The sequence below is a fragment of the Opitutus sp. GAS368 genome (genome assembly GCF_900104925.1).
Classification (GTDB): Bacteria; Verrucomicrobiota; Verrucomicrobiia; order Opitutales; family Opitutaceae; genus Lacunisphaera.
In genome coordinates this window covers 3,867,077-3,978,602 of sequence record NZ_LT629735.1, presented here as the reverse complement: position 1 = coordinate 3,978,602, position 111,526 = coordinate 3,867,077, and the positions used below count along the sequence as shown (strand labels likewise).

Genomic DNA, 111,526 nt, shown 5'->3' with positions numbered 1-111,526 from the left:
TCAGAATGTAGACCCAATACGAGCGGTTGGCGGAGTGGGCGCACATGCTGAGCTGGATTCTTCGCTTCGCTCAGAATGACAAACCAAGACTACTTAACCGTAAAACTCCACGCGAGGGCCGGCCCCTGGGCGACGATCCGGACCTGGTAGCGGCCGGGCGGCAGGTTGGCCGTGGAAAAATTCACGCAATAGGTGGAGTCGCTCCAGCGGCTCATCAGGTCCTTGCCGGGCAGCGGCTCGGTGCTGGGAATCAACACGAGCTCGGTGCCCTTGCGGTAAAGCGCGAGGTCGCCGACCTGCGCCTTCTGGCTCGAGATACTGGCGGTGAAGTAGGCGTTGTAGTCGGCACCGTGGGCGACGCTGGCCGGCGCGACGACGCGGTCGATCGTCGTGAGCAGCTTGGGTTGCTCGGCGAAGTTGGCCGTCAGGTCGGGGCCGAGCCCGAGGGCGGCCCGGGTCACGGCGGCGGGGGTGTCGTCCGCGGCGGGCTTCTCGACGGGTCGGCGCGCGTCGACCGGCATCTTCTGCCAGCCGGCGGCGAGCAGCCTGGCGGTGGTCGCCCGGTCCTGCGCATCCTGGTAGGGCCGGTAGGCGCGGCCGGGCTTGCGGAAGTAGAAGTTGACCACCGTGTAACCAACCACGAAGACGACAATGGCCACCGCGACCCATTTCATGGGCCAGGGCTTGGGGGTCGGACGGTGGTCGGCGGCGGACATGGCCCGAAAGGCAATAACAGTCGCCGCCAGACCTCAAGTGGGATTCGTGGAGGCGGGACACTATCAGTCCCGCGGGTTTTGGCGGCGCTGAACAGGCCTCGCGGGACTGATAGTCCCGCCTCCATTCAAGAGGGAGTGCGGGGCGCAAATACATTTGCGCCGCCCCGGGCGAGTTGTTCTCGTCCGGGTTCACATGAAATATTGGTCGCAGACGTTCGTTCCGACATTGAAGGAAAGCCCCGCCGACGCGGAGATCGCGTCGCACAAGCTCCTGTTGCGCGCGGGCCTCGTGCGCAAGCTGGCCGGTGGCCTCTATACCTACATGCCGGCCGGTCTGCGCGTGGTGCAAAAGATCAGCCAGCTCTGCCGCGAGGAGATGGACCGCGAGGGGGCCATCGAGCTGTCCATGCCCTTCATCCACCCGGCCGACAACTGGGTCGAAGGACCGCGCTGGCCCGCGGCCCGTGAGATCATGTTTCGCGTGGACCACGCCGGCGCCGGCAAGGGCCGGAGCAAGGAGCCGGAGTTCGTCCTCGGGCCGACCCATGAGGAGGTCATCACGCCGTTGGTGAAGGCCGAGATCACCAGCTACCGCGACCTGCCCAAGAATTTCTACCAGATCGGCACCAAGTTCCGGAACGAGATCCGCCCGCGCTACGGCCTGATGCGCGCCCGCGAGTTCATCATGAAGGACGCCTACAGCTTCGACGCGACCGACGAGGCCGCCATCGTAAGCTACAACAAGATGAAACGCGCCTACACGGCGTTCTTCACCCGCTGCGGCCTCAAGACCATCGCGGTCGAGGCCGACACCGGCGTCATGGGCGGCAGCTTCTCGCATGAGTTCATGGTGCCGGCGCCGGTGGGTGACGACGACATCATCTATTCCGATTCCGGCTATTCCGCCAACCGCGAGAAAGCCACCAGCGGCATCGTGCCGACGGACCTCGCCGATGCAGCCCCCGCGGGCGCGCTCGAGGAATTCGCCACGCCGGGCATCGTGACCATCGCGGCCCTCGCGGCGGCACCCTACGGCGTCGCCGCCGACAAACAGTTCAAGACCCTCGTCTACATGGGCGACGGCAAGCCGTTTCTCGTGGTCCTGCGCGGTTGCGACGACCTCGAGGAGGCGAAGCTCGGCGCGCTGGGCTTCCAGCTGTGGCGTCAGGCCACGCCGGAGGAGATCGAGCCGGTCATGGGCGCCAAGCCCGGCAGCCTCGGCACGGTCAAGGGCACCATCAAGAATCCGGCGGCCCTCGCTGGCGTCTTCGCGGACCACGCCATCCGCCTTGTCGGCAACGGCACGACGGGCGCCAACAAGGACGGCTTCCACCTGCGCAACGTGAATGTCGTCCGCGACCTCCAGGTCACCCGGTTTGGCGATTTCCGCACCGTGCGGGTGGGCGAGCCCGACCCGAAAACGGGCGCGCCGCTGCAGATCGCCCGGGCGATCGAGGTCGGCCACGTCTTCAAGCTCGGCACGAAATACTCCGAGAAGTTCGGCGCCGTCTACACCGACGACCAGAAGCAGTCGCACCCGATGATCATGGGTTGCTACGGCATCGGCATCAGCCGCACGCTGCAGGCCGTGGTCGAACAGAGCAACGACGCCGACGGCATCGTCTGGCCGTGGAACGTCGCGCCCTGGCAGGTGCTGGTCGTCAACCTCGACCCGGCCGACGCCGCGTGCACTGAGCTCTGCCTCAAGCTCGCGCAAGCCGCCGAGGCGGCGGGCGCCGACGTGCTGATCGACGACCGCGCCGAGCGCCCGGGCGTCAAGTTCAAGGACGCCGACCTCATCGGCCTGCCGTTGCGCCTGACCGTGGGTGGCCGCGGCCTGAAGGAAGGCATCTTCGAATTAAAGTGGCGCCACGCGAAGGAAGTGCGCAAGGTGGCGATTGCCGAAGCCGAGAGCGCGGTCGCCCAGGCCGTCAAGGAAGCTGCCGGCAAAGCGTGAGACAGATGAATCGGTATTGCCTCCCCAGGTGGAACCCGGCCTCCGGACGGGTTGGCTTGGCGCGCGTCCTGAAAACCCGTCCGGAGGCCGGGTTCCACCTTTAACTGTGGCCGAGACGAAAACCAAAAAGATCCCGCAAACCGTGCCGGTGCCGCAACCGCGGCTGACCGATGTCTGGCGCGTCGTGGTGCTCAACGACCCGGTCAACCGGATGTCCTATGTGGTCATGGTCCTGCGCCGGGTCTTCGGCTTCGCCGAGGAGCGGGCCCGCAAACACATGCTCGAGATCCACGAGCAGGGCCGCTCGATCCTGTGGTCGGGCACGCGCGAGCAGGCCGAGGCGTATGTCTTCGCGCTGCAACAGTGGCACCTCACCGCCGTCGTCCAGCCCGCCGAGCCCACGTGAATCCGGCCAACCATGTCCGCTTCTTCTCCATTTCCTCGTAGGAGCCTGCTTGCAGGCGATTCAGCGCGTGGTCAGTTGGCGGGTGTTGCCTATCGCCTGCAAGCAGGCTCCTACAGCTCAACCAGGCCGGAGCAAGCGCCGGCGGATTGGCCCCATCGTAAATGAAGCGGGTTGAGATCAAGCTGAACATCAGCGCCGTGGCACCGCTGCTCGACATCATCAAGCAGGCGGCGGATGACCTGCGCCAGAACCTCGCGATCCGCGCCACCTTCCCGGAGGATGACAGCGAGTTCAACGAGACCTGGACCGGGGAGCTCCTCGCCGGGCAGAACAGCGACGTGCGCGAGCTGCTCGGCCTGTTCGGCTCGGAGTTCTTCTCGGAGGGGACGATCGCCATCGACTCGCACAACAGCGAGTCGCTGCTGCGCGGCTGCTCGGCGCTGCGCATCCAGATCCTGACGCGCTGGCTGCAGGGCATCCCGGCCGACCTGTTGGAGGACGAGGACGTGCCGCCCGAGGCCATCGCCGACGAGATGCGCGTGCCGTTCGCCAGCTACACCTTCCTCGACCAGGTGCAGAAGATCATTTTGGAGCATCTGGATCCGACGGCCGCCGAGGCGTGAACAAGAGCTGTAGCGGCGGTCTATGACCGCCGTCCGGCGCTCATAGAGCGCCGCTACAGAAACGCCGGCTGAAGCCAAGGATTCGCATTTGACGGCGGGGGCGGGCGGGCTAGCTTCCTCGCCGACACCCTGTAGTGTTCGAGGTGCTCCATACAACGCTCTTTGCCTTTGCTATAATTTGGGAGCCGCTGACAGGCGGGCTGATGCCAGGCCGTAAACCGGAAGGCAGAAGGTCCGTCGGGTGGTGCCCACCTTTAACTTAAAAAGGACATGAGCCCCGGGGCGCACGGCACATATGGGGAGTCATTATTTTCAACCCACCACCATGGAAAGACTGCCTTACTATCTCCTCCTGCACCTGCTTTCCCTGATCGTGCTGACGGCGCACACCTTCATGGCGTTCGCCAACCCGGCGCCGGAGAATCGCAAGCGCACCCTGATGATCACCGGTATCGCGGCGCTCCTGATGCTCGGCAGCGGCTTCGGCCTGCTGGCTCTCAGCAAGATTCCCTTCGCCACCGGCTGGGTGCTGGTGAAGTTTTTCTGCTGGCTGGGGCTGTCCGCCCTGGCCGGCGTGGCCTACCGCCGGCCGCACCTGCGCGACACGCTGAGCCTGACGGCCCTCGTGTTGATCGCCGTGGCGCTGGTGATGGTGCTCTTCAAGCCGTTCTGATTTTCGCTTTTTCTGTCATGCGGAGCGGCGCGAAGCATCCAGCAGCCCGACCGTTGACGTTTATCATTCCGGATCCTTCGCTTCGCTCAGGATGACAAACAAGGCCAGCGACACCCTGTGCGGGCTCTGGATTGACGACGCCGGCAAGGTGCACGGGTGCTACGCGACGCCCGGGGGCGGGCGCGAGGAGCGCACGGAGGTTTTCAAACCGTTCGCCTGGCTGGCGGCGGAGACGCCGCACGAGGGCATCAGCTTTGAGCGCCTGAAGGGCGAGGGGACCTTCAACTGGCTGGCCCACGCCGAATCGCTGGGCAGCTTCGAGGTGTTCTTCAAGGCCGTGCGCGAGGGCGCGGCGATCGACGTGCTCAAGCCCTACGAGAGCCAGTGGCTGCTGCAGCAACGCGCGCGGCTGTATGCCGACCTGAAGTTCGCCGACCTGCGCCGCTGCCAGCTCGACATCGAGACCGGCGCGGCCGAAGCCGGCGCCTTCAGCGACGCGAAGAATCCCGGCGACCGGGTGCTGGCCATCGGCCTGCAGTGCGGGACCCGGCGCGAGCTGCTGACGCTGGGCGAGGAGACTGACGCCGGCGAGAAACGGCTGCTGCTGGCGTTCAATGACATGCTGCGTGAACTCGACCCCGACGTCATCGAGGGTCACAACATCTTCAAGTTCGACCTCGACTACCTGCGCACCCGGTCGAAGCGCCTCAAGGTGCCGTGCGCCTGGGGCCGCTTCGGCCTGCCGGCCGAATTCCGCAACAGCAAGATGAAGGTAGCGGAGCGCTGGATCGATTTCTCCCGCTGCGACCTGCCCGGCCGGGCGGTGATCGACACCTACCTGATGGTCCAGCTCTACGATATCACGGCCCGCGAGATGACCGCCTACGGCCTGAAGGATGCGGCGGTCTATTTCGGCATCACGCCGGAATCAGGGGAGGGACGCACCTACATCGACGGGGCGGAGATCCAGCACACGTTCCGGCAAAACCGGGAGGAGTTCCTGGCCTATCTCGCGGACGATCTGCGCGAGACCCGGGGGTTGGCCGACGTGCTGCTGCCGACCTATTTCGAACAGGCCCGGGCGTTCCCCCTCCTGCTGCAGGAGGCCGCGCTGCGCGGCACGGCCGGCAAGGTGGACCTGCTGTTCCTGGAGGAATATTACCATGCCCGCGCCAGCTGCCCGGCGCCCATCGACATCGCGCCGTTCGAGGGCGGCTTCACCCGCAGCTTCCAGGAAGGGGTGTTCAAACATGTGCTGCACTTCGACGTCGCGTCGCTTTACCCGAGCCTGCTGCTGCAGATGGGCCGGAACCCGGCGAGCGACACGCTCGGGGTGTTCATCCCGATGCTGCGGCGGCTCCGCGAGTACCGCCTGAAATACAAGCAGCTGGCCAAGGCGGCCCCGACGGCGGCCGAGCGCGACGAGGCGCAGGCGCGGCAGGCCACCTTCAAGATCCTCATCAATTCCTTCTACGGCTACCTGGGCTTCTCCGGGGCGCGCTTCGGCGACGGCGAACTGGCGGCGGAAGTGACGCGGCGTGGGCGCGAGCTGCTGCAGGCGTTGATCGAGGAGTTCCAGAAACACGGCTGCACCATCCTCGAGGCTGACACGGACGGCATCTACCTTTCGACGGACAGGTATTTCGCGAAGCCCGAGGAATTGCTGGCCCTGGTGGGAAAGATCCTGCCCGCGGGCATCGAGCTGGAATACGACGGCACCTACGACGCGATGTTCTGCTACAAGGCCAAGAACTACGCCCTGGCGGCCGGCGGCGAGGTCACCCTGCGCGGTTCGGCCCTCCGGTCGCGCGGGATCGAGCCCTTTCTGAAACGGCTGGGCGACCTGCTCATCGCGTACCTGCTCGGCGTGTCCGAAGTTTCGCCCGTCACGGAAATCGAACGGTTGCGCAAGACCATCGCCGCGCGCGAGCAACCGGTGGCGGACCTGGCCAAGGCCGAGACCCTCAGCCAGAATCCCGAGGCCTACCAGCAGTGGGTCGCCGGCGGCGGCAAACCGCGCCGGGCCGCGGCGGAAGTCGCCCTGCAGATGAATCCCCGCCCCCGGATGGGCGAGCGGGTCAGCTACTTCATCGGGCCGAAGGCCAAGGGCCAGACCTCCGACTGGCAGCGGGCCCGGCCCCTGGCGGCGCACGATGCCGCCGCGGCGCCTTACGATCCTGTATATTATCTGGGAAAAATCGACGACTGGCTGGAACGTTATGGACGTTTCCTCGGGATTAAGCCACAACCGGCTCAGCAAGAGATGACCCTCTGATGATTCGCACGCGCATCTGCCTTTACGCCCTGATCCTTGCCCCGCTTGCCGTCTATTGGCAGACGGTGTTTGAGGATTTTGGCTTCCGCGACGATTACTCCTATCTCCGCGAGGCGAGGGAGGAGCCGGGCAAGATCGTGAAGGTCGCGGCGTCGCACGGTCGCCCGCTCTACGGGGCTTTGCTGGAGACCAGTTTCATCCTGACCGATGAGGTGGCCCGCCTGCCTTTGCTGCGCATGATCACCGTGCTGCTGCTGGCGGTGCTGGCCCTGGCCCTCTGGCGCCAGCTTTACCAGTCGGGCTGGACGGAGGTGGAGGCCGCGGGCATCGGGCTGGGCGTGGCGCTGCTCCCGGCCGCGCAGGTGGCTGCCGGCTGGGCCATCAGCTGGCCGCAGGTGCTCGCGCTGGTGCTGTCCGTGGCCGGCTTCTCGGCGATCGAGACCGAGCTTGAGCGCGGCGGTTTGAAGCGCTTCGTGGCCCTCGTGGGCGGCTGCTTCATCTATGCGCTGGCCACCTTGATTTACCAATCCAACGCCCTCTTCGCCATCGTGCCCATCGCGGCCGTCCTGCTGGTGCGCGGCACACGGGAGACCACGAGCGACGGCAAATGGCTGGCCTACCATCTCACCGCGCTGACCGTGGGGATTGCGTTCAGCTATTTTCTGATGCGGGGCCTGTTCGAGAGTGGCGTCTTTCGCGAATCGGTCCGCATGCAGGTGGAAAACAATCCGCTCACGAAACTGGCCTGGTTCTTCCAGTATCCGCTGGCCAATGCGCTCGGCCTCTACGCCTTGCGGGATGATTTCGGCCAAGGCGCGTGGATCTTCTGGCTGACTGTCGCGGGAGTGGTCGCGTTCATCGCCGCGGGCGTGCGCCTCAGTCTGCGGCAGCCCAATCCGCAGACCAAGCGCAAGTGGCTGTGGTGCCTGGTCATCCTGCCGTTCTTCGCGCACGCCGTGAGTCTGGCGGCGGCCGAGCGCTCCATCGCCTACCGTACGATTTTCGCCCTGTCCGGACTGGTCGTGGTGCTGATGGTCTACTCCCTGCGCGCCATGGCGAACGCGGCCACCGGCAAGCCCTTGCTGCGGTATGCCGGGCTGGCCCTCCTTGCGGCGGCGGTGGCGTTCATGGCCAATCGCAACGCCTACCAGCTGCTGGCGGAGCCGCAGAGCAACGAGTGGGAAATCGCCCGGGGCTCGCTGTTGCGCGTGAATTTCACCAAGCCGACCAAAGTCTTCGTCATCACGCCGTCGATCGAGGACCGCAGCACCACCCGGGTTTATTTCGACGAGTTTGGTTCGCTTTCCAGCAGTTCTGACTGGGCGCCGAAGGAGATGGTCGCCGCCGCCATGCACGAGCGTTTTCCCATCAGGCTGCCCACGGGCGGCAGCTACACCTTGGCTTCCGGCCGCGAGGCGCCGGCCGCCAAGGACTACGACCTGGTGATCGATTTGCGGAAGCTCAAGGAACGGCGGGAGCGCTGAGCGCCGGGCTCACGACCAGCTCAGGTCATGCCGCGAAAGCGGGAACGAGCGGAGGCGCCTGCCGGTGGCGGCGAAAATGGCGTTGCACACCGCGGGAGCGAGCGGCGGCAGGGCCGGTTCGCCGAGGCCGGTGGTCGGATAGTCTGTTTTGAGGAAGTGTATCTCCACCTTGGCCGGGGCGTTCGTGATGCGGATCTTCGCGTATTCGTGGAAATTGCTCTGCATGGCGCGGCCGCGCTCGATGGTCACCTCCTCGAACAGCGCGGCGCCGAGCCCGTCCACAATGGACCCTTCCACCTGGTTTTCCGCACCGCTGAGGTTGACGACCTGCGCGCCGATGTCGCACGCGGCGACCACCCGGTCCACCTTGAGCGTGCCATCGGGGGCGACGGTGACGTCCGCCACCTCGGCGAAATAGCCGCGATGGCTGAAATGGAACGCGATGCCCTGACCCTGGCCCTTGGGGAATTTCTTCTGACCCCAGCCAGACTTGCTGGCGGCGAGCTTCAGCACATTCCGCATGCGCCCGACGTTGTAAGCCTGCCCGCGTTCACCGGTGCCGGGCATCACGTCCTTGTCGCCAAGCAATTCCAGGCGAAACTCGAACGGATCCCGTCCGGCCGCGTGCGCGAGCTCGTCGATGAAGCTCTGGACGACCCACGCGAACACGCAGCTGCCGGGGGCGCGCCACGGGCCCATCGGCCAGCCGGTTTCGAAGACCGTCATCTCCGCGGTGAAGTTGGGCACCCAGCGGCCGGGGAATTCATCCGGGCTGAAACTGCCGCCGCTGCCGGGTTGCACGACCGTCTTGCCGTCCCGGGTCACGGCGTTGCCGAAGGTGAAGAAATTATTCTGCCACGCGACCAGCTTGCCGTTCGCATCCACCGCACCCTTGAGGAAATGCAGCCCGCCGGGACGGTAGTGGTCGTGCCGCAGGTCGTCCTCGCGCGCCCAAGTGAGCTTCACCGGCGCGCTGGTTTTTCGGGCGATGGCCGCGGCCTCCACCATGAAGTCCGAACTCAGGCGCCGGCCGAAGCCGCCACCACTGCGGGTCAGATGGACGATGACCTTTTCCTTTGGGAGGCCGAGGACCTGGGCGACGAGGTTCTGGCCGCTGCCGGGATTCTGCGAAGGCGCCCAGAGTTCCATCACCCCGTCCTTGAAATGAGCCGTGCAATTCTGCGGCTCGAGGTTCGAGTGGGAGATGAACGGGTAGCTGTATTCCGCCTCCACGACCTTGGCGGCACCGGCCAGAGCCGCGGTCACGTCCCCGTCCTGTCGCACGACGGTCGCGCCGGGCTTGGTGGACAGTTCCCGGGCCTGGGCCACGAAGCCGGACCAGCTCTGGTCCGCAACCTTGCCCTCGTCCCATGTGACCTTGAGCTGCTTGCGGGCGCTGAACGCCGCCCAGGTCGATTCCGCGACGATGGCGATGCCCGGCATCAGGCCGGTGAGGTTGGCCGTGCCCTCAATCACGAAGGCGTCCTTCACGCCGGGCAAAGCCTTGATCTGGTCGAGGTTGGCGCTGACGACCTTGCCGCCATACACCGGGCATTTTTCGTACACGGCGTAAAGCATGTCCGGCAGCTGCTGGTCGATGCCGAAGAGCGCCCGGCCCGTGACGATCTTCCGGTTGTCCACGCCGCCGATGCGTGTGCCGAGAATCCGGTAGTCCTTCGGGTCCTTCAGCTGCAGCGACTTCTCGTCGGGCGCCGGCAGCGTGGCGGCTTTGGCCACCAGTTCGCCGTAGCCCAGCCTGCGGCCGGAGCCGCGATGATGCACGGCGGCGTCGCGGGCGTCGCACTCGGTGACCGGCACCCCCCATGTCTGCGCGGCGGCCGCGACGAGCATCATGCGCGCGGCGGCGCCGACTTTGTGGAAGTCGCTGTAATTGTTCGGCGTCGAGGTGCTGCCGCCGGCGCTCTGGCCGCCGTAGATGGGATTAAGGTCGCCCTGCTGGATGACGACGTCCTGCCAGTTCACCTCGAGCTCCTCGGCGATGATCATGGGCAGGGAGGTTTTGACGCCCTGACCCATCTCGGGTTGCTTGGAGATGATCGTGATGACGCCGTTGGGCGTGATGCGGATGAAGGCGTTTGGGGTGAAGTCACCCGCGGCTGCGGGCGACTCCGCGCCGAACAGGGTCGGAGTCGATTTCAGGTAGAAGCCGAGGACAAGTCCACCGCCGGCAAGCGTGGAGGCCCGGATGAATTCACGGCGGGAAAAGGTGGGATTGGGCGGGCTCATTTGCCACCTCCCTTCCGGGTTGCCGCGGCGGCGTCTTTCACCGCGCGACGAATGCGCAGATACGTCGCACAGCGGCACAGGTTGCCCGCCATGGCGCCGTCGATCTCCTCGTCGGAGGGATCGGGGTTGCTCTTGAGCAGCGCGGCGGCCGTCATGATCTGACCGGCTTGGCAATAACCGCACTGGGGAACGTCGTGCTCGCACCACGCCTGCTGCAGCGGGTGGTTGCCGTCGGGCGCAAGGCCCTCGATCGTGGTGATTTCCTCGCCGCCGACGGCGGACACCGGCGTCTGGCAGGAGCGGACGGGTGCGCCGTTGAAATGCACGGTGCAGGCGCCGCACATGCCTATCCCGCAGCCGTATTTTGCGCCGACAAGATTGAGGCTGTCGCGCAAGACCCACAGCAGCGGTGTATCCGCCGCGACGTTCACCGGGCGGGACTGCCCGTTTACTTTCAGGGTATAGGCAGGCATGGAGAAGATGCTTCCAATGTTGGGAATTTCCCCGGCCGGGTCAAACTTCCATGTAGGGTGCCCGCTAAGTTGCCGGCTCAGCCCTTGCCGCGTTTCACCACCCAGTCGACGATGGCGCCGTCATTGTTTTCATTGCGCCAGACGAGACTGAGGAATTCCGCCGGATGGATGTCGTGCTGTTTGAAAAAGCGCCGGTCGCCGCCGCAGCTATACATGAGTGAGGCCGGCAACTCACCCCGGAGCTTGGCCTTGGTCTTCGGGATGATGCGCGGCAGCCATTCGATGCCCCGGATGGCGTCGGTCTTGGCCGGCAGCGAGGCTTCGTCGAGCACCTTGCCCGGGGGCTTGCCGCCCTGGACGTTCAGAAAGTAGTCGCGCCGAACCAGTTCGATGGCCAAGGCGCGGTCGTAGCCGGGTTCGCCGCCATTGTTGTGATCCTCGGCGTAATCGTAGAGGGCTTGGGCGGTGAGGCCGTTGGCGGCGAGAAAGGCGGTCTCGTCGGCGGTGAAATAGGTCCCGGCCCCGGTCCTGCCGGTGGCGTAGAGCTTGACGGCCTTGTCGTAGAGAGCGCGGAACCTGTCGGCGAAATCGTAATGTTTCATGCGATCCCCAACAAAGCCGGCTCCGCGCGAAACGCAACCGGCACCCGTTACGATCCGGCGGAGAAGACGAACCGTTGCTGGACGCGCACGGCTACCGGGGTGCCGTGGCGCGTGGGCGGAGCGAACCGCCACTGGCTGAGCGCTTCGACGGCGGCCTGGGCATAGGCCTCGTGGGTCGAGTCGAGGACGACCGGCATGCGCGGCTGGCCGGCCTCGTCGATATAGAAGTCGACCAGCACCGTGCCGGCGGGCAGCGGGACCTGTTTCGCCCGGTCGGGATGCCACGGGTTGACGGTCTGCACGGCCGTGATCGGGCGGTCGAGGTCCGGCAGCGCGCAGACGAGGGAAACCAATTGCGGCGGGGCGACCCTTTGCATGAAATAGTCGGGCAGTTCCATGGAGGAGAGCGAGACCACCCGGCCGGTGCTGTTGAAATAAAAACGCAGCTCGCGACGCGCGCCGACCGGCTCGCCCCGCCGCGTAGGCGGTTGATAGCGCCATTGCTTGAGGGCGGCGACAGCTTCGTCGGCAAAGGCCTTGTCGGAATAGCCGGCGACCAGCCAGTCCACCAGCTTGCCGTCGGCGTCGATGTCGACCACCACCCGCGCCTCGCCGTTCGAGACCGGTGAAAAAGCGAGCGCGGCGGGGAAGTGCGGGTCGACGGTCTGCTCGATGCGCAGGGGCGTGGAATCGGCCGCGAAGCCGGGGACGAGGATCGCAGCGAAAACCAGAACGAGGCGGAACCGGGTTTTCATGGCGGGGAGGTGTCTATGCACAGGATACTCCCTCCGCCGCTGGAAGCAAAGGACGATTTGCGCCCCGCGGCCGTCGATGCCGGCTCACCGGGTCGCCGGGCGCTGCTTCATGAAGGCGGCCAGGGTCACCGCCGAGAGGGGGTGGCCCTTCTTCCGCGCGATGGCGGTGTAGCGCTTCTTCAGCACGGGGTCCGCGAGCACCTTGCGGTGGAAATCGCCGGCCTGGCGGAAACGCTCCCGGTGCGCGCGCTGGGCCGGCGTGGGCTTGATCCGGTCCATCCGCGGGGCCCGGGTGACGACCACCCCATAGCTGTAATGCTTGAAGACGATCCCGTCCACGTTGCCGCGCAGGTGTTTCAGGGCTGGGTTGAGTTCGGCTTTGGCCATGGATTGGTTCGGGGAAGGTTCGGGTTACCTTCGTGTTACCTCCGTGTTGCCTTCTTACATCCTTACACCATCCCTACATCTTCCCCTCACCATTCCGTCACCCGGTAACGGGCGGGATACAAGGAGGGTGGTTGCGCGGTGCCGGGGGCGGCAGGGGGCCGGAGAATCAGGGTGCGGATGCATCGTTCCCGTCTGGCCCGACGAGACCGCCAGCAAGGACGAGGGTTCCCTCCGGGGCAATCCCGCAATCCTGGGACGTCGCCGTTGCTGGCTGCTGCCGCTCGCTTCGTCCTCAATAACGCTTGGCTGGTCCGACCCCGGCGGCCGTTTTATCCAAGCATCAGAGCCGGACCACCCGCACCTTTAAATCGCCAGCCGGCACATTATCCGCCAAACATCACGCCTAGCTTCCTGCATGAAAAGCGCACACATCAACATCCGCAGCCTGACCCCGTTTGGCCCCCCAAGACTAGAGACCCAGACTACCAGCCCGGCAGTAATGTGGGGACTATATGGTGTGTCTCTTTTAGTAAGAAATAATCTATGAAAGCTATAACCTACACAGCAATTGTGCTATCTTGCTTGGTCAGTTCGTTGTGCGCGGCGGAGTCTAAGGATATTGCGAACTATGCAGAGAAATATAGGCTGGTAAACACCGTTGCTGAGCGTCGCAGCCTATGTATCGAAATGATCGATAAAAAGGTGCTTAAATTCTGCACCTCGAAGGAAACCGTATACACTATCTTTGGGGCAGGCCCGTTTGGAGATGGCATTCAACGGGTGATGCGCAGAGGAGACAATAGACTAGTTATCCACTTTGATGATCCACCGCATAGAAGCGTTGCGCCATCGGACGCGAACGGCCCGGTCTCACCAAGCTGGCCGGGTTGGTATCTGAGCATTCGTTTCGACGATAAGGACCAGGTGAATACTTACTATATATCCGACTCCCCGGTGCTCATGTAACCTTTGAGGTTTACATGATCCGACGACACACAGGCGGCGGCAGTGAGCAATCGCTTACGCCGTCACCGTATCGAGTGAGCAGCTTTCGACGGGGTTTTCGCAGTTAGGGCGGGAGATGATGCCGGGGTAAGGGCTTACGCGAATACGCGAATAAGGGAGAGATAGGCGCGTCATCCTTACCGCGCCGCCCAGGCTCGGCGGGCAACGGCGGGTTGGGGACAACCCGCCCTACCGCCACACGAAGAATGCGAACGGGGAAGGGGTTCCATCGCGGCTTCGCGGCCTTCGCGCCTTCGTGCCTTCGTGCCTTCGTGCCTTCGTGCCTTCGTGTGCGATATATCCTAGACCGGAGGCACGGTGAAGTCGATCAGCCGCTTCTGGCGGTCGACCTTGTCCACGACGACAGACACCTTGTGGCCGAGCTCGAACTTGCGCTTGGTCTTGCGGCCGATGAAAGCCGTGCCGGCGCCGTTGAGGACATAAAAATCGTCTTTGAGCGAGGACACCGGCACCATGCCGAAGGCGCCGGCCTCGGCGACCTCGATGAAGAAACCGTGGTTGCGGACGTCGGTGATGATGGCGGTGAAGACGGTCTTCTTTTTCTTTTCCGCCTCGCGCTCGAAATACTCCATGAGCTTCAGCTTCTGCGAGTCGCGTTCGGCCTCGGTGCTGTTGATCTCGGTGAGGCTGAGATGCTCGGCGAGGTTGTCGATCTGCGCGATGCGGTAGCTGGCCGTCGGCTTGCCCTGGCTTTTGCCGAGGTAGGTGTCGAACACGCGGTGCACGACCAGGTCGGCGTAGCGGCGGATGGGCGACGTGAAGTGCGTGTAGTCGGTCTTGTTGAGGCCGTAGTGGCCGTCCGGCGTGGCGCGGTAGCAGGCCTTGCGCATGGAGCGGAGGAGCTGGGTGCGGAGGATGTAGCCCTGCGGATGATCCTTGAGGACGGCGAGCAGCTTCACGACCTCGGCGCGGTTGGCGAGATCGCCGGTCTTGATGCCGAAGGTGCCGAGGAACTGGCGGAGTTCGGCGAGTTTCTCCTCGTCGGGGTCGTCGTGCACGCGGTAGAGCGAGGGCAGGTGCTGGCTGCGGGTGAGGCGGGCGACCGCTTCGTTGGCCTGCAGCATGTATTCCTCGATGAGCTGGTGGCTCTCGTCGTTGTGGATGAGCTCGATGCGGTCGGCATAGCCCGCGGCGTCGACGAAGATCTTCGTCTCGGGCATGTCGAGGTCGAGGCTGCCGCCCTGCATGCGCTCGCGGCGGAGCTTGCTGCCGATGGTCCAGAGCTGGCGGACCCATTGCTGCAACTCGCCGAGTTCGTCGTCGGCCAGCTCGCTCAGGGCGCGACCGGTCGAGCCGGTCTGGTGCGCCGCGGGCAGGGGGAGCTTGCGGATCTTGTTGAGATCATCCTCGAACATCAGGGCGAAGGCCTGCTTGTAGGTCAGCCGCTTGCGGCTGCGGATGACGGTGTTGGCGAACTCGGTGCCCTTGAGGCGGCCGGCGGCGGCGAAGGTGAAGAGCACGGCCTTGGTCACGCGGTCCTGGGCCTCGACGAGCGAGCACAGGCCGTTGGAGAGTTTCTCGGGCAGCATCGGCACGACGGTGCCGACGAGGTAGGTGGAGTTGCCACGGTTCTGCGCCTCGCGGTCGAGGGCGGTGCCGGGCTTCACGTAGTAACTGACGTCGGCGATATGCACGCCGATGCGGATGTCGCCATTGTCGAGATATTCAATCGAGAGCGCGTCGTCGAAGTCCTTGGCGTCGTCGGGATCGATGGTGAATGTCGGGATCGCGCGGTAGTCGCGGCGGCCGGCCAGGTCGGCCGGACCCACGACCGCGGGCAGGGCGGCGGCCTCGCGGACGACCGCCTCGGGAAACGACGTCACCAGGTTGTATTTGTGGTAGATGGCGGCGAGCTCGGCGCGGGGCTCGAGCGCGCGACCGAGCTTCTCGATGATCACTCCGTCGGGGTTCAGGTGGCGTTCCTTCCACTCGTTGAGCTTCACGACGACCTTGTCGCCCACCGCCGGCGCCGGCTTCAACGGTGCCTTGGCCGGGTCCTGCACGATGATGTCGTGGCCGATGCGCGGGTCGTCGGAGGCGACGTAGAAGTAGTTGGGGCCGCGCTGGAGCGTGCCGGTGAGGGTGGCGCTGCCGCGCTCGATGATCTTGATGACCTTGCCGGCCTGTTCGCCCGGCTTGAGGAAGTGGGGGAAATCACGGTCCTTCGCCGAGCGGAGGCGCACGACGACCTTGTCGCCCTGCAACGCCACGCCGGTGTCCTCGGCCGCGACGAAGATGCCGGGCTTGCGCGGCTCGGTGACCTTGACCTCGGGGAACACCATGGCCGAGCCTTTCTGGCGGAAGTTGATCTTGCCGGTGACGAGGTCGGCCTCGCGCGGCACGCAGAGGCGGTCGCCCTTGATGACGACGAGGCGGCCGGACTGGACGAGCTCGGCGACCTGCTGGTTGAATTTGCGGCGATCCTTGGGATTGAGACGCCACTCCTTGGCGATGGCGTCGGCGGGGGCCGGGACATAGCCGCGGCGGTTGAGATGGGCCAAAAGGCGGTCGGAATAACTCATAATGGAGACACTAGCGGCTGCCAATGGGCAGGGAACCGGGCCTCGTCCTTCGCCAAGGCTATGGACGACACAGCGGGATTTTCTAGTGGCACCGTGTGTCAGGGTCCGTAGTGTTGCAACATGCGAATTGCCCACGCTGCCAGCGAACTGTTTCCTTATCTCAAGACTGGCGGGCTGGCGGATGCGGTGGCGGCGCTGACGGGCACCCTGGCGGACCGAGGCCATGAGCTGGCCGTCTTCATGCCCGGCTACCGCTCGGTGCTCGATGGCCCGCACGTCGCGGGCCTCAAGCCCAGCCACAAGCTCAAGATCGAGATGGGCGACCTCTTCCTGGCGGGCGACGTCTACACCCTGACCCCGCGGCCCGGCCTCACGCTTTACCTGATCTGCCGCGAGGAATTCTTCGACCGCAAGCGGCCCTATTGGACCGGCGAGCGCGATTATGACGACAACGACGCGCGTTTCATCTTTTTCCAGAAGGCCGTCGTCGAGCTCCTGCGCCTGACCGACTTCAAGGCCGACATCGTGCATTGCCACGACTGGCAGACCGGCCTGCTGCCGGTCTTCCTGCGCGAGGCCGAGCGCCGCTATTCGGTGACCCTCGCGCTCAAGACTGTGTTCACGATCCACAACATCGCCTACCAGGGCGTGTTCCCGCGGAAATCCTACGCGCTGACCAACCTGCCCGAGGACCTGCTGACGATCGACGGCCTCGAATACTACGACCAGATGTGCATGCTCAAGGCCGGCATCGTCTATGCCGACAAGGTCACGACCGTCAGCGCCCAGTATGCGAAGGAAATCCAGACCCCGGAGTTCGGCAACGGCATGGACGGTGTCATCGGCACGCGCCTCGACGACCTGCACGGCCTGCTCAACGGCATCGACACGGCGGTCTGGAATCCGGCGACCGACAAGAGCCTGCCCGCGCGCTACAGCGTTGCCGATCTGACGGGCAAGGCGAAGTGCCGCGCCAAGCTGCTGAGGGAGTTCGGCTGGAGCGCGACCTTCAAGGGGCCGGTCTTCGGCATGGTCTGCCGGTTCACGCCGGCGAAGGGCCTCGACCTCGTGCTCGGCGCGAAGGATTTTTTTGCCCGGGAAAACTGCCGGCTCGTCATCCTCGGCAGCGGCGAGAAAAAATACGAGGAACTGCTCGCAGACTTTGCCCGGGCGCATTCCGCCAAGGTGGGGCTCTGCGTGCGGCACGACGAGGCGATGAGCCACCTCGTGGAGGCCGGCTCGGACTTCTTCGTCATGCCCTCGCTGTTCGAACCCTGCGGCCTCAACCAGATGTATAGCCAGGCCTACGGCACCGTGCCGCTGGTCAGCAATGTCGGCGGACTGGTCGACACCGTGACCGATATCGACACGGCTCCGGACAGCGGCACGGGGATCATGGTCGCGCCCAAGCAGGAGGAATTTGATGCCGGCCTGAAACGGGCGCTGGCGCTGTTCGCCGACAAGCCCCGCTACGCCGCCGTCCAGCACCGGGCCATGCAGAAGGATTTCTCGTGGACGCAGGCCGTCGTCGCCTACGAGCAGCTTTATACCGAGGCGCTCTGAGCCGCGGGTGGCGGGCGGAGAGATGATCAGGCATCGGGCGAGCCGGTTCGCAACCATCTGCGGGAGATACAGAAGCGGATATTGAGGCGTTGGCTGGAAGATGGCACAGTCAAGCCTGCCCGGCCGTGAAGAAATCCGAAATCGGGGCTTTTCAAACGGAGTCTGAAAAGTATGGTGGGCCGCTTATATGCAGAGAACATTCGTCATTTTTAAGCCGGACTGCATGGCCCAGCGCCATGTGGGCAACGTGCTGAACCGCTTCGAGAGCGCCGGTTTCACCGTCGTGGGCTGCAAGATGATGCGCCTGACGCCCGCCAAGCTGCGCGAGCACTATGCGCACGTGGCCGACAAGCCCTTTTACCCGGAGATCGAGGCCTTCATGAGCTCGCGCCCGGTCATCGCCATGGCCCTCGAAGGCGACGGCATCGTCCAGAAGGTCCGCGACCTGCTCGGGCCCACGGATTCCCGCAAGGCGCCGAAAGGCACGATCCGCGGCGACTTCGGCACCGAGATGATGAAGAACGTCGTCCATGCCTCCGACAGCGACGAGAACGCCAAGGCCGAGCTGGCGCGCTTCTTCGAGCCCGGGGAGCTGTTCAACGTCTGATGGGAAAGCTGGAAAACAGGAACCGACCCGGTCTTGACGCGGTTCCCTTTCCTGCATTCCTGAGTTCCGCATCGTTCTTTCTGACATTCCAGTTTGCGCACTTGACGGGCCGCCGCCGGGTGCTTGTTTGTTCCTTCGATTTTCCGCCCCTATCGTCTAGCGGCTAGGACAGGAGATTCTCATTCTTCAAACCCGGGTTCGATTCCCGGTGGGGGCACCAGTTCAAGCCGGAAAACCCGGCAGAAAATACTAAGGCCCAGCCGCACGCTGGGCCTTATGCTTTGAGGGAGGCGATTGCCTCGCACCCTCTCGTTCATTCCCGCTCAGGGAACGGCCTGTTTTCGGTCACTTCTTGTCGTATTCCAAGGCAAGCTTCAGTTGCGCCATGGCCTTGTCGCAGTCAGCCAGGGCCTGCGCGCGGTGGCCCCCGAAATCGTGATCGGCCGCCTTCAGCTCCTCCTTGGCTTTTTCCAGTGCGCGAATCGCCGCCCGGATGGCCGGATGGCGTTCGTGGTGCGGCGCCGTGAACGATTGGGCCGGTGCGGTTGACGTTGGCGGGGTGGTCTGGGCAAGGGCGGGCGTGATGGTGAAAGCCAGCGCCGCGCCGGCCGCGATCATGGGGATGAGGTATTTTTTCATGGAGTTATTTTTGTTACGGAGGCTGATTTCTAAGTGAGGCCAAGGCTTTTTTCCAGCCGGATTAGCACTACTCGTTACGTCAGAAACACACCCTGGCGCTGCGCGCCACCCCCTCCAGAGGGGATCCAATCACCGGCGGTGTTGCCCATGGATCGGTGCCGTGGTTCAGGTTAGTGAAGATTAGCGTGGATTTAGCGGTCACCTCTGCTGGCTCTTACCTCCTTACTTCGTCCCATATAGCCCTCCCTTGCATCCTAAGGCATCCTTCGTGGATACTTACTGCATCTTAGGGCTATCCTTGCGCTTTGTTGGCGCTATCCTTGCTGGTGCCTTCACAGTCCTCGGCTGCTGGCTGGCTGAAGGTATCGGCGCGCGAGCCTGTTTCGTCAGCGCCACCGGATGAAGGTTCCACCGGCTTCTGCCGGGATACATTGAGGCCCCGCTCCGTGAGAACCCTGGCCATGACATGATGATTGTTTAATCGTGGCGCAGCGCAACGAGGGGATCGACCTTGGCGGCGCGACGGGCAGGCAGCCAGCTGGCCAGCAGACCCACGGCAAGGAGCGTGGCCGCCACGCTGCTGAAAATCAGCGGATCGTTGGGTTCTACATTGTAGAGCAACGCGGCGATATAGCGGCTCAGAAGCCATGCCCCAACCAAACCCAGCAACAGCCCCGTCGCGGCCTTGTTCACTCCTTGCTTAAGGATCAGGCGAAGGATTTCCCCCGGGGTAGCGCCGATCGCTGCGCGGATACCGATCTCCTTCGTACGCTGGGTGACGTCGTAGGCGAGCATGCCATAGAGGCCCACCGCCGCGAGCAGCATAGAAATGCCCGCGAAAGCGCTCAGCAGGCAAAGGATCCCGCGGCGGTTTGCGGCCGCATCGTCGAGTCGCATTTGCATCGTCTGGGCCTGGTAGATCGGCAAGTCAGGGTCGACCGCGCGCAACTGCGCCCGGATCTGTGGCAGTATCTCCGCAAACGGACGTGTCGTCCGCAGCTCGACGGAGAGGCCCGTGCGGGAGACCGGCAGGGCCGTGTAGACATAGGGTTCAACGTTGAGCTTTTCCAGGCCGCTGACCTTGGCGACCTCGGCGACACCGATGATCAGCGGGGCGTTCTCGGGTTTGGTCGCAGGCGGGGTGGCCAGCGTCTGGCCGACTGCGCTTTGGCCTGGGAAATACCGTTCAGCAAACTTTCGATCGACGATCAGCACGGTCCGCGCGCCCGGCCGCAGATCGTCCGTGGTGAAGTGGCGCCCATCGAGCAACCGGATGCCCATGGTCGGCAGGTATTCCGGAGAGACCGGGAAAACGATCGCAGTCGGGAAGCTGGCGGCTTGTGCCTGGGTCATGCCGCGCAGCGGCAGGGGCACGGGGTGGTTCTCCGCGAAACCTGGCAGAGAACTCGAGTAGGCCACGGATGCAACGCCGGGAATTTCGCGCATCTTTTCCAGGATACGGTTCTGCAGATCCTGCAGTTTGGCGACGTCGTTAAACCCGGAATTGTAGGCGACGCGGACATGAATGACTTGGGCCGCGTCGAAACCCGCATCGATCTGCATCACTTTCGAGAAACTTCGCAACAGCAGGCCGGCACCCACAAGCAGGACGAGCGCGAGGGCGAGTTGAGCACTGACCAGAACGCCATTGATCGTCCGCATGCCACGGCTGCTCGACCCGCGAGCCCCGTTCTGGATCGAGGCGAGGAAGTTCCGCGATCGCCAGAGGCGCATGACCGGCAGCAGTCCCGTCAGGAGCGCGACCACGAAGGATCCCACCAGAGTCAGGCCGAGCAGGTTCGCATCGAGCCCCACCGGCGGAATCCCGTAGATGATCTTATCCGTGTAGGTGTTGATCAGCCGCAGACTGAGGCCCGTCAGCCCGAGCCCCAGAACGGTGCCGAGGCTGGCGAGCAGTACGGTCTCGGCGAATAACTGCCGGGCCAGGGCCGCGCGGCTCCCGCCCAGGGCCTGCCGCACTGCCAGTTCTGTCTGGCGCGCGATCGCGCGCGCAAGCATCAGGCTCGCAACGTTGACGCAGCCCAGTAACAGGACAAGCAGCGCGCCGATTTGCAAAAGCAACAGGCCATTGCGGATCGGTTCGGTTTGCTCTGCGCGCAATTGCCGCAGCGCCATGCGGTGGCCGCCGCTGGCGAGAAACTCACGCAATCCGGGATCCGCCACCTGCTCGCGATAGCGGTCTTCCAGCAACTGCAGCTGCGCTAGGGCCGTTCCGGGTGCCACGCCGGGTTTCAGACGCGCATACGCGTCACCCACGCCCTGCAGACGCTGTTGCGGTAGCAGCGTCTGCTTGGGATCGATTTCGAAGGGCTTCATCAGGACTGGCGCGATGCTGAGCTCCTCGAACCGGCGCGGCAGGACCCCGATCACGGTGAACATGCGGCCCGTCAGTTTCACTTCGCGGCCAAGAATGGCGGGGTCGCGCCGGAACTGTTTCTCCCAAAACGACTCGGTCAGGACAATGACGTTGTCCCGCCCCAGAACGCATTCGTCCTCAGTGAAGAAACGTCCGAGCAGCGGCTGCAGACCGAGGGTGCGGAAGTAGTCCGCCGAGACGCGCATTCCAACGTAGCGCTCCATGCCTGCTGTTTCCTCGATGTTGAACATCCAGCCGGTCCACAGGCCAAAGCTGGCGAACAGGTCCGCGTTGGCGCGATAATCGAGGTACTGGGCGTATCCGAGCTGCTGGCGTTGCTGGCCCTGTTTGGGCCGGGTGTTATAGACGTCGACGAGGCGGCCCGCGTCGGGAAAGGGCAGCGGTTTCAACACCAGCCCGTAAAGCGCGGAAAGAACCGCCGTGTTCGCCCAGATGCACAGTCCCAAGGTGACGACGATGGCTCCGCTGAACGCCGGCGAGCGCCGCAGCGAGCGCGCGGAGAAGCGGAGATCCCGCCAAAGATGTTCTAGCCAGATCAAGCTCCAGCTTTCGCGCGCCTGTTCCTGTATGCCGGCGATGTTGCCGAATTGACGGAGCGCTGCGTACCGGGCGTCGTCCGGCGACATGCCCGCCGCGACGTGTCGCGCGGTCAGTTCATCGAGATGGTCTTGCAATTCATTTTTGAGAATTTTCTCCCGTTGGCTTCGCCGCCACCACGAGCTGAGTTTGAACCAGAGTTGCATCGAGGAAAGGCGGGGCGGCGGTGGCGCGAGCAAAAGGCATCAGGCCTTTTCGAGGACGAGATTGATCGCGGCGGTCACGCGTGCCCAGTGCTCCGTCTCTGCTTCCAGTTGTCTCCGCCCCGCCGCCGTCAGCCGGTAGAAACGTGCCTTGCGGTTGGTCTCAGAGAGACCTTCCTCGGCCTTCAACCAACCCTGCGCTTCCAGGCGATAGAGGGCAGGGTAGAGCGAGCCCTGTTCAACCCTCAGCACGTCAGTGGACATCTGCTGGATGCGATCGGCGATGGCCAGCCCATGTCGCGGTCCATTCTGCAGCGTTCGCAGCACGAGCATATCCAGGGTCCCGTACACTAGGTCCGGTTTTTCCTTTGGCATAAAATATGACGCCTAGACCTTCTAGGCGAAACAGGGAAATCCTTGTTCACCTAGACTGTCAAGGTGGAATCTATCTGGACAAAGCGACAGAAACCCAATGGTCCTGCGGTCAGGTTCAAAACATGGGGTTTCAATAGAAAACGTTCCGATCGAGGCTTCGGTATTGGATCGCCTCGAGCAGGTGCGGCTGCCCGATGCGCTCCGCGCCGGCCAGGTCCGCGATCGTGCGCGCCACCTTCAGGATGCGGTCGTAGGCACGGGCGGACAGCGCCAGTTGCTCCATGGCCTGCTGGAGCAGGTCGCCGAGCGCCGCGTCGAGGGCGCAGAATTTTTTGAGCTGCGAAGCGGGCATGCGGGAATTGGCGGTGAGTTTCGTGCCGCGGAACCGTACCAACTGCACCTGCCGTGCTTGTTCGACGCGCTCCCGGATCGAGGACGACGACTCGCCGGCCCGCTCACTGCGGAGTTCGGTGATCGAAAGGGCCGGAGCCTCGACATGCAGGTCGATGCGATCGAGCAGGGGACCGCTGATGCGCGCCCGGTAGCGCTGCACCTGGGCCGGCGAGCAACGGCACTCGTGCTTGGCGTCCCCCAGGTAGCCGCAGGGACAGGGGTTCATGGCGGCCACGAGCATGAAGTGGCAGGGCAGGGTGATCTTGCCGGCGCTGCGCGAGATGGTCACGTGGCCGTCCTCGAGCGGTTGGCGCAGAACCTCGAGGGCCGAGCGCTTGAACTCCGGCAATTCGTCCAGGAAAAGCACGCCGTGATGCGCGAGGGAGATTTCCCCCGGGCCGGGAATCGCGCCGCCGCCGAGCAGGCCGACGTCGGAAATGGTGTGATGCGGCGCGCGGGCCGGGCGTTGCAGGAAATGCAGGCCGTCCTGCATGGTCTGGCCGGCGGCGGAGTGGATGCGCAGGATGTCGAGGTATTCGTCGAGCGTCGGTTGTGGCATGATGCCGGGAATGCGCTTGGCGATCATGGATTTTCCGGAACCGGGCGGCCCGATCATGATGAGGTTGTGGCCGCCGGCGACGGCGACCTCGACGGCGCGGCGGACCGCGTGCTGGCCCTTGATGTCGGCGAAATCCGGCTCGTGATCGCCGCGGGCGGGAACGGTGGCCGCGTGCGGGGCGGCGAGCGGGGTGAGCTTGAGCTGGCCGGCGAGGAAACGTGTCGCCTGGTCGAGCGAAGTGATCTCGTAGACCTGCAGGCCCTCGACGAGCGCCGCCTCCTGCGCGGCCCCCGGTGGCAGCAGGGCGGACCGCCGCCGCGACTCGCGCGCCAGCACGGCCATCGCGAGGCCGCCCTTGATGGGGCGCGTGGCGCCGGACAGGCTGAGTTCGCCGGCGATGAGATAGTCGCCGAGCCGTTCGCACACCAGCTGGCCGGTGGCGACGAGGATGCCGAGTGCGATGGGCAGGTCGTAGATGGCGCCCTCCTTGCGCAGGTCGCCCGGCGCGAGGTTGATGGTCGTGCGCGTGCGGGGCATGCGCAGGCCGGAGTTGCTGAGCGCGGAAAAGACCCGGTCCTCGGATTCCTTGACCGCGGCGTCGGGCAGGCCGACGAGGATCAGGTTGGGCACGCCGGTCTCGCCGGTGTTGACCTCGACCGACACGGGCACGGCATCAATGCCCAGCAGCGCGGCTGAGCCGATAGTGGCTAACATGAGACAGGTGGCGGGAAGCGAAGGGTGGGATTTAGCCCGTCCCTGCCTGCAGACGGCGTTGTAATTCCGCCAGATTGGCCTCAACGGCCTGCAGATAAGGATTGGGTTGGCCCGCTGTCGTCAAATAGCGATGCACGCCGCCCGCCTCGAAGTCGAGCATAGGGCGCACATACTTGGTCCAGAAATCGGTGCTTTTCTCCAGCAGCTGCCGGAGGCTGTGGTAGGGCCGCTTCTCGGGCGGCACCTGCTCGAAATCGAAGGCCTCCACGAACTCCTTGTACAGGGCCGGGAGTTTTTCCAGGTAGTCCGCCGCGCTCATCTGGGCGAGGTAGTCGGCGGTCACCAGGAGGAAGGCCATCTGCCGGGCCTCGTCGCGGTGGAAGGAAACCTGGCTGATCTTGCTGCGCGGTCCGGTGCAGATGATGGCGGCACAGATGTCCTCGATCTCCGAGGCGGTCACACCCATGCGCGGCAGGTATTCCCGGGAAAAGTCGCAGCTGCGGCGCTCGTGGACAAAGGTGTATTTCGCGCCGGTGCCCCCGACATCATCGCTTTTCTTCAGGTAGCCGCTGTCGTGGAGCAGCACGGCCATGATGGCCAGCTCCCAGTCGCGCGCGCGCAGCACGGGCTTGTCAAAGGTCCGGCTGCGGCCTTGCAACAGGTGCATGAGGCACACGGTGGCCTGCATGGTGTGCTCAAAGCTGTGATACTGCATGTCGATGGCCCGGTATCCGGCGTAGTGGCCCTCGAACATCCCCGTCACATCCTCGAACAAGCGCGCGAGCAGGGGAAAGCTGGCCTCGGCCCCGATGCCCGCAAAAGCCGCCTGCACGGCCTTGAGCACCGCGGCCGGGTGCTTGGTATCGACTGCGTGGGGAGGAACCATGCGACAGCACAGGAGATAGGGGTTGCCCCCCATACGCAGCAAGCCCATATAGTCCGCTCTCGAGAAATGGTTAACAGCACCAACTTGATGGTCGGCCTGACCGGCGGCATGGGATGTGGCAAGTCGACCGCGGCGGCCCGGTTCGCCGAGCGGGGTTTCCGCCGGCTGGACGCCGACCAGGTCGTCCGGGACGAATTGCTGCCCAGCCCCGAGGTGGCCGCCGCCATCCGGGACCGGCTGGGGCCCTCGATGCTGGCCGCCGACGGCAGCGTGCGCCGCGACCGGGTGGCCGGGAAGGTTTTCAAGGACCCGGCGGCCCTCGCCTGGCTGGAGGAACTGTTGCATCCGCGCCTGCTGGAACGCTGGCGCGGGATGGTCGCCGCGAGCCCGGGCACGGCCTTCATTGTCGAGGTTCCGCTGTTGTTTGAGAAGGGTTTGGAAAATTGGTTTGATTTCACCGTCTGCGTCACCACAGACTCCGAATCGCAATTGAGGCGGCTGGAACAGCGAGGCATCCCCCGGGACCAAGCCCGCGAGCGTATCTCCCAGCAACTGCCACTGGCCCGCAAGTGCGAGTTGGCAGACCACGTTCTCCTGAATGACGGTACCCCCGAATTTCTCCGTGAACAGGTCGACGCGCTGGCAGACCGCCTCTTGAACTCCCAACCCGACCGGCCCGCAGGCCGCATTCATGTCAGTCCCCCCTAAATCCGACGAAGATTCCAGCGCCGCCAGTGATTCGGCCACCACCAAGAAGCCCGCGCGCTCCCGCCTGATCCGGGGCGGCAAGAAAACCCCCAAGGTGGTCACCAAAGAGATCGACTTTCACGAGGCCCCGTCGGCTCCCGCACCCGAGCCGGTCCGCGCTCCGGCGCCGGAACCCGTGCGCGAAGCGCCGCCCCAGGCCGAATCAGCGCCCGCCGATCATGGTGACTACGGCGGCGACCAGGGTCAACCGCAAGCCCAGCACGACGGCGGCGGTCAGCAGCAGGAAGGTGGCAATGGCGGCCAGCACCAGCAAGGTGGGGGCGGCGGAAAATGGGGCCGGCGTCACCGCGGTAATAAGTTTCGCGGCGGTGGAGGCGGAAAGTGGGGTGGCGGCAACCAGAATTTCCAAGGCCCGAAGCATCCGCCGCAACCCGCGCCACCGAAGGAAGTCGTCCACTACGGCGACCTCCCTGATCCCGCGCGCTTCCAGAGCCTCGAGGCCCTCGAGCAGCTCGCCGACGAGATCGCCAGGAGCAAGACCGACCCGGTCTGGTTGAACGAACTCTTCGCGCTGAACCTCGCCGAGCTCACCGCCTTCGCCAAGAAACTCGAGGTGAAGTTCGAGGGCGCGCCGAACCGCCGCCAGCTCATCACGCAGATTTTCGCCACGATCGCCGAGCAGAAGATCCCGCTCTACGACCGCGGCTACCTGGATCTGACCGATCGCGGCCTCTGGTTTGTCGTGCACGACGACGTGAACTACCGGCTCTACCCGGAGGACGCCTTCTTGCCGGAGATCTTCGTCAAGCACTTCGGGCTCAAGCGCGGCCACGCGGTCGAGGTCCAGCTGCAGCCCCCGCAGGGCAACGACCGCTGCCCGGCCGTGGTGGCCGTCCGCAAGGTCATGGGCGGCAAGCCGGGTGAGATCTCCAAGATCCCGCCGTTCGAGGAACTGGTGCCGTATTATCCGCTCAAGCGCATCCTGCTCGAGGTGCCGGAGAAAAAGGACGTCTCCATGCGCATGGTCGACATCATCACGCCCATTGGCTTCGGCCAGCGCGGCCTGATTGTCGCCCCGCCGCGCACCGGCAAGACGATCCTCATGCAGAACATGGCGAACTCCATCGCCGAGAACTCGCCCGACGCGAAACTCATCATCCTGCTCGTGGACGAGCGCCCCGAGGAGGTCACCGACTTCAAACGCCATTGCAAGGGCGAGGTCGTCAGCTCGACCTTCGACGAGGCGCCGGAGAGCCACGTGCACTGCGCCGAGATGGTGATCGAGAAAGCCCGCCGGCTCGTCGAGCAGGGCGAGCACGTCGTCATCCTGCTCGATTCCATCACCCGCCTGGCCCGCGCCTACAACGCGCTGGCCTCGAACAGCGGCAAGATCATGTCCGGCGGCCTCGAGGCCAACGCGCTGCAGAAGCCCAAGCGCTTCTTCGGCTCGGCCCGCAACATCGAGGGCGGCGGCAGCCTGACCATCATCGGCACGGCGCTGGTCGACACCGGCAGCCGCATGGACGAGATCATTTTTGAGGAATTCAAGGGCACCGGCAACATGGAGCTCCACCTCGACCGCGACCTCGTCAACAAGCGCATCTTCCCCGCGCTCAACATCGACAAGAGCGGCACCCGCAAGGAGGAGCTCATCTACCACCCCGACGAGCTCATCAAAATCTACTCGCTGCGCCGCGCCATGCAGGGCGTGCCGGCGGCCGACTCGATGGACATGCTCATCCAGCGGCTCAAAAAGACCAAGACCAACACCGAGTTCCTGCTGAGCCTCAACCGCTGAGCCCGCGGACGCGGGACCGGCTCACTTTCCTGTGACCACCGCCGACGACTACGCTGTGCAAATCGCCCTCAAACGGGGCCTGGTCACGGCTGGCCAGCTGGAAGCGGCCCAACGCAAGGCGGCGGACCACCCCGCCCTTACGAGCGCCGCGCCGGGCGTGCTGGACATTTTGTTGACGGACGCCGCGCTCGACCAGGCGGCACTCGGGCGCGCGGTGGCGGATGAATTCGGCATGCCCTGGGTCACGCTGGCCGGGATGCCGATCTCCCCGGCGGTGCTCGCCACCCTGCCGCGCTCGTTTGTGGTGGAACACACCGTCATCCCCTTTGCCCGGGAGGGTGGGGTGCTGCGTGTCGCCGTGGCGGACCCCATCGCGGTCGATGTCATCGACAGCCTGGCCTACCTGGCCGGCACCGTGGTTCAACCGGTCCTGGCCTCCGTGGCGGATGTCCGGCAGGCCATCACCCGGTATTACAGCGGGGAGGTGGCCGACCTCGATGCTGCCTCGGGCAATGAACCTGCCGCTGCAGTCGCGGTGGCGAGCGGCGAGGAGGGACAGGCGAGTGACCACGACGCACCGATCATCAAGCTCGTGCACACCCTCATCGCCGAGGCCATTCGCCGGCGTGCATCCGACATCCATCTCGAGCCCCTCGAGCGGCGGTTCCGCGTGCGTTACCGCATCGACGGCGTGCTGCTGGAGGCGGACGCGCCACCCAAGCGCCTGCAACTCGCCGTCATCTCGCGCCTGAAGATCATGGCGAACATCAGCATCGCCGAAAAGCGTGTGCCGCAGGACGGTCGCATCCAGGTCAACCTCGGCGGCCGCACATTGGACCTGCGCGTGTCCTCGCTGCCCACGGCCCACGGCGAGAGCATCGTGATGCGCATCCTCGACAAGGAGGGCCTGAAGCTCGGCATGCCGGAGCTCGGCTTTCTGCCGGACGACCAGGGGGAGTTCGAGCAGCTCATCGCCTCGCCCGACGGCATCATGCTCGTCACCGGACCCACCGGCTCCGGCAAGACCACCACGCTCTACGCCTCGCTGCACCACCTGAACCAGCCCGACCGCAAGATCATCACGGTCGAGGAGCCGGTGGAATACCAACTCTCCGGCATCAACCAGGTGCCCGTCAACGCGGCCATCGGCATGACCTTCGCTGCCGCGCTGCGCGCCATGTTGCGCCAGGCGCCCAATATCGTCATGGTCGGCGAAATCCGCGACCTGGAGACGGCCGAGATCGCCATCAACGCCTCGCTGACAGGCCACCTGGTGTTCAGCACCCTGCACACCAACGACGCCCCGTCCGCCGTCACGCGCCTGATCGACATTGGCGCCAAGCCCTTCCTCGTGGCCGCCGCATTGCGCTCGGTCATGGCGCAGCGGCTGGTGCGTCGCATCTGCGCGGCCTGCAAGCGCCCTTACACGCCCGCGGCGCACGAACTGCACGCCTTGGGGCTGAAGCCCGGCCGGCTGGAGGGCGCGACTTTCGCCCACGGCGCCGGTTGCGCTGCCTGCCACGGCACCGGCTACCAGGGCCGGATGGGGATCTTTGAGATCTTCCGCGTGCATGACGGCATCCGCGCCATGATTTACGACAATGTAACGGCCGCCCGCCTGCGGGCGCAGGCCCGGCAGGACGGCATGCGCACCATGCGGGAGGACGGGGTGCGCAAAGTCCTTGCCGGCCTCACGACAATCGAGGAGGTTGTGACCGTCACCGTTGGCGACCCGCTTTAACCCTACCACCGCATGAGCTACGAAATGAATGACCTCCTGGAGCTGGTCGTGGACCAGAAGAGCTCCGATCTCCACCTGCAGGTCGGCGTCCCGCCCTGCCTGCGCCTCCGCGGCAGCATGACCCCGATCGACGGCCCCGAGCTGCGCCCCGAGGACACGGAGCAGTTGATGCTCTCCATCACGCCGGACAACCACATCCAGAACGTGAAGCTCAACGGCGGCACCGACTTCGGCTTCGCCTTCGGTGACAAGGCCCGCTTCCGCGTGTCCGTGCTCAAGGCCAAGGGCAACTACGGCATGGTGCTCCGGCAGATCCCCAACCAGCTCTTCGACCTCCGCACCATCGGCATGCCCGACAAGATCAAGGAGCTGCTCTACCGCCAGCGCGGCCTCTTCCTCGTCACCGGCCCGACCGGCTCCGGCAAGTCCACCACGCTCGCCTCGATGATGAATTACATCAACGAGAACCGCGACGGCCACATCATCACGATCGAGGACCCGATCGAGTATTATCACCCGCACAAGAAGTGCGTCGTCACCCAGCGCGAGGTCGGCTCCGACGTGCCGAGCTTCGCCGAGGCCATCAAGCGCGCCCTGCGCCAGGACCCCGACGTCATCCTCGTGGGTGAATTGCGCGACCTGGAGACCATCGAGGCCGCCATCTCGGCCGCCGAGACGGGTCACTTGGTGTTCGGCACGCTGCACACCAACAGCGCCGCCAAGACCGTGGACCGCATCGTGGACGCCTTCCCGGCCAACATGAAGGAGATGATCCGCATGCAGCTCTCCACCTCGATCATCGCCGTCATCTCCCAGTCGCTCTGCAAGAAGAAGACCGGCGGCCGCATCGCGGCCTACGAGATCATGGTCAACACCTCGTCCATCGCCTCGCTCATCCGCGACAACAAGACCTTCCGCATCCCGTCGGACATTCAGACGGGCGCCAACCTCGGCATGATCACGCTCGACACCCACCTGATGAGCCTGGTCAACCGCGAGCTCATCGAGCCCGACGAGGCGCTCGAGAAGTCGCAGGACCCGGTCGTCATGAAGGAGAAGCTCACCTCCATGGGCTTCAAGCTGCGCGAGCTCTAATCCTCCGTTCCGCCGCCCGGCCGGACTTCTTCATGTTCGAAGGACACGACCAGGCGGTTTTCGATCTGCTCGCCGAGCGCCGGCTCGTCGAGCCCGCTTCGCTCCAGGCCGCCTTTGACGAGCACCGCGCCACGGGCAAGCCGCTCGCCCGGATGCTGCTCGACCTCGGCCTGCTCGATAAATCCGCACTGCTTCACGCCGTGGCCGACCACATCGGCTGTGACTACGCGGGGGACCTGCCGGCCACGCTGCCGGGCGATGCGCTCGCCCTGGTCGAGGGCGGCATGGCCCGCACCTACGGCGTGGCGCCGATTGCTTCCGACGGATTCTCCATCTCGGTGGCCGCGGTCGATCCCTTCAATCCCAACCTGGTCAACGACCTGACCTTCGCCCTCGAACGCGATGTGCGCATCAGCGTCGCCGATCCCGAGCGCGTATCGCTGCTCATCCGGCAGCATTACGGCGAGGAGGAGATCTCGCTGGATGCGGCGCTCGGCGACCTGCAGGCCCAGGTGGGCGATACCGGCGACGAAGCGCTGACCGAGGCCGACATCGAGCAGATGGCCGGGCAGACGCCCATCATCCGCTTCGTCAACCTCGTGCTCGCGCAGGCCATCCGCGACAAGGCATCGGACATCCATTTCGAACCCTTCGAGCACGATTTCAAGATCCGCTACCGGATCGACGGAGCGCTCTACGAGATGGCGCCGCCGCCCAAGAACCTTGCGCGGCCCATCATCTCGCGCCTCAAGGTGCTCGCGAACCTGAACATCGCCGAGCGCCGCCTGCCGCAAGACGGCCGCATCAAACTCAACCTCGGCGGCCGCGCGGTGGACCTGCGCGTCTCCACGCTGCCGACGCAGTTCGGCGAGAGCGTCGTGCTGCGCGTCCTGGACCAGACTTCCGTCCAGCTCGAGCTCCGCCAGCTCGGCCTGCCGGACGCGATCCGCATCGGTGTCGAGGAGGTCATCCGCCGGCCTAACGGCATTTTCCTCGTCACCGGCCCGACGGGTTCGGGCAAGACCACCACGCTCTACAGCTGTCTCAAGACACTCAACACCGCCGATTCCAAGCTTCTCACGGTCGAAGACCCGGTCGAATACGAGATCGACGGCGTGATGCAGGTGCCCGTGAACCTGGCCGCCGGCCTGACCTTTGCCCGCGCGCTGCGGACTTTTCTCCGGCAGGATCCCGACATCGTCATGGTCGGCGAGATCCGCGACCTGGAGACGGCGCAGATCGCCATCCAGGCCTCGCTCACCGGCCACCTCGTGCTCAGTACGCTGCACACGAACGACGCCCCGTCCGCTGTCACCCGACTGGCGGACATGGGCATCGAGCCCTTCCTGCTCGCCTCGACCCTCGAGGCCGTGCTCGCCCAGCGGCTGGTGCGACGGCTTTGTCCAGCCTGTCGCTCCGCCTACACGCCGGATGAATCCCTGCTGCGGCAGCTCGGCCTGAATCCGTCGGAATCATCCCGGCGCGAGTTCTACCGTAGTGTCGGTTGCGTTTCTTGTAACCTATTAGGTTACAAAGGCCGGCTCGGTCTCTTCGAGTATTTGCCGATGACCGATGCATTGCGCGAGCTGGTGGGGCAGGGCGTGTCCCTGGTGCAACTCCGACAGAAGGCGGTGGCGCAGGGCATGACCTCGTTGCGCGACGCCGGCCTCGCCGCCATTCTGGCCGGCGAGACGACGATTGAAGAGGTGGTCAAATACACCTGAACCGCGCGGCAAGTGACAAGTATGAAGCATCAAGTAACAAATCCCGTGGAGTCTTTCTTGGCACTTGTTACCTGTCCCTTGATCCTTCCTCTCTGATGCCCCGGTTTTCCTACATCGCCCTCGATGTGCGCGGCGCGGAGAAATCCGGACTGCTGGATGCCCCCGACGTGAAACAGGTGGCGGCCATTCTCAAAGGCCAGGGCCTGTTTCCAACCGACGTCATACCGCAACGTGGTGAAGCTGTAGCCGCGGTGACGAAATCAAGCCCAGCTCTGCGCCCGGTTCCGTCCTCGGTCGTCCGTCCTCTGTCCTCTGTGCAGCTCCGCCTGCCGTTCCTCCGGATGATCGGCGCGAAGGAGCTCGCGGTGTTCACCCGCCAGCTGGCCACGCTGCTGCGCGCGGGCATGCCGTTGCTGCGCGGACTTGAGGTGCTGGCCCGGCAGGAACGCAACCAGGGTTTCCGCCACGTCATCGAGGCGCTGGCCGAGGCCATCAAATCAGGCGGCACGCTTTCCGAGGCGATGACCCAGCACCCGCGCGTGTTCGGCCGGCTTTATGTCAACATGGTCAAGGCCGGCGAGGCCGGCGGCGTGCTCGATGTCGTGCTCGGCCGGCTGGCGCGCTTTCAGGAGAAGAGTCTCCAGCTGAAGGGCAAGATCACCTCGGCCATGGTGTATCCGCTCATCGTCATGGCCGTGGCGGTGCTCATCCTCGCCGGCCTGCTGGTTTTTGTGGTGCCGAAGTTCCAGCAGATCTTCGCCGACCTGCTCAAGGGCGCGCCGCTGCCGCCGCTGACGCAATTCGTGCTCACGGTGAGCGACGCGGTGAAGAACCACTCCATCGTCGCCCTGGGCGTGGGCATCGCGCTCTGGTTCGCGGCGCAGGCCTTCCGCCGGACGCCGGCCGGGGCGCGTCTGCTGGATACGTGGACCCTGCAGCTGCCGCTATTCGGCCAGTTGTTCCTGAAAGCCATCGTTGCCCGCTTCGGCCGGACGCTCGGCACTCTCCTGTCGAGCGGCGTGCCGATCCTGCCGGCCTTGCTCATCACCCGTGACACCTGCGGCAACACCCGCATCGCCGGCGCCATCACCGAGGTGCACGACCGGGTGAAGGAGGGCGCGCCGGTCGCCCGACCGCTGGAGTCCACGCAGGTCTTCCCGCCGATGGTCACAAGCATGATCGACGTCGGCGAACACACCGGTCAGCTGCCCGAGATGTTGGGCAAGGTGGCCGACATCTACGAGGACGAGGTGGACAACGCCGTCGCCGGTCTCAGTTCGCTCATCGAACCCATCCTGATCCTGTTCCTGGCGCTCGTCGTCGGCACCATCGTCATCGCACTCTTCCTGCCGATCATTCGGATCGTGCAACTGCTGACGTGAGGTTGTTAGCGGAGGTCCCGCGGGCGGCCGCCGGCGAGGTTCACAACCCGCGGGACTGATAGTCCCGCCTCCAAAGATTTCACTTCTGCGGCTTCGTGAGCAGCAGCTGGGCGTTCAGGCCGAGGTGGCGGTCGGAGAATTCGTCGGAGTCGCCGGCCTGGCGCAGGAGCTTCTGGACCATGCCCATCTTGGCGTCGAGGTCGTCGATCTTGGCGACGAACACGGCCTCGGGGGTGGCGGCGATGACGGCCGCGCCCCACTCAAGTTCCCCTTGGTGGCTGAGCACGATGTGCTCAAGCCGCTCAAGCAGATCGGGGTTGAGCTTGGCCTTGAGCCCGGCCTTGCGGACGAGCTGGTAGCCGAGGACCACATGGCCCTGCAGGATGCCCTTGCGGCTCTTCGAGGTGACCAGGTCGCCCTGGTATTCGATCACCTTGCCGGTGTCGTGCACCAGCACGCCGGCGAGAGCGAGATCGGCGTCCACTTCCGGGTAAAGCGGCAGCAGGGCGCGGGCGGCGCGCGCCATGTGGCAGGTGTGCTCCAGCAGGCCGTGCCGGTAGGCGTGGTGCATGGCGACGGCGGCGGGGGCGATGCGGAACTGGGCGCCGATCTCGTCAAACACCGCCTGCACCGTGGCGCGCATCTCGGTGTGGCCGATCGCGGCGATGTGACCCTCGAATTCCTTCCACAGGGCATCGGCGTCCTCGGGCGCCGTCTCGACCAGGTTCGCCATGAGCGGCGAGCCGGCGAGCTGGTCGGCGGAAATCTGCTCGGCGCGCAGCAGGCGCGGCGAAAGCCGGTTCTGGTAGTAGTCCACCTTGGCCTCGATGCGGACGATGGCGCCTTCCTTGAGGCCCTTGAAAAATTCAAAGGCGGGATTGTCGCTGAAGCAATTGACCGTGAATGACCCGGTCTTGTCGCCCAGCTCGACCGCGAGGAAGGAATTGCCGGTCTTGGTGGGGCGCTCGGCCAGCCGCTTGATCAGCAGCACGCTGGCGAAGGTGTCGCCGCCCTTGGGATCGAGGCTCTTGACGTCGCGAACGGCGAGGGTGGTGGAAATGTCAGCCATAGGTCAGAGGACAGAGAACAGAAAACGGAGGACAGCGCAAAGACTGTTCAACCGTATTTCTTAACGAGTTTGGTGTAGTCGCGGAAGAAGGGATGACTGGCCTCGTGCACGAGTGCGTAGAAGACCGTCTCCGCTGGCAGGACGTTGCAGCCGGCATGGGCGAGCTGGGCCAGCACGGTGGTGGCATCGGCGGCGCGGCGCGCGCCCAGGCAGTCGGCCAGCAGGGTGACCTTGTAACCGGCCTTCAGGGCGTCCATGGCGGTCTGATAAACGCAGATGGGCGTCTCCAGACCGCAGATGAGCAGATGCTTCAGGCCCTTGGCACGAAAGTGCGCAGCCAGTTTCTTCTCGGCAAACGGGGAGAAGGCGGTCTTGGCCAGCACCTCCGGTTCGCGGCAGAGCGCGAGCAGGTCCTCTGCCGTGCAGCCGAGCTTGTCGGGCACCTGCTCGGTGAAGACCACCGGCAGGCCGAGACCCTTGGCGGCCTCCAAAGCGAATGAACAACGCCAGTGAACCCGCTGGCTGTCACTGATCGCCGCCAGGAACACCGGCTGCAGGTCGAGGCACAGCAGCAGGGGCGCGGCGGGAGAGGCAGTCATGGTGAGCAGAGGACAGATAACAGAGGATGGAGAACGGACAACAGATAATCGCTGCCTGCAGCCGAAGGCGCCGAGCCGGTTGAGGATGGCGGGCTGTCCTCGATCTTCCGTTCCCCGTCCTCTGAGCCTACGTCTTGAAGTAGGCTTCCCGCGCCTTCACCTGCACAATCCGTTTTTCGGGCAAAATATAGGCCGTCAGGCTGCCGCCCAGCACGCAGGCGGTGTCGATGCCAAGGGTCCATTTGGTGCGCGTCACCTCGGGCCGGGGCGTGTGGCCGTAGACGACGAACGGCGGGCCGGACCACAACTCGGACCAGTGCGGGGCCTCGGGCTCCTCGGCGCGTTTGTGCGGTTCGCCGTCCTTGCCGACGACCTGGATGCGCGTGACGATGCGCGCCGGCTGCTTCGACCAGGGCCGGTCGGGCAGGAAGCCGGCATGCACGAAGACCACCCCGAGTTCCTCGTCCTCGTAGGTGAGCTTCATGTCCGCGAGGTAGTCCCAGTCCTTGCCGCGGAGCTGCTCCATCGTGGCGTAGTCGTATTTCTTGAGATGGCTCGGGTCGTCCGTCCGCCGGTAATTCAGGTGGCGCAGCTCGTGGTTGCCGAGGAGCGAGGCCGTGGCATACTGCCGGGCCAGCTCGACGACCTTGCCGCTGTCGGGGCCGCGGTTGATCAGGTCGCCAAGGAGGATCAACCGGTCGTCCTTCCCCAGATCGAGCTTGGCGAGCAGCTCCTCGAACTCCTTGTGGCAGCCGTGGATGTCCCCGACGGCAATGAGGCGGCCCTTCATGCGGAAATTTGCTAGCGTTCAGGGCTCGCGGGGGTAAACAAGAAAACGCCCATGGAGTTAACTCTTCACCCGATTGCCACAAAGTGTTTCGTCAGCGGCCGCGATTTCGCCGAAAACGACCGCGTTGCCAGCTATCTCGTGCGGGAGGCGACGGGCGAGGTCGCCCGGCGCGACCTGCTGGAAAGCGAGGACCAGCCTTCGCCCGGCTTCGGCGCGGCAAGCGGGCGCTTCATGCCGCCGGCGTTCGTCTATTGCCGCTGGGTGGTGGGCTTCAAGCAGCGCAAGGCCGAGGAGGATCCGGCCCGGAATCTCAAGCTGACGGCCGACAATCTTTTCCTGACCCTGGCCACGCCCGCCGGCTCCGAGACCCCGGACCCGGGATCCCAGGCCCTGAACACGCCTTTGCTGCAGTTCCTCGCCCTGATGCTGGAACGCAAGAAGCTCATCAAGCTGCGCGGCTATACCGAAGACAACCAGCGCCAGATCTACGAGCACATGCCGACGCACCAGCTCTACGAGGTGCCGGTGGGCGACCTGAACGTGGAATTCTTCCAGAAGATCCAGGAGCACCTCGGCGTGCTCGTCGGCACGCCGAAGCCCAAGGCGGAGATCGCGACACCCGCCACGCCGGTAGCGACCTGATTGCAAGGGGGTGTTGACCCCGGAAAATGTAACATTCGGAGCGTTGCGGTCGGGTTTGGCTTGGCCAAGGGTAGGGAGGCTCTTCGGCCCGCAACCCCTTCCCAAGTCCATGACCACGAAATCTCCCGCTCCCGCCGCTCCCGCCAAAAAGAAACTGCTCAGCCGGATCGCCGCGGCGCAAAGGCAGGCCGACCACGCCAAGAAGCTGGCCAAGCTGGCCAAGCTTGGTTTCCGGCACGCCAAGGACAAGTTCAAGGTGGCCAAGCGCACCGCCAAGAAGCTCCGCAAGGCCGTGAAGTCGCTCAAGGCTGAGCTGATGGCCCTTGGGACGAAGAAGGCCCCGCGCAAGCGCGTTGCGCCCAAGGCTGCAGCGAAACGCGCCAAGCCGGTGGCCGCACCCGCCCCGGTTGAGCTCCCGCCAATGCCGCCGGAGCTTCCCCCGATTGCCCCGGTCTGAGTTGGGAACTGCAGTCGGGCCTGCAGCGGGAATCACCCAAAGGTGGAGTGCGTTGACCGCAACGCGCGGTCTGCTGCGGGTGGCGGGCAAAGCGCATTGAGGTCAATGCGCTCCACCTCCTGCCCCGGGCCACCGACTCAGTAGACCTCAGGCACGAGCATCTTGGGGGAAATGGGCTCGCGCTTGTAGTCGGGATTGTGCTCCCGCGGCGGCAGCTTGATGGCCTTGTGCGCGACCTCGGTGTATTTCACCTGGGAAAGGAGGTGATGAATGCAGTTGAGGCGGCCTTTTTTCTTGTCCTTGGCCTGCACGACCCACCACGGGGCCTCGGGGATGTGCGAACGCTTGAACATGATTTCCTTGGCCTTGGTGTATTGCTCCCAGCGCTTGCGGGACTCGAGGTCCATCGGGCTGAGCTTCCACTGCTTGAGCGGGTCGTTGATCCGGCAGCGGAACCGGAACTCCTGCTCCTCGTCGGTGATGGAGAACCAGTATTTGATCAGCTGGATGCCGGAACGCACGAGCATCTTCTCGAACTCGGGCACGGAGCGGAAGAACTCCTCGTATTCCTCGTCGTTGCAGAACCCCATGACGCGCTCGACGCCGGCGCGGTTATACCAGCTGCGGTCGAACAGCACCATCTCGCCGGCGGCGGGCAGGTGCTCGATGTAGCGCTGGAAATACCACTGCGTCTTCTCGCGGCTGGAGGGCGCGGGCAGGGCGGCCACGCGGGCGACGCGCGGGTTAAGCCGTTGCGTGATACGCTTGATGGCCCCGCCCTTGCCGGCGGCGTCCCGGCCCTCGAACAGGATCACCAGCCGGTGGCCGCTGGCCACGATCCAGTCGTGCATCTTCACCAGCTCGCCCTGCATCCGGAAGAGCTCCTTGAAATACGTGTTGCGCGCCTCCCGGGTGCTGTCCGTCTCCACCGGCCGCGCGGGCGCGCCGGGCTCGAGGTGTTCCCAATCCTCGCGCTCCATCTCCAGTTCCTCATCGTAGTCGTCGATCAGATCCTGGTGGACGCGCTTGATGAGTTCGTCTTCCTGCTTGGGGGTGGGGGGAGTGGCGGAAAAGGGGGCGGCGGTGGGATCTTTGGCCATGGGAGGAGGGAGGAGGTGCGCCAAGGCAAACCCGATATGGCGCGGCTAGCAAGCAAGCCGCGGGCCTTGGCCGCACAAGTTGTTGGGATTTAACAAGGACGTGACAATCTGGAAGGTGGAACCCGGCCGCCGGGCGGGTTGGTTCGGCGCAAATCCTGAAAACGCGTCCAGAAGCCGCGTTCCACCCAACTCAGGCGCCGGCAACCGTCAGTTCCGGATCGAAGCTGACCGCCAAGCGGTAGACCTGGCCGGGCCGCATGATGAGCGGGTGGTCGCGGGTGAACATCTGGACGTAGTGCAGCTTGCCGTAGTTGGTCCGGTAGACCGGGTCGGCGCTGACCACCTCCGTCTCCGCCCAGTTGGCGTGGAAGTCGTCCTTGAGCACCGAGCAGCGGTGGCCGTGGGGGCCGAGCGCGGGCGACGTGGGCATCCGGTATTTCGAGTGCGGCGCGCCGATGACGAGGGCGAAGCGGAACTTGTCGAGCTGCACCTGGTTTTTGACCGTATAGGCGAACTCGGCGGAAATCTTGCTGCCGGTGAACGTCCACTGGACCTTCACGCTGCCGAGGCCCTTGACGATCTCCTCCTTGGTGTTGATGAGCTCGGGCTGCTCGTAGCGGAAGTAGAAGGAGTTCTTGAGGCCCAGGCCGGTCACGCACTTCTGGCCGTAGAAGGCCGGCAGGGTGACATTCTCGCCGAACGTGAGCTCGGGGGTCATCACGGGCAGGTAGACGTTGTTCGGCCAGTCGAAGACGCCCGGGCTGTGCGGGAAGGGCAGGTTGTCCGCCGTGCAGTCGACACCCGAGCTGACGAGCGGCAGCTGCACCTGCAGGCCGGACTCGGCGTCGCGGTAGAGGAACAGGCCCTGCTCCTTGCGGTTGGACTTGTCGAAGATGACGAAGCGGCCGCTGGTGCGCGCCGGCTCGACCTTGACGTTGTCGGGCATCTGGACGGTCTTCGCGAGGCGGGACCACTGGCAGAGGTAGCGGGCGGCGTCGAAGTTCGCCATGCGCGTCGTGTGCGAGGCGTAGGCCGTGCGCTCGTCGTCGCGGATGTCGAGGAAGCCGTGCTCCTGGTCCAGGTAGGTCTGGAAGAAATAGTAGAACAGGCGGCGCAGGATATCGAAATACTTGTTCTTCTGGTCGTCGGGGATCCAGCCGTCGCGCAGGCCCTGCAGGATGAGGGTGATGCAGTGCATCTGGCCGTAGGCGCCGGCGGCGCGGCCGTAGGCCCAGCCGAGGCCGTCGGGGCGGACCATGTCGGGCATGAGCTTGATGTATTTCTCGGCGTAGGTGCGGAGGGTGGGCAGCTTGCGCTCGCGCAGGGCGGAGTTGGCGTGGAGCTGCAGCGCCGAGCGCGTGAAGACCAGGGTCATCACGCCGTAGAGGTTGAAGTGACCGCCGTAGCCCTTCTCGACGTCGTCGAAGAAGCCGGCCGAGCTGGTCTGCTCGATGCGTTCCGCGAGGCGTTCGATGAGGCGCGAGGTCTCGTCCTTCTTGGAGAGGCCGAGGCTGTAACGGCACACCGCCTTGGCGATGTTGAAGGCCTGCCAGTAGTTGTCGTAGTCGCTGCGGGTGAGCAGGAGCTTGTCGAGCTTCTGGCGGGTCTCCTCGACGAGGCGCTCCCAGACGGGGTTGCGTTCCTTGGAGGGACCGAAGGACAGGAGGCCGAGCGAGGCATAGGCGACACCGTTCTCGCCGGCAGGCTCGGTGAAGGCCTGGGCGGTGATGGTGCGGGCGGCCAGGTCGATCAGGTCGTAGCCCTTGAGCGTGGTCTCGCCGGTGGCGCGGTAATATTCGCCCAGGGCGAAGGCGACGTGGCCGGGCTCGTCGGAACGGGGGCTTTCGCCGGGAATGGGAGTGACGGTGCCGTCGGCATTAATGGCGTCGAGGTTGTGGGCCAACATCGACCGGGCCATATCGAGACATTGCTCGGAGAAACTGTTCATTCAGGAGTCTTTCGTGTCAGAGGGTGAAAATAAGGAAGGGAAGTTCTCGCGAGGGCGAAAAGCCGGCGCAAGAGTGAAGTTACTTGACGATGAGTTTGACGAATTCGGCGTTGGTCTTGGTCTTGCTGAGGCGGGTGACCATGGTGTCGGTGGCCTCCTCGATCTTCTGCTGCACAAGGGCGCGGCGGAAGAAGTGGATGGCCTCCAGCGTCTTCTCGTCGAGGAGCAGCTCCTCCTTGCGGGTGCCGGAGGAGGCGACATTGACCGCCGGCCAGATGCGCATCTCGGCCGCCTTGCGGTCGAGGACGAGCTCCATGTTGCCGGTGCCCTTGAATTCCTGGAAAATCACATCGTCCATGCGGCTGCCGGTCTCGATCAGGATGGAGGCGATGATGGTGAGGCTGCCACCTTCCTCGGTGTTGCGGGCCGAGGCAAAGAGCTGGCGGGGTTTCTCGAGCGCGCGGACATCAAGGCCGCCGGTGCCCGTGCGGCCGGAGTTCTTGGCGGTGTTGTGGGCACGGGCCAGGCGGGTGAGGGAGTCGATGAGCATGACGACGTCCTTGCCGGCCTCGACGAGACGCTTGGCGCGCTCGATGCAGAGATCGGCGATGCGGATGTGGTTCTCGACCGGGTCGTCGTTGGACGAGGCCCAGACCTCGCAGGGCACGCTGCGCTTGAAGTCGGTGACTTCCTCGGGGCGCTCGTCCACGAGGAGGATCATGACGTGACACTCGGGATGGTTCTGCAGGACGCCGAGGGCGATGTCGCGCAGGTAGGTGGTCTTGCCGGTGCGGGGCGGGGCGACGATGAGGCCGCGGGTGCCCTTGCCGATGGGAGCGAAGAGATCCATGACGCGGGTGGTCATACGGCCGTCCTTCAACTCGAGCTTGATCTGCTCGTTGGGCGTGATGGTCGTGAGATTGGCGAACTCAAGGGACTTGCGGCGCGCCTCGAGGTCCAGACCGTCGACCTTCTCGATGAAGCGGACCTTCGGGTTGGGGAAGCGCTCGTCCGGCGTCGCCATGGCCGTGATCATGCTGCCCTGGTTCAGGTGGAAGCGGCGCACGAGTTCGCGCGGCACAAAGGGGTCGGTCGGCCGGCGCTTGCCGTGCTTCGCGAGGTCGAGCAACTGGCCATTGCGGCTGTTGTCGAGATCGAGGATGCCTTCGACGCGAATGCTGTTGTCCGGCTGGGCCGGAGCGGGGGAGGGAGTCGGCGATGCCGTGGAAGCGGCGACCGACGGGTTGTCTTTATCCATACAAAACGATTTTATGCAACTGCCTGAGCTTGACCGTGCAATCCGTCGGGGGCATTTCGGAACCAGCAAGCTTCAACCCCAATCAAGAGGAAAAAACTAGTGACGGACCAAACGATTACCTCGGTGTCTCGCGAAAGCCGGATTTTCAAACCATCGGCTGAATTCAAGAACCAAGCAAACCTTGGCAGCTACGCGACTTACCGTAGGCTCTACCTTGAGTCTGTCAACGCTCCAGACCGGTTTTGGGGCAAACAAGCCAAACAATTTCTCGCCTGGCGGAAACCTTTCAGCAGCGTCCTCAAATGGAAGGCGCCGCATGCCAAGTGGTTCACGGGTGGACAGTTAAACGTTTCCGAGAACTGTCTCGACCGGCACCTGCAAACGGCTCGCGCCAACAAGGCCGCAATTATTTTCGAAGGCGAGCCCGGCGACACCCGCACCATCACTTACGCCCAGCTCCAGCGCGAGGTCTGCCAGTTCGCCAATGTCCTCGAATCGCTCGGCCTCAGGAAGGGCGATCGGGCGGCGATCTACCTGCCCATGGTGCCCGAGGCCGCCGTGGCGATGCTCGCCTGCGCGCGCGTGGGCGTGATCCACACGGTGATCTTCGGCGGCTTCAGCGCCGAGGCCATCAAGGACCGCGTCAACGACTGCCAGGCCAAGCTCGTCATCACCGCCGATGGCGGCTGGCGCCGTGGCAAGGTCGTCGAGCTCAAGACCAATGTCGACCGCGCCCTGCCGCACACGCCCACCGTCCAGCACGTCGTCGTGCTCAAGCGCACCGGCAACGCCGTCGTCATGACCGAGCGTCGCGACCGCTGGTGGCATGACCTGATGGCCAGCGCGCCGATCACGCACAAGGCGAAGGCCCACGACAGCGAGACGCCTCTCTTCATTCTCTACACGTCGGGCTCCACCGGCAAACCGAAGGGCGTGCTCCACACCAGCGCGGGCTACCTGCTCGGCACGACGATGACGTCGCACTACGTTTTCGACCTCAAGGACACCGATGTCTACTGGTGCACCGCCGACATCGGCTGGATCACCGGCCATAGCTACGTCGTCTACGGCCCGCTCAGCTGCGGTGCGACCGTGCTCATGTATGAGGGCGCCCCCAACCAGCCCGAGCCCGACCGCTTCTGGTCGATCATCGACAAGCACGGCGTAACGATCTTCTACACGGCGCCGACCGCCATCCGCGCGTTCATGCGCTGGGGCGACGACTACGTGAAGAAGCACAGCCTCGCCTCGCTCCGCCTCCTCGGCTCCGTGGGCGAACCCATCAATCCCGAGGCGTGGATGTGGTATCACACGCTCATCGGCAAGAAACGCTGCCCAATCGTCGACACCTGGTGGCAGACCGAGACCGGTGCCATCATGGTCACGCCGCTCCCCGGCGCCATCCCGACCACGCCCGGTTCGTGCACCCTGCCGTTCTTCGGCGTCGTGCCGAAGGTGCTGGACGAAAAGGGCGTCGAGGTCCCCGTCAACAGCGGCGGCAAGCTCTTCCTCACGCAGCCGTGGCCCTCGATGCTCCGCACGCTCTGGAACGACGACGACCGCTTCAAGAAGCAATATTGGAGCGAGATCCCGGGCCTGTATTTCTGCGGCGACGGCGCGCGCAAGGACAAGAACGGCTACCTCTGGGTGGTCGGGCGCATCGACGACGTGCTCAACGTCTCCGGCCATCGCATCGGCACCGCCGAGGTCGAGAGCGCGCTGGTCTCGCACCCGTCCGTCGCGGAGGCCGCCGTCGTCGGCCGCCCCGACGATCTCAAGGGCCAGGCGCTCGTCGTGTTTGTCACGCTCAAGTCCGGCATGGTGGCCAGCGACGCGCTCAAGGAGCAGCTCCGCGCCCACGTCGGCAAGGAGATCGGCTCCCTCGCCAAGCCCGACGACGTTCGCTTTGCCGCCGGCCTGCCGAAGACCCGTTCCGGGAAAATCATGCGCCGCCTGCTCAAGGAGCTGGCGACCTCCGGCGACATCAAGGGCGACACCACGACGCTCGAGGACTTCTCGATCATCACCGCGCTCAAGGCGGACGAAGAATAAGCCGGCCGCTATGGATTCTCGCCGCCCATCTGGACAGTCGCGGCGGGGCTTCACCCTGCTGGAGCTGCTGGCGGTCATCACCCTCATCGCAATCCTGGCCGGCATCGTCATCGGCGTCGGCCGCCGGGCTTCCGAGGCCGGCAAGACGGCCCGCGCCAAGGCCGAACTCGCGGCGCTCTCAGCCGCCCTCGAAACCTACAAGCGCATCTATGGAGATTATCCGCGGATCCTGTCCGATTCGCTTTCGACCGACACGGCGTCGGGACAGGCGCTTTATGCCGCGCTCAACGGCCAGCGAGGGCCGCAGCTCGGCGCCACCGACTTTCCCGCGCAGCAGCGCGTGCTCCTCGAGAAGTCCCGGTTCACCCTGACCAGCCCGACGGCGGCGGACAATGCGGTCAACGCGGTGCTCGATCCCTGGGGCAATCCCTACCGCTACGCCTACAACCCCGGGGCGAGCTGGAAAAACTCTTCATTCGTCCTGCTGTCCGCCGGCCCCGACGGGAACGTGACGTTGCCAATCCCCAGCGATGGTCTCATTAGTGCCGCTTACGAAGCGACCCAGCTGGACGGACGGCCGCTCAACCTCGACAACCTCTACGCCAATCGCTGATCGCCATGCGCCGTCACACCCGTGGATTCACGTTGCTCGAACTTCTCTCCGTCATCGCGGTGATCGGCATCCTCGCGGCGCTCATCTTTCCGGCGGTGCGCTCGGCCCGGGTCTCGGCCAACAAGGCCCGGACCAAGGTGCAGTTCAGCCAGTGGGCCGCCGCCATGGAGGGTTTTCGCGCCGAATACGGCTACTACCCGGTGCTGCACAGCTCCAACCTCGTCAACCCGCCCGGCCAGACCACGGATCAGGCCATGCTGCACCTGTTCCATGACGTGCTCGCCGCGAAACGCCGCGACGGCTCCGCGCTGCCGGCTTACACCCCCGGCACCGACTCCCAGTTACCCGAGGCGCAGAACCGCAAGCTCGTCCGCTTCTATTCCTTCAGTGACTCTGATTTCACCAACGCCTCCTCCCCGACGTCCAACCTGCTGCACGACGCCTTCGACAACACCGAGATCGCGGTGCTCGTGGACCGGAATCTCGACGGTGTCATCAAGCAGGGCAGCGATTTCACCGTGCTGCCGGCGGTCGGCGGAATGACGCCCAGCGCCACGGATTTCCCCGCCGCCGGGGTGCGGGCCGGGGTGATCTTCTATGCCCCGGCGCCCGGTGCCGACGCCGCAAACCCCGAGTTCATCTTCAGCTGGAAATGAAACCGGTCTCATTGCAGTCCTCCGTCTCCCGTCCCCGGTCCTCTGGTTTTACCCTGCTGGAGCTGCTGGTTGTCATCGGGCTCATCGCCGTCTTCTCGTTCTTCATCGCGGGCGGCCTGGCGGGCGGCGGCAAATCGGCGGCGCTGCAGTCCGCGCAAGCCACCCTGGCAAACCTTGTCACGGCGGCCCGCACCAAAGCGATGGCCAGCGGGCAGTCGGCCCGGGTCCTCGTGCACGTTGACGTCACCAGCACCGGCCAGCCCTTGCGCTACCTGCGCTATGTCGCGATCCAAACCCAAACCACGACCGGCTGGCAAACGGTGTCGGATGCTTTTTTGCCGGACGGTATCTATGTTGTGCCGGGCAACTTCGGCACCATTCCCGCCGGACTGTTTGCCGCGAACACATCGACCCCCTGGATCAAGACGGACGGTTCGGCTCTGCGTTCGACCGCCCTGCGTTCGAATCAGATCACGGCTGAAACCATCAACAGCCCGGTGACGGAGCAATGGGTGAGCTTCACGCTTTCCTCCTCCGCGGGCACGGCGCAACCGGGGGATATCGTCCTCGCGGCCGGTCATGTCCGGCCGCCCGGTTCCTATCTCGCCGGCGAATCCCCGGTCGAACTGGAGAGTCCGGAGAATGTGCGCGGCCTGACGCTGAGTGTTTACGGCGTGCCGGCCTTGATCAACGCCCGGGCCGGTTTCTGATGCGATTTCCCTGGCGCCAGCCCCGCGGCTTTTCCCTCGTTGAAGTCATCATCGCGGTCGGGATCTTTGCGACCGCCGTGGCCGTCATCCTCGCCCTGCTGGCGCCGCTTTCCCGGCAAGCGGCCGCTTCGGCCGACTCGCTCACGGCGTTGCGGCTGCCGGACGCGATCAGGGTGGAACTCGGTCGCCTGAACCGAGTGGGGGGCTTCGATGCCCTGGCGGGCCAGACCAAGCCGATGGCCGCGCCGCTGCCGGCCACTCTGGCCCTTGTGGCGTCGCGCGACGCCACCCGCATCCAGTCGCTCAGCTACCTGCCCCCGGCCGCAGCCGATCAGGTGGCCCAGGACGACCGGTTTTTCCTGATCGAAGCGTGGACCTTCAACCAGGCTCCTCTGGCCTATGACCCGGGTGGCGCCGTGCTCGCGCTGCAGGTGCGTGTGTCCTGGCCTTATTTCACCCCCGGCTCGGCTTCGGCGACCGCGCCGGCGGACCGCGAGCAAGTCACCTTCACGCTCTCGCTTACCCGATGAAACGGCTGGCCAATCGGTGCGGGTTCACGCTGTTGGAGCTGCTGGTCGCCGTCACCATCACGCTGGTGCTGGCGGGACTGATGCTGACGGTGGTGACAAACACCCTCAATCTCTGGCATCGCACGCAGGATAAATTCTCCACCGCCACCCAGGCCAAACTGCTGCTGGATCTCGTCGAACGCGACCTGCAGGCCGCTGTGTTTCGCAAGGACGGCGGCCCATGGCTGGCGGTGGATGTCATCAATACCCCGGCCAGCCTGACCAGCCATGGCTGGCTCGTGCCCACGACCTCGATCAAGCCCGCCACCACCGAGAGCCAGCGGCTCGTGCCCGGCACCGTGGGGGGCGCAACGCCGGTGATCAGCGATGCCCGCTTTGGTCTGTCGGGTGCCTGGCTCCGCTTTATCACCACCAATGTCGAATCGGCCGGCAGCCTGCCGGTCGCCGTGTCCTATCAAATCGCCCGCCGGCCGGTCACCGGGGCGATCAGTGCCGCCAGCCCGGCGGATGTGCGCTACACGCTGTTCCGCGCCGCGGTCGGCGCGGCCAACACCCAGACCGGCGGAAACAACGTGACCGCGCCCAGCTACGCCAGCCGCTCGGCCACGCCGGCTGGAACCCGTAACCAACCGACCCTAACCAACCCCAACGGCAGCGACGCCCTCGCGACGAACGTGGTGGACTTCGGTGTCTGGCTTCACGTTCGCGACACGACCACGGGCGGGCTGCGCCGCATCTTTCCCGCTGACAACACCGATCTGGTCCACGTCGCGCAAGACCCCGGGGCCGCCGCCGACGCCAACCGCTTCCCGGATGTGGCGGATGTGATGGTCAGGATCCTCACGGAGCAAGGCGCGACGTTGCTGGCCCAAATGGAAAATGGCGCCGGCCGGGTCACCCGGCCGCCCAACTACGCGTCGGACGCGGAATGGTGGTGGGCGGTCGTCGAGGCCAATTCGCATGTCTACACCCGGCGAATCGAAGTGCGGGGGACGGCGCTATGAGAACAGGCCGACCATCTCACCGCCAGGCGGGGTTCGCCCTGATCATCACGCTCTCGCTGCTGGCGTTGCTGGTGCTCGCCGTGCTGGCGCTCAGTTCACTGACCCGGGTCAATTCGCAGGTCGCCTCGACCGCCGTGCAGCAGGCCCAGGCCCGGCAGAACGCCCAACTGGCCCTCAATTTCGCCTTGAGCGAACTCCAGCGCCATGCCGGCGACGACAGCCGGATCACCGGCATGGCGGGCATCACGGGAATCGCGATCAACCAGAACGCCTCGACCCGCTATTGGTGTGGGATCTGGCGAAATGACGGCTCGTTCGTGACCTGGCTGACCTCGGGGGCGGTCGGCCCGACGAGCGCCGGGACCGACACCGTCGAACTGATCTCCGGCAATACGGTGGGGGCGGCAGCTTCCACGTCGGCCAACGTGGAGAAGGAGCATGTGATTGCCGGCCGGCTGCCCATTGTCGTCGCCAGCACCGCCACCTCACCGGGGGCCCCGGTCACGGTGGGCCATTACGCTTATCTGGTCACCGATGAGGGCATCAAGGTTGGGGCCTATGCGCCCGCGGGCAAAAGGGTGATCACGGCGGTCGCGCCGAGCATCGGGCCGTCCATGCTCTCCAATCAGTTGAAACTCAAGACGGCGATCGACGCGAATACCGCCGTCCTGCCCGGCGTCGTGTCGTATGAACAATTGGGCGTGCTGTCACCGGTGACCCCATCCGTGTTGCAAGACTGTTTCCATTACGTGACGCTGACTCCGTGGAGCGTTTTGGGAAACCAATACGCCTCGGGAACGATCAACATCAACACTGCTTCGACCCAGGTCTGGCGCTGCCTGCTCGACACCTACAACACCGCACCGGGCGTGACAACGATCACGTCGGGCAATGTGATCTCGAAAGGGAATCTCCTCGGCAATAATTTTGCCGGGACGACCGCCGGGAAACCGGCCAACGGCCCCTTCACCTCAACCGTGGGGTTCGCCACCTATCTCGCCACCATTTTTCCCATCACGGGCACACCCAATTTCAACCAGATCATGAATGCGATCGGTCCGATGCTGGTGGTGCGCTCCGACACTTTCCGCATCCGCGCCTATGGCGATGCGGTGAATCCGGCCGATCCCACCAAGGTCGAGGCCACGGCCTTCTGCGAAGCCATCGTCCAGCGCACCCCCGACCTGATGCCCGGCTTCGGCCGGCGCTTCGTGGTCGGCTACTTCCGCTGGCTGGGGCCGGACGACATCTGAGCGGGCGGGATTTTCCCCTCGAGCAGGTAGGTTCTCACCTGGCCGATGCCCTTGCATTCCACCGTGCCGCGCTCGATCAGACGGAAATCCTCTTTCAACAGCTCATAGGTGTTCGCGGAGACGTTCACCCGGTCGGGCAGACCCGAGGATTGGACGCGCTGGGCGAGGTTCACGGCCACGCCCCACAGGTCGTAGGTGAACTTGCGGCTGCCAATGACCCCGGCCACGACCGGGCCGGAATTCAGGCCGATGCGCATGCTCAGCTTGAGGCCGCGCTCGCGGTTGAGATCGGCGAGGGCGGCGAGCATGTCCAGCGCGATGGCCGCCACCTCCGTGGCATGCCGCGAGGACGGTTCGGGCAGGCCGCCCACCAGGAGATAGCAGTCACCGATGGTCTTGATTTTCTCCAGGCCATGGCGGTCGGCCAGGCGGTCGAAGCGCGAGAAAAGGTCGTTGAGCAACGCGACGAGTTCCTGCGCGTCGGTATGGTTCGCCAGCGTGCTGAAATCCACGAGATCGGCAAACAGCACGGTGACATCCGTGTGGCGCTCGGCGATGGTGTGCTCGCCGCGCTTGAGCCGCTCGGCGATGACCTTGGGCAGGATGTTCAGCAGCAGGCTCTCGGATTTTTCCTGCTCGGTCAGGAGGAGCTGCTTTTCCCGCTGCAGCTCGAGCAGCCGCAGGCGCTCGAGGTCGCGCAGGCGCTTGCGCTCGAGCGAGGCGCCGACGCGGGCGCCGAGCAGGACGGAATTGGCCGGCTTGGGCAGGAAATCCTCCGCGCCGAGCTCGATGCAGCGCACGACGGCATCCAGCCGGTCCAGCCCCGAGACCACGATGACCGGCAGGTGACGCAGGGCGGGATTCTTTTTGAGCGCGGCCAGCACTTCGAATCCATTCACGCGCGGCATTTCAATATCGAGCAGGACGAGGTCGAACTCCTGTTGGGCGAGCAGGTCCAGTGCGATCTGGCCGTCGACGGCCTCCGTGACGTTCGTGTAGCCCAGCATATGGAGGATTTGCACAATGACCTTGCGCAGGAGGGCGCTATCCTCGGCTAACAGGATGGCGGCCTGCTTGTCCGTCGCGCTGTCCTGGGCGAGTTCCAGCTGCGCCCGGGTGTCGGCTGACAGCCCGTCCGACTTGACCCGCCGCAGCAGGTCAAACGTGCTGGCCTCGTCACCGCGGGTGGGTTGAGTCATGCGGGGCCACTGTAGGCGAAAACGCCTGCATGAAAAGGCTTCGTTTCGCGACGCCCGCGGGCCGGTTCGGGGACGAGAAAAATCTTGTGGATTTCCCGGGAAAAATGTGACTTCTTCCGCGTCCCTTTCGCCAGGGTAGCTCAGCCCCGACTTGTCGGGGCGATCTCCCGGGTACAGGGAAACCCACGCCAGGGTAGCTCAGTGGTAGAGCAGAGGACTCATAAGCCTTTGGTCGCGAGTTCAATCCTCGCCCCTGGCACCAATTAAGCCGTCGCCTTCAGCGGCGGCTTTTTGTTTTACGGCGGGGGTTTCCCGGTGTTCCGTGTCCACCGTGGCTAAGCCTTCCTTCGACCTCGTCATCCTCGCCGCGGGCATGGGCAGCCGGTTCGGCGGCCTCAAGCAGGTGCAGCCGGTCGGCCCGGCGGGCGAACTCATCATCGAGTATTCCGCCTACGACGCCCTGCAGGCCGGCTTTGGCCGGCTGGTGCTGGTGATCCGGAAGGACATCGAGGCGGATTTCCGCGCGACCATCGGCCGGCGGCTCGAGTCGCGGATGGAAGTGGAGTATGTTTTTCAGGAGACCCAAGCCAACCTGCCCGGCCTGTCAGCCATAGGCTCGGCGACGGCTGAAGGCCGGGTTCCACCCCGGACGAAGCCTTGGGGCACGGGCCACGCGGTGCTGGCGGCACGCCCCGCCGTGCGGCGCCCGTTCGCCGTCATCAATGCCGACGATTTCTACGGCGCCGCGGGCTATCGGGCGCTGGCGGCGCACTTCGCCACGTCGGCGGACCAGGCGATGGTCGGCTATCCGCTGAAGCAGACGCTGTCCGAGTTCGGCACGGTCAGCCGCGGCCTGTGCGCCACCGATACCGCCGGCCGGTTGAAGAGCATCACCGAGATCACCAGGATCGAGAAGACCGCCGGCGGGGCGCGTTACACCGGCGCCGACGGCACGACCAAGGCGCTGACCGGCGACGAGATCGTCTCGATGAATTTCTGGGGCTTCACGCCGCAGATCTTTCCGCAATTGGAGAAATTGTTTGCCGACTTCATGGCGAAGAACGCCGGGGACCCGAAGGCCGAGTTCTACCTGCCCACGGCTCTAAGCATACTGAATGAGCGGGGCGAAGCCAAGGTGGCCTTGCTCCGGAGCAGCGACGCCTGGTTCGGCATCACCTACCGCGAGGACCTCGCCGCGTCGCAGGCGGCGATCCGCGCCCTGATTGCCGCCGGCAAGTATCCCGCGCCGCTTTGGGGATAGGCCTCTTATTGCAGGAGCGGCTTTATGCCGCGATTCAGCGCCCTATCGCGGCATGAAGCCGCTCCTACAGTTCGGAAAGTATCGCCCGCAGTTCCCGTTCCGGGTCCTCGTGGGCCTGCACCACGGCGAGCTGCAGCGCCTGTTCCAGCCAGGGTTTCGCCTCGGCCCGCCGGCCGAGTCCGAGAAGCGTCTTGCCGAGCAGGATGCGCGGCATCATCCAGTCGGCCTTTCTGACCGCGCAGAATTGCAGGTGCTCCAGCGCGCCGGCTGGCCGGTCCTCGGCCAACAAGGACTGGGCGAGGCTGAAGCGAAAAAGCTCGTTGTCCGGCTGCGACGCGACGAGCGCCGCGAATTGCTGGGATCGGGGATTCATTTGTAGGAGCTTGCTTGCCAGCGATGCTGAGCGGTCGCCTGTAAACAGGTTCCTACACCAATCCGCACACGCTCAGTCGAAAAACAGCACGACGGCCGTGGAATTGTCCAGACCGCCGTGTTCGTTGGCGCGGTCGACGAGCCGGCGGGCGGCGGCCTCGGGGTCCGTCGCGTTGGCCAGGATCTCCGCGATCTCCTTGTGGTCCACAAAGCGCGAAATGCCGTCGCTGCTGAGCAGGTAGCGGTCGTGCGGCAGCACGGTGTGGACCGTGCACTCGGCCTCGAGCGGCGGCGGCTGGCCGATGCAGCGCGTGAGGGCGTTGCGGTTTTCCATCAGCAGGCCGATCGGTTCGCCGCGGGCGGCGCGCTCCTTCAGCTCGTTCTCGATGGTGTGGTCGTTGGTCAGCTGCTCGAGGGCTTTGGCCCGCAGGCGCATGGCGCTGGAATCGCCGACGTGGCCGATGTTCAGCTTCACGCCGGTGACATGGGCGAAAGTCAGGGTGGAGCCGATGCCAAACTGCGGGCTCAACACCCGGCCGAGGCGGAAGACCTGGTCGTTCACCTCCGACAGGATCCGGGGGTAGTTGAGCTTATGCCCGGCCGCATGGCTGGTGAAAATTTTCTCGAGGGTCGCCACGGCCAGCTGGCTGGCCTGCCCGCCCGAGGGCAATCCCCCGATCCCGTCCGCAACCGCGTAGAGCTGGTGGGTGTCGTTGCACAGAAAACTGTCCTCGTTTTCAGGGCGCACGCGGCCGACGTCGGTATGGGCAAAGGATCGCAACTTCATTACAGGAGGGACAGCCTAGTGGCAGCTTTGGCTCAAGGGAAAGGTCTAAAAATACGTTCCCGGTCGGACCGGTCCATGCGCTCGTAACCTTCCGTGGGCAGGGAGCCGAGGAATTCGCGCCCGTAGGTCTTGGCGAGGACCCGGGAATCCAGGATCGTGACCGTGCCGCGATCGGTCTTGTTGCGGATGAGGCGGCCGACGCCCTGCCGGAACTTGATGAGCGCGTCGGGCAGGGTGAGCTCGTTGAAGGGGTTGCCGCCGGCATCCCGGATCCGCTCGCATTTGGCCTCGGTGATGGGGTGGGTGGGCGGATCGAACGGCAGGCGCGTGATGATGACCTGCGACAGGGCCGCGCCCGGCACGTCGACCCCGGTCCAGAAGCTGTCGGTGCCGAAGAGCACGGCGTTGCCGAGCGTCCGCATCTGGTGCGCCAGCTCCGTGCGCGAGAGGTCCGCCCCCTGGATGAGGAAGGGCCGTCCGGCCGCCCGCCAGCCGGGCTCGAGCTCCGCGGCCACCGCCCGCATGTCGGTATAGCTGGTGAAGAGCACGAGCGAGCCGCCGCGCACTTTGGCGGTGCAGAAGCGGATGTAGTCCGCGAGTGTCTCGAGCGCGAGCTTCGCCTCCTGGGGCGAGGGCAGGGGCACGTCCGTGGCGACGAACACCCGCATGTTCCTCTCGAAATCAAACGGCGATTTCACGGCGACGGCCTCGGCGGTGTCCGCGCCGATGCGCCGGGCGAAGGGCTCGATGCTGGCGCCCATGGCGAGCGTGGCGCTGGTGCAGACCACGCTGGTGCGGCAGCCGAAGAGGTGCTTGCGCAGCTCGGGCGCCACGTCGATCGGCGCACTGCGCAGCGTGACGATAGTCTGCTTGCGCCCGCCGCGCTCGACCCAGTAGACGTGCCCCTTGTCGCCGAGCGTGAGCCACTCGGTGAGGCCGGCCTGCAGGCCCTTGATGCGCTGCTGCTGCTCGAGCAGCTCGTCGCGCTCGCGGCCGTCCTCGAGCTTGTCAGCCAGGGCGCCGAGCAGCCGGTGCAGCGCGCCCAGCGGACCGTCGAGCATCGGCTCGGCCACGCCGGTCTCGCGCACCCGGACGATGGCGCGCTGCTCCAGCAGGCGCGTGGCGAGGAAGCCGAAGAACTGCTGCGAAGCCTCGAGGGCGTCGAACACCAGTTGCTGGGCCGCGGCGCCACCGTGCTTCCTGAACAGGCCGCGCTTGGTGCGCGGGTTGAAAAGATATTTCAACGCCCGGTCCAGCCCGTAGCTGCTGAGCGAGAGCCCGAAGTTGTCCGTGGCCACGTCCGGCACCGTGTGCGCCTCGTCGAGCACGAGAAAGTCGTCGGGGAAGAGCACGCCGCGAACATCGGTGGTCGCACCGTGGGCCTGGGCGCCGCCGGCGTTGATGAGCGCGAAGAGCAACGCGTGGTTGACAATGATAACCTGGGCGGTGCGCAGCCGGACGCGGGCGCGCTGGTAGTGGCACTTGGTGTCGTCGCAGTGCTTGCGCGAGCAGGCGGAGGAATCGGCGTTGACGGCGTCCCACACCTCGGGGCGCGGCGGCGGCTTCAGCTCGTGGCGCAGACCGGTGGTGGTGGTATCGGCCCACCCGGCGATGCGCTGCAGCTCCTCGTAGTCGGCATCGGCGAAAAGGCTGGCGCGATCCGCCAGCGCGTGGCCGAGCCGGGTGGGGCACAGGTAGTTCGCTTTGCCCACGAGCACGGTCGAGCGGAAATCGGCATAGCGGGCGAGGTTGGGCGAACTCTTGAAGACCCGGCGGCAGATCGGCAGGTCCTTTTGCTCGATCTGCTCCTGCAGCGAAATGGTGTGCGTGGAGACAATCAGCTGGCGCCCCTGGTCGACCGCGTGAATGAGTCCCGGAATCAAATAGGCGAGCGATTTGCCGACGCCCGTGCCGGCCTCGAAGAGCAGCGGTTCGTCCCGGTGCAGCGATCCGGCCACGAAGCAGGCCATCTGCTCCTGCTCGGGGCGGTGCTCGAGGTTCAGCGCGTCGCACAGCGCCCCGGTCTCGGCGAAGACCCCTGCGGCCAGCTTGCGCATCCGGCTCGGCTTGGGGCCGCCCGCGGTCGCGGTGCTACCGTCGTCATTGAGGCCAATCATGGGTGCTGAAAGAGCGCTTTAATTCCAGTGGTGCAAGGCAAGATGCGGGCAACCCATTCGCCGTTTGACGACGGTCGAACCGCGGTATTTTGGGTGGAACCGGGCCTCCGGACCGGTTTTCCCGGCGTTCGCTCAACCAACCCGTCCGGAGGCCGGGTTCCACCTTGGGCAACCCGCCTGCAAATCAATTTGCGAGACCGCTGGGCCGGGCCATGCTGTGACGGTCATGACCACACCGACGACGAGCAACTGGACCGAGGACCTCGTGCGCTTCCTGTGCGAACAGCCCGGCGTGGGCGCCGTGCGCCTCGATCCGGCCACGCGGCAGGTCTCGGTCGCGACCATCGGACAGGTGGACCTGGCCGACCTCGAGACGCATCTGGCCGCGACCATCGCGGCCGTGGAAACCCGTTTTGCCGACCAGCCCGCCCGCCTCGCGGCGCTCGGTTTCTCACTGCGACGTGACGGGGGTGCGGTGGTCATCGGCCGCAACATGGGCCAGACGGCCGAGAAGCTCTGGCTCTGGCGCGAAATGGAATGGCCCGAGATCAAGGCCGAGCCGACCGCCGAGGATCAGGAGTGGCGCACGCTGGCCGTGCTCGCCGCCGTGTGCGCCGCCGCGGGCATTGCCGGCTTGCTGGCCGCGTATTTTGCGCCCGGATTGCCCTGGCTGGTGAAGGGATGCTTCCTCGTCGGCCTGGTCGCCGGCGGGTGGGACGCCGCCATCGATTCTTGGGCGAACCTCCGGAAGCGCGAGATCGACATCCATTTCCTGATGCTCGCCGTCGCGATCGGCGCACTGTTCATCGACGCCTGGGGCGAAGCCGTGCTCCTGCTGTTCCTCTTTTCGGCCTCGGGCGCCATGGAGGAATTCGCGCTCGACCGGACGCAGCGCGAGGTCAGCGCACTGCTCAAGACCACGCCCAAGCGCGCCACCGTCGTCGGACCCGACGGCGCCGAGCACGAAGTGGCGGTCGAGGAACTCCAGTTGAAGCAGCACGTTCGTGTGCGGCCGGGCGGGGCGTTTCCCGCCGACGGCACGGTTGTCACCGGCAAAAGCGCCAGCGACGAATCCAACCTCACCGGCGAAGCGGTTCCCGTGGAAAAGGGCCCGGGTGATCCCGTGTTCAGCGGCACGCTCAATCTGTGGGGCGCGCTGGACTTCGAGGTCGCGCGCCTGCCGGCCGAGAGCACCCTGCAGAAAATCATCCGGCTCATCCAAACGGCGCAGAAGCTCAAGGCGCCGAGCGAGCGCTTCACGGATAAGTTCGGCACCGGCTACACCTACCTCGTCATCGGCGGGTCGTTGGCCATGTTCCTGCTGTGGTGGCTGGGCTTCCATCTGCCGGCCTTCACCAATACGCCGGAGGCGCGCTCGGCCTTCTACCGGGCCATGACGCTCATGGTCGTGGCCAGCCCGTGCGCGCTGGTGCTGTCGATCCCGTCCGCAATTCTCGCCGCCATCGCCTGGGGCGCGCGGCACGGCGTGCTGTTCCGCGGCGGCGCGGCCATCGAGAAGCTGGCTGACGTCAATGTCGTCGCCCTCGACAAGACCGGCACGCTGACCACCGGAGAGCTGGCGGTCGTCGGCTACGAAAGTTTCCCGGCCGGCCGCGAGACCGAGGTCATGGAGCTGGCTTACGCGCTCGAGGCCAGGTCCGAGCACCCGCTGGCCCGGGCCATCGTTCGCGATGCGAAAGCCCGCGGCATCCGCGCCATCGAGCTCGCCGATTTCCAGAACATCGTGGGACAGGGCGTGCGCGGCAACTACGACGGCGGACACGCTCTGCTCGGGCGGCGCGAGCTGCTTGAGGCCGGCCCGCTCGCGGGCTGGGCCACGAAGCTGCCCCCCGCCTCCGCCGATCTGTCCGAGGTATGGGTCGTCGGAAAGGATTTCCTCGGCCGGGTGTTGCTGCGCGACCAGATCCGCTCCGAATCGAAAACCGTGCTGGCCGAGCTCGCCCGGCGCGGCATTCGCACGGTCATGCTGACTGGCGACCGCCGGCAGGCCGCCGAGGCCGTGGCGCGCGAGCTGGGGGTCAGCGAGGTGCGGGCGCACCTGACGCCGGAGCAGAAGGTCGCCGCGATCCAGGAGCTGCGGTCGTCTGCCCCCGGCCGCAAGGTCGCCATGGTCGGCGACGGCGTGAACGACGCGCCGAGCCTGGCCGCGGCCGACGTCAGCGTGGCCATGGGCGCGCGCGGCAGCGATGCGGCGCTCGAACAGGCGGAGGTCATTTTGATGCACGATCGCATCGAGAATTTCCTGGCCGCGCACCGGCTCAGCCGCCGGGCCAAGGCCATCATCCGGCAGAACCTGACGATTTCGCTCGGCGTGGTGATCATCATGGTGGTCGCGACGGCGTTCGGCGCCGTGCCGCTGGCCATTGGCGTCGCCGCCCACGAGGGCAGCACGCTGGTGGTGTGCCTCAATTCCCTGCGATTGCTGTTCGGAAAGAATGGGTAGGGCGGTTTGTGTAGGGGCGCCGCTTGACGGCGCCCGCGACGACCGCTGATACTCCCGCGATGGAAGCGCGACCGTTTCCCGTTCGCAAAACGGACAATCTGCGCCGAGGCAGGATCACGGCGGCCGGCGCGCGCTATTTCGTCACGGTCGTCACCGAGGGACGAAAGCCGTGGCTGGCGGTTCCGACTGTGGGTGCGGCCGTGTTGGCCATATTGAGGCTCTGGCAGGAAGAAGGCCGCGGGCTGGTGTTGACGGCAACGGTCATGCCGGATCACGTCCACACCCTGTTTGAACTGAGCGATACCCTGACCGTGGGGCAGACGGTCGCGCGCTGGAAAACAGCCATGCGGAAGGTGGTGGGATACGCCGAGTCCTTTCAGCGGGATTTCTGGGAACATCGATTGCGCGAGAAGGAGGAAGTGGATGATTATGCGTTGTATGTCTTTTTGAATCCATATCTTGCCTGGTTGCTGCCAGCAGACTCGGTCTGGGCTGGTTGATGGGCACCCGTGCCGCGGATGTTCAAGTTTACCGCCGCTCTGGATGCCAGCGGAGCACCGCCGCGAGAATGGATCGAGTGGCCCGATGAGCGTTTTGCCGGACTGGCGCACGGCGAGTAGTTCGCGGGCGTCGTCAAGCGACACCCCTACACGAGCCATCTCAATCCTCAATCCACACCAGATCGCCCACCCGCACCTGGTCGAAGAGTCCGATGATCTCGAGGTTGTTCATCTCGATGCAGCCCGCGCTGAAGGGCCGGCCGAGGCGCTCCTCGTGGTTGGTGCCGTGGATATAGACGTAGCGCTCGTAGGTGTCGACCGACTCGCCCGCGGCGTTCTGGCCGACATTGTCGCCCGGCTCCAGGCCGCGGAGCCAGAGAATGCGCGTGGTGATGAGGTTCTTGGCCTGCTGGGTGGCGTCGAGTTCGGAGAAATGCTTGCCCGTGCTGACCCGCCCCTTGAACACGATGCCGGGTGGCGCGCCGGCGCCATGCTTCTCTGCGATAGTGTGCAGCCCGCGCGGCGTGCCGAGGGAATCCTTCACATTCGAGGGCGGACGCAGGGAAGTGGAGATGACGTGGCTCTTCTGCAAAGCACAGTCTTGGAAAAACATCAGGAGCTGCTGTGCGATGGAAACGGCTATGACACGCGGTGTGGGCTTGATTCCCTGCGCCGCGCACCTTTGTTTCACCCGTTCCAATATTTCATTCACGGTGAGCAATAATTCCTATCGGGTCGGCATCGTCGGGGCCACGGGAGCAGTCGGTCAAGAGCTGATTGCCTTGCTGGCGGCGCACGCCTTTCCGCTGACGGAGCTGCGGCCGCTGGCCTCGGCGCGTTCCGTGGGCAAGAGCATCGAGTTTGGCGGGAAGAAAATCGCGGTGCAGGAGGCGACCCCCGAGGCGTTCGCCGGCCTGAACGTGGCGTTCTTCGCGGCGGGCGGTGACGTCACCAAGGCGCTCGCGCCCGAGGCCGTGAAGCGCGGCTGCCTTGTCATCGACAAGAGCTCGGCCTTCCGCATGGACCCCAACGTCCCGCTGGTCGTGCCCGAGATCAACCCGCAGGCCCTGCGCAGCCACAAGGGCATCATCGCCAGCCCGAACTGCTCGACCGCGGTCGCGCTCATGGCGCTCTACCCGCTGCACCAGGCGTTCGGCCTGAAGCGCGTCGTCTTCTCGACCTACCAGTCCGTGTCCGGCACCGGCGCCGACGCGATTGTGGAACTGGAACAGCAGGTGCAGGCCTACGCCGCGAAGCAGCCGCTGCGGCACGAGGTCTATCCGCACCAGATCTTCCAGAATCTGATCCCGCACATCGACTCGTTCGGCAGCGACGGCTACACCGGCGAGGAGACCAAGATGCGCGCCGAGACCCGCAAGATCCTCGGAATGCCCGACCTGAAGGTCTCGGCCACCTGCATTCGCGTGCCGGTGGTGCGCGCCCACTCGGTCGCCATCCACGCCGAGTTCACCAAGCCGGTTTCGGTCGAGGCCGCCCGCCAAGCCATCGCGGCCTTCCCGGGCGCCGAGCTCATCGACGAGCCGGCCAGGAACGCGTATCCCACACCGCTCGCCTACAGTCGGAAGGAGAAGTGCGGTGTCGGCCGCATCCGCCTCGATACGGCGCTCGACAACGGCCTGGCCCTCTGGGTCAGCGGCGACAACCTGTGGAAGGGCGCCGCCCTCAATGCGCTCCAGACCGCCGAGAAGATGATCGCACTGGGCCTGCCGTTGCGGGCCTGAAGGTGGGGCGGTGACTCCGCTCACCGCCTTGGCGCGGAACGGAGTCCGCGCCCTACCAATTCTCCCTTGCGAGGCCGGGGCGATTGACGTTTCTTGGCCCCCTTCGGACGCTTAGCTCAGTTGGTTAGAGCACCTCGCTTACACCGAGGGTGTCGGGGGTTCGAGTCCCTCAGCGTCCAGTCTTCATTCGCAGCGCAGCGAAAGTGAAGACTGTCGCGCCGAAGCTTGGCTTGCCAAGTGCAGGCGGACTTGTTCGCTGCTGTTTCGACTCGGCAAGCCATTCTCCATCCATCCCTTTGAAAATCATCCTCGCCACGCGCAAAAGCCCGCTTGCCCTCGTCCAGGCCGAGCAGGTGGCGGCGCGGCTGACGGCGAAAATTCCGGGCGCCCAGTGCGAACTGCTGAAGGTCGTCACGACCGGCGACAAGCAGGCCGAGTGGTCGCTCAGCAAACAGGGCGGCAAGGGGCTGTTCACCGCCGAGCTCGAGCAGGCGCTGCTGCGCCACGAAGCCGACGCGGCCGTGCACAGCTGCAAGGACCTGCCCGGCGAGAATTCGCCCGGACTGGTGGTCGCCGGCTTCCTGCCGCGCGAGGACACCCGCGACGTGCTGGTGCTGCACGAAGGCGTCACTTCGCCCGCCACCATTGCGACCAGCAGCCCGCGCCGGCAGCTGCAGGTGAAGGCGCTTTTCCCGGCCGCGGTCTTCACCGAGATCCGCGGCAACGTGGACACGCGCCTGAAGAAGATTGCCGCCGGCCAGGCCGACGCGACCGTGCTGGCCGCCGCCGGCCTCAACCGCCTCGGCATCAAGGGCTGGCCCGGGCTGGTGTTCCGTCCGCTCAGTTTCGCGGAGAGCGTGCCGGCTGTGGGGCAGGGGGCCATCGCCTTGCAATGCCGGAGTGGCGATGAGGCGCGGTTCGCCCCGGCGCTGGATGCCGCCACGGCGCGCTGCGTCACGCTGGAACGCGCGTTCCAGGCGCAGTTGGGCGCCGGTTGCCAGATCGCCTTCGCCGCGCATGTCACCGGCGACAACCTGCATTTCTTCCACGAAAAGACCGGGAGTCACACGCTGCGACTCACGGCAGCGGATTTCACCGAACCCCGCCGCAGCGCGGCCCGGATACTCCAGGAACTCGGATTCCATGTCTAAACCATCCCTCGCCGGCCGCCGCATCGCGCTCACCCGTCCCGCCGCCTCGTCCGCCGACTGGCGCACGCGCCTGGAGGCGCTCGGCGCCGAGGTCGTCGAACTGCCGCTCATCGCGGTCCGCAAGGACGTCAACCTGCACACGCTCAACGAGGTCTTCCAGGAGATCGGAGGCTACGAGTGGATCATCTTCACCAGCGTCAACGGCGTGAAACACTTCTTCGAGGAATTCCACCGCGTCTACGACGACATCCGCGCCTTCGGGCTGATGCGCATCGCCGTGGTCGGCGAGGCCACAGCCGCCGCCATCCGCGAGCAGCACCTGCGCGTCGAGCTGCAGCCGAAGAAAGCCAACGCCGAGGAACTCGCCAAGGCCCTCATCGAACGCGAGGGCATGGACAGCGCCAAGGTCCTCGTCGTCACCGGCAACAAGAATCGCGATATCCTCGTCCAGAAGCTCGAGGAAGTCCGCGCGATCGTGGACATCCTGCCGGTCTACAAGACGGAGGAAACCGACCTCGCCGCCGACCCGGTCGCCGGCGATTTCCGCGCCAAGGGCGCCGACGCGATCCTCTTCGCCAGCCCGTCGGCCGCGCAGTCCTTCTTCGACCAGGCCGCCGCGCTCAAGCTCGCCGCCAGGGCCCGGCGCCCTCTCGCGGGCAGCATCGGCCCGAGCACGACCGCCACCATGAAGCAGCTCGGCCTGCCGGTGGACTTCGAAGCCGCTGACGCGACGCTGGAATCCCTGGTCGCGGCGTTGCTAAAAAAACTTTAACCGCGGATTACGCGGATGAACACGGATGGATTCCCCGTCATCGGTCATTCCAGCAAAGCGAAGGATCTAACACGGTTCACACTGGCGGCCATGTCACTGGATTCTTCGCTACGCTCAGGATGACAATTGCGGGTGTTGTCTTGTCTAATCCGCGTTCATCCGCGTAATCCGCGGAGAATCGAATCCCCCATGAAAGTCCCTTTCCTCGATCTCAAGCTCCAGCACCAGGCCATCCGCACCGAGGTGCTGGCGGCGCTGGCGGACACCTACGACAACACCCGCTTCTGTCTCGGCAAGGACGTCGAGGATTTCGAGAAGGCCTTCAGCGCCACGCTCGGCTATCCACGCACCCTCGGCCTGAACAGCGGCACCTCACCGCTGCACCTCGCCTCGATCTGCGGCGGCTTCGGCCCGGGCGACGAGATCATCACCACGTCGTTCACCTTCGCCTCCAGCTGCTGGGGCATCAGCTACGTCGGCGCCAAGCCGGTGTTCGTCGATATCGACGCGGACACGTGGTGCATCAGCCCCGAGGCCATGGCCAAGGCGATCACACCCAAGACCAAGGGCATCGTGGTCGTGCACATCTTCGGCCAGCCGGCGCGGATGGACGAGATCATGGTCCTTGCGAAGCAGCACAAGCTGTTCGTGGTCGAGGATTGTGCGCAGGCCGTCGGTGCCACCTACAAGGGTGCGCCGATCGGCGGCATCGGTGACTGCGGCACGTTCAGCTTTTACCCGACCAAGAACCTCGGTGCGTGCGGCGAGGGCGGGGCGTTCGTGTCGAGACACCCGGCGGTGATGGACCATGCGCAACTGCTGCGGGTGCATGGCTCGCCCAAGCGCTACACCCACACCGAGGTCGGGTTCAACTTCCGCATGGACGGATTCCAGGGCGCGGCGCTCAACATCAAACTCAAGAAACTCGCCGGCTGGACCGCCCGCCGCCGCGCCATCGCCGCCCAGTATCGCGCCGGCATCAAGCGCAGTGATGTCCAGCTGCCGGTCGTGCCGGCCTACGGCGAGTCCGTGTGGCACCAGTTTACGCTGCTGCACCCCAAGCGTGACGACCTGCGCGTGCACCTCGACCAGGCCGGCGTCGGCACGGAGATCATTTATCCCGGCCCGATGCACCGGCAGCCCTGCTATGCTTCGCTGGGTTACGCCGCCGGCAGCCTGCCGGTCGCCGAGAAGACGAGTGCGACCTGCGTGAGCCTGCCCATCTTCCCCGAGCTGACCGACGCGCAGGTCGAGCATGTCATCAAGGCGGTCAATGCATTTTAGCCACAGAGTTCACAGAGATTGCACAGAGGCCACAGAGAACGGTTTGGCTCTGTGCCCTCGGGTATTCCTCAGTGTTCTCTGTGACTAGACCCTTTCGCATGATCAACGGCATCAGGCTCAAGGTCTGCGGCATCACCTCCTTGGTGGACGCCGATGCCGCTGACGCCGTCGGGGCGGACGGCCTGGGCTTCATCTTCCATGCCAAGTCACCCCGCACCCTCGCCGCGGCCCAATATGCCGCGATGAAGGAACGCCTGCCGCTGCGGAAGAAGGTCGCGGTGTGCGTCGGGCCGTCGGCCGCCGAGCTGGCCGCGCTGGACCGGCTCGGTTTCGACTATTTCCAGATCCACTTCGCCACGGAAACACCGGTCGCCACGCTCGCGGCTTGGAGCCAGCTGGCCGGGCGCAGCCGCCTGTGGCTGGCGCCGAAACTGCCGCCCGGTCAGGACGTGAAGCCCGAGTGGCTGCCGTTCGCCGATACCTTTCTCCTCGACACCTTCCACGCCGACAAATTCGGCGGCACGGGCGAGACCGGCGACTGGCCCAAGTTCAAGCGCCACCGCGAAGCACATCCCGGGAAGACCTGGATTCTGTCCGGCGGACTGACCCCGGAGAACATCGCCGCGGCCGTGACCGCGACCGGCGCGAAGTTCGTCGACGTGAACAGCGGGGTGGAACAGGCCCCGGGCATCAAGAGCCCGACCAAACTCCAGGCCCTCGTGCTCGCGCTGCACAACGCGACCAAGCACGACAACCCGTCCTATCGCTGAGGACAGGGATTCAATGCAAACACCCGTCATCGTCATCCTGAGCCGGGCGAAGGATCCAAGCGGTCATCATGGCTCGCGTCGACACCGTGGATCTTTCGCCGCGCTTCCGCCGTCGCCAGGCCATCGCGGACGGGCAAAGTGACGGACATGGTTGGCGCAGAATTAGCTTAGTCTTTCTTATGAAACCGCCCCGCCTGCTGATCCTTTCCCTCTCTGCCTTCTGCGCATTGGCCGCGACCGGCCGGGCGGAACTCATCAAGCCAAAGGTCATGATCCTGACCACGTTTGAGGCGGGAGCCGACACCGGCGACGCGCCCGGCGAGCTGCAGTATTGGGTCGAGCGGGAGCATCTCACCAAGTCGATCGAGATCCCCGGCGTGGCGCATCCGATTCTCTACAACGACTCGGGCGTCTACGCCATGGTCACAGGCACCTGCAATCGCAGCGGGCTCGCCCTGATGGCGCTGGGCCTCGATGCACGCTTCGACCTGAAGCAGACCTACTGGTTGACGGCCGGTATTGCCGGGGTGGATGCCGACAAGGCGAGCGTCGGCAGCGCGGCGTGGGTGCAGCGGATCGTCGATGGCGACAACGTGCATGAGATCGACGGGCACGATGCGCCGGCCGACTGGCCGTACGGCATTTTTGCCTATGGCAGCACCGGGCCGCTCGATCCTCCGGGCCAGCACGACTGGAGCCAGAAGCCGATGGTGTTCGAATTGAACCCCAAGCTGGTGGCGTGGGCCTTTGCCTTGACGAAGGACATTGCGCTGCTGGACACGCCGGAAGTGGAAAAATTCCGTGAGACTTACACCGGTCAGCCTGTCGCACAAAAGCCGCCGTTCGTGTTGCTCGGCGACACCCTCGGTACCGCGCGCTACTGGCACGGGCCGGCGCTCACCGCGTGGGCCAACAATTGGGTGAAGATGTACACGCAGGGGAAGGGCAACTTTGTCATGACCCAGTGCGAGGACCAGAGCATCGGCTACGCGATGTACATGCTGGGCAAGGCCGGCCGCGTCGATCCGCTGCGGCACCTGGTGTTGCGCACGGCCAGCAACTACTCGACACCGCCGCGCGGCGCCTCGGTGGTCGAGAGCGTGCTTTCCGGCGAGTCAACCGGCACGGCGGTCGCCGCCGACTCGTGCTGGCGCATCGGCGCCCCGGTGGTACACGAGATTCTGAAGCACTGGGATCGCTACGCGACCACACGGCCGGGGGAATGATTTTCGGAGGGCTCAGCTCCTGCTGAGCCGCGGCCCGGCGGGAGCTGGGCCCTCCAAGAGCCGGAACGACAGGAAGGAGCTAACGCCGGCGCGAGCGTTTACCCCTGGCTGGCTTGTGCCCGTGCAGCATCCACCAGGAGCTGCCGATGATCAGGGCCAGCCCAACGGCATAGTCCTGGTGTTCGGTCAGCACCCGGGTCTTTCCGTCGAAGCCGGTCTTCAGGTAGGTGAGACCGGTCTCCGTTTTCCCCGCCAGGGAAACACTGTGTTCGTAACCCGCATAGAAAAACCACAACCCGCCAACGAAGGCGGCGAGGGCGATCAGCAGGTGAAGGAAGCGTTTCATTCTCTGGCTTCGCGGGACGGATAGTCCCGCCTCCATGTTTAGATGTCTTGGGCTTACGGCTTAAAGCTTACCCCTTATCGCTTAAAACGGCATCCCGCCGCGGCCGCCCTTCATCTGTTCCATCTGGCGCATGAGCTTCTTCTGGTTCCCGCCCTTCATCATCTTCATGAGCTTCTGCATCTGCTCGAACTGCTTGATGAGCTGGTTGACCTCGAGCACCTTCACGCCGGCGCCCGCCGCGATGCGCATGCGCCGGCTGCCGTTGAGCAGGCCGGGCTTGCGGCGCTCCTGGATCGTCATCGACTGGATGATCGCCTCGGTGCGCTTCATCTGTCGCTCGGCGTCGTCGGGGAGCTGCACGCCGCTCATGCCGGGCATCATGCCCATGAGCGACTGCATCGAACCCATCTTCTTCACCTGCTGCATCTGCGCGAGGAAGTCCTCCAGGTTGAAGTCCGCCTTGCGCATCTTCTCCGCCATGCGCTCGGCCTCCTTTTCATCAATGTGCTCCTGCGCCTTCTCGACGAGCGACACGACGTCGCCCATGCCGAGGATGCGGGAGGCGAGGCGCTCCGGATAAAACGGCTCGAAGTCGGCCGTCTTCTCGCCGGTGCCGATGAACTTGATGGGCACGCCGGTGACCGCCTTGATGGACAGCGCCGCGCCGCCGCGGGCGTCGCCATCGAGCTTGGTGAGGATGAGGCCGGTCAGGCCGAGGGCGTCGTGGAAGGCCTTGGCGACATTGACGGCCTCCTGGCCGAGCGCGCCGTCGGCCACGAGCAGCACTTCGTCGGGCTGGATCTTCGCGTGGAGCTTTTTGACCTCCTCGATCAGGGTGGTGTCGATCTGCAGGCGGCCGGCGGTATCGAAGAGGATGACGTCGGCGTTCGCCGCGAGCGCGGTCTCGAGCCCGGCGGCGCCGATGGCGGGCACGTCCTTGGAATTGCGGTCAGCGTAGAAGCCGAGCTCCTCCTGCTTCGCGAGGATCTCGAGCTGGTCGATGGCGGCCGGGCGATAGACGTCGCACGCGACGACAAACGGCCGGGCGCCCTTTTTCTTGAGCAACTTGCCGAGCTTGGCGGTCGAGGTCGTCTTGCCGGAACCGTGGAGGCCGACCAGGAGAACCTTGAGCGGACGCTTCGCGGCGAGCTCGGTTGCGCCCTCGCCGAGGAGCTTCACCAGCTCGTCGTGGATGATCTTGACGACCTGCTGGCCGGGCGTGACGGACTTGAGGACCTGCTGGCCGGTGCACTCGGCCTGCACCCGGTCGATGAACTCGCGGGCGACCTTGAAATGCACGTCGGCGGCCAGCAGGGCGGCGCGCACTTCCTTGAGGGCGTCCGCCATGTTGGCCTCGGACAAGGAGCCGACTCCGCGCAGGTTGCGCAGGGCGCCGGTCAGTTTATCGGTCAGGCTTTCGAACATGGAACCCGGAACTGAAACCACTAATGGGCCCGAATAAACACTAATCTTGAGGGCGCCTTAAGGTGGAACCCGACCTCCGGGCGGGTTGGGCCGCGATCGTCCCGGAAAACCCGTCCGGAGGCCGGGTTCCACCTATGCCGTTAGGAATCTTCTTGCTGGCCAGTCGGGCTTCTCCCTTAGACCTTAGCGCTATGTCCCGCACCGTCGCCATCGTAGGCCGCCCCAACGTGGGCAAAAGCCGCCTGTTCAACCGGCTGGCCAAGAAGCGCATCTCCATCGTCCACGACATGCCGGGGGTCACCCGGGACGTCGTGACGGCGGAGGTGAAGGAGGGCGGTTACACCTTGCTCGACACCGGCGGCCTGGGCCTGACCGGCAGCGACACCCCGGCCCGCATCACGAAGGCCTCCGAGGAGCAGGTGCATTTCGCCATCGCGGCCGCGACCGTCATTCTCTTCACGATCGACGCCCGTGAGGGCGTCACCGCCCTGGACGAGCGCATCGCGCAGCTGCTCCGCAAGAGCCGGAAGCAGGTCCTGCTGGTCGCCAACAAGGCCGACAGCGGCCAGGAGAAGATCAAGGACATCTCCGAGTTTCACCGGTTGGGCTTCGGCGAGCCGTTCTACATTTCCGCCGAGCACGGCGTCGGCGAGGCCGAGCTGCGCGTGGCCATCTTGGCCAAGCTCGGGCCGGTGGCGGAGGAGACCGAACTCGACAAGGAGCGGCTCAGCATCGTGTTTGTCGGCCGGCCCAACGTCGGCAAGTCCTCCCTCAGCAACCGCCTGCTCAACAGCGACCGGCTCATCGTCAGCGACCAGCCCGGCACGACGCGCGACGCGGTGGAGCTCGATTTCGAATACAAGAGCCGCGAGGGAAAATCATGGCCGTTCCGCCTGATCGACACCGCGGGCATCCGCCCGGCGACCAAGCTTGCGTCGTCCGTCGAGTATTTCTCCCGCCTGCGCTCGCTCGAGGCCATCCACCACGCCCACGTCGTTTTCATGGTGGTCGACGCCGTGGACGGCATCACGCAGCAGGACCAGGCCATCGCCGGCGAGATCATCAAGGCCGCCAAGCCGATCGTCATCGTCGTCAACAAGTGGGACCTCGTGCACGAGCAGTTCCAGAAGCGCCTCGTCGAGAAGTTCGCCACCGAGCGCGAATACCGCGAGGACTACGAGAAGACGCTGTTCCAGAAACTGTTCTTCACGCCCGGCGCGCCGGTGATGTTCGTCTCGGCCCTCACCGGCCACGAGATCACCCGGATGCTGAAGTCGGCCCGCGCCCTCAACAAGCGCCTCGATACGAAGATCCCGACCGCCAAGCTCAACGCCGCCATCATCCAGCTGGCCGACCGCACGCCGCCGCACTCCACGTTCGGCGTCCGCTTCCGCATCTACTACGCCACGCAGACCGGCACGCGGCCGTTTCGCATCAAGATTTTCTGCAACCAGGAGCGCAGCCTGACCGAGTCCTACCGGCGCTACCTCGAGTCCTGTCTCGTCAAGGAATTCGACCTCGACGGCTGCCCGATCCACTTCGACCTCATCGGCAAGAAGAAACAGTCCGTCGCCGACCGCCTCGCCGCCAAGGGCCAGCGCCAGAATCTCGCCGCCGCGGAAGCGGGCGAGGACATCAACTCCTCATTGCTCGACGATTGAAACAAACTTATGGCGCAAGGCGGCAATCCTGTAGCGGCGGTCTGTGACCGCCGGAGGGCGTGAACGGCGGTCACAGACCGCCGCGACAGAAGAAATAACCCAATCGGAATTGAACCATGCTTAGGATCGTCTTCATGGGCTCGGATGCGATCGCGCGACCCGCGCTGGACTGGCTGGCGGGCGAGGGGAGCAAGGTCGGCCAGGTAGTCGCCGTCTTCACCCAACCCGATCGCGCCGCCGGGCGCGGCCAGAAGATCCAGCCCGGCGAAATCAAACTCTGGGCGCAGGCGCGCAACCTGCCGGTGCTGCAGCCGGAGAAATTCGGCGACGCCGAGTGCCGGCAACTCGCGGAGTTGAAGCCTGACCTCGCGCTCGTCATGGCTTATGGCCACATCCTGAAGCAAGGTGTGATCGACACGCCGCGTCTCGGCACACTGAACCTGCACACCTCGATCCTGCCGCAATACCGCGGCGCCTCGCCGATCCAGACAGCCACCGCCAGCGGTGACAAGGAAACCGGCGTCACGCTGATGCGGATGGTGCTGGCGCTCGACGCCGGCCCGGTGACGGACGTGGAGCGCGTGGCCATCGCGCCGCTCGACACTGCGGCCGAGGTTGAGACCAAACTCGCGCTGGCGTGCGTGCCGCTACTCGCACGCTGCCTGCCCAGGATTGCCGCAGGCGCGCAGTCCTTCACCGCCCAGGATGAGATCAAGGTGACTTTCTGCCGCAAGCTTGAGAAGACCGACGGTGTGCTCGATTTCACCCAGCCAGCCGCAGCGTTGGCGGCCCGGATCAATGGCCTGATGCCCTGGCCCGGTTGCACCGTGGAAATCAACGGCCAGGTGGTGAAGCTCGGCCTGGCCGATGCCCTGCCGGGCACGGGATCGGCCGGTGAGGTCAGCGGCGCCGATGCCGACGGCCTGCTGGTCGGCACCGGGCAGGGGATTCTGCGCCTGCGCAAACTGCAGCGTCCGGGCGGAAAGATGCTGCCGGCGGCGGAATTCCTGCGCGGTTGGCCGGTGGTGCCAGGCACCCGCCTGCCGTCGCACCCGATGCCGCCGCTGGTTGGCTCCGTCCCATTCCCGCGGCCCAGTGGTGGAGCGCGCTGACCCCTGCGCTTCAGGACGTTCGCTCGCAAACCAGCGCGTTGAGGGCAACGCGCTCCGCCTCGCCCCTTAGAGTCTAAGGCTTGTTTTTATCCGGCGAATTTCCCAGCCTCAGTGCCATGACCCGCCATTTCCTGCGCTACGGCGCCCTGTCGCTCTCCCTCCTCGGTTTCGCACACGGCCAGGTCGACGGCACCCGGATCGAAGTGGCCAACCTGCGGCAGGACGTCGCCCTGCTGAACCAGCGCGTGGGCGAGCTCACCATGGCGATCGAGCAGCTCACCCGGGAGAACGCCGCCCTGCAGGCCAAGGCCAGCCAGAGCTACGTCACCATCGAGCAGCTCAACAAGTCCGTCGCCGAAACCAACCGCGCCCTGCAGGCGGCGCTCGCGGACCAGAAGCGCGAGGTGCTGCAGCAGGTCGCCGGCCAGATCGAGCGCCTCGGCAAGCAAACCAACGCCGCGCTCGACGCGCTGGCGAAGAACCAGGCCACGCGGCCGGTCGTGCAGACGACGTTCAGCGAGGATTTCCCCAAGGAGGGCACCAACTACACCGTGGTGAGCGGCGATACCCTTTCCGGCATCGCGAAGAAGACCGGAGGCAAGCTGGCGGACATCCGCAACGCCAACAAGATTTCCGACGACACCAAGATCCGCGTCGGCCAGACCCTTTTCATCCCGCAGGGCAAATAATCATGGCTCCCCCGAAATCACGACTCGGCCGCGGGCTCGGCGCCCTCATCACCAGCGGCACCACGCTGCCCAAGACCGCCCCGGCCGTCCCGACGGCCGCAGCCCCCGCGGTGTCGCCGGCCCCGGCCTCCGACGGCCTGCCGGGTTATCGCGAGGTCGCCGTGCACCTGGTCGAGCCCAATCCCTACCAGCCGCGCAAGGAATTCGCCGACGAGGCGCTGGCCGAGCTCGTGGAGAGCATCCGGGCCGAGGGCCTGCTGCAGCCGATCGTCGTGCGCGCCGTGGGCGACAAGTTCCAGCTCATCGCCGGCGAGCGCCGCTGGCGCGCCTTCCAGCAGCTCAGGATCAAGAGCATCCCGGCCCGCGTGATGACGTCGAGCGACGCCTCCTCCGCCTCGCTGGCCCTGATCGAGAACCTGCAACGCGCCGACCTGAACCCGCTCGAGGAGGCGCACGGCTATGCCAGCCTCATCCGCGATTTCGACCTCACCCAGGACGCCGCCGCCCAGCGCGTCGGCAAGGGCCGCGCCACCGTCGCCAACTCCCTGCGCCTGCTCGGCCTCGAGCCGGAGCTGCAGGGCTACGTCGGCAAGGGTCTCCTCAGCGTCGGCCACGCCAAGGTGCTGCTCGGCGTCGAGGGTTCGGCCGAGCGCCTGCTGCTTGCGCGGCGCGCGCTCGAGCAGGGCCTGAGCGTCCGCGCGCTCGAGGAACTGCTGCGCCACAAGTCCGGCGGTCCCGGCAAAAAGCGCCGCATGCCCGGCGCGACCGCCACCGCGCTCGGCGACATCGAGAAGCGGCTGACCTCGCATCTCGGGGCGCGGACCACGCTCAAGCACTCGCCGAAGCGCGGCCGCATCATCATCGAGTATCAGGGCAACGAGGATCTCGCGCGCGTGCTCGAGAAGCTGGGCGTGACGCTGTAGGGCGTCTCGCGCTCTGTGCGGGGGGTAGGGGCCGTTGCCCTCAACGGTCCTCGGGCAAGGGCGGTTGAGGGCAACCGCCCCTACCGAATTGCCTCATCATTTCTTCGCCGGGAGGCCGGCGACCAGGCCGGTCTTGGCGACGGCGTCGTAGAGTTCGCGCAGCGCACTGTCCGCGGCGTTCTCGAGCGCATCCGCCGTCTCCAGCTGGCGGCCGAAGCCCCATCGGTTCCCGTGGACCCAAAGCATCGCGGTGCCGGTGGCCAGCCCGAGGCCCTTCTCGCCGGCGGCGGTCTTGAGAGTGGCAGTAAGGGTGCACTGGGCGTTGCCCATGCGGTCCACGCGCCACTCTGTCAGGTTGAGCTGCAGGCCGGGCACATCCTTGGCCCCGGCATCGAAGGCGGTGAGCTGCACCATTTCGCCCTTGTAGCCGCGCTGCCGGAAGACGTCTTTCAGGCGGTAGAACAGGGCCTCGGCGATATCATCGTCCAGAAACGGCCGCCAGGTGGGCGGCACGTTCACGAAGACCTGCAGGCCGGCCGGTTTGGCCGCGGCTGACTTGGTGTCAGCGGCCGGGGCGAGGGCGGCCAAGATGGCCAAGGCGGCGAACGCCACCGGGAAACGCAGGAAGGACAGGTAGGATTTCATACGGGGCAGGGGTCGGAGGCTGGGACTGACCGGCCCACCGTAACCACGGTTCCCACTGGTGCAAATGCCAGCTACGGTTTGCCTTGGGGTAGGGCGCGGACTCCGCTCCGCGCCGGGCATGAACGGCGGTGAAGGGACTCACCGCCCTACCGAGAGCAGGACACTACCCGCGCCAGAACTTTGGTTGACAAAGCCGGTCCGAATACGCTTCTTCTGCACCCTTTATGAGTCTCGTTATCGGTATCCTAACTTTCGTCCTGATCATCACTTCGCTCGTCCTGGTGTTCCTGGTCCTCATGCAGCGCGCCAAGACCGACGGCGGCATGGGCTCGGCCATGGGCGGCGGCGCCATGGAGTCGACCTTTGGCGCGGACACCAACAACGTCCTCAGCGGCGCGACCATCAAGGGCGCCATCGTTTTCTTCGTGATCAGCTTCGTCCTTTACCTGGCCCACATCTACCAGTCCAAGCACCGGGACGACGGCGACAACCGGCTGCCCACGATCGTGGCGCCCGCGAGCACCGCTCCCGCCGCGCCGATGCCGGCGCCGAAACCCGCAACCCCTGCGCCGGTTGAGCCCAAGAAGCCCTGACCTTTCAAGCCCGGCCCCCCGCCGGGCTTTCTTGTTTGCGCTCGTGCTGGCGGCGGTGCCGGGGCTGACCGCACAAGGCACCCGCTTCCGCCCGGCGCCCAACTACGTCGCCGGCGGTAAGGCCGACCAGACCGAGGGCGCGCGCATCCTCGGCGAATTCCGCGAGACCGGTATCACCGGCACCTACTGGCTGTCCTTCGAACTGCGCGTGATGCCGCGGCAGGGCGTCGAGCGCCTCCTCGAGGGCGAGCTGTTCGGCACGCCGGCCGAAGCGGGACCCCTGACCCGCCTCACCGTCGGAAGCGCCCGCTGGCTCATTCAGTCCGGGGCGAAACCGGCGGCGTGGACCCAGCCGGACAAGGGGACCGTGCACGAGACCACCATCGTGGAGACGCTGCAGCCGGTCGCGGGCACCGACTTCACGCTGTTCGACCTGCAGATGCCCTTCCTGCACTGGAGCGATTTTGTCTACGAGGGCCTCGCCAAGGTGCGCGGGCGCCCGGCACACCAGTTCGTGCTCTATCCGCCGGCCGACTTCGCCCAGGCCCGGCCCGATCTCAGCGGCGTGCGGGTGTTCCTCGACACCCAGTTCCAGGCGCTGGTGCAGGTCGAGCAGCTCGGTCCGGACGGCAAGCCCGCCAAAACCGTCACGTTGCTCGACCTGAAGAAGGTGGACGGGCAGTGGCTGGTGAAATCCATCGACCTGCGCAACCTCGGCACCCGCGACAAGACCCGCCTCACCTTCAAGGCCGCGGCCCTGAACCTGACGCTGCCGGCGGGCACGTTCGCGCCGGCGCAGCTGGCGGAACCGCCCCCCGCGGTGCCGCGCGCCAGCATCCAGGAACTTTGAGATGGAGCGCGTTGCCCCCAACGCGCTGATCGATCCCCACGGCGAGGTCGCCGTGGCGCCACTTGGAGCGCGGGCGACCCCGCCTGCGACAACGTCTTGAGGTCAAGCCGTTCCACCCTTAGGTAGTGGGTCAGTTGATGTAGGTCGGGCTTTATGCCCGACATACCACGCGACCTGTCGGGGATAAACCCCGACCTACAACACCGAAGAAACCAAACTGACCCACCACCCACCCTTACGACACCAGCATGGCCAGCAAAGCGTCCAAGCCTTTCCCGATCCAGATGGAGGTGGAGTTCCTCGACCGCCTGAGCGAGCCCGTGCGCGACGGCAAGGCGAAGTCCGTCAGCGACATCATCCGCACCGCGCTGGACCGCTACGATTTCACCGACGTGCTGGTCATGCACCCGGTGCAACTGCAGATCTCCGTGCGGCTGCCGGGCGAGATCCGGCGGCAGCTGAAGAAGACGGCCCGCAGCAAGCACACCAGCGTCGGCCACCTGGTCCGCGCCGCGGTGGAGGCCTACCTGCCGGAGCTGGAGGCCCTGCCGGTGCCGGCCGAACCGGTCGTGAAACCGAAGCCGCGAAAGAGGCGAAAGAAGAAGCGGTAAGATTGTGCAGGGCCGGTGCTAGTCGCCGGGCCGCGAATTACGCGCAAGCCGGTCCGCCGGCTAGCGGCGACCCTACATGGGGGAGCCTATGACAGCCCGCGCGGCAACGGCTGGCTTGCGTTCGGAAACACCGGGCCTTTAGTCCAGACCCCGAATGAGCACTCCGCATCCGCTGTCCGTTTGGGCCCGCAATGTCTCGCCGTCGCCGACTCTCGCGATCGACGCGAAAGCCAAGGCCATGCTGGCGGCGGGCGAGGACGTCTGCAGCTTCGCCGCGGGCGAGCCCGATTTCGACACGCCGCAATTCATCAAGGACGCCGCCATCGCCGCGCTGCAGGGCGGCAAGACCAAGTATGCGCCCACGCCCGGCATCGAGCCGCTGCGCCAGGCCATCGCCGACCGCTACGCCGCCGAATACGGCTACAAGATCGCCCCGTCGCAGGTCGTCGTCTCGCCGGGCGGCAAATATTCCTGCTACCTGGCCATCATGGCCACCTGCAACCCCGGCGACGAGGCCATCATCCCCGCGCCGTATTGGGTCAGCTACCCGGAGATGGTGAAGCTCGCCGGCGCCACGCCAAAATTCGTGCTCTGCAACGACCGGGCCGGCTTCAAGCTCACGCCGGCGCTGCTCGCGGCGGCGATCACGCCGAAGACCAAGCTGCTCATCCTCAACTCGCCTTCGAACCCCACCGGCGCCATCTACAACCGCGCGGAACTGGCGGCGCTCGCCGACGTCTGCGTGCAGCACAACCTCTATGTGCTGGCTGACGAGATGTATGAGCACCTCATCTACGACGGCCACCAGCCGGTGAACTTCGCCATGCTCGGCGCCGAGGTCGAGAAGCGGACCGTCACGGTCGCCGGTTTCTCCAAGACCTATTCGATGACCGGCTGGCGCCTGGGCACGCTCGTCGCGCCCGCACCGATCGCCAAGGCCTGCTCCGAACTGCAGAGCCAGATGTCTTCCAACGCCACGACCTTCGCCCAATACGGCGCGCTCGCCGCGCTCAAGGAGAAGGCCAAGGCCGACGCCGCCATCGAGGCGATGAAGACCGCCTTCGACCGCCGCCGGAAATACCTCCACGCCGAGCTGAACAAGATCCCCGGCATCACCTGCCTGCTGGCGGGCGGCGCGTTCTACCTTTTCCCCAACATCTCGAGCTTCGGCCTCAAGGACACCGAGTTCTGCGCCAAGCTGCTCGAGCAGGAGAAGGTCGCGGCCGTGCCCGGCTCGGCGTTCGGCGCCGAGGGCTACCTGCGGCTCAGCTACGCCACCTCCGACGAGATCATTCGCAAGGGGATCGAGCGGCTGCGGCGGTTCTGCGCCGGGCTGAAGAAGTGAGGTAGGGCGGCGAGTCCCTTCGCCGCCTTTCCGGCGCGGAACGGAGTCCGCGCCTTACCGCACCTGCCTCCCACGGCCGGGTTCCACCCTTGAAACCACCGCGGCGGTGGTTCGTCATCTCATCATGTGTTTCCGGTTCCTGGGCCTTGCTTTGCTTCTCCTCGCCGGCCGGCTGCCGGCCGCCAACCAACTCGAGCGCCACACCTGGATCGTGGACGGCGTGACCCGCGAGGCGCTCCTGTCCATCCCCACGAAGATCCCCGCCGACGGCGCCCCGCTGGTGTTCGCGTTCCACGGCCACGGCGGCTCGATGGCGCAGGCGTCGCATAGCTTTCCCATTCACGAGAAATGGCCGGAGGCGATCGTGGTTTACCCGCAGGGTCTGCCCACCGCCGGCCGGCTGACCGACCGGGCCGGCACCGAGGCAGGCTGGCAGGCCATGGCCGGCGCCCAGGGTGACCGCGACCTGAAATTCTTCGATGTCATGCTCGCCGACCTGAAGCAGCGCTACCGCGTGGACGCGAAGCGCATCTACGCGACGGGTCATTCCAACGGCGGCGGCTTCACCTACCTGCTCTGGGCGGAGCGGGGCGATGTGTTCGCGGCCCTAGCCCCGTCATCCGCGCTGCTGGCGCGCGGCTTCCTGAAGTTCAAGCCCAAGCCCGTGCTGCACATTGGCAGTCCCCAGGACGAACTGGTGAAGTTCGCCTGGCAGCAGCGCATGCTCGACTACGTGCTCAAGCTGGACGGCTGCGGGCCATTAAAACCCGACGCGATGGGCTACACGGCGTATCCTGCCAGCGGCGGCAACGACGTGGCGGTCTACCTGCACACCGGGGGGCACCGTTACCCGAGCGACGTCGCGCCCGAGCTGATTGTGAAGTTCTTCCAGGCCCATCCCGGACCGGGGAGCTGAGGCTCAGTGCCGGAACTGCTAGACAGGGAGTATTCCATGGGGTGAGGAGGGATTTCAGGCGGAAAGGGAAGTGTCGTCCTCGGCCGAGCGTTCCAGCATGCGGGCGAGGTAGGCCTGTTCGGGGCCGACGTGCGCGAGGGCGAGGGCCCGGCGGAAACTCGCCGCGGCGGCCCGCTCGTCCTTCAGGCGCCAGTGGAGTTCGCCGGCCACGGCGTGCAGCAGGTAATGCGATTCGAGCCGGTCGCGGTCGGTGATCGCCGCGAGCGCGTCGAGCCCGGCCTGCGGCCCCTGCAGGTGGGCGACAACCACCGCGCGGTTCAGCGCCACGATCGGCGAGGCCTTGAGCCGGTAAAGCTCGTCGTAATGCCGCAGGATGCGCGCCCAGTCGGTCGAGGCGTAATCGGCCGCCGTGCAGTGGATGGCGGCGATGCCGGCCTGCAGGTGGTATTCGCTCAGTTCCGCGCCCTCGGCGGCGGCGACCAGGTGCAGCAGGCCCTGCTCGATCAGCGTGCGATCCCACTTGGAACGGTCCTGGTCGTGCAGGCGGAGCAGGGCGCCGTGCTCGTCGAGCCGGGAGGGGAAGCGGGCCGCCGTCAGCAGCATGAGCGCCAGCAGGGCGTGGGCGCGGGGCGTCCGGCCGGCCGGGTGGGCGAGCAGCAGCGAGGCCAGGCGGATGGCCTCGTGGCTCAGTTCCTCGCGGAGCAGGCGGTCGCCGGACGAGGCCTTGTAGCCCTCATTGAACAGCAGGTAGAGCGCGGCGAGCACGCCGTCGAGCCGGGGCGCGAGGTCCTCGCCCTCGGGGATCTCGAAGCCGATGCCGGCCTCGTGGATGCGCTGCTTCGTGCGCGTCAGCTGCTTTTCGATCGCCGCCTCGCTGCTGAGGAAGGCGCGCGCGATCTCCGACGTGCCGAAGCCGCACAGCACCTTGAGCGCGAGGACGACCTGCGCGTCGGGGGCGACCGACGGATGGCAGCAAACGAACATCAGGCGCAGTGCGTCGTCGCGGATCTCGTGGGCCGTCTCCCAGGCGATGGCCGGCGAGGCGATCGTCTGCTCGTGGTGGGTGATGATGGCCGGCTCCTTCGCGGCGGACATGCGCTGGCGGCGCAGGTGGTCCTTGGCCAGGTTCATGGCCACCTGCGTGATCCAGGCGGAGGGATTGGGCGGCACGCCGCCCATCGACCAGGTGCGCAGGGCTCGCAGCATGGCTTCCTGCGCGACGTCCTCGGCCAGCGCCAGGTTGTGCACGCCGAGCAGGCGGAGGAGCGCGCCGTGCAGGCGGCCGGTCTCATGCCGGAAGAAATGCTCGACCAGCTGCGCGGTGGTGGTGGGTTCCGAAGTCATCTGTTCAGGCTGAGTCTCTCAAATTGTAGGAGCCTGCTTGCAGGCGATTCAGGGCTTAAGCCATCGGTGGAAATCCAAGGTCGCCTGCAAGCAGGCTCCTACAGAAATATCATCGATGCCTCATCACTTCCCGAGCGTCGCCGGGCATAGTGTTCACCCCGAGGTGGCAGGTGGGTGTCACCTGCCGCACCTCGATGATCAGGCCGTAGGCCAGGCCAGGGTGGCGCCGCGCGATTTCGGTGGCCTCATCGAGGCTGCCTACCACCAGTTTCACGTAGCCGCCGATGGCCTCCTTGGCCTCGGGGAACGGGCCGTCGATCACGCGCCCGCCGCCGGGCCCGGAAACAATGCGGGTCTCCAGTTCGAGCGGCTGGCCCTCGATGGCCTTGCCCTCGGTGACGAGCCCTTCGAACCAGGCGTTCCAGCGCGTGACCAGCTGCTGGCGCTGGTCGGGCGTGAGGTGCTGGTGGGTTTCCGGGCCGGAATTCCGGAAGAACAGCATGTAGGGGGCGGGTGGGGACGTCGGGTTGGTCGGCATGGGATGGCGGGTTGAAGTGGGCTGTCACTGCTACAACGAACGAAGGCGGCCCCACCGGACACGGCGGGGGAAATTGCGGGATTGGTCGTGGATTTTCACCGCTCGGTGCGGAAATGACCGGCTTGGGTCGAACCCGGATTGCCGGGCAGGCACCATCAAACAAGCCTACGGCGCGAAAAACTTCAACCCCGCTGTCCGGAACCGGCGGGGCCGTTCGTTGAGCCTAGGAACACCCGCTCCATGCTGTCCGCCGTCCTCATCCTCGCCCTGCTTACCGCCCTCGTGGCGACCGAGCCCGCCGCCGGCGGCCGCGAGCGCGGCGACCGAGCCTGACCGTTTCCCCATGTCAACCATCGCTCCCAACCCACCCAAGATCGTCTCCCGTTCCGAATGGCTCAAGGCCCGCCTCGAGCTGCTCGCCCGGGAAAAGGAACTCACCAGCATGCGCGACCGCCTCAACACGGCGCGCCGCGAGCTGCCCATGGTCCGCATCGAGCAGCCCTACCGGTTCGACAGTCCCGAAGGTCCCCGGACGCTGGCCGACCTCTTTGCCGGCCGGCCCCAGCTAATCGTCCACCACTTCATGTGGCGCTGGGAGAAAGGGGAGCCACTGGACGAGCCCTGCCGGGGCTGCTCTGGCTGGGTCGACGAACTCGCCCGCGGCCACTTCAATGTCCTGCGCGCGCGCAACACGAGTCTCGTCCTCGTCTCCCGTGCGCCCCTCGCGAAGATCCTGCCCTTCAAGCGGCGCATGGGCTGGACGGTGCCCTGGTATTCCTCCTCCGGCAGCTCGTTCAATTACGACTTCAACACCACGATCGACGCCTCGGTCGCGCCCGTGGTTTATAATTACCGCGGCCCGGAGGAGCATGCCAGGGCCGGCACCGGGTATTACCTCCAGGGCGAACAGCCCTTCGACCTGCCCGGGCTGAGCTGCTTCCTGCGCCAGGGCGACGAGGTCTTCCACACGTATTCCACCTACGCGCGCGGCGGCGAGTCCACCGGCGGATCCTACTACCTCCTCGACCTGACGGCGCTCGGCCGGCAGGAGGACTGGGAGGAGCCCAAGGGGCGCACCCCCGGCATGGGTCTGCCGCCCCGGCCGGACCTCAACCCCTTCCCGGATGAATATGCCGGCTGAGACTGCCCCCTTCCGCCACCGGACCCGTTGGCTGGCCGCCGGCATCACGGCCCTGCTGCTGCCGAAGTGCCTGCTCTGTGTCGCCGGCTACATCGCACTGGCCGGCGGTTTCGCCGCCGTCGTGCCGGAGTTGTGCGGCGGATCGGCGGCACCGTCGAATGGCGCTGCCGTGGCCACCGCCGCACTCGGTCTCGTGGCCGGCGCCTTGCTGCTGGCCTGCGCCTGGCGACGCGCGACATCCACCCGCACAGCGGAGAAAACCCATTCGGCCGAACGGCCATGAAAACCACCGCCCCAGTCCCGCCTGTTTCCGGGCTCGAACTCTCGCTGTCCCGTGTCATCGCCGCTCCGCCGGCCCGCGTGTACCAGGCATGGACCACGCAGCTCCCGCAGTGGTGGGGGCCGCACGGCATGACGACGCCTTTCTGCGTGATGGAGCTCCGCACCGGCGGCAGTTTTCGCACGATCATGCGGGCGCCCGACGGCACCGAATACCCGACCCGCGGCGTCTTCCTCGAGGTTGTGCCGAACGAGCGCATCGTCTTCACCGACGCCTTCGATTCCGGTTGGGCGCCGAACCCCGGCGCCTTCTTCACCGCCATCACGACCTTCGAGGCATTGCCCGGCGGCAAAATGAAATACACCGCCCGGGCGCTGCACTGGACGGTGGAGAACCGCGAAAGGCATGAAAAGATGGGTTTCCATCAAGGCTGGGGCGAAAGTGTGGACCGGCTTGTCAGCCTCGTAACGGCCGCTTAAAGCAATCCACGAACCCACGCCCCCAATGATCAAGAAAATCCTGCTCCTCCTCGTGGCGATCATCGCCGTCATCCTCGTTGTCGCCGCTTTCCAGCCCGCCGAGTTCCGCATCACGCGGAGCGTTACCATCGCCGCGCCGGCCGCCGTGATTTTTCCCGAGGTCAATGATTTCCACCGCTGGGCCGCCTGGTCGCCCTGGGAGAAGCTGGACCCGGCGATGAAGCGCACCTTCGAAGGCCCGGCGGCCGGCGTGGGAGCCGCGTATGCCTGGGAAGGCAACAGCGACGTGGGCGCCGGCAAGATGACGATCGCTGAAAGCCGGCCCGCCGAGGTGATCCGGATCAAGCTGGAGTTCTTCAAGCCCATGCCCGGGCTTTGCCCGACCGAATTCACCTTCCGGCCGGAAGGCGCCGGCACGAATGTCACCTGGACCATGTCCGGCACGAAAAACTATGGGTCTAAGGTGTTCTGCCTGTTCATGAACATGGACAAGATGGTCGGCGGCGACTTCGAGAAGGGCCTGGCCACGCTCAAGACCAACTCGGAAGCCGCCGCCAAGAAATAACCCGCCCCGTCGGTCTCCCTCCGCCACCTCAACTCCCGCCCCCCATGCCCAACTACGTCGATGGCTATGTCCTGCCCGTGCCGAAGAAAAACCTGAAGGCCTACCAACGCATCGCGCGGCTGACCGCCAAGGTCTGGAAGGACCAGGGTGCGCTGGCCTACCGCGAGACCGCCGGCGACGACCTCCAGACCAAATGGGGTGTGCCCTTCGCCAAGCGGATGAAGCTCAAGCGGGGCGAGACCGTGGTCTTCGCCTACATCGAATTCAAATCCCGCGCGCACCGCGACAAGGTGAACGCCGCGGTGATGAAGGACCCGCGCATGGCCGCCATGTGCGACCCAAAGGACATGCCGTTCGACTGCCAGCGCGTGGTTTACGCCGGCTTCAAGGTCTTGGTCGCCCGCTGACCACATGCCGGTTTCCTGCGACGACCCCGTCCTGGCCAAGCTCGCCGCCCTGCGCGCCGAGCTGATCGAGCAGGCTTACGCGCTGGAACGCCAGGGCCGGCTCGATGCCGCCGACGTGGCGGTCGCGGCGTCGGCCCGTGTCGCCGAGGTCTGCGCGGAACTCACGCCGGTGAATTCGGCCGGCTGAAAAGGATTGGAGCGCGCGGCTTCCCGGCGTTTGCTCGCCCTCATGCTGCCGCCGACCGCGTTATCCCGGATCTGGAAAATCATCGCCGGCGTGTTCCTTGGCCTGGGGTGGATGAGCGGGGCGGCGACGGACGGCGCACCCGCCTTCAAGGTCATCGCGTTCTACACCGGCAAAAGCGACCTCGCACACATCAGTTTCGTCCACGAGGCCAACCGCTGGTTTCCCACGATGGCGGCGAAACACCACTTCAGCTACGAGGCGACGGACGACTGGGGCAAACTCAACGCCAGCTTCCTCGCCGGCTACCGGGTCGTGCTCTTCCTCGACACCCGGCCGGAGGATCCGGCGCAGCGGGCGGCCTTCCGCGACTACATGGAGCACGGCGGCGCGTGGCTGGGTTTTCATTTTGCGGCGTTTGCGCTGACGCCCTCCGCTTTCCCGCAGAACTGGGACTGGTATCACGACCAGTTCCTCGGCTCCGGCCAATACGTGAGCAACACCTGGCGGCCCACGTCCGCCGTGCTGCGGGTGGTGACACCCGGGCATCCGGCGACCCGGGGCCTGCCGGCTACCTTCGCGTCAGCGCCCAACGAATGGTATCGCTGGGAAAAAGACCTGCGCACCAATCCTTCCATCCAAATCCTGCTGGCCATCGATGCGGCCAGTTTCCCGCTCGGCACCGGGCCCAAGCCGCACGAAATCTGGCACGAGGGCTACTACCCGGTGGCATGGACCAACCGGAACTACCGGATGATCTACGTGAACATGGGCCACAACGACATGGACTACGAACACCGGACGAACCGCGAACTCTCCTCCACCTTCGCCAGCGAAGCCCAAAGCAAGTTCATCCTCCAGGCCCTGCTTTGGCTGGGCGGCCGCACCCCCTGAAAACAAAGCGGCCCCTCCGGGAAGAAGGGGCCGCAGCGGTTATTGAAATGAGGGTATCGGATCAGTTCCAGTAGCCTTCGTAGAACCGGTAGTTGCTGCCGTTCCGCTCCCAGCGCGGGGCGACCCAGGCTGAGCCCGAACTCGGGGGCATTTCCCAGTGTCCGGCCATCCACTCATAGCGGTCGTTGCGCCACGTCCAGTAGCCGGCGAGCCAGACGTGCTGGGACGACGGTTGGGCCAGCACGACTTCCTCCTGCATGGCCGGCGGGGCCTGGGTGATGACGGTGGTGCTCACGACCGGGGCCGAGGCGACATAGGCGGTGTTGCCCACGACCACGGTGGCCGGAGCCGAAGTGGTGGTGGTCGTCGTCGTGACGGCGCGGGTGTTCGGCGGGGGCGGAGGCGGAGCAGAGACCACATGGGAATCGGGTTCGGAAGCGCAGCCCGCGAAGACGAAGCCGAGGGCGAGGAACGGAACGGACCAGCCGGCGCTTTGCGCGGCAGGCGGGAGGACCGGGAGGTGGGACATGTTTTTGTTCATGAGGGGAAGCATAGCGGCGCCGACGCCGTGCTGCTATGGGGCCTTGTAGGCAGCGAGGCTCAAATGGTCGTGCTGGCCTTGACCCTGGCGCAGGCTGCCTGCGCCCGCAGCCAAGCCTGTCCGACCCGCTCCCGATCCTGGGCCCAGCTTTCGGAGGTGGCCTTGGCGACAATCTCACCGGTGCCGGTGAGATACGACCGGGCATTGCCCACTTCCTTCATCGCGAAATCCCAGTCCTTGGTGTCGGCATCGCCCTTCATGGCGGCCCGGTGGGCGGACAACTCGCTGATCTGCTCATCGAGCCGGGCCTGCAACCGCTTGAAGCCGGCGAAAAACGCGGCGCGCGAATCATAACTGAGATCCTTGATCTCGCGCCAGCGGGCATCGGCGACGGGAACACCGGTGACCGGCGCCGCGGGCAACTCCTTGGCCGGCGGCAACGGCGCAGCGGCGACTTTTTCATTCTCGGCACAACCCGCGTTGGACAGGAGGGAGAGGCCCATGGCCACCGTGACATGGCGTAGACAAACAATGGTTTTCACCGGGCCAGCATAGCGGCGGAAGGGCGGAGTGCCTATGGGGTGTAGTGCTAGCGCCCCGCAACCTACGTGGAACACCCCATCGTCGCGCCGGGCCGGAATGCTTAGTATCGGTCATGGCTCATCTCTTTCTCGCCCTCTTCCTCATTGTCTTCGGCCTGAACATCCTGATCGGACTGTCGATTCCACTCTGGATCGCCGGCGCGCTCGCGGTGATTGCCGGCGTCTTGCTGGTGCTGGAACGTTTCCGCGTCCGCGTTGACCGGAAATAACGGGCCCACTGACGGCCTGCCTTGAACACCCCATGGTGGCCGGTGACCGCAGCGGCTATCTTGCTCCCATGAATTCTGCCATCGGCCGCTTCGCCATTCTCTGCCTCATGCTGACCGTCGCCCTGATCGCCCTGGCGACTTCCGGCTGCCAGACTTCGAAGGGTTTCGGCAAGGATGTCGAGAAGCTCGGCGACAAGATCCAGGAGAAATCCAAGTAAGGCGCCGTCGACCGGCTCAGCTGCGCCGGTTCTGCGCGGTCGTGAGCTGCTCCCTCAGGGCGCTCTCGTCATTGCGCGAGGCGCGCTTCAGTTTCTTGTTCCGCGTCTCGGCCTCGGCGACTTGGCGCGTGAGATCGGTGTTTGTTGCGGTCAGCTTGGCCAGCGATTCGTTGGCCGCGGCCAGGAGTTGCTCCAGTTCGAGAATGCGCGCGGTGTGCATGACCCACAGGTGCGCAGAAAATCTCCAATAGCGACAACCATCGCACCATTCGCGCTGAAGGCGACGGCCACCTGCGCCTAACCGCTTGTCAGGGAACACGGCCCGAACTGTCCCGGCGGGGTTAAATAAAGATCCCCGAAGCAAGCTCCGGAGCATTGCTCGAACCACCCGCGGGCGGGGTCGCCCGCTCTCCAGTTATTCGTGCTGGAGCCACGGCGACCTCGCCGCGGAATCTCAAGACCAAGTCGGAGCAAGCTCCGGGGGATTGGACCCATCGCGAATAAAACCGCCCGCCCGGCAACGCGGACCCGGCCGGCGCTGGATAAAGTCCGTTATCTGGCTATATGGGACCGATGCAAATCGGCGTAGACAGTTTTGTGGCCACCGCGAAGAGCGGGCCGGTCGGCGATGCCGCCCGCGTCCGGGAATTGCTCGAGCAAATCGAGCTGGCCGACCGCGTCGGCCTCGATGTCTTCGGCATCGGCGAGCACCACCGGGCGGACTACGTCTCCTCGGCCCCCGCCGTGCTGATGGCCGCGGCCGCCGCGCGCACGAAAAACATCCGGCTGGCCAGCGCCGTGACCGTCCTCAGCTCGGACGACCCGGTGCGCATCTATCAGCAGTTCGCCACCGTGGACCTCATTTCACAAGGTCGCGCCGAGATCATCGTCGGCCGCGGCTCGTTCATCGAGTCCTACCCGCTGTTCGGCTTCGACCTCGACAACTACGACGAGCTGTTTTCGGAAAAACTGGAGCTGCTGCTCAGGATCCGGGAGCAGACCAACGTTTCGTGGTCCGGCAAGCACCGCGCGCCGCTCACCGGGCAGGGCGTCTACCCGCGGGCACTGCAAAGCCCGCTGCCGGTATGGATCGGGGTCGGGGGCACGCCGCAGTCGGCGATCCGCGCCGGCCGGCTGGGCCTGCCGCTGATGGTCGCCATCATCGGCGGCCAGGCGAAAAGCTTCCGGCCGCTCATCGACCTTTACCGCGAGGCTGGCGCCAAGGCGGGCCACGCCGCGGACAAACTGACGGTCGGCGTCCATGGCATCGGATTTCTCGCCGACACCACCGCGGAGGCGCAGGAGATTTTCTGGCCCGCCTACCGCGACGCCTTCGGGAAGATCGGCAAGGAACGGGGCTGGCCGCCGCCCACCCGGCCGCAGTTTGACGCGGTCGCGAGTCCGCACGGTGCGCTGCTGGTGGGGGACGGTGACGCGGTCGCCGCCAAGATCCTCGCCGAGCATGAGGCGTTGGGCGGGTTTGTGCGCAAGACCATCCTGCTCGACAACCGCGTGCTGACCCACCGCCAGATCATGCGCGCCATCGAGCTGCTCGGCACCGTGGTCGCGCCGGTCGTCCGGCAGGCGACCACGACGGCCGCCCCCGGGCCTAGGGTTGATTCTCGTCGAGGCGCGCCATCTTCCGCGTGATGACGGCGTCGCCGCGGCCGTTGACAATATGGTTGATGCCGCTCGTGGTCTGCGCGCCAAGGCGCAGGGTGACCAGATGGTGGAGTTTCACGCCCGGCACGTCCGGCGCCTCGATGGCGTTGTCCAGGAAGACGTTTGGCTCGTGGAAAACCGAATACACCCCGAGGCCCCAGGCCTCGTGTGTGGTCACGCCAGCGCCGACCTTGTAGGAGGCGTAGCCGCGGGTGCTTCCGTTCATCCAGGCGGCCTGGCGCGGTGGGTCGTAGGGCAGCTCGGACTGGTAGAAGTAAACGCGGCCGCCCTCGCCATTCCAAAGCGTCTGGTATTCCTGCGTGTGCTCGACAAAGAGCCCGTAGAACGTGACGTCGCGGCCGTTCACGATCAGGCCGTGGGCGTTGCGGTTGCCGTTCCAGCTCGCGCCGGTGCCGTGGTCGGCGCGCCAGAGCCAGAAATTGTCGCCCACGACATCCGCGCTCTCGATGGTGACGAAGCAGGAGCAAACGCCCGTGGTCGCGCCGCCCGCGCGGCAGAAGATGTCGTAAAGAAACACCGGGTTCGCCGCGTGGCGTGAGTGGTGCGACGCATCGCCCGCCTGCAGCAGGGTGGGCGAGTTGACCGGGCCGGCCTCCATGAGCAGGCCGCCCACCTTCACGCCATCGACATCGGCGATGGTGACGGCGGGCGAGCCCCGGTCCGGCACCAGCGTCGGAAAACCGAGACCGAGCACCACGGTATCCGGCCGGTTCACTTCGATGGCCGCCTCGAGGTGGTAGATGCCCGGGGTCAGCAGCAGGTTCTGGCCGGCCTGCAGCGCGGCGTTGATGCTGGCGGCATTGTCGCGGTCCGCGTGGGCGAGATAAAAGCGGTCCAGCGGCAGCACGGTCCCGGGAGTCGGTCCGTTCGCCCACGTGATGCCCTTGGTGCCTTTGGCGACGAGGTCCGGCACAAACACGGAATAATTACCGGCCCCGTCGATAAACAGGTAGGGCTTCTCGCGGCTGATGGGCGTTTCGTCGACGACCGTATAGGCCGGCTCCGGCCAGCGACCGGCCGGGGGGCGGGCCACGCCGACAAAGACCATGTTCCAGCTGCTGCCGGTCCATTCGCTCCACTCGCTGTTGCGCGAGAGCCATTGTTGCTGCGTGCCGGAGTTGATCCGGCCGTCGATCTTGCTGTCCGCCAGGAATCCGCCGCTGGCCCAGCCGCCGGCCCAGAGGTTGACGTCGCCCCGGATGTGCACCCGGCGCAGCATCGTGCCCTGCGATACGGCCCAGACGTCCACCTTGTCCGTCAGCGCCGGGATCACGGCGAGGTTCTCGGCGCCGCGCCAGAAATTGCAGGTTGCGTTGTGATTGCGCATCCACGCCGCCATGGAGCGGACGGCGCCGGTGATCTGCACGTCGTCCGGCGAGCGTCCCAGGCCGACGGCCTGCATGTAGAAGCCCATCTGCACATCGAGCTGATATTGTCCCGGTTTGAAGAGATAGGCCACGCGGCCGGGACCGAACTGGCTGCTTTCCTGCCGGGCGAAGACGGCATCGATGCGCTGCTGAATGTCCGGCATGGCCGGGTCAAAGATCAGGACGTTCGGCCCGAAGTCAGGTGCGGCAACGGCGTCGTGTGCCGGGAGAAAAAACAGGGACACCAGCCAAAGCGGGAGAAAGCGCGGTCGGGACCAACCGGTGGAGCATTGCATCGACCCAAGGATAAACCGGCCTTCCCGGGGCATATCTAGCCGGAAATGCCGGTTGGCGCCCGATGTGCACAGATAGTTATGCACCTGCCGGGCCCGCCGGCGTCGGCCGGGCGTTCAGGCTTTCTTCACGAAGCAGGCCTTGAGGGCCAGCGGCATGCCCTCGACCTTGCAGGCGATCTCGTGGTCACCGTCCTGCAGGCGGATGTTCCTGGCCTTGGTGCCGGCCTTGAGCACCTGCGCGCCGCTGCCGAGTTTCAGGTCCTTGATCAGCGCGACCGTGTCACCGTCGGCCAGCGGATTGCCGTTGGCGTCCTTGACGACCCGCGCGGCCTCGGGCGCCGCTTCCTTGGGCCACTCGTGGCCGCAGGTGGCGCACTCCCAGTGTTCGGCATGGCTCAGCACATCGTCGAGGGAACAGAGCGGGCAGGCGGGATTGGGCATGTGATTGGAAGCTTAAGTGGTAAGCGCACTGATGACTGGGAGGGTTAACCACTAATGCACACTAATCTCTCACTAATTATGAATTCAACGAACAACGAACCTTGGCGCAAAGGAGCTTATTAGTGCCCAAATAGTGTGGATTAGTGGTTAAATCGCATTGTCTCACGGCGCGGACGGGCAACGATGCGCCCGCGATGAAGAAAAGCTTTCCCCTCCAGGCCCCCGGCAAGGACGATGCCCGCGTGCGCGACAAGATCCGCCACGAGATCAACAAATACGTCCGCCGCTCGCAGCGGAAGACCCCGCCCGAGGGCTTCGCCCAGTGGGAATTCATCTGCCGGGTCGGCGTCAGTCCCGAAAACGCGGAGTCCAAGGCCATCAAGGAAGTCGGCGGCGCCATCGATACCGTCGCCCTGACCGGGGCGACCGCGGTCTATGTCGAGATCGAGGCCGTGCCGGCCCAGCGGATGACCCCCCGATAAACCCGAGCTGTTGTCCTGTAGCGGCGGTCTATGACCGCCGTCGAGGTGTCTCGCAGGCTACGCTCGGCGGTCGTAGACCGCCGCTACAAAGGCTGGCGGGCCTGCTGACATAGGGTTGTCAGCGGCCTGGGGTAGAGTGGGCGGGCTTGCCGCCAGCCACCAAAAGCAACGAAAGCGCCGCGCACCGCGAACTGAAGCGCCTCGCCCTGGAATGGGCGCGGGCGCACCGGCTCGTGCTCGCCGCCGCGGAAGTGCGCCTGCCACGCTCCGGTTACCGGGCGGACGTCGTGGCCGCCACCCCGCGCTCCCTCTCGGCCAACGCGGCCACGGCGGTCTTCGAGTGCAAGGCGTCCCGCGCCGACTTCCTGCGCGACAGCGCGCGCGAGACCGGCGGGGTGGAAATGCTCGTCCGGATGAGTGAGCGCCTGATGGCGCTGCGGGCGCTCATCGGCGGACACCGGCCGGACCTGCGCCGGCGCGAGGAGCTGTTTCCCGAGTTCGACGCGATCGACCTGCGCGGGCTCCGGCACGAGACGCACGACCGGCTGCAGGCGGAGTTCCGCACCGCGCAGCGCAAGCTGCATGACGGCACCAAGTTCGCCAAACTTGCCCGCTGGCGCGCGGCGAGCCTGCTTTACCTCGTGGTGGAGGAGGGCCTGTGCGCCCCCCACGAGGTCCCCGACGGCTGGGGCCTGCTGGTGCGACGCGGGGCGGCGCTCGAGCTCACCATCAGGCCGTGCCAGTATGAGACGACGCCGGCCGAACGCGTCGCCGTGGTCGAGCGCATCGCGGCCGTCGCCGTCCGGTGGGACCCGGTCAGGGACGGCTTAACGTCGCAAAGACCAACTGCCTGAACCTGGCCCCGTCGGCCGAGACGCAGATGCGCACGTTCGGGGGCGGGGTGGGGCGGCCGCTGTAGATGTCGTCGCCGAACACGAGCAGTCCGCGCGTGGATTCGCCCTGCAGTTCGACGTGCATGTAGAGCGGCACATAGCGCAGCCCGATCGAGGGATCGATGAGCGTGGCGATGGTGATCGGGTCGGGATTGGTCGAACCGGTCGTGCCGCGGTTGGCCTGCTCGAAAGTCCGGCGGAGGTCGTTGGACTCGATGAAAAACCGGCTGCGCGCGGTGTTGAAGCCGGCGATCCGCGCGAAGTCCGCGTCGGTCAGCTGGGAGTCGTTGCGGAATACGTCCACGCCGACGAGCGTGATGTTGACCCCGGAGGTCAGGACGATGTGCGCGGCCTCGGGATCGACAAGCACATTGTAGCCGGGGGCCATGCCCGGCATCGCGTAACGGCCACCGACAAAGAGGACACCCTTGAGTTTTTGCGCCACGCCCGGGTCGCGCTGGATCGCCATCGCGACATTGGTCAGGCCGCCCAGCGCGGCGATGGTGATCTCGCCGGGCGACCGGTTGACGAGGCGGATGATGGCGTCGACCGCATGCTCGGGATCGACCGGTTGGGCGACCGCGGGCACCTCCACGCGGCCCAGGCCGAATTTCCCGTGGATGAAGGAGGCAACGGGGTAGGGTTTGTTCAGGAGCGGATGCGTCATGCCTGCGTGCACCGGCACCTGTCCCGCCTTGCCGGCCAGCTCGACGATGTAGAGGGCGTTGCGGACCTGCTGCGCATAATTCGGCCCCAGGTTGCCGGGGCATACGGTGACGGCCTCGACATGCAGCGCCGGCGAATCCAGGGCCAACAACATGGCCAGCGCGTCGTCATTGCCCGGGTCGACGTCGAGGATGACTCGTTCCACTGCGGAAGGCGCAGCCCGCAGTGACAGGGCGCCACACAGCAGGAATGCGGCGCCAATCACTGACCTGGTGAACCGGCGTCGGACGGACCGGGAGCTTGTTTCCATGTCCCAGCGCTAGCGCACCGGCGACCAAATGTCCGGCCGAAAACGACGCGGGCGCACTCCCAACACTGTCCCGACGATCCTGTCACTTGCCCTTGCGGACCAGCCGGTATTGCCCGGCGAAATTGCCGTCGTCGACCGTGATGATGAGCGCCTCGCCCTCGAAGGTGAAGTTCAGCACCGGGGGAATCTGCGAGCCTTCGGGCTCGGGGCGGGCCAGCTTCAGCTGGCCGCGGCCGTCGGCAAAGGTGCCGGTGTAGGGAGTGCTCCGGGCCGTGACGGGGAGGTCGCTGCCCTTGATCCACTGCTGGTTGATCGCCATGTCCGCGGTGCGGCCTCGGGTGATGAACAGCATGAGCTGTTTCTCGACTCCGGGCTCGGTGGTCCAGCTGCCGCCCAGCGTCGGGGCGGGTTTGGCCGGCTCCGCCGGCCGCACGGGCTTCACCGGCGCCGGCTTCGATTTGGTCAGGTCAACCATCTCCGGCGGGGGCGGCGGAACTCCCTTGACCAGCCGCCAGCGGGTCGGCTGCGCGGGGCCGGAGAGCTCAAGCGCGAGTTCGCCGCCCTGCAACTCGTAGTGAATGCTGCCCGGTGCCTGGTGCTGCTTGCCCGCCGGTTCATCCAGGGTGAGGGTTCCGCTGTTGCCCGTGCTTTCCACCGTGTAACGGGCCCGGGTGTCGGGTGCGCCCGCCAGGTGCGGGGCAACGATCGTCCATTTGCCAAAGATGCTGAAGGTGAAGGCGGCCGATACGGCTGCTTCTGGCGGAGTAACCCAGTAACCGGCCAATCGGTTGTCGGGGGCCGCGCCCCGCACCAATTCGCCAGCGGCTAGGACCAGCAAGGCAAGAAGGCGGGCGGCGCGGAGATGGCTCATGGCGGGCATCGGCACAGTGCCCGTGCGCGCGGCGGCAGGCAACCTCGAAGCGGCACGGCAATCTTGGATTGCCGCCTGTATGAGGCTTGGCATCGTCCCGGCCATGAACCTACGTTTCCTCGGGATGGCCACCGCCCTGGCGGTGGGGTGGGCAGGGCGGATGATGGCGACGGAGGCGGACCTCGCCGCGCTCAAGGCGGAGATCGCCAGGAATCATGACCACGCGGTGATCCGGCTGCAGGAGTGGGTCCGCAAGCCGGCGATCGCGGCGGAGAACCTCGGCTATCCCGAGGGCGCCGATCACCTGATCGGCCTGCTCAAGTCCGTCGGTTTTCAGACCGCGACGCGCATCGACACCGACGGCAAGCCGGGCGTGTTCGCCACGCTCGACGCCGGCGCCCCGAAGACGGTCGGCGTCTACTTCATGTATGACGTCAAGCAATTCGACCCGAAGGAGTGGTCGTCCCCGCCGCTGGCGGCCGCGCTGCTCGACCGGCCGGGACTGGGCAAGATCGTCATGGGCCGCGGCGCCATGAACCAGAAGGGCCCCGAGTCCGCCTTCCTGGCCGCGCTCGACGCCTTCCGCACTGCCGGCAAGAAACTCCCGGTCAACCTGGTGCTCGTCGCCGAGGGCGAGGAGGAGATCGGCTCGCCGCACATTGCGCAGATCGTTCGCAGGCCCGAGGTGTCGGCTGCGCTGGCCAGGTGCATCGGCCTGTTCCTGCCGCACCTGACGCAGGGACTCGACGGCAATGTCACCGTCAATCTCGGCGCCAAGGGCCTCATCGAGGCCGAACTCACCGCCGACTCGCTGACCTGGGGTCGCGGCCCGATGCGGGACACGCACTCCTCGTTCAAGTCCATGATCGACAGCCCGGTCTGGCGGCTGGTGCAGGCCCTCGGCACCCTGGTCACGCCCGACGGTAACACACCGCTGATCGACGGGTTCATGGCCAAGGTTCCGCCGCTGGGAGACGCGGACAAGGCGCTCATCGCCACGGCCGCCAGAAAACTCAACGAGCAGCAGTTCAAGGTCGCCTCCGGCGCGGTGAAATGGATCGACGACCTGCCGTTCCTCCCGGCGCTGGAGCGCTACGAGGCCATGCCGACGGTGAACATCGAGGGCATCTACGGCGGCTACACCGGCCCGGGCGGCAAGACCATCCTGCCGCACAAGGCGGCCGCCAAGCTCGACCTGCGGCTCGTGCCCGGGCAGACCGCGCCCGAAGCGCTGGCCCAGTTGAAGGCCCACCTGGCAAAGCGCGGCTACGGGGACATCGACGTCAACATGACCGGCGGCTACAACCCGACGCGCACTTCGCTCAACACGCCGCTGATCCAGGCGCAGATCAGCGTGCTGAAAGGCCACGGCATCGACCCCGTGATCTGGCCCTGGCTGGCGGGTTCGTATCCGGGTTTCATCTTCACGGATCCGCCGCTGTCGCTCGCCGCCGGTCATTTCGGCCTCGGCTACGGCACCGGCCAGCACGCGCCGGACGAATTCGTCCTGATCGAGTCCACGAACCCGAAGATCCAGGGCTACGACGGCGCCACGCTGTCGTATGTGGAATATCTCTACGAACTGGCGAAATAACCCGGACCATGCGCTCCCTGTTTCGTCTCACCAAAACACTTGCCGGCGCCCTGCTGGTCGCGGTTGTCCTCGCCGGCACAGCGCCGGGCCGGGCGGCCGATGAAAAGCCTGCCGCGCCTTCCGAGGCGGTGATGATTGCCGCCGCGGAGAAGGGCGATCCGCAAGCGATGTTCGCACTCGGAGAGGCTTACTTCTTCAACAAATTCAACCGCGAAGACGAGGCGAAGGAAACGAAGGCGTTGTACTGGTATCGACGCGCGGCGGAGCGCGGCCACGTCGAGGCGATGTTTCGGGTGGCGCAGGCCTACGGCTACGGCTGGGGCGTGCAAGCGGACGGCAAGCTGGCCTTGGAGTGGGCCCTCAAGGCGGCGAACACGGGCAGCGCGAATGCGATGTATATGCTCGCCGAAGCCTACCAGGAAACGGAATACAAGGAGCAGCAGCCGGGCGCGCTCTTGCAGGCCGTAAAGCCGGACGACGAACTCGCGGTGGCATGGTTCAAGAAGGCGGCCAACGCCGGCGCCGCCGAGGCGTTCCGGCGGGTGGCGGAGGCCTACCGCTCCGGCAAAGGCGTGCCGAAGATCCCGGCCAAGGCGCTCGAGTGGCTCCAGCGCGGCGCGGAGATCGAGGACCCGATGACCCAGGGCACCATCATGAATGAAATCGCGGAGATCCTGATGAAAGGCGACGGCGTGCCGAAGGACGAGAAGGCGGCGATCGGCTGGCTCGAGAAGGCCGTCGCAATGGGCAGTTATTACGGCCAGAGTGCGCGACTGGACCTCGCCGAGGCCTACCAGAACGGCACCGGCGTGAAGCGAGACTTCGCTAAGGCTAAAGAGCTGCTCAACCAAATCACCGACGACCAGCTCAACCGGGCGAAACAGCAGGCCCTCCAAAAAGTCACCGCAGCGGAGCAGACCGCGGCCAAGGCCCGCGCACTGCCCGCGCGGGTTGGAAACAGCACGCCGGCATCGTGGGCCGAGCGGCACCTGAAAGCACCGAAAGGTTACGAAATGCTCGAGCCGTCTGACGTCATCCTCGCGTTCTGGGGGAATCGGTTTAAAGGGGGATCAGACCCGACCTCGGGCGAATTGGCCGCGGGGAGCAGCCTCGAGGAGGCAAAGCACATCTCCGCTGTTGTGATCGACGCTCACCAACTGCCCAACTTCGAGGCCCTGAAAGGCAGTGACCAGCTTGGCCGGATATCGCTTGGATGGGTGGCCTATGTTACGCTTACAGATAAGGGTGTGTTCGACGCGAACGCGACCGGCATGTATCGCGACAATAAGGCCTGCGGGTTTGTCTACGGGGCGGTGTCCAAGGAAGAGGCGCTCACGGAGGCTTTTCGGGCCGCTATCACGGAGTTCAGAAAACTGACGAGCCTGCCCATTCACTGGTTTAGCGTCACGGTTGGGGTGTCCGCCAAGCCGGATTGGGATCGCTACAAAGCGAAACAGACTGTTGCCGGTCCTTACAACCTGCTGGTCTTTGGCAGCGGGGCCTGCACCGACATTGAACATATGAAGGATTATGGCTCGCCACCCGAAACCGCGGAAGAGTTCCCGGCGTTCTTCGAGCGGTTTAAGAAGCGCTCCTACGAGTTGAGTCCGCTCAACCCATTAGCGCACGCCCAACTGCTTGCGCGCTTCCCTTACTGGGACGGCCACACGCCGCTCACCGTCAACTGCCCCGAGCCGATGATGCCCGAGCCGATCTTCGAGATTGTGGAAGAACCCGCCGCCAAGCCCTGATCAGGTGGCACCTTGGGCCATTAGCGGAGGGGTGACTGACGCGGGTGCCCTTGGGCGCGGAAGGAACAAATAGCGCGCTTCGGGTCGGGGCCGCACCGGACAGTCCTTGTCATCCTGCACCTGCTTCCGTCTAGTGGCGGGCTCATGTGCGCCGTCTGGTCAACCGAGGAGGAAGCCCTGTTTGAAAAAACCGGGGGCTGGGTGCTGGAGCGCTTGCAGAAGGTGCGCAATCCGGCCGACTCCCTGGCGGTGCTCCGCACGGTGCGCACGCGCTTCGACCGCGCCTACGACTCGGCGCCCGCCGCGGCCCGAGCGGTGGTGGCGTGCCGGGCCGGTTGCGGCACCTGTTGCCATGTGCCGGTGGGGGTGCAGGCGCACGAGGTCTTGATCGCGGCGGAGCATATCCAGACCCACTTCTCGCCCGCCGAGCTGGAGGGCGTCATCACCCGGACCGCGGCCCATCGCCAGGCGTTCGCCGGACGCAGCCTCGAAAAACGCGCCGCGTTGAAAATCCCCTGCGCCCTGTTGCGCGAGGGCAGCTGCTCGATCTACGAGGCGCGGCCCGAGGCCTGCCGCGCCCATCACAGCCGCAACCTGGCCGGCTGCCGCTCGAATCTCGAATCCGGCTTCGATACGGTCGACGTCCTCATCCCGGAAATCCGCGCCCGGATGTTTGCCGTCATGCTGGCGATCGACCAGGGCGCCGTGGAGGCGGGGTTCGATGGCCGGGCGTATGATTTCGGCTCGGCGCTGCACGAGGCGCTCACCGACAGCCTGTGCGCCGTGCGTTGGACGCAGCGCCAGCCCGCCTTTCCCTCATCGTGCTGGGAGGAAGGTCCGGATGAACTCGATGACGAAGCCGGCATGCTGCAGCCCGAGGGTTATTTCCAGTAGGTCCCAAGCAGGGCGGGACGGGACTGCGCTGGAATTGCAGCGCCTGCTCGTCGAGCAGGCCGAGGCCCACAACAAGGCCGCCCCGGGCACCCACATTCCCGCGACCTTCATGCGCGTGACGGTCCGGCTTTGACGGGCGCATCGTCCCGATCGGTCCACGCCGGCGCTATTGACCCGGGGAGCGGCGGGCGGAACCATCCGGCATGCGGCTGAAGATCAAATGGAACGACGACCGGGTGAGGGGAGCGGCCACGGCCATCCTGCTCCTCAGCCGGGAGCGACTGATCCGCGGCGAAACATTGGCCGATATGATCGAAGCGTCCCTGGCGGAATATCGCGCCGATCCCGAAGGCTACAAAGAGAAGAGACGCACCTGGCCGGATGCCCGGGAACTCGGACCGCTGACGAAGCCCGCGCACCTGGCCTACTATCGAAACCTGCAGGCCGCCATCGATGCACTCACGCAGAAGATGACGCAGGCCAAGCGTCAGTTCAACAGCCTGCGCGAGCTCGACAACGCCCTGATCGCCGCCCTCCAGGACGTGCGCGGAGCCGGCGCCCGGGATTGACTAAACTGCGGGAAAATCGTCTCTGAAAACATGGCGACACTGATAGCTCTGCGGCCAAGATCCCTTGGCACCCGCGGCGTGCTGCGGTGAAGATTGAACGCAAAGGCGCAATGACACAAAGGTTCAGACCTCGCGCCTTGGCGTTTTCCAAACAAAGATTAATTCCATGAAACTCAAGGAAGCCATGGCCGCGCTGCAGGCGCTGGGCAGCCCGGCGGTCAAGACGCTCTGGCTGAAGCACGGCGCCAAGGAACCGTTCTTCGGCGTGAAGATCGGCGACCTCCAGCCGCTCGCGAAGAAGCTCAAGGGCGACCAGGCGCTCGCGCTGGAACTCTACGCCACCGGCAACGGCGACGCCCAATACCTCGCCGGTATGTTCGCCGACGGCGCGCAGATGACCGCCAAGCAGCTTCAGTCCTGGGCCGACCTGGCGGCGTGGCGCATGATCTCGGCCACGATCGTGCCATGGGTGGCATCCGAGCACCCGGAGGGCTTCGCTTTGGCCAGGGCATGGACCGACTCGAAGAAGGAGCCCGTGGTCATCGCCGGCTGGAACACACTCGGCGCCCTCGGGACGATTCTCCCGGACGACCAGCTGCCCATCAAGGAACTCGGTGCATTGCTCGACCGCATCCCGAAAACCCTGCCCGCCGCGCCCAACCGCGTGCGGCAGGCCATGAACGGCTTCGTCATCGCCATCGGCACCTATGTGGCACCGCTCGCCGCCAAAGCGATCGCGACCGCCCGGAAGCTGGGCAAGGTCGAGGTCGATGTGGGCGACACCGACTGCAAGATCCCCGAGGCCGAGGCCTACATCCTGAAGTCCCGCCGCGGCGCGGCCATCGCCCCCAAGCGCAAGACCGTGCGGTGCTGAGACTGAACCCAAAGAAACTGTGCAGGTTGCCGGCCGGAGACTGTGGCCCCGGCCATCGGCGGGTCAGCCCACGCGCTTCCAGCGCAGGGTCCGGACAATGCGTTCGCCATCGCCGGATGCCGTTTCCAACCGGATGGTGAGCACGTCGCCGGCCACGCTCATGTGGCGGACAAAGACCGCGCCGACATTCTCCGGCGAGAGGGCACCAGCCAGGGTTGTGGCGACGGTTCCGGCCGACTCATCGACCACGTAGGTGCCGAAGTAGGCGTCATACCCGCCCCGCGCGCGGCTGTTGTTCGGCACCCCGGTTGCACCGCTGGCCTCAGCCTCGCCCGCCGGGCTCCGGTTGCGCTTCATGAATTGGGCGGCAAAATGCCCCTGCCGGTCGAAAAACAAAAGCGCGACCGGGTCCGGGCCCAGCGAAGGCTCGATGCGGGGTTCGCCGGCGGGAGTGCGATCCTCCCGCGAGAGCAATGACCAGGTCCCGACCAACGCCGTGGAAAGCGAAGCATCCTTTGTTGCCATAGGCGGAAAGATGTAGGCGCGTTTTCTCCGGCGTCGATGGCAAAGCGCGCGCCGGAAGCATCCGGTGGGAAAGGAGGCGCTGTCCGATCTTTGGACTCAGCCGGGATCATGCAATCGGTGGTGGAGCGGGTTGACCCCAACACACTGGTTTGGGAGCGAACATCCTGAAGCGCGCTGGGTCAGAGCACTTCACCTTGCCCTGGGCCGCTGGCGAATGGAGCGAACTTCAATTGCATGAGTCCGGCTCAGCTCCAAAACAGAAAACCTGCCCCCGGATTGGCCTCATTGGCTGATTTGTCACGCACTCCTGACATAGGGTTGTCAGGAGGCATGGTAGAATGCTGCCGATCGAAATCCAAATCCCCGGTCACAAAAACATGACAACGAAAACCATCGCCAAGCAACTCGTCGCCCTCTGCCGCAAGGCCGAATGGGAAAAAGCCCAAAAGAAACTGTTTGCCAAGAATGCAGTCAGCATCGAGGCCGAAGCCATGCCCGGCTCCGAGAAGGAGACCAAGGGCCTCAAGGCCATCATCGCCAAGAGCCGGCAATTCTCCGCCGGGATTGAGAAACTGCACTCCCTCAAGGTCTCGGAGCCGGTCGTGGCCGAAAAGGCCTTCGCCTGCACCATGAGCATCGACATGACCATGAAGGGGCAGGGACGGATGAAGATGGGCGAACTCTGCGTGTATCAGGTCAAGAAGGGCAAGATCGTCTCCGAAGAGTTTTTCTATTAACTTTCAGGGGCGGCTCGCGACCGCCCTGGAATCGTTCGCCCAGCTCACCGAGTCCGACAGAAGAACGCCAGGACGCGAAGGATCGACAAACGGGAAATCCTTAGCGCCCTTGCGTCTTTGCGTTTCCTCCGAGCCCCAGCTGGTAGTGGGTCAGTTTGATGTAGGTCGGGCTTTATGCCCGACAGTCAATGATCGCCTGTCGGGGATAATACCAAACACCCAAAGCTTTTACACGAAGGCCGCAAAGAACGCAGAGATATTTCCCCTCGCAGGATCTGCTTCGCGGTCTTGGCGACCTTGGTGTAGAGTGTAGTAGCTTGAGGCGATTGGTATAAACCCCAACCTGCAAAAGCCCGGCTACCCTCAAAAGGACCGAAACCGACCCACTGCCCCCAGCTCCATGAAGGCCTGGATTCCCTTTGCCTGTCCTCAGGGATGCGCGGCGGCCTTCTGCTTCGCCAGCTCGTCGCGGAAGGCCTGCTCCCGTTCGGCGACGTATTTGGCGTAGCCCTCGGGATCGACAAACGGGTTCGCGGCGCCCGGCTTCAGCTGCGCGCGCTTGGCCAGCATCCCGAAATAAGCGCCATGGGCGCCGAGGAACAGATCGCAGGGCAGGGTCTTCAACACGGCGAATCCCCGCGCATAATCGTCGGCGATCTGCGGGTAGCGCTTGTTGTCAATCAGGTTGAAGCCGGTGTTCACGTTAGGGCTGCCGACGATGACGGCGTTGTATTCCCGGCCGGCCTCGGTGACCTTCATGGTCCAGGTGGTGCAGCCTTTCGTGTGGCCGGCGGTCAGGTGCGCGACAAGGACGGTGTCGCCCAGCTTCACCTCGTCCCCATCGTGCAGCACGCGGTCCACCTTCGTCGGCGGATAGAGGGAGCCGGGAAAGCTGCCGTAGTAGAAGTCGGCCCGGCCGCCGGATTCCACGACGGGCACGTCCGGTTCCATCACCATGTAGGTGGCGCCGGTCAGCTGCTTGACCAGGGCGCTGCCCGCGTCGTGGTCCCAATGGGCGTGGCTGATGAGAAGGATCTTGATGTCGCTGAACTTGAAGCCCAGCTGCTCCACGCTCGCCTGGATCAGCGGCACACTGGGCTCGAGGGAGCTGTTGATGAGGATGCAACCCTGCGGCGTCGCAATCAGGTAGCTCGCGAGGTCCTTGCTCCCGACCCAGTAAAGGTTGCCGGCGATCTTGAAGGGCGGGTAGGGCGCGAGCCACTCCGGCGGGTCCGCGGCAAAAGCACTGCCGGTCAGCATCATCCCGCAGAGCAATGAGGCCAATATCCGGGCAATCGTGAAGGGGCGCCAGCCAGTCATGCGACCACCAAAAACTCTTCCGCGCGGCAGGTCGAGCCTTTCACCCACTGCGTCCACCGCAATATCCGCCTTGTCTGCCACAGTCTGGGCGAACGCGTCAGCGGTCGGTAAGGACGCTGGTCTTCAGGAAGAGGGCAAACTCGCCGCGCTTGTCCAGCACCTCGTTGTGCGTGAGGTCGGTGTGGATGAAGACGTAGTGCCGGCCCGGAAGTGACACGGGGTCGAGCTGCGCCTCCTCGGCCTGCAGGATGGTGGTGTCCTGGGCCCGGAGGTGCGTGATCAGCTTCTCCGTCTCCTCCTTGGTGCCGCCGTGGTCGGTGTAGAGATCGATCAAGCGGCCCGGGGAACGCTGGGCCCAGGCGACAAAGGAATCGGTCTGGCTGTAGAGGGCGTCGAAGAGCCAGACCTCGTCGGCGTTCCGGTCGAGGCCGCCGCGGTCGAGGATGCCGGCCATGACATGATAGCCGCCGCTGTGGCCCGAGAGGATGATGCGGCCGAAGGAGAAATCCTTCCGCTTGAAGCCGGCCCGGTCGCGGAGCGTGGCGAGGACTTCGTCCATGAAGCGGTGAAAACCGCCGGTGTCCTCCAGCTTGCCGCCGAAAGAGTCAGGGGCATCGTGCGGACCCTCGGGGACGACCAGGATGGCGTTCTTGCCGCTCGCGACCAGTTGCTCGACCAGATGATAGGTCTCCAGCGTGCCGGCGACGGTATTGTTCCAGCCGTGGAAGTGGACGACAAAGTCGATCCGGTCGGTCTCGCGAAATCCCTTGGGGATGAAGATCGCCACCGTGCTGTCGGCGTAGTGCTCCGCGGCCGGGTAGAGCTTGCCCTGATAGGTGTGTCCCTCGGCCCGGGCCGGATGCGGAAAGGGCGCGGACGCAAACGACGCGACGATGAGGCGGCCTTGCGCCGCATAGGTTTCCTCCAGGCTCGACGTCGGACCGGCAAAGGCCGGCAAAACCAGGACCAGAAAAGACAGTGCCTTCATCCACGCCATAACGAATGGACTGGAGCACAGCCGAAGCCCGGCCCGGGTGCAAGACCGGGCAGGGTGACAGGCAGTTTTAGCGCCAGCCGGTATCTGTATGATCCGGTAAGGATCTTGCGAGGCAGACAGACCGCTTTGCAGGGTGTTTTCCTAAAGTCGAATTCCCAGCCCGAACTCTGCGCCGGCAGGAGAGTCCGGGTATCGGCTGCCGATCTTTCGCGAAGGCGCGTTGACGTTCGGGAGACGCGTTCCCCTCAAAGGGAGAGGCGATACCCGGACATCAAAACGCATGCCCTTTGGGTCAGCGGGCCCCAAAACAATCTCTCAGCGCCTCCAGACAACGAAAGCGAGGTCGGGATCAGCCGGCTCCCAATCAAGACAATCCCCATCGGCCTGCATCGCACGCCTAAGCCCGTTCCCGCCAAGTAAACCGACAAATCAGGTCACCTCGACTCGCCTACGCCTCGGCGTTGGGCTTTCATCGCTTCCGATTCAATGGGTGCCAGGCGTATCGGATATAGCCGGCTGAGGCCGACGCCGGACCATAGCCGGCCTTCGCTCCGCCTCATCCAGCTTTTGATTGAAACGGCAGATGGCATCGTAGTCATTCTTGGCCAACAAGCAGGCCTTCCGGGAGTATTGGCGGGAATAGACCAGCATCCTGCCCTCGAGCCGATAGGCGAGTGAGGCCGTCACAAAAGGAAGTTCCTGGTGCAAATTTGAGGGAAGACTGGCGGCGGTAAATCCCTCGGGCAGCAGCATTCTCACTTCCTCGGTGACACCAAGCGCGGTCACCCGGACCTCGCCCTCCCAATTTGTTTTCCACAGCTCATAGGGGAAGTCGCCAGCCACCAATCGCGGACAGACGAGCAAAGTATCAGTTCCCATCGTGCGCATTGCTCTCGCCGCTTTGAATTTACAGGCGATGTGGTCGCGGACGTCAGCGGGAAACCAGTCCTCCGTCCAACTCAGATCGGACAAGAACGGCAAGGCGGCATGAAACTGGGCTTCCAGCCGCTGACGGAATTTGGCATCTCCCAGCCTGACCCTTTCCCCGGAAACGGCGGCCGCACGGGCCCCGAGCAGCACCTCATCCACTTCGGCAATCAGGTCGCCGGCAGCGGTCAGTTCGCCGGCCAGATGTCGGACAATGTTACAGGCCTCCGGGGTTTCGGACGGAAGTGTTATCAGGTCTTGCACGCCTTCCGCCACGACGAGGCCGAGTCCTCCCTGATCGCTGAGCGGCAGGGCACCCAGCGGGGTGGCGGGGTCGGTCGGGTCAAAGATCACCAGTTTGCCCAGGGAGCCACCGTCGACCACGGGCCAGCGAACGGGCACACCGGCATCAGCGACGATTCCCACCACGACATGGTTGAAGATCTGCGACGGCCACTCCGGCATCACCGCCTTGGGATTGTTGGCATGGACCACCACGTCATACGCCCTTTCCCCGAGGGAGCGCAGCATGGTGACGAGAAGAGTGCTCTTGTCCTTGCAGTCACCGAGTTGACTCCGAAGAACTTCTTCCGGCAGATGGGGGCGCATGCCGGCCAGGGAATCCTTTTCCAAAGTGATCGACAGGTAGGCGACTTGTTTCTGGACACTCTCGGTCAGGGAGCGGATTCGGGCCCAACGATCCGTCTTGCTGCCCGCCAACGCCTGCGCCTGCGCCACAACGAATGGGCTGGCGATCATCCGTGGCTCCACGATCTTGGTCGCGAGCGAGGCAAATTGTCCCCAGGTTTTCATCTGGCTGGCGAGAGAATCCGGCCCCAGGCTGCGGACATTCACCTGTCTGGGGTTGGGAATGAATCCGCCGGGCATATTATGAGGTATGGTAGCCAGATCGTGCACCTCCCAGCGCAAGCTGCCTGGCGTCGATCCGGAAACCGGAGGCGGAATTTTATCGCTGCTGGCATGGTAGACCAATTGTTCCCCGGGCAGTGGGACAACCTCAAAAACGCTCCATTCCACCGGCCTGGGCCCCAGGAAAGACCAGCTGGAATCATTCATTCCGGTCTGGCGTTCAATTTCCAACTCCACCGCGGCAATGCCCCCGACCTGGAGTTGACTCACATTAGCCAGGCCAACCACCCGACTGCTGTGCCAGAATCTGGGGTCGGCTTCGGCCACAACGTTGATGAAATCGCTGCGTCCATATTCATCGGTATGGCGCCCATCCGGCGAGACCACCCAGGCCTGCGCCTTAAGGATGCGATCGGTGTCGGCGTTGTAGCTGCGGCCGGGATGCGCCCATGGCAGGCCGTCGAGCGTCACGACCCTGATGGCCTGACGGAAGGTCTCTCGCACCTTGCCGCCAGGCAGATATCGGACCGTGGCTTCCTCACGCAGAACCACCGTTGATCCCTCCAGTTTGGTCAGAGAGGCCGGGACGGTGATCAACGACGCCAGCCAGGCTGGAGGTTGGCTGGCCTTGGCCGCCACCCCGGTGAATGCCAGCAGACCAAGGATTACCCGGACGATCCCGGTATCCCGGCGTTTTATCCGTCTGGTCACTGCGCTTGTCATGGCACGGTTGCGGATTTCGCCGGTTGAGCCTCACCTGGCGTTTGAACCAGCACCAGACTGTGCTGGTCACTCAGCGTTACCGCATCGAACCAGTTCTTGATACTCGGATAGTTTTGGGGCGAGGCCAGGATCACTCCCGCGGAGAAATCCCGCGAAACATGCAGGACCATCCGTTTGCGATCGAGGCCCAGGTCGATCTGGTAGGAAAGAGTCGGTCCGGGATAGGAGGGTGGAGCTTCCTTGGCCTCCGGCTCGTAGCCTGCCGGCAAGGCGATCGTGTATAAGTCCAGTTCCCGATGGCGGAAGGGGAAAACGAGGGCGTTGCGGCGTTCAGTCGAGGCGAAGGGCGGTCTGGAGTTTGAACGAAAGACAAAAGCCCGGAAGATCATGCGCTGATCGGTCACTACGCCGAAACCCGGCCAGTTGAGTTTGAACCTGACCTCCAGCGGCTCGTAAACATCATCCATCTGACGCAAATCCGTCACTTCAACCTCCGCGCCCTCGAATTCGCCCGTGAGGTCGTGCTGGAGCGTGGCGAACCGGGCTTCCTTGGTTTGTCCGGCCAGTTTGGCGCGAAAAATCTGCCCCTCATGCCCGCCATACACGACCGCGCCTTCGCCCATCAAGGTGCCGCTCGCATCCAGATGAAAATCACCGGTGCGGCGGACGGCCGACTTTTCGGCGGCGGAGAACGGCACATCGATGAATTCCTGTTTCTGGTCCAGGGCCAGCAAACCGCCCAGTCCCTCCGCCTGCCACGGCAGTTCATCGAACGCCAGCGGGTTCTTTTGGTCCGGCATCGAGAAGTGCCAGGCGTCCCCGACGTGGATCGCCACGCACCGCGTCGGGAGAAACGCCGGGGAGACCAGCTTCCGGGAAAACAAGACCATGCCGCGATCAGGCAGCATCAACTGCTCAGCCTGGAGGCCCGCTGCCCGGAACAGGCTGATGGCGAGCCAGACGAAATCCATGTTGCCGAGCTGTGTCGGATGCGCCTTGGCGAGGTCCAGCACGTCATCCATCTTCACCGGCCGGCCGGAGGCCGGCGCGGTCGAGGCCGGCGCATGGATGAACTGCTGGTGCAGTCGCTGCACGAAATCGTGGATCCGCCGTGCCTTCTCCAGGTCCGAGCCCGCGCCCTGCGTCAATTCGGCGGCGGTTTTGGTGACCTTGACCGTGGGGTCGATATGGTCCGATGCCCACCAATACTCGAGGGTCGCGATGGGGGCCCAAGGCTCATCCGCCGTGAACTTTCTCGTCTCGTGCCTGGTTTCCTTGTAGGTGGTCAGAGTGCGAAGGATGTAACAGTCGGCCAGCGTCACTGCGCGGTCGGTCAGGGGGCCGCTGAAAGGCTCATCCGACAGTGAGCCCAGATCGCGGGCCTTCGCCGTGAGGGTCTGGCCCGACGCGTCCGCACTCACTTCCAAGTGCGCGGTATTGAGTCCGTAAAGCGCATGGACCCAAAATGTTTTGTCGAAGGGTAATTTTTGCCGGTAAGTCACCTGCCGGACCGGGATCGAGTCGAACTGCAGGACATGAAACATCGTGCGCTCGTTCCTATGTTCGTCCACGATCACGCTATACTCGAGGATCGAGCCTGGCACGGCCCCGCCCACCGCCAGGAACTTCTCTTTGACGATCCACCCCTCGTTGGTAAGGAGCCGTCGCCAAAAGGAGTCGGTTGTGCCCGTTGTGCCTTGTTTCACCATGTCCCGTTCGTGCACGGATTCCGCCCCAAAGTTGCGGACCGTGCCGTCCGGCAAGTGCAGCCGTGCCTTGAATTCAACCTCCCTCAACAGGATCCCATCATAGGAAGGGATCTGCTCGGAGAGGCGCATGATCCGTGCGGCTTTTTCCGGATCATAGATCTTGTAGCGGATGTATCGCTCAAGGTGCCGGGTGTGCGGCCAGTTCTCGTCGTTTATGTCGATGTTCAAGACCAAAGCCTCGGCGGCCGCGTCCGGCTCAAGGCTCGACTTGGTGCCGGCCATTTCCTCCGGTGTCACCGGTTGCCAGGGCTCCTTGGCCAGACCGCACACCGGCAGGAAGAGAATGAGGGTGAAAAGGGATAGTCCGTCCCGCATCCATCGCCGGCGCCGCCAGTTCGCGACGGACTGAGCGGGTGTCGCGCTAAGGGTTATCTGCTTGGGTCCGTATAGCCTGCTAGTGGGGGCCTTCACGTTTGGGTCCGAAGATTACTGTGCATGCATCGTCCCACTGCGCTAGCGGGCCCTTAAATCGCCAGGGAGCAGGAACAGGCGTGAGATTGGCCCCGAAGCAGGTCGTGGCAATCTGTTTCATCCGTAAGTCCCCGTAAGTCCCACGCGACTTGTCCCGCCACAGCCTTGGCGACGGTGGAAGCCTGAACCTTTGTCGTAGTCATGGCCGGGCCTGATAGACGAGGATCCGCGCTGGCTGGGTCTGGTCCTTGCTTTGTGGCGCCGTGACGCAGAGTTCCCCCGACTCGGGGACGAAAACGCAGTTGCGTGCGCCGGCGACGGAAGGCACGTCGGCGATGTTGCGATAGTGGTCGGCGTCGTCCTGCTGGATCACGCTGATCACGTCCTGCGCACAGGCGACGTAGATCCGCCGGTTGGCGGGATCGAAGGAGAGGTCGTCCGTCCCGGCCCCCGTGTCCACGCGCGCCACCGTCCGGCCGTTGGTCGTGTCGAGCACCAGGAGCTTGGCGGGCTTGCGGCAGCCGACAAAGAGCCGGTGGGTGGCGGCGTCATAGGCCACGGGATTGCCGCCGGTGGGGTCGGTTAGTTTCCACGGCGTCAGCGCAGCGGATTTCTGCCGGTCGACGATGCTGATCTGGTCGGCCTTGGGCGTGCAGACAAAGACCCGGTTGCCGTCATCCTCCACGCAGAAACCCTGGGGCGGCGCGGTCTTGATCACGCCCAGCAATTTCCGCCCGGCGATGTCGATCGTGGCGATGCCCTCGTCGGGGGCGGTCATGCTGCCCGCGAGCAGCTGCCGGGTGCGGGGATCGTAGCGCAGTTCGTCGGTGCTGCCAGGCATGGCGATGGCGGCCAGCTCGGCGAAGGACGCGGCATCATAGAGCTGGACAACCTTCCCGCGTGACACGCAGAGAACATTGAGGTCCGGGGCGAAGCAGGTCGCCGACGGCTTTTCGCCCGGCAGGCTTTTGATGATTTGGCCGGTCGCGAGATCGAGGACCTCGACGCTCTTGTTGGTGGTCGCGCACAGGAAGACGCGGCGGAGCTTGCCGTCGGCCGAATGGTGATTGAAGCCGCCGGCAAGCTGCGGGAGCGGAATCGTCTGCTTCAGGACCAGGGGTCGTGGCACGGAGAGCACCTCGAGGTGCGCCGGCTGCGAGCCGCGGTGGGGCGCCGCCACATACAACCGGCCGGCGCCGGCATCGAGCAGCGAGGTCCGAGCCCAGGACGCGGTGGGCACATCGGCGATGACCGCGTAGTGATCCGGGTCGGCCTGCCGGATGACGCTCACGCTGCCCTTGCCGCCGGAGACATAGATGCGCCGGGCGGCATTATCATAAAACACGTCGTCGGTGTCGGCCACGATGTCGACGCTCGCCACGGTCTTGCCGGAATCGGTATCGAGCACCAGCAGTTTTGCCGGCGAGCGGCAGCCGACGAAGAGCCGGTGGTTCGCCTCATCGAGTGCCATGGGAAAATTGCTCCGGGCGTCTGCCAGCGGCCACTTGGCGACCACGACCTGACTGGCGCGATCCACCACGGCAATATGACCGGCATGGGGAACGTTGACGAAGATCCGGCTGCCGTTCGCCTCCAGTTGGAATGACTCGGGATGGCCGTCGAGCTTGACCTCGCCGACCTTCACGTCGGTCTGCGGGTCGATAAATGCGAGTGCGCCGTCGCCGAACCCCATCACGGCCTGCTTCGCCCTGGCGTCGTAGCGGACGTTGTCCGCATCGGCGAGGTTGTCGACCTGGCCGACCAGCTTGAGGGATGAATCGTAGATGCGGCATTTGCCATCGCCCCCGGAAGCGATGACGAGGCGGTGCAAATCGGGAATGACGGCGATTCCCTGCGGTTCTTCGAAGCCCTTGAGCGTTTCGATGCGCCGGCCCGAGGCGAGGTCGATGACCTCGACAGTGTTGTTGCCGAGCGCAGCGACATACAGTCGTCCCGCAGCCGCATCCAAGGCCATGTGATCGATACGCCCCTCGACGCCCGCAAGCGCGATGGTCTGAACAACGGGAAGGGCGGCGGCGTCAGCTGCCCGCGTGACCGACACCAAGGCGAAGCCGGCCGCGGCGATGGCGAGAGTGGAAGCGACTTTTAGCATGGAGCGGAAGCGTCGGGCAGACGGTGCGGCAGGTCAATTCCTCCCCCGACAAATAAGTCGCCGCGCTTGTCTCGCCATGGCAAAGCGGCGGCTGAATACGCGGCGTTTCATTCCCTTTGGGTTCAATACCCCGGAGCAAGCTTGCTCCGGCTTGGTCGGAGTGTAGGAGCCTGCTTGCAGGCGATCTTGTTTACGGTCCGTCGATGAGCCCCCGGAATCGCCTGCAAGCAGGCTCCTACAAGGAACGGAATGGATGGGGATGGGCCCGATGAGTTGGCGGCTGACTTCATCAAAGGCCCCGGAGCAAGCTCCGGGGATCTTTACTTTACCCCCGTGGACCAGCCCGACATCAACACCCGCAGTCTGACATCTTTGTCCGGTCTTCCGCTTTGCCAAGCCTGAGTTCCATGAAGACGTTCCCATCGACAGGTGAGTTGAAGTAAGGTGGGCGGCGCTCGAAGCCGAGCGATTCGTAGAGCCTGATGGCCTTCTGCATCGTCGGAAGGGTGTCGAGGAGCATCGACGTATAGCCGATGGCGCGGGCCTCGGCAATCGCGGCCTCGGCCAACTTGCGACCCAGACCGAGACCTTGGCGCTTGGGACTCACATAGAGCCGCTTCATCTCGGCCGCCTGGTTGTCGTGCGGCCGCAAGGCCACGCAACCCGCCGGAATGCCGTCGGCCAACGCCAGCAGCAAACGTCCGCGCGGCGAGGCATAGGCCCCGGGCAAGCCCGCCAGTTCCGTGGAAAAGTTCTGGAAGCACAGGTCGATCTGCAGCGAGGCAGCATATTCCTCGAACAATCGCCTGACGGCAGCGATGTCTTCGACGGAGTTGGCCTGAATGATTTTCACCGGCAGCGGATTGGGTTGCCGTCAGGAAATCCCATCCCGTTACCCGCACAAGCCCTCACCCAGACACCGGCGGCGCAGCCGCCGGTGTTTCAATCCGCTACAGTTGACCGCAAGATACTCGATCTGACCCCGCCCGGTGTCGTCCATGTTAACGGTAAACCGCCCGGCCGATCAAGATCACCACACAGGATAGGCTGGCCAAGGGTGGGGAGTCGTGCGACAAGACCGGGATCAGGCATTGGGGCCACAATGCCATGTGCGAATTCACAACCCATGTGCCCATGCATCATTGCCTGAAGCGGACCGCCATCCTGGTGGCGCTGGCCGGTTCTCTCGCGGCGCAGAACCTGCTTTTCGTTGAAAATGACGGCAAGCCCTGCCTGGTGGTCGACGCCCATGGCATCAGCCCTTGCATTGAGGTGAATGGCAAAGTGGTGGGTGTCCCCGGAGAGCGCTTTGGGCTTAGGAAGGTGGAGGAGTATCTGCCCTACCTCATTTCGGTGAGGGATCTGAATGTGCGCTCCACATATATGAACGTGAATGGCGGCGCGCAGATAAACAACGAGCTGGAATTCAACGCCACCTTTGAAACCGGCTATCCCTTGGAACATGTCTTCGTCCTGCTCGATATGGATGTGACGGAGGCGGGCAAGGTTCTCTTTCTGCACGAGGTGGGGCACCTGGGCCCGCAAGCTCCCAAAACACTCAACCTGAGGGTCCCACTGTCCAGTCCCCTCGGGTCGGGGCACTTTCAATTCCATGTCTTTGTCGGCGGCGCGGAGGCTTTTCACTCGGAAATACCGATGGACGTCCGCGAGGCGGCACTGGATCGCATGGTCGAGAAGCGGACGAAAAAGCTGCCGGATGGCGGGCCCAAGCCATTCCTCACCCCTGCGCCAATCTACCCACAATCGCTGTGGGACAGGAAAGTCGGTGGCCAGGCAGTGATCAGCCTGTGGATTCGGTCCACCGGCAGCGTGCGCGACCCTGTCGTCAAGAGCGCGACCGACCCGGCGTTTGGCGAGGCTGCGCTGACCGCGGCACGGCTCTGGCGCTTTCTCCCGCGGATCAAGGACGGCAAGCCGGTCGAGACGCTGGTGGATCTGCCTTTCAACTTCAACCCACCCGGCAAGGCACCGGTGAAGTCTTAAGGAGCGCGGATCCCACGGCGAAGTCGCCGTGGCTCCAACTGGAGCGCGGGCGAGCCCGCCCGCGCGGCACCTGACGCAAAAACCGCCTTTTAATCAGGTGGTTTGTAAATTTCCACTTGGTTTCGGGTCACGGCAACCTGTCGCGCCATGATTTTGGTGCAGATAACCGTTACGCAGCTCTCGGATTGATCATTTTACGCCTGGGAGGGCTTGGGTATCGTCTTCTGATCTTTCGGGAAGGCGTGTTGATGTTCGGGAGACACGATACCCGAACCGGGACACGCGATACCCAAAGAAGGAGACGGACAACCCGAAGGGGGACATGCGATACCCAAAGAAGGTCACGCGTCTCCCAAAGCGGGGAACGCAATACCCGAACCGGGACACGCGATACCCAAGGCGGGAGACGCCCGACCCAAAGAAGGAGACGCGATACCCGAAGAGGGATGCGCGTTCCTCTCAAAGGGAGAGACGATACCCGGACGTCAAGACGCGTGCCCTTTGGGTCAGCAGGCCCAAAACCAATCCCTCATCGCTTCCGGACAACGAAAGCGAGGTCGGGATCAGCCGATTAGGGAAAGCGACGGCGGAAGTAAGCCGGCAAATCAGGTCACCCGACGCCCCGCCGCAATGCAGGGCGTTTGTTTAGCCCCTTGTATGCCAGTATGCACGGTCTGGGCGAATAACAGCGCCGCCCGGCAATTTGTCTTCAAGAGTGGGGACAGCGTTCTCGGGTCGTTTAATCCCAAATTATATTCGCTTGAAGGGCTCGCTTGCATCCTGAACGAGGTGCGCCTTCACGCTCCATCTGCAATCATTGACCGAGATACCCGTGGTTTTCTACCGCCCGAACCGGCCAAGTAAGTCCCTGCGGCTCGTCCCGCCTTAGCGAAAGCGATGGCAGAAGCCTCGGCGAAGGAAGGTCACCACCGCCCTGGAGCCCAATCCCGTCTAGGATGTGTTTGCAAAATACCTTAACCGCCCAATCTGCCGCTCAATCCGTCACTTTCGCTACCGGTCATCCTGAGCCGCGCGAAGGATCCAGCAGGATTCGCGCGTGCCTCTGGATCCTTCGCCCGGCTCAGGATGACAATCAGGGGATTTTGCAAACACGCCTTAGCGTGCCCTTAATTCCCGCAGATAGTTTGTTTGAGTTGCGGGACGGATCCATCCGACCACCGGCCGACGGGCACAAAGAAGATGGTTTCTGGCTCCGGCATGTCGGTGGCCCCGTTATTGTAGACGACCGGTGATCCGGGTTGGTTTGCTCCCCAGGTGGCTGCATCGGTCGTGGGGATGTGAAACATAAGGTGGGGGTGCCAGTGCACGCCGGCATCGCTGAGGTAGCCGTCCTTCGCCATCATGTAGGACATCGCGCCGGGCGCCGGCACCGGCAGTTCGCCCTTCGCCACCGCGGCTGCGATGCGCTGGTGCATCTCCGCCTTGGACACACCGGCCAGCACCAGCTTCGTCCGGTTGAGCGTGTAAGGAAGGATGGATCGCACCGCCGCCGGATTGTAGCAGATGGGACCGCGGATCTTGGGGTTCCAGAATTCCGGGCTGTCGAACGGCGACATCCAGGAGCGCTCGACGAGGCAGGTGAAGCCGTTTTTGCCCTCGATGACCGTCTCGTAACCATTCCTGCCCAACACCAGCACCGTGGCATCGCGGGAAATTGCCTCCGGCGCGGCGCTTCGGGCCAGGGCGATCTCGGCACTTCGATCGGCCCCGAGGTATTGCTCGATGGGCGCCATGTTGGGATACGGAGCCTCTACCTCCTGGGCCGGCAGGACGGGAAGGACGCCCAGGGCAAGGGGTAGCAGCAACAGGGCCATCGTCCGGGCGCGCGGCGACGGCACACACTGTCGCAGCGATCGCCGGTCTCCCGGCTCCGGAATAAGGCCAAGTTCTTCGGTCACGACTTGGGGGTGGGATGACAGGTTCATTTTTGGATTCATAGGGGGTGTTCCTCGTTACTACAACGATCGACCGACCCCAATCCGGACATCATCCCGTCGGAATCACTGTCCGAGGCATCGGGTGAAGCCCAGCCCGACCCCTTGGCTCAATCCTATGAATAAATGATTGTAGGGCCAGTTGGGGGCGAATACCTCTGGTATTGTGCAGAACATCCTTGGTTATTTGGTACTAGCCGCAGTGCTGATTCTGCCCGCCATCGGTGCTTATTTGCTTTCGCGGAAGACCTACGCTGCGCTCAAAAAGAAACAGAACCAGTGGGCGATGGCGGCCGCCGTTCTCGTTTTTATCGGGACATATCTCGCGACGCTACTTGTGATCGTTTGTGCTCTGGCGTTTGCCGGGTTTTTCCATCGATAGACCGTTTCCGGCGGGCAATCAGCCACTCGACAAACAACAGGTTGGGGACAAAGCCCATCCAGGCATCGATCATGTAAATCGTCTCCGGATCGAAGTTGGAGAAGCTGGCGAATATCAGTCGCCAGGTTCTCAAGGTAACGGCCGAGAAGGTGAGAGCGTAGCTTCTCATCATGTTATCTCGGTGATTGGCAATGTTGCCCCTTTTCACTTCGATCAGTGCCTTGAGCGTAAACCAGAACCACAGACAATCTAGGGTGAGGAAAGCGATTTTAGACGGGATATGACCATTGGCATACACAGCCATGATCAAGGCGGTGGGAAAGTTTATGAGCAGAACATCCCAGACGTAAATCCTACCGATTAGTTTATGAACTCGCTTATGCCTTTTAAGGATTTCCGGAGAGAACTGGCTGAAGCCGGCCAGCAGCGTGAATATGCTGGAAAAAACATGGATATAAAACGCGACCCTCCAGATCATGATATGAATATAATCCTGCTTTGCCTGCAGGAATCCGACATGGAGGTCGAATGTCGCATACTGCACGATAAGGTTCAGGAGTAGCAGCGTTCCGACATTCAGAGCAATATAGGCCCCAATGGTCTTTACCGTCTCGGTCGCGAGATTCTTGGACGTGGATGTCAAAGTGCGATGAGTTTGACCGCTTTGGGAATAAACCGGCAACCCGATTACCCGCGATAGAGACAAAAGATGACATGGGGCGGGCTCGACGCAATACGAACAGGCCGGGGGGCGTGAGACGCATCGAACGCGCCAGCAGTCTGCACCGCACGCCCAAGTCCAAACCGCCCAAGTAAGCCGACTAAAAATGGTCACCACCACCCCGCAGCAATGCGGGGCGTTTTGTTTAGCCCCTTGGGTGACAGTCCGACATCAACATCCGTAGCCTGCCCCTTTGACTCGACCATTGCGGATTCTATCGGAAAGCGGAGGTGGTCTACGATCTGACCCAGGTTTTCTGCGCGCGGTTTCTGAAACGTGGAGACCGGACCATCGACCAGATGGTGCAGGCGGCGCGGTCGGGGAAACAGAACATTGTCGAAGGTTCGAAGGCAGCGAAGACCTCGACGGAGATGGAGCTGAAGCTGGTGGGCGTGGCGCGAGCCAGCCTGGAGGAACTGTTTATCGACTATGAGGACTACCTGCGCACGAACCGGTCTGTGGCTTGGAGCAAGGATTCGAAGGAGGCGCGGTATGTGCGGCGGCTCGGCGGCAATCCCGAACTGAAGTTCGCCGACATCCGCGAGTTCGCGGAAACGCGGCCGGGGCCGATTGTGGCAAACATCGCCCTGTGCCTGATCCACCAGGCCAACTACCTGCTCGACCAGCAGCTGCGCCGGCTCGAGCAGGATTTCCTCAAGGAAGGCGGCCTGCGCGAGCGGATGACAAAAGCCCGGCTCGCAAGCCGGGCCCGGGGGAGATAGGACGTATAGGGCATATAGGACCTATAAGGCTCATAGGGCTTATAGCTGCGCGAGAATAGCGTTGAGGGTAGCGCTGGGGCGGAGGGCCGCGGATGCCTTGGCATCGTCAGGCTGGTAGTAACCACCCACGTCCGCCGGCTTTCCCTGAACCGCCAGCAACTCCTGAACAATCTGTTTTTCGGACGTGGCGAGCTTTTCGGCGATGGGCTTGAAGATGCTCTGCAATTTGAGATCTGAGGTTTGAGCTGCGAGAGCCTGGGCCCAATACAGGGCCAGGTAGAAGTGCGAGCCGCGGTTGTCGATCGTGCCGAGCTTGCGGCCGGGGGACTTGTCGTTCTCCAGAAACT

General features: G+C 65.0%; 107 protein-coding genes, 3 tRNA genes and 1 other RNA gene (2 of these 111 cut by a window edge). 65 read left to right on the top strand and 46 right to left on the bottom strand.

Features of this window, described 5'->3' with window-relative positions; translation table 11 throughout:
• A protein-coding gene (locus BLU29_RS16970) for a GIY-YIG nuclease family protein (protein ID WP_091060445.1) crosses the window boundary here: on the bottom strand, positions 1-46 show its beginning. 293 nt of this gene lie to the left of the window's left edge; only the first 46 of its 339 coding nucleotides appear in the window; it begins with the start codon at positions 44-46; its stop codon lies off the left edge, out of view.
• Between the two features lie 43 nt (positions 47-89).
• Positions 90-716: a hypothetical protein gene (locus BLU29_RS16965; protein WP_091060442.1), complete on the bottom strand. Its 627-nt coding sequence runs from the start codon at positions 714-716 to the stop codon at positions 90-92.
• 193 nt (positions 717-909) lie between these two features.
• Here BLU29_RS16965 and BLU29_RS16960 point away from each other — a divergent pair, with 193 nt between their 5' ends.
• From BLU29_RS16960 to BLU29_RS16930, 7 genes are all read left to right on the top strand, one after another.
• Positions 910-2,673 carry a proline--tRNA ligase gene (locus tag BLU29_RS16960; RefSeq protein ID WP_091060439.1) on the top strand — a complete coding sequence of 588 codons (1,764 nt, stop codon included), beginning with the start codon at positions 910-912 and terminating at the stop codon, positions 2,671-2,673.
• Positions 2,674-2,779: 106 nt separating this feature from the next.
• Entirely contained in the window at positions 2,780-3,079 is a 300-nt protein-coding gene (locus BLU29_RS16955) for an ATP-dependent Clp protease adaptor ClpS (RefSeq protein WP_231962267.1), read from the top strand.
• 161 nt (positions 3,080-3,240) lie between these two features.
• Positions 3,241-3,702: a hypothetical protein gene (locus BLU29_RS16950; RefSeq protein WP_091060438.1), complete on the top strand. Its 462-nt coding sequence runs from the start codon at positions 3,241-3,243 to the stop codon at positions 3,700-3,702.
• A gap of 123 nt (positions 3,703-3,825) precedes the next feature.
• Positions 3,826-4,008: non-coding RNA, 6S RNA (gene ssrS / locus BLU29_RS16945), on the top strand.
• 19 nt (positions 4,009-4,027) lie between these two features.
• Complete coding sequence (locus BLU29_RS16940) at positions 4,028-4,375, top strand: SirB2 family protein (RefSeq protein WP_231962266.1); 348 nt, start codon at positions 4,028-4,030, stop codon at positions 4,373-4,375.
• 91 nt (positions 4,376-4,466) lie between these two features.
• The gene (locus BLU29_RS16935; RefSeq protein WP_091060435.1) at positions 4,467-6,650 is read left to right on the top strand and encodes a DNA polymerase domain-containing protein; all 2,184 of its coding nucleotides are present in this window, start codon (positions 4,467-4,469) and stop codon (positions 6,648-6,650) included.
• Entirely contained in the window at positions 6,650-8,134 is a 1,485-nt protein-coding gene (locus tag BLU29_RS16930) for a hypothetical protein (protein ID WP_091060432.1), read from the top strand. Before BLU29_RS16935 ends, BLU29_RS16930 begins: the two co-directional genes overlap by 1 nt.
• A gap of 9 nt (positions 8,135-8,143) precedes the next feature.
• Here BLU29_RS16930 and BLU29_RS16925 read toward each other — a convergent pair whose 3' ends face one another.
• The 6 genes from BLU29_RS16925 to BLU29_RS16900 all read right to left on the bottom strand — a co-directional run bounded on the left by BLU29_RS16925 (position 8,144) and on the right by BLU29_RS16900 (position 16,146).
• Entirely contained in the window at positions 8,144-10,381 is a 2,238-nt protein-coding gene (locus tag BLU29_RS16925; protein ID WP_091060430.1) for a xanthine dehydrogenase family protein molybdopterin-binding subunit, read from the bottom strand.
• Entirely contained in the window at positions 10,378-10,854 is a 477-nt protein-coding gene (locus BLU29_RS16920) for a (2Fe-2S)-binding protein (RefSeq protein ID WP_091060427.1), read from the bottom strand. Before BLU29_RS16920 ends, BLU29_RS16925 begins: the two co-directional genes overlap by 4 nt.
• A 77-nt stretch (positions 10,855-10,931) precedes the next feature.
• Positions 10,932-11,456 carry a DUF5069 domain-containing protein gene (locus tag BLU29_RS16915; protein WP_091060425.1) on the bottom strand — a complete coding sequence of 175 codons (525 nt, stop codon included), beginning with the start codon at positions 11,454-11,456 and terminating at the stop codon, positions 10,932-10,934.
• Positions 11,457-11,503: 47 nt separating this feature from the next.
• Entirely contained in the window at positions 11,504-12,211 is a 708-nt protein-coding gene (locus tag BLU29_RS16910) for a TonB family protein (RefSeq protein WP_091060423.1), read from the bottom strand.
• An 84-nt stretch (positions 12,212-12,295) separates the two neighbouring features.
• Positions 12,296-12,598, bottom strand: coding sequence for a hypothetical protein (locus tag BLU29_RS16905; protein WP_091060421.1), 303 nt, complete (start codon positions 12,596-12,598; stop codon positions 12,296-12,298).
• Positions 12,599-13,905: 1,307 nt separating this feature from the next.
• Positions 13,906-16,146, bottom strand: coding sequence for an RNB domain-containing ribonuclease (locus BLU29_RS16900; RefSeq protein ID WP_091060419.1), 2,241 nt, complete (start codon positions 16,144-16,146; stop codon positions 13,906-13,908).
• A 120-nt stretch (positions 16,147-16,266) separates the two neighbouring features.
• Here BLU29_RS16900 and glgA point away from each other — a divergent pair, with 120 nt between their 5' ends.
• The 3 genes from glgA (at position 16,267) to BLU29_RS16885 (ending at position 18,536) form a co-directional block, all read left to right on the top strand.
• Positions 16,267-17,709: a glycogen synthase GlgA gene (gene glgA / locus BLU29_RS16895; RefSeq protein WP_091060416.1), complete on the top strand. Its 1,443-nt coding sequence runs from the start codon at positions 16,267-16,269 to the stop codon at positions 17,707-17,709.
• Positions 17,710-17,896: 187 nt separating this feature from the next.
• The gene (gene ndk, locus BLU29_RS16890) at positions 17,897-18,316 is read left to right on the top strand and encodes a nucleoside-diphosphate kinase (RefSeq protein WP_091060413.1); all 420 of its coding nucleotides are present in this window, start codon (positions 17,897-17,899) and stop codon (positions 18,314-18,316) included.
• Between the two features lie 145 nt (positions 18,317-18,461).
• Positions 18,462-18,536 (top strand) — tRNA-Glu (locus BLU29_RS16885).
• Between the two features lie 125 nt (positions 18,537-18,661).
• Here the strand turns inward: BLU29_RS16885 and BLU29_RS16880 are convergent.
• The 5 genes from BLU29_RS16880 to BLU29_RS16860 all read right to left on the bottom strand — a co-directional run bounded on the left by BLU29_RS16880 (position 18,662) and on the right by BLU29_RS16860 (position 25,020).
• Complete coding sequence (locus BLU29_RS16880; protein ID WP_091060411.1) at positions 18,662-18,955, bottom strand: hypothetical protein; 294 nt, start codon at positions 18,953-18,955, stop codon at positions 18,662-18,664.
• Positions 18,956-19,432: 477 nt separating this feature from the next.
• Positions 19,433-22,096 (bottom strand): ABC transporter permease, encoded by a 2,664-nt coding sequence (locus BLU29_RS16875; protein WP_157693956.1) that lies wholly within the window; start codon positions 22,094-22,096, stop codon positions 19,433-19,435.
• 39 nt (positions 22,097-22,135) lie between these two features.
• Positions 22,136-22,468 (bottom strand): PadR family transcriptional regulator, encoded by a 333-nt coding sequence (locus BLU29_RS16870; RefSeq protein ID WP_091060406.1) that lies wholly within the window; start codon positions 22,466-22,468, stop codon positions 22,136-22,138.
• Between the two features lie 130 nt (positions 22,469-22,598).
• Positions 22,599-24,134, bottom strand: a complete 1,536-nt coding sequence (locus BLU29_RS16865) for a YifB family Mg chelatase-like AAA ATPase (RefSeq protein WP_091060404.1) — start codon at positions 24,132-24,134, stop codon at positions 22,599-22,601.
• A 31-nt stretch (positions 24,135-24,165) separates the two neighbouring features.
• Positions 24,166-25,020, bottom strand: coding sequence for a hypothetical protein (locus tag BLU29_RS16860; protein ID WP_091060401.1), 855 nt, complete (start codon positions 25,018-25,020; stop codon positions 24,166-24,168).
• Positions 25,021-25,107: 87 nt separating this feature from the next.
• On the opposite strand from BLU29_RS16860, the gene coaE reads away from it, so the two are divergent.
• The 6 genes from coaE to BLU29_RS16830 all read left to right on the top strand — a co-directional run bounded on the left by coaE (position 25,108) and on the right by BLU29_RS16830 (position 33,468).
• The gene (coaE, locus tag BLU29_RS16855) at positions 25,108-25,728 is read left to right on the top strand and encodes a dephospho-CoA kinase (RefSeq protein WP_231962264.1); all 621 of its coding nucleotides are present in this window, start codon (positions 25,108-25,110) and stop codon (positions 25,726-25,728) included.
• Positions 25,712-27,526, top strand: coding sequence for a transcription termination factor Rho (rho, locus tag BLU29_RS16850; RefSeq protein ID WP_091060398.1), 1,815 nt, complete (start codon positions 25,712-25,714; stop codon positions 27,524-27,526). The genes coaE and rho (BLU29_RS16850) overlap by 17 nt, the downstream gene beginning before the upstream one ends.
• A gap of 31 nt (positions 27,527-27,557) precedes the next feature.
• Complete coding sequence (locus BLU29_RS16845) at positions 27,558-29,267, top strand: GspE/PulE family protein (RefSeq protein ID WP_091060396.1); 1,710 nt, start codon at positions 27,558-27,560, stop codon at positions 29,265-29,267.
• 12 nt (positions 29,268-29,279) lie between these two features.
• On the top strand, positions 29,280-30,362 hold the full coding sequence (locus BLU29_RS16840; RefSeq protein ID WP_091060393.1) for a type IV pilus twitching motility protein PilT: 1,083 nt from the start codon (positions 29,280-29,282) through the stop codon (positions 30,360-30,362).
• 32 nt (positions 30,363-30,394) lie between these two features.
• On the top strand, positions 30,395-32,086 hold the full coding sequence (locus BLU29_RS16835) for a GspE/PulE family protein (RefSeq protein WP_091060390.1): 1,692 nt from the start codon (positions 30,395-30,397) through the stop codon (positions 32,084-32,086).
• Between the two features lie 95 nt (positions 32,087-32,181).
• Complete coding sequence (locus tag BLU29_RS16830) at positions 32,182-33,468, top strand: type II secretion system F family protein (RefSeq protein ID WP_091060389.1); 1,287 nt, start codon at positions 32,182-32,184, stop codon at positions 33,466-33,468.
• A gap of 79 nt (positions 33,469-33,547) precedes the next feature.
• On the opposite strand, the gene BLU29_RS16825 is transcribed toward BLU29_RS16830, so the two are convergent.
• The 3 genes from BLU29_RS16825 to BLU29_RS16815 all read right to left on the bottom strand — a co-directional run bounded on the left by BLU29_RS16825 (position 33,548) and on the right by BLU29_RS16815 (position 35,926).
• Positions 33,548-34,537: an HD domain-containing protein gene (locus BLU29_RS16825; protein ID WP_091060386.1), complete on the bottom strand. Its 990-nt coding sequence runs from the start codon at positions 34,535-34,537 to the stop codon at positions 33,548-33,550.
• A gap of 47 nt (positions 34,538-34,584) precedes the next feature.
• Positions 34,585-35,136, bottom strand: a complete 552-nt coding sequence (locus tag BLU29_RS16820; RefSeq protein WP_091060384.1) for an isochorismatase family protein — start codon at positions 35,134-35,136, stop codon at positions 34,585-34,587.
• A gap of 127 nt (positions 35,137-35,263) precedes the next feature.
• Complete coding sequence (locus tag BLU29_RS16815; RefSeq protein ID WP_091060381.1) at positions 35,264-35,926, bottom strand: metallophosphoesterase; 663 nt, start codon at positions 35,924-35,926, stop codon at positions 35,264-35,266.
• 51 nt (positions 35,927-35,977) lie between these two features.
• Between BLU29_RS16815 and BLU29_RS16810 the strand changes: the two genes are divergently transcribed.
• Positions 35,978-36,568 carry a hypothetical protein gene (locus BLU29_RS16810; RefSeq protein WP_091060379.1) on the top strand — a complete coding sequence of 197 codons (591 nt, stop codon included), beginning with the start codon at positions 35,978-35,980 and terminating at the stop codon, positions 36,566-36,568.
• Between the two features lie 109 nt (positions 36,569-36,677).
• The gene (locus tag BLU29_RS16805) at positions 36,678-37,025 is read left to right on the top strand and encodes a hypothetical protein (protein WP_091060376.1); all 348 of its coding nucleotides are present in this window, start codon (positions 36,678-36,680) and stop codon (positions 37,023-37,025) included.
• Positions 37,026-37,162: 137 nt separating this feature from the next.
• Here the strand turns inward: BLU29_RS16805 and ppk2 are convergent, their stop codons facing one another.
• The 3 genes from ppk2 to rho (BLU29_RS16790) form a co-directional block, all read right to left on the bottom strand.
• On the bottom strand, positions 37,163-38,125 hold the full coding sequence (ppk2, locus tag BLU29_RS16800; protein ID WP_091060373.1) for a polyphosphate kinase 2: 963 nt from the start codon (positions 38,123-38,125) through the stop codon (positions 37,163-37,165).
• 190 nt (positions 38,126-38,315) lie between these two features.
• Entirely contained in the window at positions 38,316-40,073 is a 1,758-nt protein-coding gene (locus BLU29_RS16795; protein WP_231962263.1) for a hypothetical protein, read from the bottom strand.
• A gap of 79 nt (positions 40,074-40,152) precedes the next feature.
• On the bottom strand, positions 40,153-41,331 hold the full coding sequence (gene rho, locus BLU29_RS16790) for a transcription termination factor Rho (RefSeq protein ID WP_091060369.1): 1,179 nt from the start codon (positions 41,329-41,331) through the stop codon (positions 40,153-40,155).
• Between the two features lie 123 nt (positions 41,332-41,454).
• Between rho (BLU29_RS16790) and acs the strand changes: the two genes are divergently transcribed.
• Genes acs through BLU29_RS16755 form a run of 7 tightly spaced genes read left to right on the top strand, consistent with a single transcriptional unit; the run spans position 41,455 to position 48,149 of the window.
• Positions 41,455-43,383, top strand: a complete 1,929-nt coding sequence (gene acs / locus BLU29_RS16785) for an acetate--CoA ligase (RefSeq protein ID WP_231962262.1) — start codon at positions 41,455-41,457, stop codon at positions 43,381-43,383.
• Positions 43,384-43,393: 10 nt separating this feature from the next.
• On the top strand, positions 43,394-43,996 hold the full coding sequence (locus BLU29_RS16780; RefSeq protein WP_091060365.1) for a prepilin-type N-terminal cleavage/methylation domain-containing protein: 603 nt from the start codon (positions 43,394-43,396) through the stop codon (positions 43,994-43,996).
• Positions 43,997-44,001: 5 nt separating this feature from the next.
• The gene (locus BLU29_RS16775) at positions 44,002-44,652 is read left to right on the top strand and encodes a prepilin-type N-terminal cleavage/methylation domain-containing protein (RefSeq protein WP_091060362.1); all 651 of its coding nucleotides are present in this window, start codon (positions 44,002-44,004) and stop codon (positions 44,650-44,652) included.
• Positions 44,649-45,362: a prepilin-type N-terminal cleavage/methylation domain-containing protein gene (locus BLU29_RS16770; RefSeq protein ID WP_091060358.1), complete on the top strand. Its 714-nt coding sequence runs from the start codon at positions 44,649-44,651 to the stop codon at positions 45,360-45,362. Before BLU29_RS16775 ends, BLU29_RS16770 begins: the two co-directional genes overlap by 4 nt.
• Positions 45,362-45,892 (top strand): prepilin-type N-terminal cleavage/methylation domain-containing protein, encoded by a 531-nt coding sequence (locus BLU29_RS16765; protein ID WP_157693955.1) that lies wholly within the window; start codon positions 45,362-45,364, stop codon positions 45,890-45,892. The genes BLU29_RS16770 and BLU29_RS16765 overlap by 1 nt, the downstream gene beginning before the upstream one ends.
• Complete coding sequence (locus BLU29_RS16760) at positions 45,889-46,896, top strand: prepilin-type N-terminal cleavage/methylation domain-containing protein (RefSeq protein ID WP_091060354.1); 1,008 nt, start codon at positions 45,889-45,891, stop codon at positions 46,894-46,896. The genes BLU29_RS16765 and BLU29_RS16760 overlap by 4 nt, the downstream gene beginning before the upstream one ends.
• On the top strand, positions 46,893-48,149 hold the full coding sequence (locus BLU29_RS16755; protein WP_091060352.1) for a hypothetical protein: 1,257 nt from the start codon (positions 46,893-46,895) through the stop codon (positions 48,147-48,149). The genes BLU29_RS16760 and BLU29_RS16755 overlap by 4 nt, the downstream gene beginning before the upstream one ends.
• Here BLU29_RS16755 and BLU29_RS16750 read toward each other — a convergent pair.
• Positions 48,116-49,348 carry an adenylate/guanylate cyclase domain-containing protein gene (locus tag BLU29_RS16750; protein ID WP_091060349.1) on the bottom strand — a complete coding sequence of 411 codons (1,233 nt, stop codon included), beginning with the start codon at positions 49,346-49,348 and terminating at the stop codon, positions 48,116-48,118. The genes BLU29_RS16755 and BLU29_RS16750 overlap by 34 nt on opposite strands.
• A 187-nt stretch (positions 49,349-49,535) precedes the next feature.
• Between BLU29_RS16750 and BLU29_RS16745 the strand changes: the two genes are divergently transcribed.
• Positions 49,536-49,610, top strand: a tRNA-Met gene (locus BLU29_RS16745).
• 69 nt (positions 49,611-49,679) lie between these two features.
• On the top strand, positions 49,680-50,609 hold the full coding sequence (locus BLU29_RS16740) for an NTP transferase domain-containing protein (RefSeq protein ID WP_091061249.1): 930 nt from the start codon (positions 49,680-49,682) through the stop codon (positions 50,607-50,609).
• Between the two features lie 64 nt (positions 50,610-50,673).
• On the opposite strand, the gene BLU29_RS16735 is transcribed toward BLU29_RS16740, so the two are convergent.
• From BLU29_RS16735 to BLU29_RS16725, 3 genes are all read right to left on the bottom strand, one after another.
• Positions 50,674-50,982, bottom strand: a complete 309-nt coding sequence (locus BLU29_RS16735) for a tetratricopeptide repeat protein (protein ID WP_091060346.1) — start codon at positions 50,980-50,982, stop codon at positions 50,674-50,676.
• Between the two features lie 72 nt (positions 50,983-51,054).
• Positions 51,055-51,768 carry a protein phosphatase 2C domain-containing protein gene (locus tag BLU29_RS16730; RefSeq protein WP_091060344.1) on the bottom strand — a complete coding sequence of 238 codons (714 nt, stop codon included), beginning with the start codon at positions 51,766-51,768 and terminating at the stop codon, positions 51,055-51,057.
• 32 nt (positions 51,769-51,800) lie between these two features.
• Positions 51,801-53,885, bottom strand: a complete 2,085-nt coding sequence (locus BLU29_RS16725; RefSeq protein ID WP_091060342.1) for a helicase C-terminal domain-containing protein — start codon at positions 53,883-53,885, stop codon at positions 51,801-51,803.
• A 226-nt stretch (positions 53,886-54,111) separates the two neighbouring features.
• Between BLU29_RS16725 and BLU29_RS16720 the strand changes: the two genes are divergently transcribed.
• Together BLU29_RS16720 and BLU29_RS16715 are read left to right on the top strand one after the other, a co-directional pair.
• Complete coding sequence (locus BLU29_RS16720) at positions 54,112-56,349, top strand: cation-translocating P-type ATPase (RefSeq protein ID WP_091061248.1); 2,238 nt, start codon at positions 54,112-54,114, stop codon at positions 56,347-56,349.
• Between the two features lie 59 nt (positions 56,350-56,408).
• Positions 56,409-56,849 (top strand): transposase, encoded by a 441-nt coding sequence (locus BLU29_RS16715; RefSeq protein ID WP_091060340.1) that lies wholly within the window; start codon positions 56,409-56,411, stop codon positions 56,847-56,849.
• 160 nt (positions 56,850-57,009) lie between these two features.
• On the opposite strand, the gene BLU29_RS16710 is transcribed toward BLU29_RS16715, so the two are convergent.
• Positions 57,010-57,540, bottom strand: coding sequence for a L,D-transpeptidase (locus BLU29_RS16710; protein ID WP_255401296.1), 531 nt, complete (start codon positions 57,538-57,540; stop codon positions 57,010-57,012).
• Positions 57,541-57,562: 22 nt separating this feature from the next.
• Between BLU29_RS16710 and BLU29_RS16705 the strand changes: the two genes are divergently transcribed.
• The 7 genes from BLU29_RS16705 to BLU29_RS16675 all read left to right on the top strand — a co-directional run bounded on the left by BLU29_RS16705 (position 57,563) and on the right by BLU29_RS16675 (position 63,794).
• On the top strand, positions 57,563-58,591 hold the full coding sequence (locus BLU29_RS16705; protein WP_231962261.1) for an aspartate-semialdehyde dehydrogenase: 1,029 nt from the start codon (positions 57,563-57,565) through the stop codon (positions 58,589-58,591).
• Positions 58,592-58,696: 105 nt separating this feature from the next.
• Positions 58,697-58,770, top strand: a tRNA-Val gene (locus BLU29_RS16700).
• Between the two features lie 117 nt (positions 58,771-58,887).
• On the top strand, positions 58,888-59,742 hold the full coding sequence (gene hemC, locus BLU29_RS16695) for a hydroxymethylbilane synthase (RefSeq protein ID WP_231962260.1): 855 nt from the start codon (positions 58,888-58,890) through the stop codon (positions 59,740-59,742).
• Positions 59,735-60,514 (top strand): uroporphyrinogen-III synthase, encoded by a 780-nt coding sequence (locus tag BLU29_RS16690; protein ID WP_091060331.1) that lies wholly within the window; start codon positions 59,735-59,737, stop codon positions 60,512-60,514. The genes hemC and BLU29_RS16690 overlap by 8 nt, the downstream gene beginning before the upstream one ends.
• Before the next feature lie 189 nt (positions 60,515-60,703).
• Positions 60,704-61,798 carry a DegT/DnrJ/EryC1/StrS family aminotransferase gene (locus BLU29_RS16685; protein ID WP_091060329.1) on the top strand — a complete coding sequence of 365 codons (1,095 nt, stop codon included), beginning with the start codon at positions 60,704-60,706 and terminating at the stop codon, positions 61,796-61,798.
• 98 nt (positions 61,799-61,896) lie between these two features.
• Complete coding sequence (locus BLU29_RS16680) at positions 61,897-62,568, top strand: phosphoribosylanthranilate isomerase (protein WP_091060326.1); 672 nt, start codon at positions 61,897-61,899, stop codon at positions 62,566-62,568.
• A 179-nt stretch (positions 62,569-62,747) separates the two neighbouring features.
• On the top strand, positions 62,748-63,794 hold the full coding sequence (locus tag BLU29_RS16675) for a purine nucleoside permease (protein ID WP_157693954.1): 1,047 nt from the start codon (positions 62,748-62,750) through the stop codon (positions 63,792-63,794).
• Between the two features lie 79 nt (positions 63,795-63,873).
• Here the strand turns inward: BLU29_RS16675 and BLU29_RS16670 are convergent, their stop codons facing one another.
• A complete protein-coding gene (locus tag BLU29_RS16670) occupies positions 63,874-64,140 on the bottom strand; it encodes a hypothetical protein (protein ID WP_091060321.1) in 267 nt (88 codons plus the stop codon).
• Positions 64,141-64,221: 81 nt separating this feature from the next.
• Positions 64,222-65,565, bottom strand: coding sequence for a signal recognition particle protein (gene ffh / locus BLU29_RS16665; protein ID WP_091060319.1), 1,344 nt, complete (start codon positions 65,563-65,565; stop codon positions 64,222-64,224).
• Between the two features lie 191 nt (positions 65,566-65,756).
• Here ffh and der point away from each other — a divergent pair, with 191 nt between their 5' ends.
• The 4 genes from der to BLU29_RS16645 all read left to right on the top strand — a co-directional run bounded on the left by der (position 65,757) and on the right by BLU29_RS16645 (position 69,950).
• Entirely contained in the window at positions 65,757-67,226 is a 1,470-nt protein-coding gene (gene der / locus BLU29_RS16660) for a ribosome biogenesis GTPase Der (protein WP_091060317.1), read from the top strand.
• Between the two features lie 116 nt (positions 67,227-67,342).
• A complete protein-coding gene (fmt, locus tag BLU29_RS16655) occupies positions 67,343-68,338 on the top strand; it encodes a methionyl-tRNA formyltransferase (RefSeq protein WP_231962259.1) in 996 nt (331 codons plus the stop codon).
• A gap of 116 nt (positions 68,339-68,454) precedes the next feature.
• Complete coding sequence (locus tag BLU29_RS16650) at positions 68,455-69,027, top strand: LysM peptidoglycan-binding domain-containing protein (RefSeq protein WP_091061243.1); 573 nt, start codon at positions 68,455-68,457, stop codon at positions 69,025-69,027.
• A gap of 2 nt (positions 69,028-69,029) precedes the next feature.
• Positions 69,030-69,950 (top strand): ParB/RepB/Spo0J family partition protein, encoded by a 921-nt coding sequence (locus BLU29_RS16645; RefSeq protein ID WP_091060313.1) that lies wholly within the window; start codon positions 69,030-69,032, stop codon positions 69,948-69,950.
• A gap of 96 nt (positions 69,951-70,046) precedes the next feature.
• Here the strand turns inward: BLU29_RS16645 and BLU29_RS16640 are convergent, their stop codons facing one another.
• Positions 70,047-70,595, bottom strand: a complete 549-nt coding sequence (locus tag BLU29_RS16640) for a hypothetical protein (protein ID WP_091060310.1) — start codon at positions 70,593-70,595, stop codon at positions 70,047-70,049.
• Positions 70,596-70,819: 224 nt separating this feature from the next.
• Here BLU29_RS16640 and secG point away from each other — a divergent pair, with 224 nt between their 5' ends.
• The 5 genes from secG (at position 70,820) to BLU29_RS16615 (ending at position 74,910) form a co-directional block, all read left to right on the top strand.
• Positions 70,820-71,188, top strand: coding sequence for a preprotein translocase subunit SecG (gene secG / locus BLU29_RS16635; RefSeq protein ID WP_091060309.1), 369 nt, complete (start codon positions 70,820-70,822; stop codon positions 71,186-71,188).
• A 31-nt stretch (positions 71,189-71,219) separates the two neighbouring features.
• Positions 71,220-72,038: an outer membrane lipoprotein-sorting protein gene (locus tag BLU29_RS16630; RefSeq protein WP_091060306.1), complete on the top strand. Its 819-nt coding sequence runs from the start codon at positions 71,220-71,222 to the stop codon at positions 72,036-72,038.
• Positions 72,039-72,286: 248 nt separating this feature from the next.
• Positions 72,287-72,649 carry a hypothetical protein gene (locus BLU29_RS16625; RefSeq protein WP_091060304.1) on the top strand — a complete coding sequence of 121 codons (363 nt, stop codon included), beginning with the start codon at positions 72,287-72,289 and terminating at the stop codon, positions 72,647-72,649.
• A 154-nt stretch (positions 72,650-72,803) separates the two neighbouring features.
• Complete coding sequence (locus tag BLU29_RS16620) at positions 72,804-73,994, top strand: pyridoxal phosphate-dependent aminotransferase (protein ID WP_091060302.1); 1,191 nt, start codon at positions 72,804-72,806, stop codon at positions 73,992-73,994.
• A gap of 124 nt (positions 73,995-74,118) precedes the next feature.
• A complete protein-coding gene (locus BLU29_RS16615) occupies positions 74,119-74,910 on the top strand; it encodes a prolyl oligopeptidase family serine peptidase (protein ID WP_197677738.1) in 792 nt (263 codons plus the stop codon).
• 54 nt (positions 74,911-74,964) lie between these two features.
• Here the strand turns inward: BLU29_RS16615 and BLU29_RS16610 are convergent, their stop codons facing one another.
• On the bottom strand, positions 74,965-76,254 hold the full coding sequence (locus BLU29_RS16610; protein ID WP_091060298.1) for a sigma-70 family RNA polymerase sigma factor: 1,290 nt from the start codon (positions 76,252-76,254) through the stop codon (positions 74,965-74,967).
• Positions 76,255-76,363: 109 nt separating this feature from the next.
• Positions 76,364-76,792 carry a YciI family protein gene (locus BLU29_RS16605; RefSeq protein ID WP_091060295.1) on the bottom strand — a complete coding sequence of 143 codons (429 nt, stop codon included), beginning with the start codon at positions 76,790-76,792 and terminating at the stop codon, positions 76,364-76,366.
• 343 nt (positions 76,793-77,135) lie between these two features.
• On the opposite strand from BLU29_RS16605, the gene BLU29_RS16600 reads away from it, so the two are divergent.
• From BLU29_RS16600 to BLU29_RS16570, 7 genes are all read left to right on the top strand, one after another.
• A complete protein-coding gene (locus tag BLU29_RS16600) occupies positions 77,136-77,933 on the top strand; it encodes a DUF899 domain-containing protein (protein WP_091060294.1) in 798 nt (265 codons plus the stop codon).
• Positions 77,917-78,216, top strand: coding sequence for a hypothetical protein (locus BLU29_RS16595; RefSeq protein ID WP_157693953.1), 300 nt, complete (start codon positions 77,917-77,919; stop codon positions 78,214-78,216). The genes BLU29_RS16600 and BLU29_RS16595 overlap by 17 nt, the downstream gene beginning before the upstream one ends.
• On the top strand, positions 78,213-78,692 hold the full coding sequence (locus BLU29_RS16590) for an SRPBCC family protein (RefSeq protein WP_091060290.1): 480 nt from the start codon (positions 78,213-78,215) through the stop codon (positions 78,690-78,692). The genes BLU29_RS16595 and BLU29_RS16590 overlap by 4 nt, the downstream gene beginning before the upstream one ends.
• Positions 78,693-78,717: 25 nt before the next feature.
• A complete protein-coding gene (locus BLU29_RS16585) occupies positions 78,718-79,257 on the top strand; it encodes an SRPBCC family protein (protein WP_091060287.1) in 540 nt (179 codons plus the stop codon).
• A 44-nt stretch (positions 79,258-79,301) separates the two neighbouring features.
• On the top strand, positions 79,302-79,664 hold the full coding sequence (locus BLU29_RS16580; RefSeq protein WP_091060286.1) for a DUF1428 domain-containing protein: 363 nt from the start codon (positions 79,302-79,304) through the stop codon (positions 79,662-79,664).
• 4 nt (positions 79,665-79,668) lie between these two features.
• Entirely contained in the window at positions 79,669-79,851 is a 183-nt protein-coding gene (locus BLU29_RS16575) for a hypothetical protein (protein WP_091060283.1), read from the top strand.
• Positions 79,852-79,962: 111 nt separating this feature from the next.
• Positions 79,963-80,742, top strand: coding sequence for a ThuA domain-containing protein (locus tag BLU29_RS16570; RefSeq protein WP_091061239.1), 780 nt, complete (start codon positions 79,963-79,965; stop codon positions 80,740-80,742).
• Positions 80,743-80,803: 61 nt separating this feature from the next.
• Here BLU29_RS16570 and BLU29_RS16565 read toward each other — a convergent pair whose 3' ends face one another.
• A complete protein-coding gene (locus tag BLU29_RS16565; RefSeq protein ID WP_197677736.1) occupies positions 80,804-81,271 on the bottom strand; it encodes a YXWGXW repeat-containing protein in 468 nt (155 codons plus the stop codon).
• 71 nt (positions 81,272-81,342) lie between these two features.
• Positions 81,343-81,825: a hypothetical protein gene (locus BLU29_RS16560; protein WP_157693952.1), complete on the bottom strand. Its 483-nt coding sequence runs from the start codon at positions 81,823-81,825 to the stop codon at positions 81,343-81,345.
• Positions 81,826-81,938: 113 nt separating this feature from the next.
• Here BLU29_RS16560 and BLU29_RS18215 point away from each other — a divergent pair, with 113 nt between their 5' ends.
• Positions 81,939-82,094 carry a hypothetical protein gene (locus BLU29_RS18215; RefSeq protein WP_157693951.1) on the top strand — a complete coding sequence of 52 codons (156 nt, stop codon included), beginning with the start codon at positions 81,939-81,941 and terminating at the stop codon, positions 82,092-82,094.
• A gap of 68 nt (positions 82,095-82,162) precedes the next feature.
• On the top strand, positions 82,163-82,312 hold the full coding sequence (locus BLU29_RS16555; RefSeq protein ID WP_157693950.1) for an entericidin A/B family lipoprotein: 150 nt from the start codon (positions 82,163-82,165) through the stop codon (positions 82,310-82,312).
• 16 nt (positions 82,313-82,328) lie between these two features.
• On the opposite strand, the gene BLU29_RS16550 is transcribed toward BLU29_RS16555, so the two are convergent.
• On the bottom strand, positions 82,329-82,532 hold the full coding sequence (locus BLU29_RS16550) for a hypothetical protein (RefSeq protein WP_091060275.1): 204 nt from the start codon (positions 82,530-82,532) through the stop codon (positions 82,329-82,331).
• Positions 82,533-82,885: 353 nt separating this feature from the next.
• On the opposite strand from BLU29_RS16550, the gene BLU29_RS16545 reads away from it, so the two are divergent.
• Positions 82,886-83,962 carry an Atu2307/SP_0267 family LLM class monooxygenase gene (locus tag BLU29_RS16545; protein WP_091060273.1) on the top strand — a complete coding sequence of 359 codons (1,077 nt, stop codon included), beginning with the start codon at positions 82,886-82,888 and terminating at the stop codon, positions 83,960-83,962.
• On the opposite strand, the gene BLU29_RS16540 is transcribed toward BLU29_RS16545, so the two are convergent.
• The gene (locus tag BLU29_RS16540) at positions 83,922-85,607 is read right to left on the bottom strand and encodes a coagulation factor 5/8 type domain-containing protein (RefSeq protein ID WP_157693949.1); all 1,686 of its coding nucleotides are present in this window, start codon (positions 85,605-85,607) and stop codon (positions 83,922-83,924) included. The genes BLU29_RS16545 and BLU29_RS16540 overlap by 41 nt on opposite strands.
• 165 nt (positions 85,608-85,772) lie before the next feature.
• Positions 85,773-86,099, bottom strand: a complete 327-nt coding sequence (locus BLU29_RS16535; RefSeq protein ID WP_091060269.1) for a zinc ribbon domain-containing protein YjdM — start codon at positions 86,097-86,099, stop codon at positions 85,773-85,775.
• 143 nt (positions 86,100-86,242) lie between these two features.
• On the opposite strand from BLU29_RS16535, the gene BLU29_RS16530 reads away from it, so the two are divergent.
• Both BLU29_RS16530 and BLU29_RS16525 read left to right on the top strand, forming a co-directional pair.
• Positions 86,243-86,581, top strand: a complete 339-nt coding sequence (locus BLU29_RS16530; protein WP_157693948.1) for a DUF6172 family protein — start codon at positions 86,243-86,245, stop codon at positions 86,579-86,581.
• Positions 86,582-86,727: 146 nt separating this feature from the next.
• Positions 86,728-87,435, top strand: a complete 708-nt coding sequence (locus tag BLU29_RS16525; protein ID WP_091060263.1) for a hypothetical protein — start codon at positions 86,728-86,730, stop codon at positions 87,433-87,435.
• Here the strand turns inward: BLU29_RS16525 and BLU29_RS16520 are convergent.
• Positions 87,398-88,345 (bottom strand): nucleoside hydrolase, encoded by a 948-nt coding sequence (locus tag BLU29_RS16520; protein WP_157693947.1) that lies wholly within the window; start codon positions 88,343-88,345, stop codon positions 87,398-87,400. The genes BLU29_RS16525 and BLU29_RS16520 overlap by 38 nt on opposite strands.
• A gap of 187 nt (positions 88,346-88,532) precedes the next feature.
• The gene (locus BLU29_RS16515; RefSeq protein ID WP_157693946.1) at positions 88,533-89,321 is read right to left on the bottom strand and encodes a hypothetical protein; all 789 of its coding nucleotides are present in this window, start codon (positions 89,319-89,321) and stop codon (positions 88,533-88,535) included.
• Positions 89,322-89,424: 103 nt separating this feature from the next.
• Here BLU29_RS16515 and BLU29_RS16510 point away from each other — a divergent pair, with 103 nt between their 5' ends.
• From BLU29_RS16510 to BLU29_RS16490, 5 genes are all read left to right on the top strand, one after another.
• Positions 89,425-90,915, top strand: coding sequence for a M20/M25/M40 family metallo-hydrolase (locus tag BLU29_RS16510; protein ID WP_091061236.1), 1,491 nt, complete (start codon positions 89,425-89,427; stop codon positions 90,913-90,915).
• An 8-nt stretch (positions 90,916-90,923) separates the two neighbouring features.
• Positions 90,924-92,666 carry a tetratricopeptide repeat protein gene (locus BLU29_RS16505; protein WP_091060255.1) on the top strand — a complete coding sequence of 581 codons (1,743 nt, stop codon included), beginning with the start codon at positions 90,924-90,926 and terminating at the stop codon, positions 92,664-92,666.
• 144 nt (positions 92,667-92,810) lie between these two features.
• Complete coding sequence (locus tag BLU29_RS16500) at positions 92,811-93,560, top strand: YkgJ family cysteine cluster protein (protein WP_091060253.1); 750 nt, start codon at positions 92,811-92,813, stop codon at positions 93,558-93,560.
• A gap of 203 nt (positions 93,561-93,763) precedes the next feature.
• Complete coding sequence (locus BLU29_RS16495) at positions 93,764-94,129, top strand: hypothetical protein (protein ID WP_091060250.1); 366 nt, start codon at positions 93,764-93,766, stop codon at positions 94,127-94,129.
• A gap of 166 nt (positions 94,130-94,295) precedes the next feature.
• On the top strand, positions 94,296-95,003 hold the full coding sequence (locus BLU29_RS16490) for a DNA alkylation repair protein (protein WP_091060248.1): 708 nt from the start codon (positions 94,296-94,298) through the stop codon (positions 95,001-95,003).
• 63 nt (positions 95,004-95,066) lie between these two features.
• On the opposite strand, the gene BLU29_RS16485 is transcribed toward BLU29_RS16490, so the two are convergent.
• On the bottom strand, positions 95,067-95,528 hold the full coding sequence (locus BLU29_RS16485) for a lipocalin-like domain-containing protein (RefSeq protein WP_091060245.1): 462 nt from the start codon (positions 95,526-95,528) through the stop codon (positions 95,067-95,069).
• A gap of 377 nt (positions 95,529-95,905) precedes the next feature.
• Between BLU29_RS16485 and BLU29_RS16480 the strand changes: the two genes are divergently transcribed.
• A complete protein-coding gene (locus BLU29_RS16480; RefSeq protein ID WP_091061234.1) occupies positions 95,906-96,265 on the top strand; it encodes a SnoaL-like domain-containing protein in 360 nt (119 codons plus the stop codon).
• A gap of 429 nt (positions 96,266-96,694) precedes the next feature.
• Here BLU29_RS16480 and bla read toward each other — a convergent pair whose 3' ends face one another.
• From bla to BLU29_RS16450, 6 genes are all read right to left on the bottom strand, one after another.
• Positions 96,695-97,585, bottom strand: coding sequence for a subclass B3 metallo-beta-lactamase (gene bla, locus BLU29_RS16475; RefSeq protein WP_197677735.1), 891 nt, complete (start codon positions 97,583-97,585; stop codon positions 96,695-96,697).
• 97 nt (positions 97,586-97,682) lie between these two features.
• The gene (locus BLU29_RS16470) at positions 97,683-98,573 is read right to left on the bottom strand and encodes a hypothetical protein (RefSeq protein ID WP_157693945.1); all 891 of its coding nucleotides are present in this window, start codon (positions 98,571-98,573) and stop codon (positions 97,683-97,685) included.
• Between the two features lie 492 nt (positions 98,574-99,065).
• Positions 99,066-101,102 (bottom strand): DUF3857 domain-containing protein, encoded by a 2,037-nt coding sequence (locus BLU29_RS16465; protein WP_091060237.1) that lies wholly within the window; start codon positions 101,100-101,102, stop codon positions 99,066-99,068.
• Positions 101,099-103,093 carry a transglutaminase-like domain-containing protein gene (locus BLU29_RS16460; RefSeq protein ID WP_157693944.1) on the bottom strand — a complete coding sequence of 665 codons (1,995 nt, stop codon included), beginning with the start codon at positions 103,091-103,093 and terminating at the stop codon, positions 101,099-101,101. Before BLU29_RS16460 ends, BLU29_RS16465 begins: the two co-directional genes overlap by 4 nt.
• A 388-nt stretch (positions 103,094-103,481) precedes the next feature.
• Positions 103,482-105,395: a hypothetical protein gene (locus BLU29_RS16455; RefSeq protein WP_091060233.1), complete on the bottom strand. Its 1,914-nt coding sequence runs from the start codon at positions 105,393-105,395 to the stop codon at positions 103,482-103,484.
• Between the two features lie 349 nt (positions 105,396-105,744).
• Positions 105,745-106,248 (bottom strand): GNAT family N-acetyltransferase, encoded by a 504-nt coding sequence (locus BLU29_RS16450; protein WP_172830289.1) that lies wholly within the window; start codon positions 106,246-106,248, stop codon positions 105,745-105,747.
• 281 nt (positions 106,249-106,529) lie between these two features.
• Here BLU29_RS16450 and BLU29_RS16445 point away from each other — a divergent pair, with 281 nt between their 5' ends.
• Positions 106,530-107,399 (top strand): energy transducer TonB, encoded by an 870-nt coding sequence (locus BLU29_RS16445; RefSeq protein ID WP_172830288.1) that lies wholly within the window; start codon positions 106,530-106,532, stop codon positions 107,397-107,399.
• 1,127 nt (positions 107,400-108,526) lie between these two features.
• Here the strand turns inward: BLU29_RS16445 and BLU29_RS16440 are convergent.
• A complete protein-coding gene (locus tag BLU29_RS16440) occupies positions 108,527-109,345 on the bottom strand; it encodes a hypothetical protein (protein WP_197677734.1) in 819 nt (272 codons plus the stop codon).
• Between the two features lie 317 nt (positions 109,346-109,662).
• Complete coding sequence (locus BLU29_RS16435) at positions 109,663-110,379, bottom strand: DUF2306 domain-containing protein (RefSeq protein ID WP_091060222.1); 717 nt, start codon at positions 110,377-110,379, stop codon at positions 109,663-109,665.
• Between the two features lie 308 nt (positions 110,380-110,687).
• On the opposite strand from BLU29_RS16435, the gene BLU29_RS16430 reads away from it, so the two are divergent.
• Positions 110,688-111,179: a four helix bundle suffix domain-containing protein gene (locus BLU29_RS16430; protein ID WP_231962258.1), complete on the top strand. Its 492-nt coding sequence runs from the start codon at positions 110,688-110,690 to the stop codon at positions 111,177-111,179.
• Positions 111,180-111,218: 39 nt separating this feature from the next.
• Here the strand turns inward: BLU29_RS16430 and BLU29_RS16425 are convergent, their stop codons facing one another.
• A protein-coding gene (locus tag BLU29_RS16425) for an NADP-dependent isocitrate dehydrogenase (RefSeq protein WP_091060219.1) crosses the window boundary here: on the bottom strand, positions 111,219-111,526 show its 3' portion. Its footprint extends 1,936 nt past the window's final position; only the last 308 of its 2,244 coding nucleotides appear in the window; its start codon lies off the right edge, out of view; the stop codon is at positions 111,219-111,221.

What these genes read in the sequence shown, in the direction of transcription:
- BLU29_RS16550 (WP_091060275.1), bottom strand. Translation starts at nt 82,532, where the DNA reads ATGCACACCGCGCGCATTCTCGAACTGGAGCAACTCCTGGCCGCGGCC.
- BLU29_RS16760 (WP_091060354.1), top strand. Translation starts at nt 45,889, where the DNA reads ATGAAACGGCTGGCCAATCGGTGCGGGTTCACGCTGTTGGAGCTGCTG.
- BLU29_RS16480 (WP_091061234.1), top strand. Translation starts at nt 95,906, where the DNA reads ATGACAACGAAAACCATCGCCAAGCAACTCGTCGCCCTCTGCCGCAAG.
- secG (WP_091060309.1), top strand. Translation starts at nt 70,820, where the DNA reads ATGAGTCTCGTTATCGGTATCCTAACTTTCGTCCTGATCATCACTTCG.
- BLU29_RS16835 (WP_091060390.1), top strand. Translation starts at nt 30,395, where the DNA reads ATGTTCGAAGGACACGACCAGGCGGTTTTCGATCTGCTCGCCGAGCGC.
- BLU29_RS16650 (WP_091061243.1), top strand. Translation starts at nt 68,455, where the DNA reads ATGACCCGCCATTTCCTGCGCTACGGCGCCCTGTCGCTCTCCCTCCTC.
- BLU29_RS16820 (WP_091060384.1), bottom strand. Translation starts at nt 35,136, where the DNA reads ATGACTGCCTCTCCCGCCGCGCCCCTGCTGCTGTGCCTCGACCTGCAG.
- BLU29_RS16485 (WP_091060245.1), bottom strand. Translation starts at nt 95,528, where the DNA reads ATGGCAACAAAGGATGCTTCGCTTTCCACGGCGTTGGTCGGGACCTGG.
- BLU29_RS16875 (WP_157693956.1), bottom strand. Translation starts at nt 22,096, where the DNA reads ATGCAACTCTGGTTCAAACTCAGCTCGTGGTGGCGGCGAAGCCAACGG.
- BLU29_RS16880 (WP_091060411.1), bottom strand. Translation starts at nt 18,955, where the DNA reads ATGAAAAAATACCTCATCCCCATGATCGCGGCCGGCGCGGCGCTGGCT.
- BLU29_RS16715 (WP_091060340.1), top strand. Translation starts at nt 56,409, where the DNA reads ATGGAAGCGCGACCGTTTCCCGTTCGCAAAACGGACAATCTGCGCCGA.
- BLU29_RS16840 (WP_091060393.1), top strand. Translation starts at nt 29,280, where the DNA reads ATGAGCTACGAAATGAATGACCTCCTGGAGCTGGTCGTGGACCAGAAG.
- BLU29_RS16910 (WP_091060423.1), bottom strand. Translation starts at nt 12,211, where the DNA reads ATGAAAACCCGGTTCCGCCTCGTTCTGGTTTTCGCTGCGATCCTCGTC.
- BLU29_RS16570 (WP_091061239.1), top strand. Translation starts at nt 79,963, where the DNA reads ATGAGCGGGGCGGCGACGGACGGCGCACCCGCCTTCAAGGTCATCGCG.
- BLU29_RS16960 (WP_091060439.1), top strand. Translation starts at nt 910, where the DNA reads ATGAAATATTGGTCGCAGACGTTCGTTCCGACATTGAAGGAAAGCCCC.
- BLU29_RS16725 (WP_091060342.1), bottom strand. Translation starts at nt 53,885, where the DNA reads ATGATTGGCCTCAATGACGACGGTAGCACCGCGACCGCGGGCGGCCCC.
- BLU29_RS16915 (WP_091060425.1), bottom strand. Translation starts at nt 11,456, where the DNA reads ATGAAACATTACGATTTCGCCGACAGGTTCCGCGCTCTCTACGACAAG.
- BLU29_RS16555 (WP_157693950.1), top strand. Translation starts at nt 82,163, where the DNA reads ATGAATTCTGCCATCGGCCGCTTCGCCATTCTCTGCCTCATGCTGACC.
- BLU29_RS16815 (WP_091060381.1), bottom strand. Translation starts at nt 35,926, where the DNA reads ATGAAGGGCCGCCTCATTGCCGTCGGGGACATCCACGGCTGCCACAAG.
- BLU29_RS16640 (WP_091060310.1), bottom strand. Translation starts at nt 70,595, where the DNA reads ATGAAATCCTACCTGTCCTTCCTGCGTTTCCCGGTGGCGTTCGCCGCC.
- BLU29_RS16460 (WP_157693944.1), bottom strand. Translation starts at nt 103,093, where the DNA reads ATGGCCGGCACCAAGTCGAGCCTTGAGCCGGACGCGGCCGCCGAGGCT.
- BLU29_RS16615 (WP_197677738.1), top strand. Translation starts at nt 74,119, where the DNA reads ATGTGTTTCCGGTTCCTGGGCCTTGCTTTGCTTCTCCTCGCCGGCCGG.
- BLU29_RS16675 (WP_157693954.1), top strand. Translation starts at nt 62,748, where the DNA reads ATGAAACCGCCCCGCCTGCTGATCCTTTCCCTCTCTGCCTTCTGCGCA.
- BLU29_RS16515 (WP_157693946.1), bottom strand. Translation starts at nt 89,321, where the DNA reads ATGAGCCATCTCCGCGCCGCCCGCCTTCTTGCCTTGCTGGTCCTAGCC.
- BLU29_RS16595 (WP_157693953.1), top strand. Translation starts at nt 77,917, where the DNA reads ATGAATATGCCGGCTGAGACTGCCCCCTTCCGCCACCGGACCCGTTGG.
- BLU29_RS16805 (WP_091060376.1), top strand. Translation starts at nt 36,678, where the DNA reads ATGACCACGAAATCTCCCGCTCCCGCCGCTCCCGCCAAAAAGAAACTG.
- BLU29_RS16775 (WP_091060362.1), top strand. Translation starts at nt 44,002, where the DNA reads ATGCGCCGTCACACCCGTGGATTCACGTTGCTCGAACTTCTCTCCGTC.
- rho (WP_091060369.1), bottom strand. Translation starts at nt 41,331, where the DNA reads ATGGATAAAGACAACCCGTCGGTCGCCGCTTCCACGGCATCGCCGACT.
- BLU29_RS16510 (WP_091061236.1), top strand. Translation starts at nt 89,425, where the DNA reads ATGAACCTACGTTTCCTCGGGATGGCCACCGCCCTGGCGGTGGGGTGG.
- coaE (WP_231962264.1), top strand. Translation starts at nt 25,108, where the DNA reads ATGGTCGGCCTGACCGGCGGCATGGGATGTGGCAAGTCGACCGCGGCG.
- ndk (WP_091060413.1), top strand. Translation starts at nt 17,897, where the DNA reads ATGCAGAGAACATTCGTCATTTTTAAGCCGGACTGCATGGCCCAGCGC.
- BLU29_RS16825 (WP_091060386.1), bottom strand. Translation starts at nt 34,537, where the DNA reads ATGGCTGACATTTCCACCACCCTCGCCGTTCGCGACGTCAAGAGCCTC.
- der (WP_091060317.1), top strand. Translation starts at nt 65,757, where the DNA reads ATGTCCCGCACCGTCGCCATCGTAGGCCGCCCCAACGTGGGCAAAAGC.
- BLU29_RS16685 (WP_091060329.1), top strand. Translation starts at nt 60,704, where the DNA reads ATGAAAGTCCCTTTCCTCGATCTCAAGCTCCAGCACCAGGCCATCCGC.
- BLU29_RS16500 (WP_091060253.1), top strand. Translation starts at nt 92,811, where the DNA reads ATGTGCGCCGTCTGGTCAACCGAGGAGGAAGCCCTGTTTGAAAAAACC.
- BLU29_RS16575 (WP_091060283.1), top strand. Translation starts at nt 79,669, where the DNA reads ATGCCGGTTTCCTGCGACGACCCCGTCCTGGCCAAGCTCGCCGCCCTG.
- BLU29_RS16755 (WP_091060352.1), top strand. Translation starts at nt 46,893, where the DNA reads ATGAGAACAGGCCGACCATCTCACCGCCAGGCGGGGTTCGCCCTGATC.
- BLU29_RS16780 (WP_091060365.1), top strand. Translation starts at nt 43,394, where the DNA reads ATGGATTCTCGCCGCCCATCTGGACAGTCGCGGCGGGGCTTCACCCTG.
- BLU29_RS16830 (WP_091060389.1), top strand. Translation starts at nt 32,182, where the DNA reads ATGCCCCGGTTTTCCTACATCGCCCTCGATGTGCGCGGCGCGGAGAAA.
- BLU29_RS16935 (WP_091060435.1), top strand. Translation starts at nt 4,467, where the DNA reads ATGACAAACAAGGCCAGCGACACCCTGTGCGGGCTCTGGATTGACGAC.
- BLU29_RS16795 (WP_231962263.1), bottom strand. Translation starts at nt 40,073, where the DNA reads ATGAACAGTTTCTCCGAGCAATGTCTCGATATGGCCCGGTCGATGTTG.
- BLU29_RS16625 (WP_091060304.1), top strand. Translation starts at nt 72,287, where the DNA reads ATGGCCAGCAAAGCGTCCAAGCCTTTCCCGATCCAGATGGAGGTGGAG.
- BLU29_RS16720 (WP_091061248.1), top strand. Translation starts at nt 54,112, where the DNA reads ATGACCACACCGACGACGAGCAACTGGACCGAGGACCTCGTGCGCTTC.
- BLU29_RS16545 (WP_091060273.1), top strand. Translation starts at nt 82,886, where the DNA reads ATGCAAATCGGCGTAGACAGTTTTGTGGCCACCGCGAAGAGCGGGCCG.
- BLU29_RS16860 (WP_091060401.1), bottom strand. Translation starts at nt 25,020, where the DNA reads ATGGTTCCTCCCCACGCAGTCGATACCAAGCACCCGGCCGCGGTGCTC.
- BLU29_RS18215 (WP_157693951.1), top strand. Translation starts at nt 81,939, where the DNA reads ATGGCTCATCTCTTTCTCGCCCTCTTCCTCATTGTCTTCGGCCTGAAC.
- BLU29_RS16470 (WP_157693945.1), bottom strand. Translation starts at nt 98,573, where the DNA reads ATGAAGGCACTGTCTTTTCTGGTCCTGGTTTTGCCGGCCTTTGCCGGT.
- BLU29_RS16490 (WP_091060248.1), top strand. Translation starts at nt 94,296, where the DNA reads ATGAAACTCAAGGAAGCCATGGCCGCGCTGCAGGCGCTGGGCAGCCCG.
- BLU29_RS16770 (WP_091060358.1), top strand. Translation starts at nt 44,649, where the DNA reads ATGAAACCGGTCTCATTGCAGTCCTCCGTCTCCCGTCCCCGGTCCTCT.
- BLU29_RS16590 (WP_091060290.1), top strand. Translation starts at nt 78,213, where the DNA reads ATGAAAACCACCGCCCCAGTCCCGCCTGTTTCCGGGCTCGAACTCTCG.
- BLU29_RS16670 (WP_091060321.1), bottom strand. Translation starts at nt 64,140, where the DNA reads ATGAAACGCTTCCTTCACCTGCTGATCGCCCTCGCCGCCTTCGTTGGC.
- ffh (WP_091060319.1), bottom strand. Translation starts at nt 65,565, where the DNA reads ATGTTCGAAAGCCTGACCGATAAACTGACCGGCGCCCTGCGCAACCTG.
- BLU29_RS16690 (WP_091060331.1), top strand. Translation starts at nt 59,735, where the DNA reads ATGTCTAAACCATCCCTCGCCGGCCGCCGCATCGCGCTCACCCGTCCC.
- BLU29_RS16620 (WP_091060302.1), top strand. Translation starts at nt 72,804, where the DNA reads ATGAGCACTCCGCATCCGCTGTCCGTTTGGGCCCGCAATGTCTCGCCG.
- BLU29_RS16455 (WP_091060233.1), bottom strand. Translation starts at nt 105,395, where the DNA reads ATGCTAAAAGTCGCTTCCACTCTCGCCATCGCCGCGGCCGGCTTCGCC.
- BLU29_RS16950 (WP_091060438.1), top strand. Translation starts at nt 3,241, where the DNA reads ATGAAGCGGGTTGAGATCAAGCTGAACATCAGCGCCGTGGCACCGCTG.
- BLU29_RS16465 (WP_091060237.1), bottom strand. Translation starts at nt 101,102, where the DNA reads ATGACAAGCGCAGTGACCAGACGGATAAAACGCCGGGATACCGGGATC.
- rho (WP_091060398.1), top strand. Translation starts at nt 25,712, where the DNA reads ATGTCAGTCCCCCCTAAATCCGACGAAGATTCCAGCGCCGCCAGTGAT.
- glgA (WP_091060416.1), top strand. Translation starts at nt 16,267, where the DNA reads ATGCGAATTGCCCACGCTGCCAGCGAACTGTTTCCTTATCTCAAGACT.
- BLU29_RS16905 (WP_091060421.1), bottom strand. Translation starts at nt 12,598, where the DNA reads ATGGCCAAAGCCGAACTCAACCCAGCCCTGAAACACCTGCGCGGCAAC.
- BLU29_RS16865 (WP_091060404.1), bottom strand. Translation starts at nt 24,134, where the DNA reads ATGTTAGCCACTATCGGCTCAGCCGCGCTGCTGGGCATTGATGCCGTG.
- BLU29_RS16920 (WP_091060427.1), bottom strand. Translation starts at nt 10,854, where the DNA reads ATGCCTGCCTATACCCTGAAAGTAAACGGGCAGTCCCGCCCGGTGAAC.
- fmt (WP_231962259.1), top strand. Translation starts at nt 67,343, where the DNA reads ATGCTTAGGATCGTCTTCATGGGCTCGGATGCGATCGCGCGACCCGCG.
- BLU29_RS16930 (WP_091060432.1), top strand. Translation starts at nt 6,650, where the DNA reads ATGATTCGCACGCGCATCTGCCTTTACGCCCTGATCCTTGCCCCGCTT.
- BLU29_RS16730 (WP_091060344.1), bottom strand. Translation starts at nt 51,768, where the DNA reads ATGAAGTTGCGATCCTTTGCCCATACCGACGTCGGCCGCGTGCGCCCT.
- BLU29_RS16585 (WP_091060287.1), top strand. Translation starts at nt 78,718, where the DNA reads ATGATCAAGAAAATCCTGCTCCTCCTCGTGGCGATCATCGCCGTCATC.
- BLU29_RS16495 (WP_091060250.1), top strand. Translation starts at nt 93,764, where the DNA reads ATGCGGCTGAAGATCAAATGGAACGACGACCGGGTGAGGGGAGCGGCC.
- BLU29_RS16565 (WP_197677736.1), bottom strand. Translation starts at nt 81,271, where the DNA reads ATGTCCCACCTCCCGGTCCTCCCGCCTGCCGCGCAAAGCGCCGGCTGG.
- BLU29_RS16965 (WP_091060442.1), bottom strand. Translation starts at nt 716, where the DNA reads ATGTCCGCCGCCGACCACCGTCCGACCCCCAAGCCCTGGCCCATGAAA.
- BLU29_RS16580 (WP_091060286.1), top strand. Translation starts at nt 79,302, where the DNA reads ATGCCCAACTACGTCGATGGCTATGTCCTGCCCGTGCCGAAGAAAAAC.
- BLU29_RS16765 (WP_157693955.1), top strand. Translation starts at nt 45,362, where the DNA reads ATGCGATTTCCCTGGCGCCAGCCCCGCGGCTTTTCCCTCGTTGAAGTC.
- BLU29_RS16735 (WP_091060346.1), bottom strand. Translation starts at nt 50,982, where the DNA reads ATGAATCCCCGATCCCAGCAATTCGCGGCGCTCGTCGCGTCGCAGCCG.
- BLU29_RS16940 (WP_231962266.1), top strand. Translation starts at nt 4,028, where the DNA reads ATGGAAAGACTGCCTTACTATCTCCTCCTGCACCTGCTTTCCCTGATC.
- BLU29_RS16750 (WP_091060349.1), bottom strand. Translation starts at nt 49,348, where the DNA reads ATGACTCAACCCACCCGCGGTGACGAGGCCAGCACGTTTGACCTGCTG.
- BLU29_RS16610 (WP_091060298.1), bottom strand. Translation starts at nt 76,254, where the DNA reads ATGACTTCGGAACCCACCACCACCGCGCAGCTGGTCGAGCATTTCTTC.
- BLU29_RS16870 (WP_091060406.1), bottom strand. Translation starts at nt 22,468, where the DNA reads ATGCCAAAGGAAAAACCGGACCTAGTGTACGGGACCCTGGATATGCTC.
- bla (WP_197677735.1), bottom strand. Translation starts at nt 97,585, where the DNA reads ATGACTGGCTGGCGCCCCTTCACGATTGCCCGGATATTGGCCTCATTG.
- BLU29_RS16445 (WP_172830288.1), top strand. Translation starts at nt 106,530, where the DNA reads ATGCATCATTGCCTGAAGCGGACCGCCATCCTGGTGGCGCTGGCCGGT.
- BLU29_RS16505 (WP_091060255.1), top strand. Translation starts at nt 90,924, where the DNA reads ATGCGCTCCCTGTTTCGTCTCACCAAAACACTTGCCGGCGCCCTGCTG.
- BLU29_RS16810 (WP_091060379.1), top strand. Translation starts at nt 35,978, where the DNA reads ATGGAGTTAACTCTTCACCCGATTGCCACAAAGTGTTTCGTCAGCGGC.
- BLU29_RS16535 (WP_091060269.1), bottom strand. Translation starts at nt 86,099, where the DNA reads ATGCCCAATCCCGCCTGCCCGCTCTGTTCCCTCGACGATGTGCTGAGC.
- BLU29_RS16600 (WP_091060294.1), top strand. Translation starts at nt 77,136, where the DNA reads ATGTCAACCATCGCTCCCAACCCACCCAAGATCGTCTCCCGTTCCGAA.
- ppk2 (WP_091060373.1), bottom strand. Translation starts at nt 38,125, where the DNA reads ATGGCCAAAGATCCCACCGCCGCCCCCTTTTCCGCCACTCCCCCCACC.
- BLU29_RS16440 (WP_197677734.1), bottom strand. Translation starts at nt 109,345, where the DNA reads ATGAACCTGTCATCCCACCCCCAAGTCGTGACCGAAGAACTTGGCCTT.
- BLU29_RS16645 (WP_091060313.1), top strand. Translation starts at nt 69,030, where the DNA reads ATGGCTCCCCCGAAATCACGACTCGGCCGCGGGCTCGGCGCCCTCATC.
- BLU29_RS16605 (WP_091060295.1), bottom strand. Translation starts at nt 76,792, where the DNA reads ATGCCGACCAACCCGACGTCCCCACCCGCCCCCTACATGCTGTTCTTC.
- BLU29_RS16680 (WP_091060326.1), top strand. Translation starts at nt 61,897, where the DNA reads ATGATCAACGGCATCAGGCTCAAGGTCTGCGGCATCACCTCCTTGGTG.
- BLU29_RS16900 (WP_091060419.1), bottom strand. Translation starts at nt 16,146, where the DNA reads ATGAGTTATTCCGACCGCCTTTTGGCCCATCTCAACCGCCGCGGCTAT.
- BLU29_RS16925 (WP_091060430.1), bottom strand. Translation starts at nt 10,381, where the DNA reads ATGAGCCCGCCCAATCCCACCTTTTCCCGCCGTGAATTCATCCGGGCC.